This is a genomic window from Williamsia sp. SKLECPSW1, assembly GCF_054332755.1.
Genome location: NZ_JBTGLI010000001.1, coordinates 406,066 through 521,408, shown reverse-complemented (window position 1 = coordinate 521,408; position 115,343 = coordinate 406,066). Strand labels below are relative to the sequence as shown.

76 protein-coding genes (1 of these 76 running past the window's edge) are annotated in these 115,343 nt (G+C 71.5%); 45 read left to right on the top strand and 31 right to left on the bottom strand.

Annotation, left to right across the window (positions count from 1 at the left end):
- The 3 genes from ACXVUM_RS02365 to ACXVUM_RS02355 form a co-directional block, all read left to right on the top strand.
- Window positions 1–7,772 carry the 3' portion of an amino acid adenylation domain-containing protein gene (locus ACXVUM_RS02365; protein WP_458520270.1) on the top strand. It extends 388 nt beyond the left edge of the window, so 7,772 of the gene's 8,160 nt are visible here — the last part of the coding sequence; its start codon lies off the left edge, out of view; the stop codon is at window positions 7,770–7,772.
- Complete coding sequence (locus ACXVUM_RS02360; protein WP_458520269.1) at window positions 7,769–45,322, top strand: non-ribosomal peptide synthase/polyketide synthase; 37,554 nt, start codon at window positions 7,769–7,771, stop codon at window positions 45,320–45,322. Before ACXVUM_RS02365 ends, ACXVUM_RS02360 begins: the two co-directional genes overlap by 4 nt.
- Before the next feature lie 245 nt (window positions 45,323–45,567).
- The gene (locus ACXVUM_RS02355; RefSeq protein WP_458520268.1) at window positions 45,568–46,902 is read left to right on the top strand and encodes a condensation domain-containing protein; all 1,335 of its coding nucleotides are present in this window, start codon (window positions 45,568–45,570) and stop codon (window positions 46,900–46,902) included.
- Here the strand turns inward: ACXVUM_RS02355 and ACXVUM_RS02350 are convergent.
- The 8 genes from ACXVUM_RS02350 to ACXVUM_RS02315 all read right to left on the bottom strand — a co-directional run bounded on the left by ACXVUM_RS02350 (window position 46,892) and on the right by ACXVUM_RS02315 (window position 57,121).
- Window positions 46,892–48,166, bottom strand: a complete 1,275-nt coding sequence (locus tag ACXVUM_RS02350) for a competence/damage-inducible protein A (RefSeq protein WP_458520267.1) — start codon at window positions 48,164–48,166, stop codon at window positions 46,892–46,894. The two genes, ACXVUM_RS02355 and ACXVUM_RS02350, sit on opposite strands and share 11 nt — an antisense overlap.
- Window positions 48,167–48,208: 42 nt before the next feature.
- Window positions 48,209–49,726: a hypothetical protein gene (locus ACXVUM_RS02345; RefSeq protein ID WP_458520266.1), complete on the bottom strand. Its 1,518-nt coding sequence runs from the start codon at window positions 49,724–49,726 to the stop codon at window positions 48,209–48,211.
- 104 nt (window positions 49,727–49,830) lie between these two features.
- Entirely contained in the window at window positions 49,831–51,324 is a 1,494-nt protein-coding gene (locus tag ACXVUM_RS02340; protein WP_458520265.1) for a sugar transferase, read from the bottom strand.
- Between the two features lie 83 nt (window positions 51,325–51,407).
- Window positions 51,408–52,190, bottom strand: coding sequence for a GAF domain-containing protein (locus tag ACXVUM_RS02335; protein ID WP_458520264.1), 783 nt, complete (start codon window positions 52,188–52,190; stop codon window positions 51,408–51,410).
- 43 nt (window positions 52,191–52,233) lie between these two features.
- Window positions 52,234–53,484: a lipase family protein gene (locus ACXVUM_RS02330; RefSeq protein WP_458520263.1), complete on the bottom strand. Its 1,251-nt coding sequence runs from the start codon at window positions 53,482–53,484 to the stop codon at window positions 52,234–52,236.
- 25 nt (window positions 53,485–53,509) lie between these two features.
- Complete coding sequence (locus tag ACXVUM_RS02325; protein WP_458520262.1) at window positions 53,510–54,799, bottom strand: hypothetical protein; 1,290 nt, start codon at window positions 54,797–54,799, stop codon at window positions 53,510–53,512.
- Window positions 54,786–55,922 (bottom strand): glycosyltransferase, encoded by a 1,137-nt coding sequence (locus ACXVUM_RS02320; RefSeq protein WP_458520261.1) that lies wholly within the window; start codon window positions 55,920–55,922, stop codon window positions 54,786–54,788. Before ACXVUM_RS02320 ends, ACXVUM_RS02325 begins: the two co-directional genes overlap by 14 nt.
- Complete coding sequence (locus ACXVUM_RS02315; RefSeq protein ID WP_458520260.1) at window positions 55,919–57,121, bottom strand: hypothetical protein; 1,203 nt, start codon at window positions 57,119–57,121, stop codon at window positions 55,919–55,921. Before ACXVUM_RS02315 ends, ACXVUM_RS02320 begins: the two co-directional genes overlap by 4 nt.
- Window positions 57,122–57,288: 167 nt before the next feature.
- On the opposite strand from ACXVUM_RS02315, the gene ACXVUM_RS02310 reads away from it, so the two are divergent.
- A complete protein-coding gene (locus ACXVUM_RS02310; protein WP_458520259.1) occupies window positions 57,289–57,879 on the top strand; it encodes a dihydrofolate reductase family protein in 591 nt (196 codons plus the stop codon).
- Window positions 57,880–57,985: 106 nt separating this feature from the next.
- Here the strand turns inward: ACXVUM_RS02310 and ACXVUM_RS02305 are convergent, their stop codons facing one another.
- From ACXVUM_RS02305 to ACXVUM_RS02265, 9 genes are all read right to left on the bottom strand, one after another.
- Window positions 57,986–59,083: a beta-xylosidase gene (locus ACXVUM_RS02305; RefSeq protein WP_458520258.1), complete on the bottom strand. Its 1,098-nt coding sequence runs from the start codon at window positions 59,081–59,083 to the stop codon at window positions 57,986–57,988.
- A gap of 51 nt (window positions 59,084–59,134) precedes the next feature.
- Window positions 59,135–60,232, bottom strand: a complete 1,098-nt coding sequence (locus tag ACXVUM_RS02300; RefSeq protein WP_458520257.1) for a glycosyltransferase family 4 protein — start codon at window positions 60,230–60,232, stop codon at window positions 59,135–59,137.
- Entirely contained in the window at window positions 60,229–61,779 is a 1,551-nt protein-coding gene (locus ACXVUM_RS02295) for an oligosaccharide flippase family protein (RefSeq protein WP_458520256.1), read from the bottom strand. The genes ACXVUM_RS02300 and ACXVUM_RS02295 overlap by 4 nt, the downstream gene beginning before the upstream one ends.
- A 16-nt stretch (window positions 61,780–61,795) precedes the next feature.
- Entirely contained in the window at window positions 61,796–62,848 is a 1,053-nt protein-coding gene (locus ACXVUM_RS02290; protein WP_458520255.1) for a glycosyltransferase family 4 protein, read from the bottom strand.
- Window positions 62,758–64,152, bottom strand: a complete 1,395-nt coding sequence (locus ACXVUM_RS02285; protein ID WP_458520254.1) for an O-antigen ligase family protein — start codon at window positions 64,150–64,152, stop codon at window positions 62,758–62,760. The genes ACXVUM_RS02290 and ACXVUM_RS02285 overlap by 91 nt, the downstream gene beginning before the upstream one ends.
- A 92-nt stretch (window positions 64,153–64,244) precedes the next feature.
- Entirely contained in the window at window positions 64,245–65,033 is a 789-nt protein-coding gene (locus tag ACXVUM_RS02280; protein WP_458520253.1) for a heme ABC transporter ATP-binding protein, read from the bottom strand.
- A complete protein-coding gene (locus ACXVUM_RS02275) occupies window positions 65,030–66,100 on the bottom strand; it encodes a FecCD family ABC transporter permease (protein ID WP_458520252.1) in 1,071 nt (356 codons plus the stop codon). Before ACXVUM_RS02275 ends, ACXVUM_RS02280 begins: the two co-directional genes overlap by 4 nt.
- Window positions 66,097–67,080 carry a heme/hemin ABC transporter substrate-binding protein gene (locus ACXVUM_RS02270; RefSeq protein WP_458520251.1) on the bottom strand — a complete coding sequence of 328 codons (984 nt, stop codon included), beginning with the start codon at window positions 67,078–67,080 and terminating at the stop codon, window positions 66,097–66,099. Before ACXVUM_RS02270 ends, ACXVUM_RS02275 begins: the two co-directional genes overlap by 4 nt.
- A gap of 56 nt (window positions 67,081–67,136) precedes the next feature.
- Window positions 67,137–67,682, bottom strand: a complete 546-nt coding sequence (locus ACXVUM_RS02265) for a DUF4878 domain-containing protein (RefSeq protein ID WP_458520250.1) — start codon at window positions 67,680–67,682, stop codon at window positions 67,137–67,139.
- A gap of 202 nt (window positions 67,683–67,884) precedes the next feature.
- Here ACXVUM_RS02265 and ACXVUM_RS02260 point away from each other — a divergent pair, with 202 nt between their 5' ends.
- Window positions 67,885–68,199, top strand: coding sequence for a hypothetical protein (locus ACXVUM_RS02260; RefSeq protein WP_458520249.1), 315 nt, complete (start codon window positions 67,885–67,887; stop codon window positions 68,197–68,199).
- Between the two features lie 50 nt (window positions 68,200–68,249).
- On the opposite strand, the gene ACXVUM_RS02255 is transcribed toward ACXVUM_RS02260, so the two are convergent.
- The 4 genes from ACXVUM_RS02255 to ACXVUM_RS02240 all read right to left on the bottom strand — a co-directional run bounded on the left by ACXVUM_RS02255 (window position 68,250) and on the right by ACXVUM_RS02240 (window position 72,425).
- Window positions 68,250–69,629 (bottom strand): AIM24 family protein, encoded by a 1,380-nt coding sequence (locus tag ACXVUM_RS02255; RefSeq protein ID WP_458520248.1) that lies wholly within the window; start codon window positions 69,627–69,629, stop codon window positions 68,250–68,252.
- A 38-nt stretch (window positions 69,630–69,667) separates the two neighbouring features.
- Window positions 69,668–69,937, bottom strand: coding sequence for an excalibur calcium-binding domain-containing protein (locus ACXVUM_RS02250; protein ID WP_458520247.1), 270 nt, complete (start codon window positions 69,935–69,937; stop codon window positions 69,668–69,670).
- 112 nt (window positions 69,938–70,049) lie between these two features.
- Window positions 70,050–71,630: a hypothetical protein gene (locus tag ACXVUM_RS02245; RefSeq protein ID WP_458520246.1), complete on the bottom strand. Its 1,581-nt coding sequence runs from the start codon at window positions 71,628–71,630 to the stop codon at window positions 70,050–70,052.
- A gap of 75 nt (window positions 71,631–71,705) precedes the next feature.
- Window positions 71,706–72,425, bottom strand: a complete 720-nt coding sequence (locus ACXVUM_RS02240) for an ABC transporter ATP-binding protein (RefSeq protein ID WP_458520245.1) — start codon at window positions 72,423–72,425, stop codon at window positions 71,706–71,708.
- A 257-nt stretch (window positions 72,426–72,682) separates the two neighbouring features.
- Between ACXVUM_RS02240 and rplN the strand changes: the two genes are divergently transcribed.
- From rplN to ACXVUM_RS02220, 4 genes are read left to right on the top strand one after another with little or no spacing between them, the layout of a single operon-like run.
- Window positions 72,683–73,051 carry a 50S ribosomal protein L14 gene (gene rplN, locus ACXVUM_RS02235; RefSeq protein WP_253654927.1) on the top strand — a complete coding sequence of 123 codons (369 nt, stop codon included), beginning with the start codon at window positions 72,683–72,685 and terminating at the stop codon, window positions 73,049–73,051.
- Window position 73,052: 1 nt separating this feature from the next.
- Window positions 73,053–73,370 carry a 50S ribosomal protein L24 gene (gene rplX / locus ACXVUM_RS02230; RefSeq protein WP_458520244.1) on the top strand — a complete coding sequence of 106 codons (318 nt, stop codon included), beginning with the start codon at window positions 73,053–73,055 and terminating at the stop codon, window positions 73,368–73,370.
- Window position 73,371: 1 nt separating this feature from the next.
- Window positions 73,372–73,950 (top strand): 50S ribosomal protein L5, encoded by a 579-nt coding sequence (rplE, locus tag ACXVUM_RS02225; RefSeq protein ID WP_458520243.1) that lies wholly within the window; start codon window positions 73,372–73,374, stop codon window positions 73,948–73,950.
- 1 nt (window position 73,951) lies between these two features.
- A complete protein-coding gene (locus ACXVUM_RS02220; protein WP_253647505.1) occupies window positions 73,952–74,137 on the top strand; it encodes a type Z 30S ribosomal protein S14 in 186 nt (61 codons plus the stop codon).
- A 72-nt stretch (window positions 74,138–74,209) separates the two neighbouring features.
- Here the strand turns inward: ACXVUM_RS02220 and ACXVUM_RS02215 are convergent, their stop codons facing one another.
- The 3 genes from ACXVUM_RS02215 to ACXVUM_RS02205 form a co-directional block, all read right to left on the bottom strand.
- On the bottom strand, window positions 74,210–74,581 hold the full coding sequence (locus ACXVUM_RS02215) for a nitroreductase family deazaflavin-dependent oxidoreductase (protein ID WP_458520242.1): 372 nt from the start codon (window positions 74,579–74,581) through the stop codon (window positions 74,210–74,212).
- 46 nt (window positions 74,582–74,627) lie between these two features.
- Window positions 74,628–75,242, bottom strand: a complete 615-nt coding sequence (locus ACXVUM_RS02210; protein WP_458520241.1) for a DUF4262 domain-containing protein — start codon at window positions 75,240–75,242, stop codon at window positions 74,628–74,630.
- Window positions 75,243–75,329: 87 nt separating this feature from the next.
- The gene (locus tag ACXVUM_RS02205; protein ID WP_458520240.1) at window positions 75,330–76,553 is read right to left on the bottom strand and encodes a lipase family protein; all 1,224 of its coding nucleotides are present in this window, start codon (window positions 76,551–76,553) and stop codon (window positions 75,330–75,332) included.
- A 48-nt stretch (window positions 76,554–76,601) separates the two neighbouring features.
- Between ACXVUM_RS02205 and ACXVUM_RS02200 the strand changes: the two genes are divergently transcribed.
- The 15 genes from ACXVUM_RS02200 (at window position 76,602) to ACXVUM_RS02130 (ending at window position 87,542) form a co-directional block, all read left to right on the top strand.
- Window positions 76,602–77,276, top strand: coding sequence for a hypothetical protein (locus ACXVUM_RS02200; RefSeq protein WP_458520239.1), 675 nt, complete (start codon window positions 76,602–76,604; stop codon window positions 77,274–77,276).
- 9 nt (window positions 77,277–77,285) lie between these two features.
- The gene (locus tag ACXVUM_RS02195; protein ID WP_458520238.1) at window positions 77,286–77,417 is read left to right on the top strand and encodes a hypothetical protein; all 132 of its coding nucleotides are present in this window, start codon (window positions 77,286–77,288) and stop codon (window positions 77,415–77,417) included.
- A gap of 338 nt (window positions 77,418–77,755) precedes the next feature.
- Entirely contained in the window at window positions 77,756–78,154 is a 399-nt protein-coding gene (rpsH, locus tag ACXVUM_RS02190) for a 30S ribosomal protein S8 (RefSeq protein WP_458520237.1), read from the top strand.
- A gap of 13 nt (window positions 78,155–78,167) precedes the next feature.
- Entirely contained in the window at window positions 78,168–78,704 is a 537-nt protein-coding gene (gene rplF / locus ACXVUM_RS02185) for a 50S ribosomal protein L6 (protein ID WP_458520236.1), read from the top strand.
- A gap of 1 nt (window position 78,705) precedes the next feature.
- Window positions 78,706–79,107 (top strand): 50S ribosomal protein L18, encoded by a 402-nt coding sequence (gene rplR, locus ACXVUM_RS02180; RefSeq protein WP_458520235.1) that lies wholly within the window; start codon window positions 78,706–78,708, stop codon window positions 79,105–79,107.
- A gap of 49 nt (window positions 79,108–79,156) precedes the next feature.
- The gene (rpsE, locus tag ACXVUM_RS02175; protein ID WP_299571495.1) at window positions 79,157–79,819 is read left to right on the top strand and encodes a 30S ribosomal protein S5; all 663 of its coding nucleotides are present in this window, start codon (window positions 79,157–79,159) and stop codon (window positions 79,817–79,819) included.
- 1 nt (window position 79,820) lies between these two features.
- Window positions 79,821–80,009 carry a 50S ribosomal protein L30 gene (gene rpmD, locus ACXVUM_RS02170; RefSeq protein WP_299571492.1) on the top strand — a complete coding sequence of 63 codons (189 nt, stop codon included), beginning with the start codon at window positions 79,821–79,823 and terminating at the stop codon, window positions 80,007–80,009.
- Window positions 80,006–80,446, top strand: a complete 441-nt coding sequence (gene rplO / locus ACXVUM_RS02165; protein ID WP_458520234.1) for a 50S ribosomal protein L15 — start codon at window positions 80,006–80,008, stop codon at window positions 80,444–80,446. The genes rpmD and rplO overlap by 4 nt, the downstream gene beginning before the upstream one ends.
- 143 nt (window positions 80,447–80,589) lie before the next feature.
- A complete protein-coding gene (secY, locus tag ACXVUM_RS02160; protein WP_458520233.1) occupies window positions 80,590–81,915 on the top strand; it encodes a preprotein translocase subunit SecY in 1,326 nt (441 codons plus the stop codon).
- Window positions 81,912–82,457, top strand: coding sequence for an adenylate kinase (locus ACXVUM_RS02155; protein WP_458520232.1), 546 nt, complete (start codon window positions 81,912–81,914; stop codon window positions 82,455–82,457). Before secY ends, ACXVUM_RS02155 begins: the two co-directional genes overlap by 4 nt.
- A 5-nt stretch (window positions 82,458–82,462) precedes the next feature.
- Window positions 82,463–83,254, top strand: a complete 792-nt coding sequence (gene map / locus ACXVUM_RS02150) for a type I methionyl aminopeptidase (protein ID WP_458520231.1) — start codon at window positions 82,463–82,465, stop codon at window positions 83,252–83,254.
- A gap of 82 nt (window positions 83,255–83,336) precedes the next feature.
- Window positions 83,337–84,269: a carbohydrate ABC transporter permease gene (locus tag ACXVUM_RS02145; protein ID WP_458520230.1), complete on the top strand. Its 933-nt coding sequence runs from the start codon at window positions 83,337–83,339 to the stop codon at window positions 84,267–84,269.
- A 38-nt stretch (window positions 84,270–84,307) separates the two neighbouring features.
- Complete coding sequence (locus tag ACXVUM_RS02140) at window positions 84,308–85,093, top strand: carbohydrate ABC transporter permease (RefSeq protein ID WP_458522761.1); 786 nt, start codon at window positions 84,308–84,310, stop codon at window positions 85,091–85,093.
- A 49-nt stretch (window positions 85,094–85,142) separates the two neighbouring features.
- The gene (locus ACXVUM_RS02135) at window positions 85,143–86,456 is read left to right on the top strand and encodes an ABC transporter substrate-binding protein (protein ID WP_458520229.1); all 1,314 of its coding nucleotides are present in this window, start codon (window positions 85,143–85,145) and stop codon (window positions 86,454–86,456) included.
- Window positions 86,457–86,459: 3 nt separating this feature from the next.
- Complete coding sequence (locus ACXVUM_RS02130; RefSeq protein ID WP_458520228.1) at window positions 86,460–87,542, top strand: ABC transporter ATP-binding protein; 1,083 nt, start codon at window positions 86,460–86,462, stop codon at window positions 87,540–87,542.
- Between the two features lie 161 nt (window positions 87,543–87,703).
- On the opposite strand, the gene ACXVUM_RS02125 is transcribed toward ACXVUM_RS02130, so the two are convergent.
- The gene (locus ACXVUM_RS02125; RefSeq protein WP_458520227.1) at window positions 87,704–88,228 is read right to left on the bottom strand and encodes a dihydrofolate reductase family protein; all 525 of its coding nucleotides are present in this window, start codon (window positions 88,226–88,228) and stop codon (window positions 87,704–87,706) included.
- A gap of 9 nt (window positions 88,229–88,237) precedes the next feature.
- On the bottom strand, window positions 88,238–88,675 hold the full coding sequence (gene dtd, locus ACXVUM_RS02120) for a D-aminoacyl-tRNA deacylase (RefSeq protein ID WP_458520226.1): 438 nt from the start codon (window positions 88,673–88,675) through the stop codon (window positions 88,238–88,240).
- A 321-nt stretch (window positions 88,676–88,996) separates the two neighbouring features.
- On the opposite strand from dtd, the gene ACXVUM_RS02115 reads away from it, so the two are divergent.
- The 10 genes from ACXVUM_RS02115 (at window position 88,997) to truA (ending at window position 95,300) form a co-directional block, all read left to right on the top strand.
- Window positions 88,997–89,437 carry a hypothetical protein gene (locus ACXVUM_RS02115; RefSeq protein ID WP_458520225.1) on the top strand — a complete coding sequence of 147 codons (441 nt, stop codon included), beginning with the start codon at window positions 88,997–88,999 and terminating at the stop codon, window positions 89,435–89,437.
- A 44-nt stretch (window positions 89,438–89,481) separates the two neighbouring features.
- Window positions 89,482–90,312 carry an LLM class F420-dependent oxidoreductase gene (locus ACXVUM_RS02110; protein WP_458520224.1) on the top strand — a complete coding sequence of 277 codons (831 nt, stop codon included), beginning with the start codon at window positions 89,482–89,484 and terminating at the stop codon, window positions 90,310–90,312.
- Between the two features lie 257 nt (window positions 90,313–90,569).
- Window positions 90,570–90,791: a translation initiation factor IF-1 gene (gene infA, locus ACXVUM_RS02105; protein WP_007616247.1), complete on the top strand. Its 222-nt coding sequence runs from the start codon at window positions 90,570–90,572 to the stop codon at window positions 90,789–90,791.
- 32 nt (window positions 90,792–90,823) lie between these two features.
- The gene (gene rpmJ / locus ACXVUM_RS02100) at window positions 90,824–90,937 is read left to right on the top strand and encodes a 50S ribosomal protein L36 (protein WP_013127970.1); all 114 of its coding nucleotides are present in this window, start codon (window positions 90,824–90,826) and stop codon (window positions 90,935–90,937) included.
- A gap of 180 nt (window positions 90,938–91,117) precedes the next feature.
- Window positions 91,118–91,486 (top strand): 30S ribosomal protein S13, encoded by a 369-nt coding sequence (rpsM, locus tag ACXVUM_RS02095; protein ID WP_458520223.1) that lies wholly within the window; start codon window positions 91,118–91,120, stop codon window positions 91,484–91,486.
- Window positions 91,487–91,489: 3 nt separating this feature from the next.
- Window positions 91,490–91,900: a 30S ribosomal protein S11 gene (rpsK, locus tag ACXVUM_RS02090; RefSeq protein ID WP_253647524.1), complete on the top strand. Its 411-nt coding sequence runs from the start codon at window positions 91,490–91,492 to the stop codon at window positions 91,898–91,900.
- Window positions 91,901–91,923: 23 nt separating this feature from the next.
- Window positions 91,924–92,529 (top strand): 30S ribosomal protein S4, encoded by a 606-nt coding sequence (rpsD, locus tag ACXVUM_RS02085; protein ID WP_458520222.1) that lies wholly within the window; start codon window positions 91,924–91,926, stop codon window positions 92,527–92,529.
- A gap of 114 nt (window positions 92,530–92,643) precedes the next feature.
- Window positions 92,644–93,699, top strand: a complete 1,056-nt coding sequence (locus ACXVUM_RS02080; protein ID WP_458520221.1) for a DNA-directed RNA polymerase subunit alpha — start codon at window positions 92,644–92,646, stop codon at window positions 93,697–93,699.
- Between the two features lie 61 nt (window positions 93,700–93,760).
- Window positions 93,761–94,402 (top strand): 50S ribosomal protein L17, encoded by a 642-nt coding sequence (gene rplQ, locus ACXVUM_RS02075; RefSeq protein WP_458520220.1) that lies wholly within the window; start codon window positions 93,761–93,763, stop codon window positions 94,400–94,402.
- A gap of 13 nt (window positions 94,403–94,415) precedes the next feature.
- On the top strand, window positions 94,416–95,300 hold the full coding sequence (gene truA, locus ACXVUM_RS02070) for a tRNA pseudouridine(38-40) synthase TruA (RefSeq protein WP_458520219.1): 885 nt from the start codon (window positions 94,416–94,418) through the stop codon (window positions 95,298–95,300).
- 4 nt (window positions 95,301–95,304) lie between these two features.
- Here truA and ACXVUM_RS02065 read toward each other — a convergent pair whose 3' ends face one another.
- Both ACXVUM_RS02065 and ACXVUM_RS02060 read right to left on the bottom strand, forming a co-directional pair.
- A complete protein-coding gene (locus ACXVUM_RS02065; RefSeq protein ID WP_458520218.1) occupies window positions 95,305–95,958 on the bottom strand; it encodes an NINE protein in 654 nt (217 codons plus the stop codon).
- Window positions 95,959–96,007: 49 nt separating this feature from the next.
- Window positions 96,008–97,093: an alpha/beta fold hydrolase gene (locus ACXVUM_RS02060; protein ID WP_458522760.1), complete on the bottom strand. Its 1,086-nt coding sequence runs from the start codon at window positions 97,091–97,093 to the stop codon at window positions 96,008–96,010.
- Between the two features lie 179 nt (window positions 97,094–97,272).
- On the opposite strand from ACXVUM_RS02060, the gene ACXVUM_RS02055 reads away from it, so the two are divergent.
- The gene (locus ACXVUM_RS02055) at window positions 97,273–97,950 is read left to right on the top strand and encodes a DedA family protein (protein WP_458520217.1); all 678 of its coding nucleotides are present in this window, start codon (window positions 97,273–97,275) and stop codon (window positions 97,948–97,950) included.
- A gap of 15 nt (window positions 97,951–97,965) precedes the next feature.
- On the opposite strand, the gene ACXVUM_RS02050 is transcribed toward ACXVUM_RS02055, so the two are convergent.
- Window positions 97,966–99,645 (bottom strand): AAA family ATPase, encoded by a 1,680-nt coding sequence (locus tag ACXVUM_RS02050; protein ID WP_458520216.1) that lies wholly within the window; start codon window positions 99,643–99,645, stop codon window positions 97,966–97,968.
- A gap of 180 nt (window positions 99,646–99,825) precedes the next feature.
- Here ACXVUM_RS02050 and ACXVUM_RS02045 point away from each other — a divergent pair, with 180 nt between their 5' ends.
- The 4 genes from ACXVUM_RS02045 (at window position 99,826) to ahcY (ending at window position 104,885) form a co-directional block, all read left to right on the top strand.
- The gene (locus ACXVUM_RS02045; RefSeq protein WP_458520215.1) at window positions 99,826–100,743 is read left to right on the top strand and encodes a cation diffusion facilitator family transporter; all 918 of its coding nucleotides are present in this window, start codon (window positions 99,826–99,828) and stop codon (window positions 100,741–100,743) included.
- A 149-nt stretch (window positions 100,744–100,892) separates the two neighbouring features.
- On the top strand, window positions 100,893–102,428 hold the full coding sequence (locus tag ACXVUM_RS02040) for an APC family permease (RefSeq protein ID WP_458520214.1): 1,536 nt from the start codon (window positions 100,893–100,895) through the stop codon (window positions 102,426–102,428).
- Window positions 102,429–102,560: 132 nt separating this feature from the next.
- Window positions 102,561–103,208 carry a TetR family transcriptional regulator gene (locus ACXVUM_RS02035; protein WP_458520213.1) on the top strand — a complete coding sequence of 216 codons (648 nt, stop codon included), beginning with the start codon at window positions 102,561–102,563 and terminating at the stop codon, window positions 103,206–103,208.
- 207 nt (window positions 103,209–103,415) lie between these two features.
- Window positions 103,416–104,885, top strand: coding sequence for an adenosylhomocysteinase (gene ahcY / locus ACXVUM_RS02030; RefSeq protein ID WP_458520212.1), 1,470 nt, complete (start codon window positions 103,416–103,418; stop codon window positions 104,883–104,885).
- A gap of 87 nt (window positions 104,886–104,972) precedes the next feature.
- Here ahcY and ACXVUM_RS02025 read toward each other — a convergent pair whose 3' ends face one another.
- Complete coding sequence (locus ACXVUM_RS02025; protein WP_458520211.1) at window positions 104,973–105,461, bottom strand: hypothetical protein; 489 nt, start codon at window positions 105,459–105,461, stop codon at window positions 104,973–104,975.
- A gap of 118 nt (window positions 105,462–105,579) precedes the next feature.
- A complete protein-coding gene (locus tag ACXVUM_RS02020; RefSeq protein ID WP_458520210.1) occupies window positions 105,580–106,209 on the bottom strand; it encodes a dTMP kinase in 630 nt (209 codons plus the stop codon).
- 54 nt (window positions 106,210–106,263) lie between these two features.
- Here ACXVUM_RS02020 and mtrA point away from each other — a divergent pair, with 54 nt between their 5' ends.
- The 6 genes from mtrA (at window position 106,264) to secA (ending at window position 115,310) form a co-directional block, all read left to right on the top strand.
- Entirely contained in the window at window positions 106,264–106,950 is a 687-nt protein-coding gene (gene mtrA / locus ACXVUM_RS02015; RefSeq protein ID WP_458520209.1) for an MtrAB system response regulator MtrA, read from the top strand.
- Window positions 106,947–108,575 carry an MtrAB system histidine kinase MtrB gene (gene mtrB, locus ACXVUM_RS02010; protein ID WP_458520208.1) on the top strand — a complete coding sequence of 543 codons (1,629 nt, stop codon included), beginning with the start codon at window positions 106,947–106,949 and terminating at the stop codon, window positions 108,573–108,575. Before mtrA ends, mtrB begins: the two co-directional genes overlap by 4 nt.
- Window positions 108,568–110,307 carry an MtrAB system accessory lipoprotein LpqB gene (gene lpqB, locus ACXVUM_RS02005; protein WP_458520207.1) on the top strand — a complete coding sequence of 580 codons (1,740 nt, stop codon included), beginning with the start codon at window positions 108,568–108,570 and terminating at the stop codon, window positions 110,305–110,307. The genes mtrB and lpqB overlap by 8 nt, the downstream gene beginning before the upstream one ends.
- Before the next feature lie 179 nt (window positions 110,308–110,486).
- Complete coding sequence (locus ACXVUM_RS02000) at window positions 110,487–111,209, top strand: ComF family protein (protein WP_458520206.1); 723 nt, start codon at window positions 110,487–110,489, stop codon at window positions 111,207–111,209.
- Window positions 111,210–111,570: 361 nt separating this feature from the next.
- Entirely contained in the window at window positions 111,571–112,290 is a 720-nt protein-coding gene (hpf, locus tag ACXVUM_RS01995; protein WP_458520205.1) for a ribosome hibernation-promoting factor, HPF/YfiA family, read from the top strand.
- Window positions 112,291–112,475: 185 nt separating this feature from the next.
- Window positions 112,476–115,310, top strand: coding sequence for a preprotein translocase subunit SecA (gene secA / locus ACXVUM_RS01990; protein WP_458520204.1), 2,835 nt, complete (start codon window positions 112,476–112,478; stop codon window positions 115,308–115,310).
- Window positions 115,311–115,343: the final 33 nt, after the last annotated feature.

Genomic DNA, 115,343 nt, shown 5'->3' with positions numbered 1-115,343 from the left:
TGCTCGCCGATCCCGTCGCGGTGTCGACGTTCCTGCGTGTCGCCGACGACCGCACCCTCTGGTACCTGCGGGGTCACCACATCGCGTTCGACGGCGTCGGCGCCCTGACCTGTCTGCACGAGGCGGTCGACCGCTACAACGCCGCTGTGCGCGACGACCCCTACACCGCCCCGACCCGCGCAAGCATCGCCGACGTCGTCGCCGACGACGCCCGCTACGCCACCAGCAGCCGCCGCGAGACCGACCGCGCGTACTGGGCTGAGCGCGTCGCCGACCTGCCCGAGCCGGCCACCCTCGCACGGCGGACCGCACCCGTCGGGGACGCCGCTGCGAGGCACCGTCACGTCGCGGCCGGCAGCACCCTCACCCCCGAGGCACAGGCACGGCTGACGCGGGCCGCGCGAGACCTCGGGGCGTCGGTGCCCGCCGTGCTCGGCGCGGCGTTCGCGGCGTTCCTCGCCCGGATGACCGCGAGCGACGAGGTGGTGCTCAGCCTGCCCGTCACCGCCCGGACGACGGCGCTGGTGAAGCGGTCCGCGGGCATGGTCGCCAACATGCTCCCGGTGCGGCTGCCGGTGGAGGCGTCGACGACCGTCGCCGACCTCGTCCGCGCGACGACGCTCGAACTCACCGGGTGTCTGCGGCATCAACGGTTCCGGTTCGAGGACATCCGGGCACTCGCCGGACTCACCGACACCTCGGCGATGTCGTTCGGCCCGATCGTGAACATGGTCCTCTTCGACCGGCCGCTGCGGCTCGAGGGCGCCGACGTCGGCTACCGCATCCTGTCGTCGGGAGTGGCCGAGGACCTCCGTCTGAACGTCTACCAGGCGGGCGGTGATGCACCCGTCGAGATCGACCTCCACGGCAACGCCGCCCGCTACCGTGCCGACGAGATCGAGACCCACCTGCGGCGGTTCCTGTCCTTCCTCGACGGGGTCGTCACCGCCCCCGAGTCCGCGATCGCCGACCTCGACCTGCTGCTGCCCGGCGAGGGCGCACGCATCGCCGCCCTCTCGGCCGGCCCAGCCGTGGCGCTGCCGGCCGAACCGAGCAGCGTCCTCGCCGACTTCGACCGACAGGTCGCGGCCCGGCCGGACGCCGTCGCGATCGACCACGCGGCGGGAACGCTCACCTACGCCGAGGTCGACCGGGCCCGTCGGGGTCTGGCGGGTGTCCTCGCGGCGGAGGGCGTCGGCTCGGGTGACCGCGTCGTGGTGGCGCTGCCGCGCGGGATCGAACAGGTCTGCGCGATCTACGCGACCCTCACCCTCGGTGCCGCGTGGGTCCCGGTCGACCCCGACGACCCGGCCGACCGCCGGGCGGCGATCGCCAAGCGAGTGCGTCCCGCGGCCATCGTCGACGCCGACTTCCTCACCCGGCACGGCGGACTCGCGGCGTGGTCGGCGGCCACGCCCTCCGTACCGACGGCGACGTCGATCCCGGCGGATCTCCCGGCCTACGTCCTGTTCACCTCGGGATCCACCGGTGAGCCGAAGGGTGTCGAGGTCGGTCACGCAGCGGTCCGGCGGCGGTTGACATGGATGCAGGACGACCATGCCCTCACAGCCGACGACGCCGTGCTCTACAAGACACCCGCGACGTTCGACGTGTCGGTGTGGGAACTGTTGTGGCCGTTGGCCACTGGTGCGCGGATGGTGATCGCCGCGCCGGACGGACATCGGGACCCGCAATACCTGCGACGGAGGATGGTCGCCGCCGGGGTCACCGTCGCGCACTTCGTGCCCTCCATGCTCGACACCTACCTCGACGTCGTCACCGAGCGCCCCGCGTTCGGCGCGGACCTGCGCCTGCTGGTCACCTCCGGAGAGGCGTTGGACGCGACGTCCGCCGCACGGGTCCGGTCGGCGGACGGCCCGACGCTGGTCAACCTGTACGGACCGACCGAGGCGACCGTCGACGTCACCCGTCACGTCGTCGGCAGTGAGGACGTGGTCCCGATCGGCCGCCCGGTGCCGGGGACCGTGACCCGCGTCCTCGACGCACGGCTGCGCCCGGTCCCACCCGGCGTGGCGGGCGAGTTGTACCTCGCCGGGGGACAACTCGCGCACGGCTATGTGGGTGCGGTCGGACTCACCGCGGACCGTTTCCTCGCCGACCCGCACGGCGCGCCCGGAGCACGGATGTACCGCACCGGGGACATCGTGCGCTGGGACGACGACGGCGCGCTGGAGTACCTCGGGCGCGGTGACGACCAGGTCAAGATCCGCGGCCGTCGCGTCGAACTCGGCGAGATCGGATCCGTCGTCACCGCCATGCCCGGTGTCGACGCGGCCGTGGTCGTCGCGCGCCACGACCTCGGCCCGGCGCCGGTGCTCGTCGCCTACCTGCGCGGTGCGGCCGACGTCGACGCCGTCCGTGCGTGGTGCCGGACACGGCTGCCGGCGCACATGGTGCCCGAGGCCGCAGTCGTCCTCGACGCGTTCCCCACCACACGATCCGGCAAGCTCGACCGTCGTGGCCTGCCGGCGCCGACGAGGCCTGTTCCCGAGCGACACGTCGCGGCGGCGACATCGGCCGAGCGCGTCCTCGTCGACCTGGTCGCCGACGCGCTCGGACGCGGACCCGAGGCGCCGATCTCGGTCACCGACAACATGTTCCGACTCGGTGCGGACTCGCTGGTGGCCGCGCGCCTGGTGGCACGGGCACGCGCGGCGGGACTGCTCCTGGCACTGACCGACGTGTTCGACGCCCACGACCTGCGGGAGCTGGCTGCTCGGGCGACCGTCGCCGACGACGGTGGCGCCGCGTCGGCGTCGACGGGTCCCGCACGCCCCGAACGCCCCGAACGCATCCCGCTGGCACCCGCCCAGACGCGTCTGTGGTTCACGCACCGGATGGCACCCGACGACGCGACCTACAACATGTCGGGTGCGCTCGCCCTCGCCGAGCCCGGCGACGTGGACGCGTGGCGCGCCGCGGTCGTGGACGTGCTCGACCGCCACGAGATCCTGCGCACCGTCTTCCCCGCGGTCGACGGCGAACCGGTGCAACAGATCCTCCCCACCGAGGACGCGGTGACACGTCTCGAGGCGAGTTCTCCGCTGGTGGTGCCCGCGGGGCCCGTCGGCCGATCGGAGACGATCGCCGCGCTCGTCGAGTCGGGATTCGACCTGCTGCAGCAGGTCCCGGTCCGCGCGGTGCTCGTGACCGGCGACCCCGCCGGTGACGCGGCTGTCGTCGTGGTCCATCACATCGCCGCCGACGGGTTCTCGCTGCGCCCGCTGCTCGCGGACCTCGTCCACGCCTACGGCGCGCGGCGCGCCGGACGTGCGCCGGCGTTCACACCGCTGCAGCAGCAGTACGCCGACGTCGCCGTCGCGCAGGCGGAATCGCTCGGTACGTCCGAGGCGCCGTCGGACCGTCTCGTCGAGGGTCTCGCGTTCTGGGAGGAGGAGCTGCGCGGTGCGCCGCAACTGCTCGAACTCCCGACGGATCGTCGGCGACCGCGCGTCGCATCCGGCGCCGGCGCCACCGTCGACCTGACGCTGTCGCCGTCGATCTCGGACGGTGTCCGTGCCCTGGCCGCAGCGAGCGGCACCACACCCTTCTCGGTCTTCCACACCGCGCTCGACATCCTCCTCGCGCAGCTCGGGTCGACCGACGACGTGAGCATCGGCACCGCCGTCGCCGGGCGCGACGACCCCGCACTCGCCGACCTGGTCGGGATGTTCGTCACCACGGTCGTCCTGCGCACCGCGGTCGGGCCGGCGACCACCGTCACCGACCTGCTCGCGCACAACCACCACGTCCGGGCCACCGCGATGGCCCACGCCGACATCCCCTTCGAGCGCGTGGTCGACGCACTCGCACCGCAGCGCACCCCTGCGCACTCGCCGCTGTTCCAGGTCGCGCTCACCGTCGGGCCCGACCATCTCGCCGACCTCGACGCGTGGTCGGGTTCCGCGGGACTCCTCGATGCCCGTGTCCCCGCCGCGAAATACGACCTGACGTGGTCGGTGACCGACCGACCCGACGCGTTCGGCGTCGAGATCTCCTACGCCACCGACCTGTTCGACGCCGCACGCATCGACGGCCTCGGCGTGATGTTCCGGCGTGTGCTGGCCGCGATGATCGACGACCCGCGCCGCGCGGTGGGCACCGTCGACGTCCTCGCCGCGCCGACGGTGGCAGCGCTGACCGCCCCGCGCGCGGCCTCGGCCGCACCCGTCGTGCTGGCGGATCTGCTCGCCGCCGGTGCGGCACTCGCCGACCCGACGGCGACCGCGATCTCCGGCGACATCACCATGACCTGGTCCGACCTGCAGGCCACCACGGCCCGGTGGGCACGTGACCTGATCACCCGGGGGATCGGCCCGGGTGACGTCGTCGCCCTCACGATGCCCCGCTCGGCGCACCTCGTGCTCGCCGTCGCCGCCGTCGCCGCCACCGGGGCGGCGTTCGTGACGGTCGACCCCCGCTTCCCCGCGGCGCGGGTGGCGACGATGATCGCCGACAGCGGTGCCCGCGTGGTGTTGGCGACCGGCGACTCGTCGCCGTCGGGCGTGACGGTTCCGGTCGTCCTCGTCGACGACGCCGATGTCGAGTTGCGCTGCGCGGCACATGCTCCACATCCCGTCCACGCCGACGAGCGGATCCGCCCGATCCACGTCGACGACCTCGCGTACCTGCTGTACACGTCGGGGTCGACCGGGACGCCGAAGGCCGCCGGGGTCACCCACGCCGGGCTCGCGACTCTCGTCGCCGAGCAGCACCGCCTCCTGCACGTCACACCGGCGAGCCGGGTCTTGCACGTGGCGTCCCCGGGATTCGACGTCGCCGTCTTCGAGATCCTCCTGGGCCTCTGCGCCGGCGCAGAACTCGTCGTGAGCCCCGCCGACGCCTTCGCGGGAACCGATCTCGAGGCCGTCGTCGCCGAACACGGGGTGACCCACGCCGTCCTCACCCCGTCGGTCGCCGCCACGGTGGACCCGGCGGCGGTCCCGTCGATCTCGACCGTGATGGTCGCGGGTGAGGCGTGTCCGCCGGAGCTGCCGTCCCGATGGTCGGCGACCGGCCGCGGCCTGATCAACCTCTACGGGCCGACCGAGGCGACGATCACCTCCACCGCGACACCGCCCCTGCGCGAGGGCGATCCGATCACCATCGGCACCCCGATCGACGGCGTGGGTGCACTCGTCCTCGGCCCGGGACTGCGGCCCGTCCCCGAGGACGTGGTGGGAGAGTTGTACCTCTCGGGTGCCGCCCTCGGCCGGGGGTACCACGGACGCCCCGACCTCACCGCCCTGCGATTCGTGGCATCCCCGTTCGCCCCCGGCGAACGCCTGTACCGCACCGGCGACCTCGCGTCCCGCACCGCCGGCGGCGCCCTGGTCTACCACGGCCGCAACGACTTCCAGGTCAAGATCCGCGGGATGCGCATCGAGCCGGGTGAGGTCGACGCCGTGCTCGCCGACGACCCGTCGGTCACCCGCTCGGTCACCGTCGGCGCCGCGGCCCCGTCGGGCGAGACCGTTCTCGTCTCGTACGTGACCGGCTCGAACCCCTCCCCGCAGGGGCTGATCGAGCGCGCGCGCAACCGGCTGCCCGCCCACCTCGTGCCCCGGACCGTGGTCGTCCTCGACGCGATGCCCACCACACGCACCCACAAGATCGACCGCACGGCGCTGCCTCCGGTCGAGATCGGTACGGCGGACGTCGATCACGTCGCACCCCGCACGCAGATGGAGGCCGTCGTCGCCGAGGCCGTCGCCGACGTGCTCGGCACCGTCGGCGGTGACCGTGTCGGCTCCGTGGGTGTGGACCAGGACTTCTTCGCGCTCGGCGGATCGTCGCTGTCGGCGGCACGTCTCGCGGCCCACCTCGAGCGTGTCCTCGACCGGCGGGTGCCGGCCGCGGTGGTGTTCGAGAACCCCACGCCCGCTGCGCTCGCCGCGCACCTGACGACGGCCACCACGGGGACACACCGCCCCCTCGTCCGACGTCCGCGGCCGGAGGTGGTGGGAGCGTCCGACCGCCAGCGCGGTCTCTGGATGCTCAACCGCGCGGACCCGACGTCGGCGGCCTACGTCATCGCCCTGACGCTCGACCTCGACGGCGCGGTCGACCACGACGCCCTCTCCGCGGCGATCGGAGACCTCGTTGCCCGACACGAGACGCTGCGCACCGTCTACCCGCTGGTGGGGGAGGGCCCCGTGCAGGTGATCGTGCCCGCCGAGCAGGCACTGGGTGCGATCGAGATCATCCGGCGCGACGTCGCACCCGACGATGCGTCGGTCCGGGCGGCGATCGGCGAGGTGACCGGCCGGGGATTCGACCTGGTCACCGAACCGGGCGTCCGCGCCGCGATCCTGCGGGTCGACGCCGACCGCACCGTCCTCGTCGTCGCGATCCACCACATGAACGCCGACGGCGCCTCGCTGGCGCCGCTCGCCCGCGATCTCACCACCGCCTACGCCGCCCGCGTCGCCGGCGCGACACCGCCCTTCCTGTCGGGCCGCGGCACGCCCGTCGAGGTCGACTACGCCGACTGGACGCGGTGGCATGCCGAGCGACTCGCGGCCACCGACCCCGCCGGGGTGACCGAGGAGCAGCGACAGCTCGCGTACTGGGGTGAGCGGCTGTACGGCGCGCCGGACCGTAGCGGGTTCCCGACCGATCGGCCTCGCCCCGACAGCCCGGGGGTCGGCGAGATGGTCGACGTGAGCATCCCCGCCGAGGTCGTCACCGGCCTCGAGGAGATCGCGCGGGCGCACGCCGCCACCGTGTTCATGGTCGTCCACACCGCTCTGGCGGTGCTGCTCGCGCGACTCTCGGGCAGCACCGATGTCGTCGTCGGCACACCCCACGCCGGGCGGGACGACCGTCGCCTCGACGACGTCGTCGGCATGTTCGTCACCACCGTCCCTCTGCGGACACGCATCTCGCCGCACGAGCCGTTCACCGACCTGCTGGCCCGGGTCCGCACCGAGGACCTCGCCGACCTCGCGCGCGCCGACGTGCCGTTCGACCGCATCGTCGACCACGTGCTGGGTCGGCCGTCGTCGACGCTGCACACCCCGCTCTTCGGTGTGATGGTCGCCTTCCAGGATCTCGGCCTCGCGCCGGTGACCATCGACGGCGTTCGTGTGACACCGCGGCACCCCGACACCGCCACGGCCAAGGTCGATCTCGAGGTCGCGATCTTCCCCGACGACATCGACGGCGTGGACCGTGCTGGGGGACTGGGCGGCCGGGTCACCTACGACACCACCCTGTTCGACCGCTCCACCGTCGAGACGCTCGTGCAGCGGTGGGTGCGGCTGCTCGAGTCCGTCGTCGCCGACCCGTCGACGCCGGTCGGCGACCTGTCGCTGACGACGCCCGCGGAGGAGCCTCGGAGCACACCCGACGACATCGACGAGCCGGGCGGTCTGCGTTCCGGCCGCGGCGCGCTCGTGGGTGCCTCCGCGGCCGCGGGCCTCGTGTCGGCGGCTGCCGCGGTGCTGCCCGATGTCGTCGCCGTCGACCACGACGGCGCCGCGGTCACCTTCCTCGACCTCGAGGCGTCGGCCGTGGCGATGGCGACCGCACTGCCGGACACCGACCCCGGAACCGCCCTCGTCGTCGCGCTCACCGGTCTCCTCCCGACACTCGGGGTGTCGGACACCGACGAGACCGACGGAGTGCACCTCGCCGTCGACGCGATCGCCCGCCGCGCGGCCGGACTCCTCGACGCCCTGGACGGCGCGATCGCCGGAGACGCTGCCGCTGTCGCGGGGATGTGGGCGGACGGGGCCGAGTCGGCGTGACCGTCACCGGTACCGGCGCGCACCGCGTGCCGCCGCGCTCGCGTGGCCGCCGGGGCCTCGTCGAGCTCCTGTCGGTCGCCGCGCGCGTGGCACCGGATCTCTCCGCGATGCACGGCGCGACAGGTGCGGTCACGTTCGCCGACCTGCACCGGCGGGTCGCCGCGGCCGCAGCGGCGCTCGCGTCGCGGGGCATCGATGCCGACGCCGCGGTCCGCGCGACGGTCACGGCGCTCATGCCGCGTGCCGGGCTCGCGCCCACCGAGATCGCCGCCGCGGCGACTGCGCAGACCGCCGAGGCGGTCGACGCCGCGATCGCGGCGATCGGCACCACCGACTGGCACACCGTCCCGGGTCTCGTCCGCGGAGCGGCCCGCCGCCGCCCGGATGCGATCGCCGCGACCGACACCACCGGCGGCACGCTCACCTACGCCGCGCTCGACGCGGCCGCCGACTCGCTCGCCCGAGCGCTCGTCGCGGCCGGTGCGGGCCCTGGAGAGTTCGTGGCGGTCGCGCTCGGGCGCGACGTCGACCTCGTGGTCACGCTTCTCGCGGTGATGCGTTCCGGCGCAGCGTATGTCCCACTCGACCGTGCGCACCCGCCCGCCCGACTACGCACCATCCTCGAGGCCGCGCACCCGGTGCTCGCCGTCGTCGGCGACGCGGTCGACGCAGACGAGCCCGATGCCGGGGAGTTCGCGCGATCGGCCGGGGTGCCCGTCCGCACGCTCGGTGATCTGCGGTCGACGACCCCGTCCGACGAGGTCGTTCTCGTCGACCCCGATCCACGCGACGCGGCCTACGCGATCTTCACCTCCGGATCCACCGGCGTCCCGAAGGGCGTCGTGGTGGAACACCGTCAGGTCGCCGCGCTGCTGACCGCCCTGCACGAGACGCTGCCCGCCGGCGAGGACGACGTGTGGTCGACGGTGCACTCCGTGGCGTTCGACGTGTCGGTCGCCGAGCTGTGGACCCCGCTGACCGACGGCGGGCGCCTCGTCGTCGTCGACGCCGAGACCGTCCGCAACCCCGTCGATCTCGTCGACGTCCTCGACCGCCAGGACGTGACGCTGTTCGCCGCGACGCCGTCGTTGTTCCACCCCGTCGCCGATGTCCTCCGCGCGCAGGGCATCCCGTCGGCTCTGCGACGAATCGTGCTCGCCGGCGAGTCCTTCGACCCCGCCGCAGCGCGTCGCTGGCATGCCGATCACCCCCGCGCGGACGTGGCTCTGGAGAACGTGTACGGGCCGACCGAGTCCACGGTCTACGTGACGCGGCGGGCGATGACGGCGGAGTTCTCCGCATCCGCGACCGACCCCGACATCGGTGTGGCGTTCAGCGGCTCGCGCGCACGGGTTCTCGACGCGCGGCTCGCGTCCGTTCCCGACGGCGTGCCGGGCGAGCTGTATCTCGCCGGGGGACAGCTCGCCCGCGGCTACCTCCGCCGACCCGACCTGACCGCCCTGCGGTTCGTGGCCGACCCGACCGGACCGCCGGGCTCGCGGATGTACCGCAGCGGTGACGTCGTGCGATCCGTCGACGGCTCGCTCCGGTTCGGCGGGCGTGCCGACGACCAGATCAAGTTGCGCGGGTACCGGATCGAGCTCGGTGAGGTCGAGTCCGCGGTGTACGCGGCGCCGGGTGTCTCGTCGGCCGCGGTGGCGGTACACCGGCCCGGACCCGGCGCCGACCCGTCCGCCGATGGGTCGACCGATCGCCTCGTCGCGTATGTGACGGGCGCGCGCGCCGACGCCGACGAGATACGCGCCTCGGTGGCCGCGGTGCTGCCCGACTACATGGTCCCGTCGGACGTGATGGTCCTCGACCGCCTCCCGCTCACGGTCAACGGCAAGGTCGACCGGTCGGCGCTGCCGGCGCCGACGTCCACGACCGTCGTCGATGCGCCGCCGGCGACCCCGACCGAGGAGGTGCTCGCCGCGATCGCCGCCGACGTGCTCGGCCTCCCCGAGCTGCCGGTGACCGCATCGCTGTTCGACCTCGGCGGCAACTCGCTCGCCGCGGCTCGGTGGGCGGTCGCCGCCTCCGACCGTCTCGGCGTGGCGGTCTCGGTGCGCGACGTGTTCGCCCACCCCACCGTCCGTGCGCTCGCGGCCGCGGTCGCGGACCGCGCCGGTGGACCCGCTCGCCGCGCGCCGGAACCCCTCGAGCGCGACCGCACCGTGCCGTTCGAGAGTCCGCTGTCCCCGGCGCAGCACCGCATCTGGTTCCTCGACGCCCTGGACCCGGGTGGTCGCGCCCATGTCATCCCGTTCGCGCTGCGTCTCACCGGCGCGCTCCGGCCGGATGTCCTCGCCGCCGCGGTCGGCGACCTGATCCGACGGCACGAGACCCTGCGGACCCGTTTCGTCGCATCCGACGGTGTCCCCGTGGCCGTCGTCGACCCCGTCGGCGCCGACGTCGACGTCGCCGTCGACCCGCCGGTCGACCTGCGACCGACGCCGAACGCACTCGCGACGACGATCGCGCGGGCCACGACAGGATTCGACCTCGCCGCCCGACCGCCGCTGCGGGTGCGGCTGGTGCGCGTCGCCGACGACGCCTGGGTGCTCGTCGTCGCGATCCACCACATCATCGGTGACGGAGCGTCGATCGCACCCATGGTCCGAGATCTGATGGCGTGCTACCGGGCTCGCCTGACCGGCACGCCCGCGGATCTGCCCGAGCTGCCCGTGCAGTACACCGACCACGCCGCGTGGCAGCACGATCTGCTCGGCGATCCCTCCGACCCGTCCTCCCTCGCCGCCCGCCAGCTCGAGCACTGGCGGTCGCGGCTCGGCGACGTCGAGGGTGTGACCGATCTCCCGCTCGACCGCCCACGCCCACCGATGTGGTCCGACGCCGGTGCGCACCAGGCGTTCTCGATCGACGGGGACACGTGGTCCGCGCTCTGCCACCTCGCGCGCTCGCACGGTGCGACGCCATTCATGGCGATGCACGCGTTGCTGGCGGTCACGCTGGCACGCTCGGGGACCGATGACGACATCGTGATCGGCAGCCCGGTGGCCGGGCGCGGTGCGCCCGGGATCGACGACCTGATCGGCATGTTCGTCACCACCGTCGCACTGCGGACCCCCGTCGACCGCTCGGCCGGGTTCGTCGACCTGCTGCACCGGGTCCGCGCCACCGACATCGAGGCGATGGCGAACGCCGACGTCCCGTTCGAGACCGTCGTCGCCGAACTCGCCCCGGAACGCAGCACCGCCCACGCACCGTTCTTCGGTGTGGCGCTGGCGTTCCAGAACCACGACCGTCCGGATCTGCACCTCCCCGGCGTCGGCGTCGAGTTCCTCGACGTCGACGTCGACACGACGAAGGTCGACCTGCAGCTCACCGTGGACGCGCCGGACGCGCATCCCGGGACCGACGCGCATCCCGGGACCGACGGCGACGTGCGTGCCGTGATCACCTACGCCACCGCGCTGTTCGACGCCGAGACCGTGGTCGAGTTCGCCGACCGTCTCCGGGCGCTCGCCGCCGAGGTGGTCGCGGCCCCGCATGCGCCCGTGGGCGACCTGCCGTTGCCGCGGCCTGTCGAGGCCACGGTGGGCCTGCCGGACGTCGTCCCCACCGACCGGCTCCTCGCCGATGTTCTCGACGCGGCGGTCGCATCCCATCCCGGGCGGACCGCCCTCGTCGGCGGGGGAGAGTCGCTCACCTACGCCGAGCTGTCGCGGCGTGCGGACGCACTCGCCGGCCGTCTCGCGGGGGCCGGTGTCACGCGCGGTGACGCCGTCGCGATCGTCCTCCCCCGCAGCGTCGATGCGACGGTGGCGTTCTGGGCCGTCGCGCGCAGCGGTGCCGCCGTGGTGCCGATCGACCCCACGGCGCCGGCCGATCGCGTCGTCGCGATGACGACCGCGGCGGGCGTGCGGGTGGCCGTCGCACTCGACGAGGCCCTTCCGCCCGAGGGACTCATCCGGGTGGCACCGCGCGATGACGCCGCCGTCGATCCGACGAGACGGCCGCACGTCGCAGCGGACGACGTCGCCTACGTCGTGTACACCTCGGGCTCCACGGGGACGCCCAAGGGGGTCGAGGTGACCCACCGCGGGCTGGCGGCGCTCACGGCCGAGGCCGTCCGTCGGCTCGCGCTGACAGCGGAGTCGCGCGTGCTGCGTGTGGCCGCACCGGGATTCGACGCGGCCGTGTTCGAGACAGTCATCGCGGCAGCGGCCGGCGCCGCGCAGGTCGTCGTCGAGCCCGGCGTCGTCGGCGGTGTCGAGCTCGCCGAGGTCCTGCGGGTCCACCGCGTCACCCACGCCGTGATCACGCCCGCCGCGCTGGCCACCGTGCCGTCCGAGGACCTGCCGGACCTCGCGGTCCTCTGCGTCGCCGGCGACGCGTGCGGCCCGGAGTTGGTGCGCGCCTGGGCATCCGATCGCACGATGCTCAACCTGTACGGGCCGTCGGAGGCGACGGTGTGGTCGACCGCGAGCGCGCCGATGACCCCCGACCGCCCGCCGACGATCGGCACCCCCGTCGCCGGCGTCGGCGTCGAGGTCCTCGACACACGCCTGCAGCCGGTCCCGGTGAACGTGGCCGGCGAGCTGTACCTCTCGGGACCCGCGCTCGCCCGCGCCTACCGGGGACGACCGGATCTCACCGCCGACCGGTTCGTCGCCGGGCCGGACGGTCGCCGCCGCTACCGCACGGGTGACGTCGTCCGCCGTCTGCGCTCGGGGGAACTCGTGCACCTCGGACGCAGCGACTTCCAGGTCAAGATCCGCGGCGTCCGCGTCGAACCGGGTGAGGTCGACGCCGTCCTCACCGGCCGCGCCGAGGTCGCGGCGTCGTTCACCGGCCCGTACCGCACCGGTGACGACACGACGCTCGTGTCGTGGGTCGTCCCGACCGGCGCCGGGGTGGACACCGCGGAGCTGACCGCCGCTGTGGCGCAGCGACTGCCGTCGGCGATGGTCCCGTCGATCGTCGTCGTCGACGCCCTCCCGATGACGACGGTCGGCAAGATCGATCGTCGTGCACTGCCGGCCCCGACCGTCGACCGCGCCGCGTTCGTCGCCCCCGTCGACGACCGTGAGCGAGTCGTCGCCGATGTCGTCGCCGCGGTGCTCGACACCGACCGGGTCTCGGTGATCGACGACTTCTTCGCGCTCGGCGGCACCAGCCTGTCTGCGACGCGGGTCGTGGCCCGGCTCGGTGACGCGCTCGGTGTGGACATCGGCGTCCGGGACCTGTTCGCCCACCGCACTCCACGTGCCCTGGCCGGCGCTCTCGCCGGACGTGTGGCGACGGTCCGGGTACCGGGAGGGCCCCGACCGCGCCCGGCACGCATCCCGCTGTCGCACGCGCAGCGACGCATGTGGTTCGTCAACCAGCTCGACACCGCCTCGTCGGCGTACACCATCCCGGTCGTCGTCGCGCTGCGCGGCGTGCTGGACGCGGACGCGATGTACCGCGCGGTCCGCGACGTCGTCGATCGCCACGAGGTGCTGCGCACGGTGTACCCGTCGTCCTCCGGCGGCGAGCCCGTGCAGGTGGTGCTCCCGACGTCCGTGGTCGACGACCGCCTCGACTGGCGTGCGCTGACCGGCCCCGACAGCGACACGACGGCGCGCGCTGTGCTCGCCGACGGTTTCGACGTCACCGTGGACCTCCCGGTGCGCGGTCGCATCGCCTCGACCGCCCCGACCGATCATCTCCTCGTGCTCGCCGTCCATCACATCGCCGCCGACGGGCAGTCGGCGCCGATCCTGGCGGCGGACATCGCGACCGCCTACGCCGCGCGCGCCGCCGGGACCGCCCCGCAGTGGGACCCGTTGCCCATCCAGTACGCCGACCATGCTCTCGCCGAGCGCGAGACACTCGGCGCCGCCGACGATCCCGCGTCGGAGATGGCACGCGCGCTCGCACACTGGCGATCGGTGCTGGCCGTTGCGCCCGACCTGCTGCCGCTGCCCACCGACCGCCCACGCCCCGCCGTCGCCGACGCCCGCGGGGAGACGGTCACCTGGTCGCTGTCCGCCGAGCACCGGAACCGCCTGCACACCATCGCGACCCGGCGGGGCGCGACGCTGTTCATGGTGGTGCACGCCGCACTGGCCGCTGTCCTCGCCCGGATCACCGGCACCGGGGACATCGCCGTCGCCACCCCGGTCGCCGGTCGCGGGCGTGCCGAGATCGACCCGCTGGTCGGGATGTTCGTCAACACCGTCGTGCTGCGGACCGTTCTCGACCCCGCCGACGACCTCGACACCCTCCTCGCGACCGTCGCCGAGGTCGACCTCGACGCGTTCGCGCACGCACACGTGCCGTTCGAGCGGGTCGTCGACGCACTCGACCCCGTCCGGTCGGAGTCGTTCGAGCCGCTCGCCCAGGTGATGCTCGTCCTCGACGAGGGGACCACCCGCGCGGCCCTGCAGACCACGATCGGCGATCTCTCGGTCACCGTCGCCGACCCGGGCCCCGAACCCGCCAAGGTCGACCTGACGGTCGGTGTCACCGACACCGGCGACGGACTCGACGGGCTCGTCACGGTCGCTCGTAGTCTCTTCGACGTCGAGACGGCTGTGATGATCGCCGACGCGGTCACCCGCATGCTCGTCACGCTCGCCGAGGCGCCGCCGACGACCGCGGTCGGCGACGTCGACCTGCTCGGGCCTCAGGGACGCATCGCCGCGCTCTCCGCGGCGGAGGGGCCGCCCGCGATGGCCGGCGACGAGAACCTGGTGTCCGTCTTCGCCGAGGCGACCGCACGTCATGCCTCGGCCACGGCGGTCGTCGACGGACCCACGGGTGCGTCCCTGACGTTCGCCGACGTCGGCTCCGCGGTGGCACGGCTCGCCCGCACCGTGCTCGACGCGGGTGTCGGTGCGGAGACCGCCGTGGTGGTGAGCCTCCCGCGGTCGGTGGACCTCGTCGTCGCGATCCACGCGGTGCTCGCCGCGGGTGGGCGCTACGTCCCCCTCGATCCGACATCGCCGGCCGAGCGTGCGGCCCACGTGGTCGAGACCTCGGGTGCGCGGGTGGCACTGGTCGCCGACGACCTCCCGCCGTGTCTGCGCGACAGCGGGATCCGTGCGATCCCGGTGGTCGTCGACACCCGCGCCGCCCCGCCCGTCACCGATGCCGAGCGCGGTGGCCCCATCCACCCGGACGCCGCCGCGTACACGCTGTTCACCTCCGGCTCGACCGGACGACCCAAGGGCGTCACCGTCTCCCATCGGGCCGTGCTGAACCGGATCCGCTGGGGTCTGCAGGCGTTCCCGCTCGGCGCCGACGACGCCGTGCTGCTGAAGACGCCGGTCACCTTCGACGTCTCCGTGCCCGAACTGATCGCACCGCTGGTGGCCGGTGCGCGGATGGTCGTCGCCGGCGCCGACGGCCACACCGATCCCGACCACATCGCGGCCCTCGTCGCCGAGCACGGTGTCACCTCGGTGCATTTCGTCCCGTCGATGCTGTCGGTGTTCCTCGACGTCGTCGGACCGGACCGACTGGCGCAGATGCGCGGTGTCCGATACCTGTTCTGCTCCGGGGAGGCGCTCACGCCGGCGGTCGCACGCGCCGCGCGCATCGCACTGCCGGACGCCGCACTCCACGACCTGTTCGGACCGACGGAGGCGGCCGTCGAGGTACTGCACGCGCCACTGCCCACCGTCGGTGACGTCGTCCCGATCGGCCGCCCCGTCCCCGGGGTACAGGCCCATGTCCTCGACGCGCGCCTGCACCCGGTGGGCGACGGCGTCGTCGGCGAGCTGTACCTCGGGGGGATCCAGCTCGCGCGCGGGTACGCCGTGCGGCCCGACCTCACCGCCGAACGGTTCGTCGCCCATCCCTTCGCGATCGGTGAACGGCTCTACCGGACCGGCGATCTCGTCCGCCGCACCCGCGACGGCGAGCTGCAGTACCTGGGCCGCACCGACTCGCAGGTGAAGATCCGCGGGCAGCGCGTCGAGCTCGGCGAGATCGAGGCCGTGCTGGCCACGGTGCCCGGGGTCACGCACACCGCCGTCGTCGTCGCGCGCACACCCGCCGGTGCCGACCACCTCGCCGCCTACCTCGTCGGGCGCGACGACGAGACCGTGCTCGAGGCCGCCACGGATGCCGTGGCGCACGCCCTCCCCGAGTACATGCGGCCCACCGTGTGGACCCTCCTGCCCACCGCGCCGATCGGGGCCAGCGGCAAGCTCGACCGCCGCGCCCTGCCCGCACCGGATCTCACCGTCCTCGCCTCCGACGGTCTCGTCGCACCCGCGACCCACGACGAACGGATCGTCGCCGACATCGTGGCCGGTGTCCTCGGCGTCGAGTCCGTGTCGGTGACGACGTCGTTCTTCACCGCGGGCGGCGACTCCATCGCCGCGATCCGCCTCACCTCGCTGTTGCGTGCAGCCGGGTTCACCGTCACACCGCGGGACGTGTTCGCGGCACCGACGGTCCGCGAACTGGCACAGCGCATCCGGGGTGCGCACGCCGTCACACTCGCCGAACCGGCCGACGGACCGACGGGGACGATGCCCCTGCCTCCGCAGGTGTCGTGGATGCTCGACCTCGTCGGTGACAGCGCCGATCCCGCTGCCGTGCGGGACTTCTCGCAGTCGACGGTGCTGACCCTGCCGGAGGGCGTCACCGCGGACGACCTCCGCGCCGTCGTCGAGCCGGTCGTCCGGGCGCACCCCATGCTGACGGCGTCGCTCACGAGATCCGGCGGTGACTGGACCGTGACCGCCGGTGCCGGTGACCCGGCGCAGGTGCACGTGTCGCTGACCTCCGCGGTGGCGTCGATCACCGACGCGGACATCCGGCACGCGCACGAGATCGCGCTGTCCACACTCGATCCCGGCCGCGGGATCATGGTCGGTGCCGTCGGCGTCGTGGCGGCCGGCGGTCCGGGGCGTCTCGTCCTCGCGATCCACCACATCGCCGTCGACGCCGTGTCCTGGCACCCCGTCGTCACCGGACTCGCCACCGCGTGGTGGCAGCACGGTTCGGGAGCGCCGGTCGACATCACGGCGGGCGGGACGTCCTACCGCCGATGGGCGCAGGTCCTCGCCGACCTCTCCGCACGCACCGACGAGATCCCGCTGTGGCGCGACCGGTTGTCGGTGCCACCGCCTGTCGTCGACGGGGTGCCGGTGGTCGTCGACCCCGACCGCGACCGGCAGGTCGACGTGACGACGGTGTCGACGACGCTCGACGCCGCACTGTCCGAGGAGCTGCTCGAGAGGGTCGCCGGGGCCTTCGACACGAGCATCGACGTGGTGCTGCTCGCCGCCGTCGCCCGCGCGCTCGCCGAGGGGTCGGACACCGACAGGATCGCGGTGCTCGTGGAGAACCACGGTCGCGAGGAGGACGTCGCGCCGGGTGCCGACCTCTCCGGCACCGTGGGATGGTTCACCGCATTCGCCCCGGTCGCCGTGGACATCCCGCGTCGCGGCGACGACTCCGTCGGGATGATCCGCCTCGTCCATGTCACCAAGGACGCCCTCGCCCGAACCCCCGATCGCGGTGTGGCGTTCGGGCCGCTGCGCTGGTCGGACGGCTCACCCCTGCGCGACGTCCCGCTGCCCTCGGTGACCGTCAACCACCTGGGTGTCCTGCAGCGGACCGAGAACGAGGCAGCGTTCGGACCCGCATCCGATGCGCCGTCGTTGCCTGCCGTCACCCGCGGCGCGATGTCGGCGCTCGCCGCGGTGACGGTGACGACCGCGATCGTCCACGACGACCTCGGTCGCCGTGTCCGCGCCGAGGTGACCGTCGCGCCGGGCGCACTCGGCGGCGGCGACGCGGGGGAGCGGCGGGCCCGCGCGCTCGCGGACTCCTGGGTCGACGCGGTGCGCGCGACCGCCACCGCGGTGACCGACCGGACACCCGGGCCGAGCGAGACCGATGTCGCCGCAACCGGACTCGTCCAGGACGAGATCGACGCGCTGCTCCGCGACCGACCGGGTGCTCGTCTGTGGCCGCTGACGCCGTTGCAGCAGGGACTGCTCTTCCAGTCCGAGCTGGGGCGCGGCGGACTCGTCACCGGCGCCGACGAGGTGGACCCCTACGTCACACAGTCGGTGATCACCCTGGCCGGGCACCGGACGTCGACGAGCCTGCGTGCCGCCGCCGCGCAGGCCCTCGTCCGACACCCGGCGCTGCGGTCGACGTTCCACCGCCTCGACTCCGGGCGTGCGGCGGTCGTCGTCGACCCCGACACCCGACCGCACTGGCGCGACATCGATCTCACCGGCGACGACGCGGCGGACGAGACGATCGCGTCGCTCGCCGCCGACGAGCGGACACGTCCGTTCGACCTCGCCGCACCGGGCCTGATCCGGTTCGTCGCGGTGCGCCACAACGCATCCGGCGGCCGCACCGCATCCGAGGGCGCAGCGCCGCTGCTGTCACTCATCGTCACAGCACATCACCTGATCGTCGACGGATGGTCGGGGCCGATCCTGCTCGCCGACCTCCTGGGCGGTGCTGCGGACACCGAGGTCCTCGACTTCGGCGACCACCTCGAGTGGCTCGCCCGACAGGACACCGCCGCTGCCCTCGACGCGTGGCGGGAGGCTCTCGCCGACGTCGAGGGCCCCACCCTCGTCGCCCCGGCCCTGCCTGCGCCGACCGAGCCGGTGGCCGGGCCGGACCACCGGGAGACGACGACCCGGCTGGATCGCCGGACAACCGACGCGGTGACCGCCCGCGTCCGTGGCCTCGGCGTCACGACGAGTTCAGCCGTCCACGCCGCGTGGGCGGTGGTGCTCGCGCGTCTGACCGGCGAGGACACCGTGCTGTTCGCCGAGACAGCCGCCGGGCGGTCCCCGGAGGTCGACGACGTCGATCGCATGGTCGGGCTCTTCGTGACCACCGTGCCGATCGCGGTCACCGCGGCGCCCGGCGACACCGTCCCCGACGTGGTGCGGGATGTGCACCGGCATCGCGCGGCGGTCGTCGACCACCAGTTCGTCGGGCTCGACGACATCGCGCGCGGCGTCGACGTGGATCTGACCGTCGACAGCCTGGTGGTGTACGAGAACTTCCCCGTCGACGCCGACGGTGTTACCGCGGGGGCGACCGCCGCCGGTCTCGACATCCGGGGCATCACGACCGCCGACGCGACGCACTATCCGATCGCGGTCGTCGCTGCTCCCGGCGACGACGGGTTGATGCTGACTCTGAAGTACCGGCCGTCGGTCGTGGCCGACACCTGCGCCGACGATCTGCTCGCGCGGATCGTCGCGGTGCTCACCGCGCTCGCGGACAGTCCCGACACCGCGGTCGGCGACCTCGACAGGATCGACACGGCCACCGCCGAACTCGTCGACACCTGGGGCCGCGGACCCGCCCTCACCGTGCCCGACGCCCGTCTGTCGGACCTCGTGGCTCTCCGTGGCGCCGCCGCACCCGACGCGATCGCGCTGCGCCACGGAGACCGTGTCCTCGACGCCCGCGGCTTCGGTGCGCACGTGGCCCGCCTCGCGCGGGACCTCATCGCCGTCGGCGTCGGACCCGATGTCGCTGTCGCCGTGTGCATACCGCGGTCGATCGAGATGATCGTCGCGGTGCACGCCGTCGTGGCCGCCGGAGGCCATGCCGTCCCGATCGATCCCGAGGCGCCGACCGAGCGTGTCGACCACATCTGCCGCACCGCGTCCGTCGTCCGGATGCTCGTCGGACCGAACGGGGCCGCCTCGCCGGCGCCCGTCCCGCAGACCGTCGTCGACTGCAGCGGTCCGGTGCCCGACGCGGCACCTGTCACCGACGTCGACCGCCTCGCCCCGGTGCGCGGTGCCGATGCCGCGTACACCCTGTTCACCTCCGGATCCACGGGCCGCCCCAAGGGCGTCACCGTCACCCACGACGCCGTCGTCAACCGGATCGCCTGGATGCAGCGCGATCTCGAGCTCGACGAGCACGACGTGGTCCTGCAGAAGACGCCCCTCACCTTCGACGTGGCGATGTGGGAGGTGTTCCTGCCGCCGATCGTCGGGGCGACGATGGAGATCGCCGACCCGGACGGGCACCGCGACGCGGCCTACCTCGCCTCGCTCGTCGCACGGGCGTCGGTGACCTGTCTGCACTTCGTCCCGTCGATGATGGCCGTCTTCGTCGAGACCGTCGGTGCTGCACACGCCGTGGCCGCCACAGACGGCGGGACCACACACGGCGGGACCACCGGCGGCGATCCGCGTCTGCGATCACTGCGCCATGTCGTCGCATCGGGGGAGGCGCTCCCGGCCGCGACGGCCACAGCCCTGCTCGCCCTTGCGCCGGGCGCGCGGCTGCACAACCTGTACGGGCCCACCGAGGCGGCCATCGACGTCACCGCACACGAGGTCGCGCCCGACGCGACCACCGTGCCGATCGGGCGCCCCGTCGCGAACACGCGTGTCGTCGTCCTCGACCGTCGGCTCCACCCCGTCGGGCCCGGTGTGACCGGCGAGCTCCACCTCGCCGGCGTCCAGCTCGCGCGCGGGTACGCGGGGCGCCCAGACCTCACCGCCGACCGGTTCGTCGCCGACCCCTCGGGCTCCGGGGAACGGCTCTACCGCACCGGCGACCTCGTGCGCTGGACCGCCGACGGGGAGCTGAAGTACCTCGGGCGCAGCGACTTCCAGGTCAAGCTGCGCGGCCAACGCATCGAACTCGGCGAGGTGGAGAACGTCGTCGCCGCCGCAGACGGAGTCGTCGCGGCAGCGGCCGCGGTGGTCGCCGACCGTCTGGTCGTCTGGGTCGCCGGTCCCGGCATCACCACCGCGGAGGTGGCCGCGCATGCCGCCGCCGTGCTCCCGCCCGGGCTACGCCCCGACAGCTGGGTGATCCTGGATCGGTTGCCGGTCACCGCATCCGGCAAGGTCGACCGACGGGCACTGCCCGGGATCGACGGCGGAGGTCTGCCCGGGTCGCCGTCGGCCGGCGACACAGCTGCCCCGCCGGCCGGTCACACCGAACAGGTGATCGCCGACGTGATCGCCCAGGTGCTCGGACTGGACGCGGTCTCGGCCACCGCGAGCTTCTTCGACCTCGGCGGCACCTCGTTGTCCGCGACGCGCGCCGCCGCACGCATCGGTGCCGCACTGGACCTGCGCGTCGGTGTCCGGGACCTCTTCGACGCACCCTCCCCGCGGGAGCTGGCGCGTCGGATCACCGAGGCGACGGCAGGTGCGGCGAGCGCAGGTGCCGCGTTCCGGGGTGCCGCTGCGAGGCCGATCGTGGCCGGCCCCCGTCCCGACCACATCCCGGTGTCGCCCGCGCAGCGACGGATGTGGGTGCTCAACCGCCTCGACCCGACGTCACCGGCGTACAACATCCCGTTCGCCCTACGGCTGCGGGGCGGCCTCGACGTCCCGGCGCTGCGCGCGGCGATCGGCGACGTGATCGCCCGCCACGAGAGCCTGCGGACCGTCTTCCGACAGGACGACACCGGCACGGTCGGTCAGCACATCCTCGACACCGTCGACGCGGAGTCGTGGTGGGTGAGCGACGACGTCGCCGACCTCCCCACCCGACCGTTCGACGTCACCCGTGATCTCCCCATCCGAGCCGGTGTCCGCGAAGTCGACAGGGACACCCACGACCTCGTCGTCGTCATGCACCACATCGCCTCCGACGGCGAGTCCGTCACCCCGTTCACCCGGGACCTCGTCGACGCCTACCGCGCCCGCGTCGCCGGTGCGCCGCCGAGCCTCCCGCCGCTGCCCGTGCAGTACGCCGACGTCACCCTCTGGCAGGCCGACGTACTCGGCGACCCCGACGACCCGTCGTCGGTGCTCGCACAGCAGATCGACTGGTGGACCGCCGAACTCGACGGTGTCGTCGACCCGGTCGTCGTGCCGTCCGACCGGCCGCGACCGTCCGCCCCGACGGGACGTGGCGAATCGGTCGCGATCCCCATGGCGGACATCGACACCGCGGCACTCGACCGGTGGTGCCGCGAGCGGGGCGTCAGCGTCTTCATGGTCGTCCACGCTGCGCTCGCCGTGGTCCTCGCCCGACGTGCGGGTCGCGCCGACGTGACGATCGCGACCCCGGCGTCCGGCCGCGGTCGTGCCGAACTCGACGACCTCGTCGGCATGTTCGTCACCACCCTGGTGCTGCGCACGCCGATCGACCCCCACACGAGCTTCGACGATGTCGTCCGTGCGGTGCGGGTCACCGACCTCGCCGCGTTCGACCACGCCGAGGCCCCGTTCGAGGTGCTCGTCGAGCGGCTGGCCGCCCGGGACACCGACACACCGCCGCTGGCGTCGGTGATGGTGTCGGTCACCGAACACGGCTCGGCCGCACTGGAGGTGGACGGCCTCACCGTCACCCCCGTCGACGCGGGTCCACCGGCCGCCCGGTTCGACCTCACCGTCGGGATCGCCGCGACGCGTGCAGACGACGGGACGCCGACCGGGATCGACGGGGAGATCGCCTACGCCACCGACCTCTTCGACGCCGCCACCGTCGAGGCACTCGCCCACGAGTTCGCAGCCGTCCTCGCCGACGGTGTCGCGGGACCGGATCGCGCGGTCGGTGATCTCGGGGTGCCGTCGGGTGTCGAGGTGCCATCTGTGGCGATGTCCGCTCCGACGGATGCCTCGCGACAGGCGCGCGCGGTCGATCTCGCCGATGTGCTGGTCGCCCCGGCGTCGCGGGCATCGCGGGTGGCCGCGACCGCCGCCGACCTCGTGCGCCGCGGTGTCGTGCCGGGAACGCCCGTGGCCGTGCGGATCCCGCTCTCCGACGAGCACGCGATCGCGGTGGCGGCCACGCTCCTCGCCGGCGGCCACGTGGTGACCTCCGACGCGTCCGCCGCCGTCACCGTCACCCAGGGCGTGCGCGACGACACCGTCCCGACCGATGTGCCCACGGTCCTCGCCGATCCCCGGCTGCCCGCGATCGTCCACGACGGCCACGTCGTCACGCGTGCCGCGCTGGCCGGACACCTCACGTGGCTCGCCGAGCGGCTTCCCGTGGACTCCCGCGACGAGGTGCTCCTGGCGGGTACCGCAGACCAGGGTGGGCCGGATGCGTCGATGATCGCCGCCTCGCTGTGGGCGCTGATCGGTGGTGCGACCGTCACCGCGACAGTGGATCCCGATCGTGTCTCGGTCGTCGTCGCGCCCGCCGATCGGCTCACGGCGGCCGTGCCGGACACGGACCTGCCGTTCCTGCGGCTCGCAGTCGCCACCGGCGGCGGCGCCGCGCTTCCCGCGGCGTCGGAGCTCTTCGGCCGCTTCCCGCGCGTTCGCCTGCACACCCTGCTGACCGTCACGCCCGGCGCACTGGGTGTCCTCCACCGCGAGGTGTCGCCGGACGACACGACTCCGGCCCTCGGCCGGCCGCTGCCCGGCGTCGTGGCGCGGGTGCGCGACGCACGGTTGCGCCCCGCCGCGCCCGGTGCCGTCGGCGACCTGTACCTCGGCGGCGACGCCGTCGCGTCGACGGGCGGGGCCCCGTCGGAGGGAGCGGCGGGAACGGCGAGTCACAGCCTGATCGCCTCAGACCTCGGGGCGCCGGGGGAACGCATGCTGCGCACCGGCCTGTCGGTCCGGTACTCGCGCACCGGGGAACTCCTCCCCGCATCGACACCCACGGCGGTCCGCCCCGCCCCGGTCGAGGCCGCACCCGCACCGTCGCCGGAATCGCAGTTGGCCGAGGTGGTCCGGGGTGTCGTCGCCGATGTCCTCGGACTCGACGTGGTCCCTGCCGACGCCGCGTTCACCGACCTCGGGGGCACCTCGCTCACCGCCGCCCGGGTCGCCGGACGCCTCTCGGCGGTGCTGAGCCACGACCTCGGTGTGCGATCGGTGTTCGAGGCGTCGACGATCGGCGACATCGTGCGCGCCGCGGAGGAGGCGGTGGCGCGGAGCCGTCCGGCCGTCCCGGCGCCCGTACCGGTCGACCGCACACTGCGGATCTCGTTGTCGCATGCGCAGCAACGGATGTGGTACCTCAACCGCCTCGACGAGGACCGGACCACCGCCGGGTACGTCATACCGCTCGCGGTCCGTCTGCGCGGCGAGGTCGACGTGGTCGCGGTGCGGGGTGCGGTGACCGACCTGCTCGCACGGCACGAGGTGCTGCGCACGATCTACCCGGAGGACGGCGCCGGGCCGCTGCAGCGCATCCTCGACGCGGACACCGCGGCCGCTCAGGTCGACGTCGCGACCGTCGACGGCGAGGACGCGGCACTCGCCGTGCTCACGACGCCGTTCGACCTCCGCACCGACCTACCGATCCGGGTGCGGATCGCCCCCGGTGACCCCACCGCACTGGTCGTCGCGGTCCACCACATCGCCGCGGACGGCGAGTCCGTGCCGATCCTGCTGCGTGATCTGCTCGCGTCGTACACCGCTCGGATCGACTCCACCGCACCGCATCTGCCGCCGCTGCCGATCCAGTACGCCGACCACGCCGTCTGGCATCGGGCCCTCGTCGAGGCGGACGAGAACGGCGACGACAGCCGGGACGGCGATCTGACGTTCTGGACCCGCACCCTCGCCGATGCCCCGGCCGTCATCGGCCTGCCGCTCGACCGGCCGCGTCCCGCATCGCCGAGCGGGGTCGGGACAACGGTGGAGTCCGCGCTCTCCGAGCGCGCGGCGCGCACGGTCGAGTCGCTCGCGCGGCGCCACGGGGCGTCGGTGTTCATGGTGCTGCACAGCGCGCTCGCGGCACTCCTCGCGCGGGTGGCGGCGACCGACGACGTCGTCCTGGGCACGCCGGTTGCCGGGCGCGGGCGGGCCGAGATCGACGACCTGATCGGCATGTTCGTCAACACCGTCGTCCTACGCACCCCGGTGCACCCCCAGGAGCGCGTCGGCGAGCTGATCGCCCGCGTCCGCGGACACGACCTCGATGCGCTCGCCCACGACCGCACGCCGTTCGAGCACCTCGTCGACCGCCTCGCCGGTCCCACGACCGGGCGCTCGGCAGCGGTACCGCCGCTCGTGCAGGTGCTCCTGACGGTCGCCCACGACGCACCCGTCGCCGGGGGAGCGCTGCCCGGGGTCACGGTCGAACCGATGGCCCTGCCCGTCGACGAGGCGAAGGTCGACCTGCTCGTGGGGGTCCTGACCGCCGACGACCCTGCTGCCTGGCGGGTGCGCGTCACCGGCGCCGCCGACGTGTTCGACGCCGGTACGGTCCGCGATCTCGCCGATCGGTTCGCCGCCGTCCTCGAGGCGTTCGCAGCCGACCCCGACATGCGGGTCGGGGACATCGAGGTACTGCTGCCCGGCCGCGACACCGCGACGCTCGTCGGACCCGCGGCACCCCCGGTACAGCTGCTGCGTGACGTCCTCACCACCGCAGCCGATCTCGACGCGGTCGCGCTCGTCGACGCCGACGGCGAGTGGACCCACCGCGACCTCGACGCGGCGGCGACCGCCCTCGCGCACGATCTCCTCGACGCCGGTGTCGGGCCGGAGACCGTCGTCGCCGGGCTGATCCGGCGCTCCGCCGCCGTCCACGTCGCGCTGCGTGCGGTCGCGTTCACCGGCGCGATCTGGTGTCCGGTGGACCCGCGCTACCCGGCGCAGCGGCGCCGCGTCATCCTGGCGGAGGCGGGCGCCCGGGTGATGCTGATCGGTGCCGGGGTGGACGCCCACGGCACCGAGGACACGCCTGGCACCGGTGGCGTGCCCATCGCACTCGACGACGCCGCGCTCACCGCCCTGCGCGAACGCGCGTCCGTGCCGGGGACCACCCGGCCCACCACCTGGCCCCCGGTGTCCGTCGACGCCGGTGCCTACCTCATCTTCACGTCCGGATCGACCGGCGTCCCGAAGGGTGTCCTCGTCACCCACACCGGGCTCTCCGCTGTCGCGGCCACGCTGCGCGACCGCCACGCCTCGACCCCCGGCGCACGGTGGTTGGGGATCAGTTCGCCGTCGTTCGATGCCGCCGTGCTGGAGGTCCTCGGTGCGGCCGTCGCGCAGGCACCGCTGGTGATCGCACCCCACGACGTTGTCGGCGGCGCCGAACTGGCCCGGTGGATCGCGCGACACCACCTCACGCACGCCTTCCTCGTCCCGTCGGTGGCCGCGTCGATCCCGGACCCGGGGTCGCTTCCCCTGGTCCATCTGCTCGCCGGCGGAGAAGCCGTGCCGCCGGGGGAGATCGGGCGGTGGCCCGGTGCGGTGTACGACGGTTACGGACCGACCGAGACGACGATCCTCGCGGTCACGAGCACCGCGCTCACGCCGGACAGTGCGGTCCCGCTCGGAACCCCGATGCCCGGTGTGACGGCACGGGTGCTCGACGAGCACCTGCGGCCGGTCCCGGACGGCACGCTGGGCGAGCTGTACCTGTCCGGCCCCGGTCTCGCCCGCGGTTACCACCGCCGACCCGATCGGACCGCCGAGCGGTTCGTCGCCGCACCCGACGGCACGCGGATGTACCGCACCGGCGACCTCGTTCGTCGACGCGGTGATCTGCTGAGCTACGTCGGCCGATCCGACGGCCAGGTGAAACTGCGCGGACAACGGCTCGAACTCGGCGAGGTCGAGACCGTGATCCTGCGCCACCCCGGGGTGCGCCGCGCCGCGGTCCTGCTGATCGGCGAGGGGCCCACCGCGTCGCTCGCCGCGTGGGTCGAACCCGCGACCGAGTCCGGTTGTGACGCAGCAGAGTTCGCGTCCGAGATCCGCACCCACGTCGCCGCGACGGTGCCGGCCTACATGGTCCCGGCCACCGTCACCGTCGTCGAGGAGATGCCGCTCAGCCCCGTCGGGAAGCTCGACCGCTCCGCACTGCCCGAGCCTGTCGCCCCGGACATCGCTGTCGTCGCGCCCGCGGACGACCACGAACGCGTGGTGGCGGCCGTGGTCGCCGACGTCCTCGACATCCCCCGGGTCGGCGCGACCGACGACTTCTTCGACCTCGGCGGCACCTCGTTGTCGGCGACGCGCGTCGTCGCCCGAGTCACCGAGGCGTTCGGGGTGCGCGTGGGCGTCCGCGACCTCTTCGACGCACCGACCGCCCGCGCGCTCGCCGCGCGCGTCCGCGCCGCCGACGGTGACGTCGCCCTGCCCCCGATCACCGTGCAGCCGCGCCCCGAACACATCCCGCTGACGACTGCGCAGCAGCGCATCTGGTTCCTCAACCGGTTCGAACCCGACTCGGTCGCCTACACGATCCCGCTCGTGCTGCGACTCTCCGGGACCGTCGACGCCGACGTCCTGCGGACCGCACTGCTCGACGTCCTAGCGCGCCATGAGGTCCTGCGCACCGTGTTCCCGGAACACGCGGGACGCGCGACGCAGCATGTGCTGCCGATCGCGGAGGCGGCCGCGCGTCTGGTCGTGGAGGTGCACGCCTCGCCCGCGGAGGCGGCCGTCCGGGACCTTCTGTCGCGCCCGTTCGATCTCGTCACCGATCTGCCCGTGCGGGCGCGGATCGTCCCCGACGCGGTGGGCCCGAGCGGCGAGCGCTCCACCGTCGTCGCGCTGGCCATGCACCACATCGCGGTCGACGGGGAGTCGCTGCGTCCGCTGGTCGCCGACCTCGTCGCCGCATGGTCCGCCCGATCGGCCGGCGCCGCACCGGACCTGACGCCGCTGCCGCTCCAGGTCGCCGACGTCGCCCTGTGGCAGGAGCGTGTCCTCGGGTCCGTCGACGACCCGACCACACCGCTGGGATCGCAGGTCGCGCATCGGGTCTCGCGTCTCGCCGGCCTCCCCGACGTCCTCCCGCTCCCGACCGACCGTCCGCGCCCACCGCGCGCGACCCAGGGCGGCGACCGGATCCGGTTCACCGTGCCCGCCGCGGTGGCCGAGCAGATCCGGTCGGCGGCACGCCGTCACGGCGCCACCGAGTTCATGGTGGTGCACGCCGCGCTCGCGGTGCTGCTTGCCCGGCTCTCCGCGACCGAGGACATCGCCGTGGTCACCCCGACGGCCGGTCGCGGGCAGGCCGACCTCGACGCCGTCGTGGGGATGTTCGTCACCACCCTCGTGCTGCGCACCGCGGTCACCCCGGACGCCGGCGTCGCCGCGCTGCTCGCGGCGGTGCGGGAGGCCGACCTCGACGCCGTGGCCCACGCCGACGCCCCGTTCGAGCATCTCGTCGAGCGACTGGCCCCCGGCCGGTCCGAGGCGCACGCCCCTCTGGCGCAGGTGATGCTGTCGCTCGACACCTCGTCGACGATCACCGCCCACGACGGGGTGGAGATCCTCGATCCGGGGCCGCCGCCCGCGCGGCTCGACCTCGCCGTCACGGTGTCGACGACGCCGTCGGGGGAGTGGCCGGGCGAGATCGTGTACGCCACCGACCTGTTCGACGGCCCGACCGTCGAGGACCTCGCCGACCGATTGGTCCGGGTCCTCACCGCACTCACCGCGGACCGCGACGACCGCGCGGTGGGTGACATCGACATCCTCGATCCGCGGGAGCGGGAGGACGTCGCCGCCGCTGAGCTCGGGCCGGTGGTGGAGCGCCCTGCGCAGACCCTCGCCGACGTCCTCACCGAGGCGTACGCCGCGTACCCGGACGCTGTCGCCGTGGAGTCCGACGGACAGTCGATCACCATGGGTGCGTTCGCATCCCGTGTGCACCGGCTCGCCCGTCGGCTGATCGCCGAGGGGATCGGCCCCGAAGACGCGGTCGCCGTCGTGGTGCGCCGGTCGGTCGCGATGGTCGTCGCGATCCACGCCGTCGTCGTCGCCGGTGGGCAGTACGTCCCCGTCGATCCCGACGCACCTGCGGACCGCATCGCCGACATCCTCGCCACGGCCGGGGTGCGCGTCGTCCTCACGACCGCCGGCGACCGACGGGACACCGGACACCGCACACTGCTCGTGGAGGAGTCCGACGGCACGGGTGATCCGGGCCCGGTGACCGACCACGACCGCCGCGCCCCGCTGCGTCCGGACTCCGCGGTGTACACGATCTTCACCTCGGGATCGACGGGTCGGCCGAAGGGCGTCACCGTGTCCCACGCCGCCGTCCTCAACCGGTTGCGGTGGGGGCTCGCGCGGTTCCCGCTCGCCGTGGGTGACGGCGTGATCCTGAAGACCCCCGCCACCTTCGACGTGTCCGTCCCCGAGCTGTTCGCGCCGGTGATGGCGGGCGCGCGGATCGTCGTCGCCCGTGCGGACGGCCACACCGACCCCGCGCATCTCGTCGACCTGATCGCCGGGAGTGGAGCCGCGACGGTGCATTTCGTGCCGTCGATGCTCGCGGTGTTCCTCGATGTCCTCGACGACGCGGATCTGGCTCGGCTGACGTCCCTGCGCCATGTGTTCGTGTCCGGCGAGGCGTTGCCGCCGGCGACCGCGGCGCAGGTGCGGGCGCGCATGCCGTGGGCGGCCGTGCACGACCTGTTCGGTCCGACCGAGGCCGCGGTCGAGGTGACCCACCAGGAACTGGTCGACATCGGAGACGTGGTCCCGATCGGCCGTCCGGTCGACAACACCGTCACCCGCGTCCTCGACCCGAGGTTGCACCGGGTGCCCGTCGGCGTCCCCGGGGAGCTGTATCTCGGCGGTGTCCAGGTTGCCCGCGGGTACGCCGCCCGCGGTGACCTCACCGCCGATCGCTTCGTCGCCGACCCCTGTGGTCCCGCCGGCGCGCGTCTCTACCGCACCGGCGACCTCGTACGTCGTGGTCGCGACGGAGCGCTGGAGTATCTCGGTCGCACCGACCACCAGGTGAAGCTGCGCGGACAGCGCATCGAACTCGGCGAGATCGAGTCGGTCCTGCTCCGCGCCGACGGCGTGGTCCACGCCGCGGCGTCGGTGGTCGAGATCGGCAGCGGTGCCCAGCATCTGGTGGCGCACCTCGCAGGCCCCGCCGTCGACGTCGACGCGGTGACCGCGGTCGCGCGGCGCGCCCTCCCCGAGTACATGGTCCCGACCCGATGGATCGTCCTCGACGAGGTCGTGCTGTCGTCCGCGGGCAAGCTCGACCGTCGCGCACTGCCGGCGCTCGACGAGATCGACGACGCCGACGAGACCTCCGTCGAGCCGGCGACGGCCGACGAGCGGGTGATCGCCGACATCGTGGCCGCGGTCCTGGGCCGGCGAACGATCTCGGTGACCGACTCCTTCTTCGCCCTCGGGGGCGACTCGATCATGTCGATCCGACTGGTGTCGCTGCTCCGGGCGGCCGGGTACACGGTGACACCCCGCATGGTCTTCGACCATCGGACGGTCCGCGCCATCGCTCGCGCGGCCCGCGCCGCGGTCACGCCGGTCCTCGCCGAACTCCCCGGCGGGGCAGCCGGACCCGTGACGGCCACGCCGACCCTCGGATGGATGGCCGATCTCGTCCCCGACGACGACCCCGACGCGACGCGGGACTTCTCGCAGTCGATGGTGTTCGTCCTCCCGTCCGACCCGGTCGACGTGACCGCAGTCGTCCGCGCCGTCGTCGCCCACCACCCGATGCTCACCGCCGCACTGGTGCCGAGCGGCGACGAGCATCGGTGGCAGGTCGTCGCGGGCGGTGGGGACGTCGACGACGTCCTCGTCGTCGCCGTCGACGAGGCCACCGAGAGCGATCTGGGGCAGGCGGTCGTCGGAGCCCACGCGCGCGCACTCGACACCCTCGACCCGGCGCGGGGACGTGTGGTCGCCGCGGCGCGGATCCCGGTGCTCGACGGTCCCGATCGCCTGTTGCTCGCGATCCACCACGTCGCCGTCGACGCGGTGTCCTGGCAGATCCTCGGTTCCGACCTCGCCGTCGCCTGGTCGGCGGTCCGTGCCGGATCGCCGGTGGTCCTGACCGCACCGGTGACGTCGGCCCGACGGTGGGCCGACGTCCTCGCCGATCTCGGCCGCACCGAGGACCCGCGTCCGTGGCAGGAGGCCGTGGCGCCCGGAGCCATCGGCACCGGGGCGGGTCCCGAGGCGGGACTCGACTCGGCGCGGGACCGGCAGTCGACCGTCGTCGGACTGCAGACCACGGTGCCCGCCGAGGTCGGCGAGGCGGTGCTCACCACCGTCGCCACCGCCTACGGGACGGGTGCGGACACGATCATGCTCGCAGCCCTCGCCCACGCTCTCGTCGACGTCCTCGGGGACGCCTCGACGGAGCAGCGGGTCGCGCTGCTCACCGAGACCCACGGCCGTGAGGAGTCGCTCGCCCCGGGCGCCGATCTGACCGGCACGGTCGGGTGGTTCACCGGGATGGTCCCCGTGTCGGTGACCGTCGTCGGGCGCGACGCGGCCGCGACGGTGAAGTCGGTGAAGGACGTCCGTGCACGGATGCCACACCGGGGACTCGGGTTCGGGGCGCTGCGATGGTCGGCGCACACCGACACGCTCACCACACCGGCGATCGCGTTCAACTACTTCGGAGCGGTCGGCGCGACGGATCACGTCGATTCGGGCGTCCCCGTCCCAGCAGTGTCCGTCCCGGCAGTGCCCGTCCCCGACACGGCGGCACCGGGGCTGCCCGCGACCGTCCGCGGGACGATGCGCGCCACGGCGGCCCTCACCGCGTCGGTGACGACGTCGTCGACCCCCGCCGGACGCGAACTGCACCTCGACCTCACCCGGCCCGCGGCTCTGCTCGACGAGTCGACCGTCGTGGCGATTGGCGCCCGCTGGGAGCATCACCTGCGCGCCGTCGTCGACCATGTCTCCGCGGTCGGTGACCCCGGCCCGAGCGAGACCGATCTCGCCGCAACGGGTCTCACGCAGACCGAGATCGACGACCTGCTCACGCGGCACCCCGGGGCGGTCCTGTGGCCGGCGACACCGCTGCAGCAGGGGATGCTGGTGGAGGCCGAGGCCGCACGGGACGTCCACGGATCCCGCGACGTCTACGTCATCCAGACGACGCTCACCCTGGGTCCCGGCGCCGACCCGGAGCGGATGCGTTCGGCCGCGGACGCTCTCGTCGTCCGACACCGTGTACTCCGATCGGCCTTCGTGCGCGCCGACAGCGGCCGGCCCGTCGTCGTGATCGCGCCGGAGGCGCGTCCCCGCTGGACGTCGGACGACCTGACCGCGCTGTCGGCCGCCGAGACCGGCGACGCGGTCGCTGCTCTCGCGGCGGCCGATCGCGCCGAACCGTTCGACCTGTCGTCGGCGCCGCTGCTACGGTTCCGCTGGATCACCCACCACCTCCCGGGCGGGGGAGTGGGTGCAGCACTGGTGATCACCGCCCACCACCTGATCCTCGACGGCTGGTCGGCGCCGCTCGTGCTGGCCGATCTCCTCGCCGGACACGACGACCCGGCACGGCTCGCGCAGCCCGCGGAGACGGATTTCGCCGACCACCTCGACCGGCTCACACGGATCGATCGCGACGCGTCCGTGCAGGCGTGGGCCGATGCGCTCGCCGACGTCGACGAACCGACGCTCGTCGTGCCGGGGGGTCGGGTGCCCGTCGCCGCCGAGCCGCGCTCGTTGGACATCCCCGTCGGCCACGACCTCGCCGCGGCTCTCGTCACCACCGGTCGTCGGCTCGGCGCCACCACCAACACCCTCGTGCAGGCGGCGTGGGCGATCCTGCTGTCGCGGATGACGGGCACCGAGCGGGTGGTGTTCGGCGAGACGGTGTCGGGTCGGCCGCCGGACCTGCCGGGCGCCGAGACGATGATCGGACTCTTCATCAACACCGTCCCGGCCACCGTCCGGGTGGCCCGCGAGGCGACGGTCACCGACGTCGTCACCGACCTGCAGTGGTCGAAGACGGCGATGCTGGACCATCAGCATCTCGGGTTGGCCGACATCGCCGAGGCCGCGGGACGGGGACAGCTCTTCGACACCGTCACCGTGTACGAGTCGTTCCCGGTCGCGGCGGCGGGCGGGGCGGACACGACGGGACAGGACGCGGTCGGCGGAGACCTCGACCTGCGCGGTGTCTCGTCGACCGACGCCACGCACTATCCGCTGACGCTGGTGACCATCCCGACCGGCGACGGCCTGGTGGTGCGGCTGAAGTACCTGCCGGACGTGATCGACGACGCGCGTGCCGCCGTGGTCGCGCAGACGGCGGCCCATCTGCTCGAGGTCGTCGCCCACCGACCCGTCACCCGGATCGCCGAGGTGACCACGCTCGCCTCGTCGGCACGGGATCGTCTGCACGAGTGGTCCACCGGCCCGTCGCTGCCGCTGGGTGACGACACCCTCGCCGACCTGTTCGCGGCACGGGTCGACCTCGCCGGCGACGACGTGGCGATCCGGGCCGACGGTCGGAGCTGGACGTGGTCCGAGCACGCCGCGCGGGTGCACCGCCTCGCCCGCGCCCTCGTCGCCGCGGGGTGTGGTGGGGACGATGCGGTGGCCGTGGCACTCCCGCGCTCCGTGGACCTCGTCGTCGCCCTGCACGCGGTCGTCGTCGCCGGCGCCCAGTACGTCCCGATCGACCCGGACGGTCCGGTCGGACGGACGCGCACCGTCCTCGACACCGCCGCCGCCGGAGTCGTCGTCACCGATCGCGACCTCCCGGCCGACCTCGTCGCCGGTCGTGTCGTGCTCGACGTGGATCACGCCGCGGCCGAGGAGACGTCGGACCGCGGCCCGGTCACCGACGCCGATCGCCGGTCCCCGCTGCGCGCGGACAACGCCGCCTACACCCTGTTCACCTCCGGCTCCACCGGCGTCCCGAAGGGGGTGACCGTCACCCACCGGGCGATCGTCAACCGACTCGCGTGGATGCAGCACACCCACCCCCTCGGCCGCGACGACGTGACGGCGCTGAAGACACCCGCCGGGTTCGACGTGTCGGTGCCGGAGTTCTTCGCGCCGTTGCTGTCGGGGTCGACGATCGTCGTCACACCCCCGGACGCCCACCGCGACCCGGCGTCTCTCGCCGACGTCCTGCGTCGCGAGGACGTCACGTCGGTACACCTCGTCCCGTCCGCGATGGCGGCGTTCGTCGACGTCGCGCGTCTCGGCGGCCACACCCTGCCGGCGCTGCGGCACGTGTGGTCCTCCGGTGAGGCCCTCCCCGCGGCGACCGCACGGGCGATGTCCCGGCTCGCGCCGAACGCTCTGCTGCACAACACCTACGGACCGACCGAGACCGTCGTCGAGGTCACCGGTCGGGCGCTCGTCGCCGCCGACCTCGACGGGGACGCGGCCGCGCTCACCATCGGGACACCGGCGGTCAACTGCACCGCATGGGTCCTCGACGACGTGCTGCGGCCCGTCGCACCGGGTTTCGTGGGTGAGCTGTACATCGGCGGCGTGCAGGTCGCGCGGGGGTATGCGTCGCGGCCGGGTCGGACGGCCGAGCGTTTCGTCGCCGATCCGTTCGGGCCGCCCGGCGCCCGTCTCTATCGCACCGGGGACCGGGTGCGATGGACCGACGACGGTGATCTCGCCTACCTCGGCCGTGCCGACACCCAGGTCAAGATCCGCGGGCAGCGGGTCGAGATCGGCGAGGTGGAGGCCGTCGCAGCGACGCTCCCCGGGGTGACCGGCGTCGCGGTCGCCGCGGTCACCCACGGCGCGGGCGGGGCCGCTCTGGTCGTCTCGGGGGCGGCGGATCACCTGGCCGCCTACGTCACCGGCGACGTCGACGAGGCGGACCTGGCCCGCCGTGCCGCGGAACTGCTGCCCGGTGCGCTCTGCCCGGACAGCTGGACCGTCCTCGACTCCATCCCGACCACGCCCACCGGCAAGCTCGACCGGCGCGCACTGCCGCTGCCCACGACCGCGGCCGTCGGCCACGCCGACCCCGTCGGCGGCCTCGAGCAGTTCGTCGCCGACGTCGTCGCGGAGGTACTCGGCATCCCCGCGCCCTCGGTGACCGCGTCGCTCGTCGAGCTCGGCGGCAATTCGCTGTCCGCCGCACGGATCGCCGCCCGGGTCGCTGCGGGCGTGACCGTCGCCGTCGGCGTCCGCGACGTCCTCGAGACGGGGTCGGTACGGGGACTCGTCGAGCGGGTGGTCGAACGTGGTGGCGAGCGCTCCGAGGAGCTCGACGCGATCGTCGTGGGCACACGGCCCGATCACGTGCCCCTCACCCCGGCCCAGGCGCGGATGTGGTTCGTGAACCGCTGGGACCCCACGTCACCCGCGTACAACATCCCCTTCGCCCTGCGACTCCGTGGGCACCTCGACGTCGATGCGCTGCGCCTCGCCGCCGGCGACGTCATCCGACGGCACGAGGCATTGCGGACGATCGTCGCCCAGGAGCCGGACGGGGCCGCCTGGCAGCGGGTGCTCGACGCCGAAGCCGTTGTCGCTGAGGCGTCGTGGTGGCTGCAGACCGACGTCGACGTGCGCGATGCGCCGCGGCGTGGGTTCGACGTCGCCCGTGAGGTACCGATCCGCATCGGTGTCGCCGACATGGACGGCGACCACCTGCTCGTGGTCGTGCTGCACCACATCGCCGCCGACGGGGAGTCCCTGGCACCCCTGGTGGCCGACGTCGGACGCGCCTACGCCGCGCGGCTCGTCGGCCGGGCGCCGGCCTGGGAACCCCTGCCCGTGCAGTACGCCGACGTCGCGCTGTGGCAGCTGCGGCGACTCGGATCACTCGACGATCCGCGGTCGGAACTGTCCGCGCAGGAACGGTTCTGGCGGGATCGGCTCGGCGGCCTGCCCGATCTGCTCGACCTGCCCACCGATCGGCCGCGGCCCACCGAGGCGTCACAGCGCGGCGGGGTCGTCCGCATGCAGATCCCGGCGACGGTGCGCGACGGCGTCGACGCCCTGGCCCGGGCCCACGGCGCGACCGTCTTCATGGTGCTGCACGCCGCCCTCGACGTCGTGCTCGCGCGGCTCGCGACCACCGACGACGTCGCGGTGGCGACGCCGGTCGCCGGACGTGGTCGTGCCGAACTCGACGGCCTCGTCGGCATGTTCGTCAACACCCTCGTCCTGCGCACCCGAGTCGATCCGACGCGGTCGTTCGCCACCCTGTTGCGTCGCGTCGTCGCCGACGACCTCGACGCGTTCGGCCACGCCGACCTCCCGTTCGAGCACCTCGTCGACGTCCTCGCGCCGACCCGGTCGACCGCGTTCGCCCCGCTGGCACAGGTGATGCTCACGCTCACCCAGCACCGCTGGCTCGAGCCGACACTGCCGGGACTCGAGGCGACACCCGTCGATCCCGGTACGCCGGCCGCGCGGTTCGATCTGTCGCTCGGTTTCTCCGCCGACCGCGACGACGACGGGACGGTCCGCGCTCTGGAGGGTGAGATCGTCTACGCGGCCGACCTCTTCGACCCGTCGACGGCCGAGGCGCTCGGCCGCAGGGTCGTCGCAGTGCTGCAGGCGGCGGTCACCGACCCCGACGTCGCCGTCGGTGACATCGACCTCCTCGATGCCGACGAGGCCCGGACCGTGCGGACGTACGCGACCGGCCCCGCCGACGACTGGGCGTCGACCCCGTTCGTCGCCACCGACCTGACGACGCTTGTCGCGGCGCAGGTCTCGGCGACGCCGACGGCGCCCGCGGTGATCGCCCCCGACGGATCCGTCGTCGACTACGCCACGTTCGGGGCACGCGTCGCCGCCGTCGCCGACGAACTCCTCACCCGGGGTGTGCGACCCGGGGACGCCGTCGGCGTCTGCATCGAGCGGTCCGTCGCCCTCGTCGTCGCCGTGCACGCGGCCGTCGCGGTCGGTGCGCGCTACGTGCCCGTCGCCGTCGACGCCCCGCCCGCCCGCGCGGGACACATGCTCACCACCGCCGGCGCTCGCGTCGTCCTCGTCGACGACGGACCGTGGCCGCAGGCGCTGTGGGACAACGACGTCGACGCGGTCACCGTCACCGACCGGGCGGCGTCGTCGCCCTGGAATCCGCCGCGCCGCCATCCCGACGAGGGTGCGTACACCCTCTTCACGTCGGGGTCGACGGGGCGGCCGAAGGGTGTGACCGTCTCGCACCGCGCGGTGCTGAACCGCCTCGCATGGATGCAGCAGCACCACCCGATCGGTCCCGACGACACCGTGGTCGGCAAGACGCCGGTCACCTTCGACGTGTCGGTGTGGGAACTGTTCTGGCCCCTGGCCACCGGATCCCGACTGGCCCTGGTCGAACCCGGGCGGCACGGTGATCCCCGGCACCTCGTCGACGTGGTGCGTCGCACCCACGCCACCGTGATGCACTTCGTGCCGTCCATGCTGACGGTCTTCCTCGACGAGATCGGCGGGAGGTCCGACGATCTCGCGTCGTTGCACACGATCGTCACCTCCGGTGAGGCGCTCACCCCCGCGACCGCCGACGCCCTGCTCGCCCGGATCCCCGGTGTGACGCTGCACAACCTGTACGGACCGACCGAGGCCGCCGTCGACGTCACCGCGCACCACGTCCTGCCCGGGTCCGATCCCGTGCCGATCGGCCGTCCGGTGGCGAACACCTCGACCTGGGTGCTCGACGACCGGCTCGCACCGGTCGCGCCCGGTGTCGCCGGCGAGTTGTACCTCGGCGGTGTGCAACTCGCACACGGCTACCAGTCCCGTCCCGACCTCACCGCGGAGCGGTTCGTCGCGAACCCCCTGGGGGGACCGGGTGCACGGCTCTACCGAACCGGTGACCGGGTGCGGTGGTCGGCAGACGGGGCGCTGGAGTACCTCGGCCGCATCGACTTCCAGGTGAAGTTGCGGGGACAGCGCATCGAGCTCGGGGAGATCGAGGCCGCGCTGACCGCGTCGCCGGAGATCCGATCCGCTGTCGTGACCGTCGCCGGGCGCGGTGACACCGCCCGACTCGTCGGACACGTCGTGACACGCGACGACCTCACCGACGACGACCTCACCGACATCGTCGGCGACCTCCCGGGCTACATGCGTCCCGCGGTGTGGGTGCGCCTGGACGCGCTGCCCCTCACCGCCTCCGGCAAGGTCGACCGACGGGCACTCCCGGATCCCGCACCGGCGGAGCCCGCGGAGTTCGTCGGCCCGACCGGGTCGGTGGAGCCCGTCGTCGCCCGCGTGGTCGCCGACGTGCTCGGCGTCGACAGCGTCTCGGCGGCGGCCGACTTCTTCGCCCTCGGTGGCACGTCCCTGTCGGCGACGCGGGTCGTCGCCCGGCTGGCGACGGAGTTCGACGTGGAGCTCGGCGTCCGCGCGGTGTTCGACGCCCCGACGGTGACGGCGCTCGCACGGCTCGTCGTCGCGGCCCCGCGGTCGGGCCTGCCCGAGCTGACGGCAGGTGTACGCCCCGAACGGATCCCGCTGTCCCCGGCGCAGCGCCGGATGTGGTTCGTCAACCGGCTGGACCCCGGTCGGCCCGTGTACTCGATCCCGTTCGCGCTACGGATGCGCGGTGGGGTCGACACCGCCGCCCTCCGTCTCGCGACACTCGACGTCCTCGACCGTCACGAGGTGCTGCGCACCGTCTACCCGACCGGCGCCGACGGTGAACCGTGGCAGCGTGTCCTCGCCCCGGCCACGGCAGCGCAGCGCCTCGACTGGGCGGTCGTCGACACCGAGACCGAGGCGCTGCAGCTCGCGGAGACCGGTGTCGACGTAGCCACCGACCTACCGCTGCGCGTCCGTGTCACCGAGGGGGACCCCGCGGCGGTGGTCGTCGTCGTGCACCACATCGCCGCCGACGGCCAGTCGGGACCGGTGCTCCTGCGAGACCTCCTGACCGCCTACGAGTCCCGACGGAACGGCGTCGCCCCGGGGTGGCCGCCGCTCCCGATCCAGTACGCCGATCACGCCATCTGGCAGCGCGCGGTCCTCGGGGCCGCGGGCGCGCTCGACGAGCAGCACGCGTACTGGGAGACGACGCTGTCCGGTGCGCCGCCGGTGATCGAGCTGCCCGCCGACCGGGCACGCCCCCCGGTCGCGACCGGACGTGCCGGAACCGTCGAGAGCGTCATCCCCGCCGCGGTGGCCGCAGCGGTCACCGAGCTGGCCCGGCGCCACGGCGCGACACCGTTCATGGTGCTGCATGCCGCGCTGGTGGTGCTGGTGCACCGTCTGGCCGGTACCGACGACGTCGTCGTGTCGACGGCGGTCGCGGGCCGGGGCCGACCCGAACTCGACGACCTCGTGGGCATGTTCGTCAACACCCTCGTCCTGCGGACGCCGATCTCCGGCGCCGACACCTTCGCCGACGTCCTCGACGACACCCGTCGTGTCGATCTCGAGGCGTTCGCCCACGCGGACGTCCCGTTCGAGGATGTCGTGGAGAGGGTGGGTGCCGCGCGGTCGGAGGCGTTCGCACCGCTGGCGCAGATCCAGCTCACCGTGGCCGAGACCACGTCGAACGTCGACCCCGGGACGACCCCGGAGATGCCCGACGTCGAAGTGGTCGAGGCGCCCACCACGACGACCCCGGTGGACCTCACCCTGGCCGTCGCCACCGCCGGCGGCGACTGGCGCGTCGGTGTGGTCTACGCCCTCGACCTGTTCGACCCCGCCACCGCGGAACGCCTCGTGCAGCGGTGGATCCACGTGGTGGGACTCCTCGTCACCGCACCGGAGACGAGCGTCGGAGACGTCGACGTGCTCCTCGCCGGGGAACGACCCGCCGCGACACCTGCCGGGCGGACGGCGCTGCCGTCGGTGCTGCTGCCCGACGTCCTCGCCGCGGCCGCGCTCCTCGACCCCGACGCGCCGGCAGTCCTCGACGCGAGTTCGCTGTGGACATACCGCGACCTCGACGCCGTCAGTTCGGTCCTCGCCCGCGACCTCGTCGCGCGGGGGATCGGCGCTGAGGACGTGGTCGTCAGCGCGTTCCCGCGGACCGCGTCGGTCCAACTGGCCGTCTGGGCGGTGGCCAAGGCCGGCGCCGTGTACTGCCCGGTCGACCCCCGTCACCCCGAGCGGCGGATCCGTGCGGTCGTCGCGAGCAGCGGTGCGGTTCTGGCGCTGCGGGATCCGTCGGTGGACCTCGTCGACCTCGACTCCCTGGTCCTCGACACCGCCGCCGTCGACGACCTCCGCCGCCGCGCCGAGGCGGATCCAGCGCTCGCCGCGCCGCTCGGCGACGCCGACCGTGTCCGTCCGGTGCGGGCGCACAACGGCGCCTACCTGATCCACACCTCGGGCTCCACGGGGGCGCCGAAGGGTGTTCTCGTCACGCACACCGGTCTCGCCGGCATCGCCGCCACGCTGCGCGACCGCCACCACGTCGACTCCTCGACACGGTGGCTCGGCATCAGCTCGCCGGCGTTCGACGTGGCGATGTTGGAGGTGATGGGCGCCTACGCCGCGGGTGGCGCGATGGTGGTGACGCCGCCTGCGGTCATCGGTGGCGACGAGTTGTCCGCGTGGATCGGGGCGACCGCGCCGACGCACACGGCGATCGTCACCAGTGTGCTGGCGTCGCTGCGTGATCCGGCACGGATCCCGATCGCGCACCTGCTGGTCGGCGGCGAGGCGGTCCCCGACGCGGAGATGCGCCGCTGGGCCGGTGACCGGGCGTTCTACGACTCCTACGGGCCGACCGAGACGACCATGGCCTGTCTGACATCGACGCCGGTGGACCCGGATTCGTCGGTGCCCCTGGGACTTCCGATGCCGGGGTCGACCGTCGTCGTCCTCGACGCCCGTCTACGGCCCGTTCCCGACGGTGTCCGCGGGGAGCTGTACGTCCTCGGCGACTGCCTCGCCCGCGGCTACCACGACCGCGCGGACCTGACCTCCGATCGGTTCGTGGCCTGTCCGTTCGGGCCTCCGGGGTCGCGGATGTACCGCACCGGCGACCTCGTGCGCCGTGCCGCCGACGGTGCCCTCCACTCCGACGGTCGCACCGATCACCAGGTGAAGATGCGGGGACTGCGCATCGAACTCGGCGAGGTGGAGGCCGCGCTCACCGCGCACGCACAGGTCGCGGCGGCAGGGGTCGTCGGCGTCGGAGACCCCGTCACAGCACTCGCCGGGTTCGTCGAGACGACCGGACCCGTGACCATCGACGACCTCCGCGCCGCGCTCGCCGAGACCCTGCCGGCGCATCTGATCCCCGCGACGCTGAGGGTCCTGCCCGCACTGCCCCGGACCCCCGTGGGCAAGATCGACCGCGCAGCCCTCGTCGGCGAGTCGGCCGCGACGCCGGCGCCTGCTGCCGGGATGCGTCCGCCCACCGACGATCTCGAGCGGGGTCTCGCGACGCTGGTCGGTGAGGTGATCAGCGCCGACGTCGACAGCCTGGGGTCCGACAGCGACTTCTTCGCGCTCGGCGGCACGTCGTTGTCGGCGACCCGACTGCTCGCCCGGATCGCCGACGAACTCGGTGTCGCGGTCGGCGTGCGCGACGTGTTCGACGCGCCCACGATCGGTGCGCTCGCCGCACGCATCCGCGCCCTCCCGGCCTCAGCAGGTCCGCGTCCCGTGCCCGGAGCTGCTCGGCCCGAGCACATCCCGCTCTCGTTCGCCCAGGAACGCATCTGGTTCCTCAACCAGGTCGACCCCGACTCGGTCGCGTACACGATCCCGATCGCGGTGCGTCTGCGTGGCGATCTCGACGTCGACGCGCTCCGGCGTGCCGTCGACGACATCGTGGGTCGCCACGAGATCCTCCGGACCGTCTTCCCGTCGGCGGCAGGGGAGCCGCACCAGCGGATCCTGACCTCCGGAGACACGGACACGGATGTCGCGCGCATCGACGTCGAGGTGGTGGCGACGGCGTTCGACGATCCCGCCGACGACGTCCGCGCCGCCGTCGCGCCGATCGCCCGGTTCGACGTCACGACCGACCTCCCACTCCGGGTCCGCGTGGTCCGGCGGGCAGCCGACGACTGGCTGATCGCGCTCGTCGTGCACCACATCGCGGTCGACGGCCAGTCGGCACGACCGCTCGTCGGCGACCTCGTCGCCGCGTACGCCGCCCGTTCCGCCGGGCGCGCACCGCTGTTCGTGCCGCTGTCCCTGCAGTTCGCCGACCACGCCCTGTGGCAACGCGCCGCACTCGGCGCCGCCGACGACCCGTCGTCGACGATGGGCCGCGACCTGCGCTGGTGGCTCGACCGCCTGGCCGGACTGCCCGACGTGCTCGCGCTGCCGACGGACCGCGCACGACCGGCCGTCGCGACCGGTTCCGCCGGCGTGGTCCGCACACGCGTGCAGGCCGAGACCGCCCGGGCCGTCGAGGCGTTCGCGCGCGAGCGCGGTGCGAGCACGTTCATGGTGGTCCACGCCGCCGTCGCAGCCCTGCTCGCCCGCATCACCGGCACCGACGACATCGCGGTCGCCACGCCGGTGTCCGGACGGGGCGGCGCGAGCGTCGACGACCTGGTGGGGATGTTCGTCGGCACGCTGGTGCTGCGCACCGTCGTCGACACCGGCGCCCACTTCGACGCCCTCGCCGGGCTGGTCCGCGACGACGACATCGACGCGTTCGACCGCGCCGCCGTGCCGTTCGAGTACCTGGTGGAACGGCTCGCACCCGTGCGGTCGGAGGCGTTCGCGCCGCTCGCCCAGGTGATGGTCGCCATGAACGAGGCCGAGTCCGTCGAGGGCCCGACCGCGCTGCACGGTCTGTCGATCGAACCTGTCGACGCCGGCGACCCCACCGCCCGCCACGACCTCGCCATCACCGTCACCGTCGACGACGCAGGGTGGGACGTCGAGATCGTCCACGCCGCAGACCTGTTCGACGACGCGACCGTCGAGGGCTGGGCGGCGATGCTGACGACGATCCTGCGGACGGCAGTCGCGCGACCCGACATCCCTGTCGCCGACATCGACCTGGGCATCACCACCCCGGCGCGGCCCCCGGTGGTTCCCGATCGGCCCGTCGAGACCCCCGGGCGTGCGGTCGCGCCGGGCTCCGCTCCGCAGACGATCCCGGCCGAACCCGCGCGGGACACGACCCCGTCAGACCCCGTGAGGGCGACAATCACCCGGATCGTCGAGGATGTGCTGGGGGTGAGCGCGGTCGACGTCGATGCCGACTGGTTCACCCTCGGCGGCACGTCGTTGTCGGCGGTGCGGGTCGCGGGCCGGGTGGGCGAGGCGTTCGACGTGGACCTGGGGGTGCGGGAGTTCCTGGCCGCCCCGAGCGTCGCCGGTCTCGCCGAGACCGTGCGGTCCGCGCGCCGCGCCGCACAGCCGTTGCGGCGGCGCGACGCCGACGCCGTCGTGCCGCTGGGCCTGGCGCAGCAGCGCATCTGGTTCCTCAACCAGCTCGACCCGTCGTCGACCACCTATCTGATGCCGGTCGCCCTCGACATCGACGGTGACCTCGACGCCGATGCTCTGCACGGTGCACTCGGTGACGTGATCGTCCGGCACGAGGCGCTGCGGACGGTCTTCCCGACCGACGACGACGGCATCCCCCGCCAGGTCGTCCTCGGTGCGGACGAGGCGCTGGAGCGCCTGTGGTGGCGCGAGGTCGACACCGCGGACGACGCGATGGCACTGTGCAGCAAGGGGTTCGACGTCACCGTGGATATGCCGATCCGTGCGGCACTCAGTCGCGCGATGCCCGGGGAGTCCACACCGACACGACGTCTCGTCGTCGTGCTGCACCACATCGCCGGGGACGCGGCGTCCGGGCAGATCCTCGCCCGCGACCTCGCCGAGGCCTGTCGTCGTCGGGTCGCCGGCGACGTCCTCCCGCCCTCGGAGGTCGGCTATCCCGACCACACCCTCTGGGAGCGTGCGGTCCTCGGGGACGCCGACGATCCCACCTCGGTCCTCGCCGAGCAGTCGGCGTTCTGGCGGACCCGTCTGGCCGACCTGCCCTCCCGCACCGATGTGCCGACCGACCATCCGCGTGTCCTCGGCGGCGACGCCACCGGTGGACGGGTCCCGATCGACCTCGGAGTGGACCGGTCGGCGGCGCTGTCCGCGCTCGGCCGGCGCCGTGGACTCACGACCTTCATGACGTTGCACGCGGCACTGTCGGTGACGGTCGCCGCGTTCACCGGCAGCGACGACGTCGTGATCGGCGTCCCGGTCAGCGGTCGACGCCACCCCGCCACGGCCGACATGGTCGGGATGTTCGTCAACACCGTCGTGCTGCGGACGACGCACCGTCCCGACGACACCGTCGCCGATCTCCTCGCGCGAGTCCGCGACGACGACACCGCGGCGTTCGCGCACGCCGACCTGCCGTTCGACCTGCTGGTCGAGATGCTCGCGCCCGACCGGTCCGATCGCCGCCCGCCGATCCACCAGGTCACGCTCAACGTCCTCGAGGACACCGGCGACGTCGGCGACGTCGGCGACGTCGGCGACGCCCTCGACGACCTCGGCCTGCGTCTCCGCGGGGTCGACCCCGGACCCGAGCCGGCCAAGGTCGACCTCGCGGTCGGCGTCGCCGAGACCGACGACGGCCTCCGCGGGTCGATCACCTACGCGGCAGCGCTGTTCGACGTCGCGACCGTCGAACGATTCCGGGACGTGTTCGTGCGCGTCGTCGATGCGCTGATCGCCGGCACCGACCCGAGCGACGCGCTCACGGACCCGTCGATCACGGACCCTGCGATCCTCCCCGACGACACCGCCGACCCCGTCGTGCTCGATCGGCGACTGCGTCCGGTCCCGATCGGCCTGGTCGGCGAGTTGTGGCTGCGCGGTGCGGCCGTCCCGTCGGTGGTCGCCGGTGCCTCGTCGGCGACGAGGATCGTCGCCGACCCCGTCGGACCACCCGGGTCGCGGATGTACCGCACCGGCGACCTCGCGCGCCGTCGAGAGGGTGGGATCGAGATCCTCGAGCGCCGCGACGCCGTCGCCCCACGGACCGCCGCGTCGGCGCCGCAGCGGGAGGTCCCCGACACCGCGGGCACCGTCGGCGGAGTGGTCGGCGAGACGGAGCGGTGGATCGCGGAGGTGCTCGCCGACGTCGCCGGGGTGCCGGCCGTCGCGCCGACGCAGAACTTCTTCGACGTCGGGGGCACGTCGCTGTCGGCGGCGCGGGCGGTCGCGACCCTGCGGCGACGGGGGATCCTCGTCGAACTTCCGTGGTTCTTCTCCGACCCGACCCCGCGGGGGCTCGCCGCACGCGTGGCGAGCGGTGCCGACGGTGGTCGCGTGTTGCTGACCCTGCGGCCCGACGGCAGTGGACCGCCGCTCTTCTGCATCCACCCCGCAGGTGGTCTGGCGTGGATGTACGGCGGGCTCGCCCCCTACCTGCCCGACCGACCCATCCACGCCCTGCAGGACCCGCACGTCGTGGCCGGTGAGCCGGCCCTCGACAGCGTCGACGCGTTCGCCGATCGCTACGTCACCGAGATCCGGCGGGTCGCGCCGACCGGCCCGTACCACCTGCTCGGATGGTCGCTCGGCGGGCACATCGCGCACGCCGTGGCGGAGCGGCTCGAGGCGGCGGGTGACCAGGTCGCGCTGCTCGGGTTGATGGACACCTGGGTGGGTGACCTCGAGCTCCTGGCTCCCGACACCGCGGCCGTCGACCCGCTCGACGGATGGCGGTCCCTGTTCGACCTCGGCGACGAGGTCCAGGCGGCGACGCCGGACGAGGTCGCCGCCGTCGTCCGTGACCACCTCGCGCGCAGCGGACTACTCCCGGTCGACCGGGTGGACGCGATCATGGACAGCTTCGCCGGCGCCGACGCGGTCGCGGCCGGCCATCGCCCCGGCCGGGTGCAGGCGCCCGCGGTCGTCGTCGTGGCCGGTGCCGACAAGTCGGACCCCGCGGCGGTCGCGGCGAGCTGGGAGCCGCACTGCGGCAGCGTCACCCGCGTCGACGTCGACGCGGGTCACCTCCAGATGAGTGACAGCGAGGTCCTCGCCGTGGTTGCCCTGCACCTCCGTCCACCCCGGACCTGACCGTCTGTTGGGCGGCCGGGCCCGTCTGTTGGGCGGCCGGACCGTTCGAGTGGGCGGAGGCGGTCACCGAGACACCACTCGACGTCGGGAATCGCCCACTCGACGTCGGGAATCGCCCACTCGACGTCGGGAATCGCCCACTCGACGTCGGGAATCGCCCAGTCGACGTCGGGAGTCGGTGCAGGCGTTGAGGGGCCGCTACACTCGTCCCCGACATCGGGGGATGCGATCGGGGGGTCGGACACATGACAGCAGGGACGCTTTTCGGGCTGACGGCCGCGCAGCGCGGCATGTGGGACGCGGAGCACCTGCAGGACGACTACTCGGTGACGGTCGCGCACTACCTCGACATCCGTGACACCGACCGCACTTTCGACCGCGACCTGTTCCGCATCGGGGTCCGCGAGGGATCCAGACTGCTCGAGACCGCGTACTCGCGCTTCACCGTCGTCGACGGGGAGCCGCGCCAGTACGTCGACCTCGACCTGCCGTTCGACGTCGTCGACGTCGACCTGCGTGGTGAGCCGGACCCGATCGCCGCCGCAGACGCCTGGATGGCCGCCGACCACCAGTCCCTCATGGACGTCACCCGTGACGCGGTGGCGATCTCGGCGTTCATCCGCGTCACCGACGACCGCACCTACTGGTACCTGCGTGGACACCACATCGCGTTCGACGGGTTCGCCGCCCTGACCTGCCTGCACGAGGGCGTCGACCGCTACAACGCGGCGGTACGTGGTGAGGAGTACGTCGTCGCGCCCCGGGCCACCCTCGCCGAGGTCTCCGCCGACGACGAGCGGTACCGGACCGGCACCCGTCGCGCCGTCGACGAGGACCACTGGCGGGAGAAGGTCACGGATCTCCCTGCGCCGGTGACGCTGTCGCGATCTGATCCCACCCTGCGCTACACCGCAGATCACATCGTCGCCGGCCGCGTGATGGACGCCGGGCTGCAGGCTCGCGTCGACGCCGCGGCAACCGATCTGGGTGCGTCGGCCGCGGCGGTCCTCGCCGCGGCGTTCACCGCGTATCTCTCGACGGCGGCCGGCCGCGACGACATCGTGCTGACCCTGCCGGTGACCGGTCGCGCCACCGCGAAGATCAAACGCGCCGGCGGCATGGTCGCCAACATGCTGCCCGTCCGCGTCGACTCGGTGGGCACGCACACCCTCACGTCCCTCGTCGAGGCGGTGACGCTCGAGCTGACCGGATGTCTTCGCCATCAACGCTTCCCGTTCGTCGACATCGCGCGGGCCGCCGGGATCGACGACCCCCGGGTGACCGCGTTCGGCCCGATCGTCAACCTCGTGTTCTTCGACAAGCCCCTGGTGCTCGACGGCGCCGACGTGAGCTATCACATCCTCTCGTCGGGGGTCTTACAGGACCTACGCGTGAACCTGTATCAGGCGGGCGCCGGGTTGCCGATCGTCGTCGACCTGCACGGCAACTCGACGATGTACGCCCGCGACGAGATCGCCACCCACCTGGAGGGATTTCTCCGGCTGCTCGCCGCCCTGCTCGACGCGCCCGGGTGCACAGTCGCCGACGTCGCGCGGCAGGCAGTGCTCGTCAGTCGCTGAGTGCGCGTCGGAGCAGATGCATCGCGACGGTCACCGACCGCTCGCGGACGTCGGCCCGGCCCCCGGGCAGCACGAGGCGCCGGGTGATCACCGTGCCGTCGCCGTGGGCGACGCCGAAACAGACGGTCCCGACAGGCTTCTCGTCGCTCCCGCCGCCGGGACCCGCGATGCCGGTGGTGGACACCGCGATGTCCGCGCCCAGACGCGCCAGCGCTCCCCGGGCCATCGCGGCGGCGACCTCCTCGCTCACCGCGCCGTGCTCGGCGATCGTCTCGGCGGGGACGTCGAGCAGCCCGGTCTTCGCGGAGTTGTCATAGGAGACGACGCCGCCCATCACATACTCCGACGATCCGGCACGGTCGGTGAGTCGGGCGGCGATCATCCCGCCCGTGCACGACTCGGCCGTGCCCACCCGGTGCCCGGCCAGCAGCCGGGCCACCTGGTCGTCGACGGTGGAACCGTCGGTGGAGAACACCGTCTCCCCGTGGCGCTCGGCGACGAGTTCGGCGACGGCACGGTAGGCGTCGTCGGCGTGGGGAGCGAACCGCGTCACCATCTCCAGCTCGCCGCGACGCAGGCAGGTGGTGATCTCGAGGGTGTCGAACCCGTCGACCTCCGCCTCGGCGTCCCGGAGGGTCTCGGCCAGTTCGGATTCCGCGGTGCCGACCATGCGGATGGTCTCGGTCACCGACGCGACCCGTTCGGCGATCGCCGCGACGACGTCGTCGGCCCCGACGGATCTCGGCCACATCTGCTGCAACTCGCGCGGTGGGCCGGGGAGCACCATCACCACCGGCGTCCGGTCGCCGGCGGGGACGACGACCCCGGGCGCCGTTCCCGCGGGCGCGATCACGGTTGCACCGGCGGGGACCATGGCCTGCTTCCGGGTCGCCGCGCGCACCGAGTCGAGGTCGGGGTCGGCGCCGCGCTTGAGGCTCCACGACCGCACGATGTCGGCGATGTGCGACTCGACGTCGGTGTCGAGGACCAGTTCCAGACCGCAGAACGACGCGACGGTCGCGACCGTGAGGTCATCGGCAGTGGGCCCGAGACCACCGCTGGTGACGATCAGGTCGACGTGTTCGTCGGCCAGGAAACGCAGCGCCGCCCGCAGGTCCGCCGGTCGGTCACCGCAGACGATGATGTGGGCGACGTCCACCCCGAGGTCCAGCAGCTGCGTCGCGATCCAGGGCCCGTTGCGATCGGAGACCTGACCGGTGAGGACCTCGGTCCCCGTGACGACGATTCCCGCGCGCGCACTCACACGGACCGACCTTACGCGGGAGGTCGCGGCGCGCGGGAGCTGTCAGCCGCCGTGCTCCTGCCCGGACAGAAGCGCACCTTCGCAGGCCGGATGTCCCAGGTGGCGTGACCAGTCCAGCGGGGTGCCGCCGAACCGGGCGTCGCGGATCGTCGGGTCCGCGCCGCGCGCGAGCAGCCAGCCGACGAGGTCGGCGTCGTCGCGTTCGACCGCGGTGTGCAGGGCCGTCTGCCAGGGCTGCTGGACCGGGGTGTCGCCGCGACCGAGGCCGTCGACGGCGAACCCGGCGTCGAGCGCGGCGGCGACCGCCTCGACACCGCGCGTCGCAGCCCATGCCGCGAATCCGGGGTGTCGCCGACGCGCCGACGCTCCGACCGTGGGCTCGACGGTGGCGACGGCGTCCCGGTCGCCCGCGAGAATCGCGCCGAGGAGGGCCTCGACGCCGTCGAGGTCGGGTTCCTCGGCACCGCGTGTCCGCAGGAGATCGACGAGACCGCGGTGGCCGTTGCGGGCCGCGACGGCGATCGGTGTGCCACCCCCGCGCAGCGGTCCGGGGCCGTCGGGCAGCGCCGTCAGGACGTCGACACCGTGGTCGGCGAGGAGGGTGACGCGCGCCGCCATCCCGTGGACGACCGCCCACGCCAGGTGTTGTCGGACGAGGACCTCGGGAGGCGCGATCAGGTCGGGCAGTCGGCGACGCCAGGGGCCGCCCTCGCCGGTGCCCAGTCCGAACGGGAACAGCAGACGGAGGTGGGTGTCGTCGACGTCGAACATGCGGTTGTAGAGCAGCTGCGGATCGGTGGGTTCGGCACCCGCATCGAGGAGCATCCGCGCGAGGTCCACGTGATGCGGGTGTGGCGATTCGCCGTTCTCGCCGCCGCCGAGAAGTCCGGTCAGGACGGTGAACGGCGTTGCGTGTCCGGAGAAGTGGCGGCCGTCATCCGGATCGGCTCCGGCGTCGAGGAGTGACGCGGTGGTCTCGCGGCCAGCGGATCCGGGCACCGGCCACCGCGAGTAGGCCACGTACATCAACAGCGACCACCCGAACGGCCCGCACGCCTCGTCGGGGTCGTGGGTGCGGAGGTGCTCGCGGAGCGCCGCGGTGTCGCCCGTGACGGCGGCGACCGTCGGATCACCCGCGATCTCGGGGTGCGATCGGAGGAGTTGCCGCGCAGCGACCGGATCGGGCGCTGTGCCGGTCCAGGTCTCGCAGACCCCGCGTACGAATCGGTGTGCCGGGGGCTCGTCGTCGTGCTGCGCGCTCGGGTTCCATGTGCGGCCGGCGATTGCGCGGACATGCGACTGCAGGCGCGGCCAACTGGCGAAGCCGTGGGCGCGGGCGAGGACACGGTGGGCGTCGGCGAGCCGGAAGTCGCTGTCGGCGGTGGGGATCGACGCCTGACGCAGCGCCGCGGGATCGCCACGACGCACCCCGCGGTGCAGGTCTCGGGCCTGACGGCGGAGCCAGTCGATGTCGGGTCGTTCGGGAAGGGTCGCCACCGCGATCTCCTCTCGCGTCCCCGTGGTCCGCGTGACGGGGCGAGAAGAGGTGACGACGGGCATGGCTCGAGCACCTGTGCAGGTGGGCTCAGCCCTCTCCGCGGACCCGGTGGCGTCCTGCGCGCCGGACCCGAGCGTACCGCCGTCACCGACGGTGCGACAGGCTTCTATTCGGCCCGGTGGAACACGGTCAGCACGGTGAGGGCGAGGATCTTCAGATCCAGCGCGAGGGACCAGTTCTCGATGTAGTAGTTGTCCCATTCGGCGCGGTCGGCGATGGAGGTCTGCCCGCGGAGCCCGTGGACCTGTGCCCAGCCGGTCACCCCGGCCTTCACGCGGTGCCGTTCGCCGTAGCGGCGGATCTGCATCTCGAACAGTTCGACGAACTCGGGCCGTTCGGGGCGCGGGCCGACCAGGCTCATGTCACCGCGCACCACGTTGATCAGTTGCGGCAGTTCGTCCATCGACGTCGACCGCATGATCTTGCCGATCGTCGTCCGCCGGTCGACGCCCTCCACGCCGCCCGGTGCCGCGCCGGCCCTGAGCTCGAACGCCGCGTCGGCCTCGGTGGCCGGTCGCATCGACCGGAACTTCAGGCACCCGAACACCTTGCCGTTGCGGCCGACCCGCTGCTGGGAGAAGAAGATCGGGCCGGGCGAACTGAGCCGCACCGCCAGCATGAGGGTGAGGAACAGCGGGGAGATCAGCAGCAGACCGACCGCCCCGGCGAGGCGGTCGAACCCGTGCTTCACCGCGAACTGCCAACTGCGGGGGTTGACCCTCGGGAGGATGAGCAGCGGGACACCCCCGAGATGGTCGACGCGGGCCCGCGCACCGACAGCATCGTGTGCGCGCGGCAGCACCCAGGCCCGGACGCCGCGACGGTGTGCGGCGCGGACGACGCGCGCCAACTGGTCGTCGTCCACGTCGTCGGCGGCGACCACGACCTCCTCGGCGTGCGATGCCGCGATCGCGTCGGCGATCATCCGGGGCGGACCGAGACGCGGGATCTCGGGGGAGGTGACGTCCCCGACGTCGCCGCCACCGGCGATGTGCAGCGGTGATGCGGCGAGGATCCCGACGGGCCGCAGCCCGTACTCGGGCATCTCCTGCATGCGGGTGATCAGCTGGTGTGCGATCGGGCCGTCGCCGACCACCAGGGTGGGGGCGAGTGACCCCCGGCGCACACGCAGATCGCGTTGGATCACCACACGGATGAACCGGCCGACGGTGAGCAGCACGGCGGCGGCCACCCACACCCTGGTCAGCGTCACGCCGGGCCGTCCGCTCGAGCCGAGGACCAGGACGATGAACCCGAGGGTGACGACGACGGCCAGCGCGAGGGCGGTGTGGAGGGGTCCGAACTCGTCGAGGAAGTTGCGTCGCATCTGTTTGCGGTACATCTGCTGCAGCGCGAGCGTCATGACGACGGCGGGCACGAACAGCCACACGGCCCACGCGGACGGCGTCTGGGGTTGCGTCGCGCTCGCCCAGGTCAGCCCGATCGCCACGGCGATGACGGCGGCGAGGACATCGACGGCGACGGTGATGAGCGAGTGGCCCGGGTCGGTGCGGGTCCGGTGCAGCAGAGCCGACCGCGGTTCGCCGGTGACGTCGCGCGGGAGCGCCGACGCGACCGGCGGTGTGGTCTGCAGAGCCATCGGCAGAGCTCAGTTCTCGTTGCCCGTCATGGCATCCAGACTAGTGAATTGTCACATGCGAATTGGCAATTTCGGGCACATCGTCACGACAGCGCGTCGACGCCGAAGATGCGCTCCCGGACGATGTCGGCGAGGTCCTCGAGCACCTGGACGTGGCCGGTCGTCCACTGTCGGGGGTGTTGGTCCCACGCGCACAGCGTGCCGATGGTGTGGCCCTCGCCGTCGGTCAGCGGGATCCCCGCGTAGGCGACCACCGTCCCGTCGGCGACGATCGGGTGGTCGGACAGGGTCGGGTGGACCCGCGCGTCCTCGATGATCAGGGGTGCGCCCGCCGACACCGCGTACTGGCAGAGGGAGCGGTCGAGGGTGACCGTGCGCGTCTCGTCGAGGTCGCCGGAGATGCCGGCAGCGCTGCAGAACCACTGTTTCTCGTCGGACACCAGCGACACGCCTGCGCTGGGGACCTCCAGTGCGTCGACGGCCATCTGCGCGATGCGGTCGTAGGACGCCCCCGGCTGGGTGTCCATGAGGCCGGTGTCGAAGAGCGCCCGGAGTCGGTCGGGGTCGCGCAGCACCGGGTCGGTCGCGGCGATGGGCGGCGTGGACGTGGGGAGTCCGTCCGAGAACAGGCCGGCCGACGGGACGGTCTCGTCGCCGTCGCTCGTCGTGCCGGACGGCATCCCGTCGCGGCGGAGCGCGGTGATCGCGGCCGTCAGGTCGGGGTCGTCGGAGCCGACGAGGTCGGCTGCGAGCCGGCTCGCGACCGCCCGGCCCACGTAGACGTCGACGTCCTCACCGGTGGCCCGGGCGGCTCGGCCCAGCACGCCGGTGATCGCCGGGTCGACGGCGGGTGAGGATCCGGACATGGAGTTCACGATAGCGAATCAACCCTGGTGTGGAAGTGCATGTTCACAGGTCCGGACACGAATTCGGCGGGCGACGACCCGCGGCGCGATCGTCCACCCAGTCCTGCGGTGCGGGGCCGAGGTCGAGCGTGCCGTGGGGTTGGCCCTCGACCACCCGCAGGTCGACGATCGCCCCGTCGCGGCAGGCGCGACGGACGGCATCCACCGTCCACCGCGGGTCGATCAACGTGTCGTCGGTGCCGTAGGCGACGAACATCGGGGCGCTCGACCGGACCGAGGGGAGGGGCACGGCGAACTGTCCGAGCTGGTCGCGGAGTCGGTCCGCGGCGGCGGGCGACGACGGCCGGAAGTCCGACACCGGTGCGGCCGTGGCGATCCCGACCTTCGCCGCCTCCTGGTCACCGGTGCACGACAGGAAGACCGTCCGCGCGGCGGCCATCGAGCCGTGCAGATAGTCGGCCATCCGGAAGTCGGGGAACGCGGCGCTCACGCCCTCGAGAACCACGGGGAGGGCGACGCGCTGGGCGACGCTGAGGGTTCCGGCCTGCATCGCCGCGACGAGTCCGCGCAGATCGGCTGCGGGGGAGATGCTCAACGACCCGAGCAGACGCAGCCCCGAGCCGTAGGTGGCGGCGAGCTGGTTCGCCGCCCACGACGCCTGCCCGCCCTGCGACACCCCGTAGGCGACCCAGTCCGACGATGCCGCCGGGACCACCCGCCGTGCGGCCCGGACTCCGTCGATCATGGTGTGCGCACTGCTGTACGGCTCGAGGAACGGGTGTGGCCGTGACCGGGGCGACTCGGTGCCGTCGCCGGCGTCGGCCTGCGTGGTGTCGTCGGCGGTGACCGGGTCCTCGGTGAACACCACGACGTAGCCGGCGGCGAGGAAGTAGGCGACCGACCCGAGGCTGCCCAGCAGGCCCGGGTAGGAGGTGGGCGCGCAGTCGCTGGAGGCCCCGGTGTTCGGGTGGGCGACGGCGGCGATGCGGTATCCGCCCCGCGGGGGATCGTCGCGGGGGACGAACACGACACCGTTCGCCGTACGCGGGCCGCCGTCGCGGGCGGTGGTGGCGTAGCGGATCTCGGTGATCTGCCGGGTCACGTCGTCGAGTGCGGGATACCCGTCGTCACGGGTGGGCGACGCGACCAGGGCGCCGGGGTCGACGGAACGCGACGGTGCGGCCATCTCGGCCGGCGGCGAGGTGGCGCAGCCGGCGACGACGATGACGCACAGTGCCGCGAGCAGTGTCGCCGCGCTCCTGCGACGACGTCCCTCGTCTCCGCGCGGGATCACCGTCGCGCGCCGGGCTTCTGCTCGGTCACGGTCCCGACGCCTCCAGCACGGCGATCGGGTCACGACAGATGTCGACGAGCGCGGCGTGCACCGCTGCGAGATCCAGCACGTCGGAATGGAATGTGGCCGAGAAGGTGCGTGCCCCGCCGACCTCGCTCACGAGCAGCGTGAGCGCCTCGGGCCCGTCGGGGTCGATGCCGGCCCCGAGTTGCGGTTGCGTCGCGGGCGGATCGGGGAGTACGCCGTCGTAGAGGGGTATGCGACCGATGTCGCTGACGGACAGTCGGGTCCGAGTCGACGTACGGACCGGCGACGCGGATCCGTCCACGGGTCGGGGACTCCCGCGCTGCAGACGCGCCCGCGTGGCGTTCAGGCCGAGAACGGCGAGCGGCCAGGCCGATTCGGTCGCGGCTCGCACTCGTTCCCGTACCGAGGTGGGGGTGACCGGGGTGGTGAGCCGGATCGGCAGGGCGATGGCCAGATTTCCCATGCCGGCGTCGCCGCGGCGCAGGTAGCGCCGGCAGTCGACGAGGACCTGGACGACGTCGTCGGTGGTGACCCCCGCGCGCCGCAGTGCGGTGACCCAGATGGCGACCGTCGCCGAGGCATCGGAGGCGCCCTCCGTCGACGAGACCCGTTCGCGCAGTGCGGTGACGCCGTCGGCCGGAAGGGTCGCCGAGATCGTGCGGATCTGTCGGGGATCGACGACTGTCGGCTCGGCGACGACCTCCGCCCGGGCGTTGTCGGCGCGCAGTCGTCGTACCTCCGCGAGCCGGCGCGGGTGGCGGAGGATCTGGTCGGCCATCGCACGCCGCACCGATCCGGCGGGTGCATCGCGGGCGAGTGCGGCGTGGACCGCCGGTGGTGCGGAGTCGAGCAGAACCGCCTGCAGGGCGGGGGCGAGGCGACCGTCGCCGAGTCCGTGGGAGTGGTCGACGACGAGATGGTCGTCGCAGACGGCGACGCGGAGCGGCGTCGGACCCTGTTGTCGCACATGGGTTGCGACGACACCCAGTCCCGCACCCGGTGTGTCGGGCAGATCGTCGGGGCGGTGCGGTGCGCCGAGATCCTCGACGGTCAGCGCGTCCGTACGTCGCGTCCACACCCCGTCGGCGGCGAACGGGTCGAGGCGCAACCGCGGCACCTGGGCGGCGACGGACCGCAACCGGACCGTCAGCAGATCCCGATCGAGCCCGGGGAGCGGGCCGAACACGGCGATGGTCCGCGAGTCCGCCATCGCACGGTCCAGCGCACTCGGCCTGTGTGCGCCGATCTCGTCGTCGGAGCGCACGGCCCGGCGGTCAGGCCGCGCCATCGACGACCTCGCGCATGCGACGACGGAACTCGGCGCGGGAGAAGCCCTCCGCCCACCGCCGGATCGCGGCACGGTCGAACGACGCCGGGTCGAGAGTCCGCATCGCGTCGGCGAAGCGGGCGACGATCTCGTCGTCGGTGCCCGGATCCACCAGCAGTCCGGTCTCACCCGGTCGGACCGAGTCGAGAGCGCCGCCCTCACCGAGCGCGATGACGGGCGTCCCGGTCGCCATGGACTCCACCGGCACGATGCCGAAGTCCTCGATGCCGGGCATGAGAAGGGCTCGGGTGCGTCGATGCAGGTCCAGGAGTTCCTCGTGGGAGACGCGTCCGAGGAACGTCGTCCGTGGTCCGGCGATCGCGCGGCACGCCTCCATCGCACGCCCGTCGCCGGCGACGACCAGCGGGACGTCGGCCTGCGCGGCCGCGCGGATCGCGATGTCCGGCCGCTTGTAGGGCACGAGGCGCCCGGCCAGCAGGAAGAAGTCCTCGCGCTCGACGGACGGGTCGGGGGTGAAACCGTCGGTGTCGACCGGTGGGTGCACGACGAGTGCGTCACGGCCCCACCAGTTCTGCACCCGGTCGGCCACCGCCGACGAGTTCGCGACGATCGTGTGCAGGCGTGGGGCCGCGGCGACCTCGCAGCGGCGCGCCACCACCGACAGTGCGGTGAGGATCCCGGCGCCGACGGCGCCGCCCCCTTCGCCGGCGCGCAGGCTCGCATCCCAGGCCCATCGGGCGGGGCTGTGCACGTAGGCGATCACCGGTGCGTCCGTCGCGAACACGACCTGGGTGGCGAAGGCGTGGTGACTGGTCACCACGACCTCGGGGTCGCCGCCGGGGCTGCGAAGATCCATGCGTCGGAAGGCCAGTGGCATGAACGGCAGGGTCGGTGCGTACGACCGGTGTCCGAGCGCGCGGTAGAGGCCGTTCAGCCACGTCGTCTGCGGCGGCGTGGGGAGGTCGCGCGGGATGCCCTGCTCGCGGGCGATCGGTGCGTGCACGCTCCCGTCGGGCCACTCGAGGGCGAGTTGCTCGACGACGTGCTCGGATCCGGCGATCTCGGTGAGGCGTTCGTGGACCACGGCGACACGACGGGTGGCGCTCGGCGAGTCGCCGCTCACCCGGACTTCTCCGTCGTCTCTCGACCGGTCCGGCCACGCCGTCCGATCTGCAGCACGAGGTGGCGCGCCGCGCCCAGGTCGGCGAGCTGGGCGAGGGCGTCCTCCGTCGCGGTGCGGTCCCGTCCGCGGGCGGTGACGACGACGACGGCTGCGACGAGATCGCCGAGATCGACGTCGCGCCACCACTCGTCGGCCACCGCGCCGTGCTCCACACGGTGGCCCCCGTCCTCGGCGGCTCCGGCGGGGACCACCACGTCGACGGTCTCGGCGGACCCGCCGGTGAGGATGACGGCGGACCGACCGCGCCGATGCCGATGTGCCAGCTCGCCGTAGAGCAGTTTCGACGCGTCGAACGGTTCGGTACCCACCACCAGCAGACGGGCCCCGTACCTGTGGGCGATACGGCGCGCCCAGATCCGGTTGTTCCGGCGCCCCAGCCGTCCGCGGGCCAGCACGAGGAGTTCCGCGGCGACGATGACGCCGACGACACCGGCGACCAGCGCCGTCGACAGCGGCTTCGGCGAGACCGGCGACGACGACGCCTCCGGCACCGACAGCACCGTCAACTGGTTCCCGCCCCCACCGGCGATCTGGTCTCGCTGCGCCCGCAGCTCGGACAGTCGGGCGTCGGACTGGGTGCGAGCGTCGCTGTTGGGCGCGAGGCGGCCGTTCCGGGCCTGTTCGAATGCGATCGACGCGTCGATCTGGTCGACCCGCCGGGACACGTCCCGGGCCGCGTTGGCCTCGTTGGCCTGGGCGACCGCCGCGACCATCGCGCGAGCCACCTGCTGGGCGGTGCGCGGGTCGTCGGCGGTGGCGGTGAACGTCAACAGCGACGGGGCCGTGCCGGGCGTGAGGGTGACGTGGCTGCGCAGCGTCGCGGTGCTCCATCCCGTGTCCACCTGCGTCAACACCTGGGCGAGGACCCCGTCGTCGCTCGCGAGCTCCTCGAACGGTGCACGGAGCTGCTCGACGAAGGCGTCGCCGGCGACGACCTCGCTCTGCGTCGTGATCTGGGTGACGACGGAGGCGGAGTACTGCTTGCTCACCTGCGTCGAGAGGTAGGCGAAGACCGCCGCGCCGATCAGCGCGCCGATGAGCAGCGCGGGAAGCAGCATGCGCGCGAGGTCGCGGAAGTGTCCGGCGAGGTCGATGGGGGGTGGTGCGTCGCGATGGGTCGTCGCGGCATCGACGGTCACCGGTGAGCTCCTTCGCGCGACGACAGTTGATCATGGCGAATTCGGACTTTGCCGATCATAACTTTTTTCGAATCGGGCATCCGGCGAACCGGCGCGCGTCCTGGCGATGAGTTCCGCGTCGGTCACGAGTCGGAACGAGGGACCACCCGCCGACTCCAGGAGCGCTCATGACCGCCTACTACACCGTCGACCTGTTCTCCACCCTCGACGGCTTCGCCGCGCCACGGCCCGGGACCTGGGGTGGCTACTGGGGCAGACAGACCGACGAGTGGATGGCGCATCGGCGACGTCAGTTCGCCACGAACCACCGCATGGTGTTCGGCGCCCGCACCTTCCGGCTGTTCCAGGGGTTCGTCGGCACGCGCGACGGCGCACCCGATGCCGGTCGGGCCGACGACGACTGGGTCGTGAGCATGCTGACCTCGCCGACCACCGTGCTGTCGTCGACGCTGACCGCGCCGCTCGAGTGGACGAATGCGACTCCGGCGACCGGCGACGCGGTCGACGTGGTGTCGAGGCTGAAGGAGGAGTCCGACCTGCCCCTGCGTTCACACGGCAGCGTCTCGCTGAACCGCGCGCTGATGGCGGCGGGGCTCGTCGACCGCATCCAGCTGACGATCTTCCCCGTCGTCACCGGCACCACCGGCGACGACCCGATCTGGCGCGACGGTCCGGACTTCGACCTCGAGCTGATCGACAGTCGGACCTTTCCCGGCGGCATCCAGGAACTGACCTACCATCCGACCCTCCACCACTGAATCCGACGCAGTTCTTCCCGCTCACCGGGAAGAACTGCGTCGGATGCGTGGGTCGCGCACGAGACCACCGACGCACCCCGATCAGACAGTGAGGCGACGTGCGGTGTCAGCTGTAGGACGCCAGCACCTGATAGGCGGGTTTCGGGGTGAAGTCCCGGTACAGCAGACCGAAGTTCTGTTCGGGATCGTTCGTGTCGCTGCCGGAGTCGCGGATGCTGTAGACGTAGGCCGGGCCCAGCCAGGAGGTGCCCTTCGCGCCGTCGAGGATGATGCGCACGGTGTCGGCCTGCGTCTGCGGCGTCACCGCCACCGGCGACGTCCCCGTCGGCGCGCCGAACTCCGTCATCCAGATGCGCTTCGCGCCGTCACCGCGGTCGACCATGATGTCGTGCATCGGCCACATCTGTTGCGCCGCACTGAACGATTGCGTCGCCGGGTCGTTCGGCAGATACGGATAGGTGTAGGGATGCATCCCGACGGCGTCGAAGCTCCCGCGGGCACCGGCGTCGTACATCCCGGCGAGGAATGTCAGCGGGGCGATGTCCCGACCGTTGTCGGTGGCCGGCGCCATCCCCGCCGAGATCACCCCGAGCGACGACCGGACCCCCTTCACCGCGGCGTATCCAGCCCGCAGCAGCTGCGTGTAGGCGGCGGCGTCGGTGCGGGGTTTGAAGAAGTTCAGGGTGTTCGGCTCGTTCCAGATCTCCCACGCCGACACCGTCGAGCGATACCGGAGCGCCGCGGTCCGCACGAACTGCCCGAACCGCGCAGGGTCCTTGGGGCGAAAGTGGCTGTCGGTGGCGTCGTCGGCCGGGTCGGTCGCCCACCGGGGGGTGAACCCGACGAGCCCCAGCGGGCACATTCCGGCGCTCGTGACCGCCGCCATCGCGCGATCGGTCGACGCCCAGTCGAACACCCCGGGCCTCGTCTCGATCGCCGACCAGTCCACGTCGATCCGCACCGACCGCACACCCGCGGCCCGCGCCGCGGACACCTCGGCGGTCTGGTCGGAGTTCGACAGGGAGAGGAAACCGGCGCCCGGGGACACACCCTTCACGACCCCACCCCCGGACAGCCCGGGCGCGGGGAAACACGACGCGGTCGCCGTCGGTGCAGCAGATGCCGCGCCGACGGCCACGGCCCCACCCGAGACGACCGCGACGAGCGCTGCCAGGATCGCGACGACGCGACGACGACGCTGCATGGCGTACCCCTCCCGGACGTACCGACACCGTCGGCGAACCAGCCACTGCGGTCAGGCGAGCAACGCCTCCAGCATGGCGGGAAGCGTTCGCGACAGATCGTGGTCGTCGGCCACCCGCTGCCGTGCAGTGGCGATCATGCTCGCACGCAGATCCCCGTCGGACAGCACCCGCCGGATGGCCGCGGCCATCGCCTCCGCGTCGCCCGGCGGCACCAGCACACCGGCACCACCGGTGAGGAACTCGGTGGTGCCCCCGTGATCGGTGCCGACGACGGGCTTGCCGTAGGCCATGGCCTCCAACACCGATAGCGGGCCCGCCTCCGGCTCCACGCTGGCCGACACCACCACATCCCACCGTGCCAACGCGGCCCGCAGATCGGTGTGGCCCAGGAACCGCACCCGCCCCGCGAGGTCGGTCGCGGCCGCCCGGGCGTGCAGTTCCGCCACATGGTCGACGTCCCCGGGGAAGGAGCCGCCCGCGAACTCGACCTCGACGCCGGGCAGCGCCGCCGCCGCCTCGAGGAGGACCTTGTGCCCCTTCCACGGGGTGAGCAGCGCGAGCATCCCGACGACGGGCGGGGAGTGCAGGTCCGCCGGCAGCGCATCGACGGGCGGGTGGACGCCGTTGTGTGCGACGACCACCGGCACCCCCATGGCACGCAGCGGTGCTGCCGTCGCCGACGACACCGCGACCGCCCGCCGGATCCGGGGCTTCGCGACGCGGATCACCGCCCGCTGCCGCCCCGACACCGCGGTGTCGTGGACCAACCACGAGACGCCTCCGGGACCGGCGGCCCACCGCATGGCGGGCAAGGCGTACAGCGAGTTCACCACCGTCGCCGTTCCCGGTGCCGTCACGATCGGCCGCAGCTGCCGGCCGACGGCGCGCCACCGCGCCACCAGACGCGCGCCTCCGACGAGGCGGGCGGCGCCGCTCTCACCCGTCAGTCCGAGGTGGCCGATCTCGATGTGGGTCACGCGCGCAGGCAGTCGATCCACCAGCGGCCCCGCCGCGCACGCGACCGTCACCGCGAGACCGTCGTCGGCGGCCCGGTGCACCAGGTCGAGCATGACCTTCTCCGCTCCGGAGACCTGTCCGGAGTGGGCCACGAACAGAACGCGGTCCAGGGGCGCGCGGGCGTCGGTCATGAGGTGCTCACCTGCACTTTCGTGTGTCGGCCCGGCGCGCGGGCGGAGGCACGGACCAGGGGGAGGGACACACCGGCGACGACGACCGCGGCCACGACCGACACCACGGGCCAGGGCACCCAGTGGGTCGCGACGGTCCCGCCGACGCACAGCGCGGCGGTCAGGATCGCGAGCGTGGTCAGGGCGCCGAGCGGCAGCATCCCGATGATCGGCACGGTCCGGATGATCACCGCCCACAGCACCACCAGCACGGCGCCCAACGTCGCGACCGTCGCGATCGCCGCCCCGTCGTACGACAGGTGGGGGATCAGGACGAGGTTGAGGACGACGTTGAGCACCAGGCCGCCGAGCGCGACCACCGGGTAGTTCCGGGCCTGTCCGGCGGAGGCGAGCAGGTAGATGCCGAGGACGATCAACGCCGTCAGCGCCGCGCCCAGCACGAGGAGCCGTGCGGCGAACGCGCCCTGTACGAACCGGTCGCCGTAGAGCAGTCCGATCACCTGCGGCGCCGACGGCCAGAACGCGGCGACGGCGAGCGCCCCGCCCGCCCCGAGAGCGGCTGCGGCTGTGCGGCACTTCTGCCGGAACACCCCCGGCCGGTCCGGCCAGGCCGCCACCAACAACGTCGCGATCGGGCCGGCCGCGGCGAGCACGAACGTGTCGAGGATGTCGGAGAACTTGTAACCGATGCCGTAGATGCCGACGGACTCGAAGGTGTCGAGCACGCTGAGCAGCAGCACGTCGATCTTCTGCAGTGCGATGGTGAGGGCGAACCCGATCGCCAGCGGTGCCGCGTCGAGCAGCATCGACCGCCACCGCGCCACCTCGATGTGCCGCGACGGTCGCAGCCCCCCGTCGCGTCGGATGATCCCGGCGGTCTTCATCGACAGGGCCAGGACCTCGTTCAGCACCGGGGCGAGCACGAAGATCAGCAGATACGGCGCGACGATCGCCGCGGCGATCGTGACCGCGAGTTGCAGTGCCTGACCGAGACTCTCGGACACCGCGGACAGGACGAGCCGGTGGCGGCTCTGGTAGACGACGGTCAGCGCGTGCCCCGGCGTCGCGAAGACGACGACCAGACCGGCCAGGGCCGTCGCCCGGATGACCTCCCCCGGATACTGCAGGATCACCACGTAGGCCAGCGCGATGACGTACCCGCCGAGACCGAGCACCACGCGCAACGCGATGAAGGCCGACGACGTCCGCGCGATCTCCTCGGGGTCGTCGACGATCAGCTGCGCCATGACGGCCCGACCCACACCGAGGTCGGTGAAGATGGCCATCAGACCCAGCAGCGCGAACACGAACGTGTAGTGACCCCACGCCTCGGGGGAGAGGATGCGGGCGACGATGACGCTGCCCGTCCACCCGAGAGCGGCGATGACCAGCCGGCTCGCGAGCATCGCCCCGGTCGCCCGCGCGGCGGCGCGTCCGTCCGATGCCTGCGCCGCTGCACCGCCGGGGCGGACCGCGGCGGGGTCGACGTCGGCGACCGACGGGTCGACCGGTGGCGGACCGGTCTGCGCCACCGACTCCAGACTCACGGTGGACTCCACCCGGTCACGACAGGATCCCCTCGCGCCGGTAGACGTCGACCGTGGCGCGCGCGGTGCGTTCCCAGGTGACCGGTTCCATGGCCGCGACGGCCGCCCGGGTCAGCTCGTCGCGGGCCGACGGGTCGTGGACGAGCGGTCGCATCGCAGCCACCCAGTCGGTGACCTCGTCGGAGTCGACGAGCCGCGCACCGTCGCCGACCACCTCCGGCAGTGCCCCGACGGCGCTGGCGACGACAGCGCCACCGCAGGCCATCGCCTCCACCGGCGGCAGCCCGTAGCCCTCGTAGTGGGAGGCGTACGCGGTGACGGTCGCGGCGGCGTACAGCGCGGGGAGGTCCTCGACGTCGACATAACCGAGACCGATCGCCGACGCCGGCGCGTCCGGACCCCGCGACCCGCCGCCCGCCAGCACGCACGGGATCCCGAGTTCGTCGGCGGCCGCGGCCACCAGGGCGACGTTCTTGCGGGGCTCGACGGTCCCGACCTGCAGGACGAACCGCTCGGGCAGGTCGTGGGCGGCGCGCACCCGCTCGACGTCGGCGTCCGACGGCGGTCGCGCCCACACCGCCGGCGCGAGCTCGACCACGTGCGCCTCTCTCCCGGCGATGGCCTCGATGCGGTCGGCGGTGAACCGCGACACCGCGATCAGCACGTCGGCGCGACGCAACGCACGGCGCACCAGGACGTTCTCGCCGGCGGCGCGGAACCTGCTCGACGCCGACGGCATGTCGATCACCGACAGGTCGTGGACGGTGGCGACCGTCGTGGCCGGTCCGGCGAGCGGGAGGTCGACGTCGAGTCCGTGGAACACCGACGCCCGCAGCGGCGCCGCGCCGTAGACCGCGCGCCGCGCACCGTCGGCGACGGGCCGCGTGATGGCGTGCATCCTCGGTGGGAGATCGCCGACGGCGTCGGCCTGGACCAGCGCCGTGGTCGACGTGGGCGCGAGCAGGTCCGGCATGTACCTCAGGAGTTCACGGATGTATGTCTGGACACCGCTGCCGCCGGGGCGGAGTGCGAGCGCGCCGAATATGAATCCTGTTGCGCCGTTGCGCATCCCACCACTCCCACCAGAAGCCAGAAATGTACGTCCATCGGAAAGATCTCGAAGTAGGTCGCGACGAGGCTCGCCACCATCGCCGCGGCGATCGACGCGCTCACACCGAGGGCCAGCGGCCCGTCGCGTCCCGGCAGCGTCCGCGACGACCGCACACACCACACGAGCGCGGTGATGATCAGCGCGAGGAACACCCACAGCCCGATCGGGCCGAGCTCGAGCAGCGTCTTGATGTAGTAGTTGTCGGGTTGATAGTTCGCCGATCCCGTCTGGATCGTGCCGCCCGCCCCCGCGCTGACCGCTGTCGTCGACTGCCCCTGCGCGGTCGAGATGCGATCGGCCGCAGCGCCGCTCGATCCCAGCCCGCGTCCCAACGGGTGCACCAGGATGCTGGAGATGATGTCGCTCCACCCCGCGCCGCGCTGACCGAGGCTGCTGGAGGAGAGGAACACCGACGTCGCCGACTTCGGCAGCAGCGGGATCGCGGCGACCGCGACCACCGCCAGGGCGACGAGTGGGGCGAGGAGGGAGCGGAACCGGATCACCGCGAGCCAGAGGACACCCACGACGAGACCGATGATCGCGGCCCGCACGACCGAGGTGGCCATCACGATCGCCATCACCGGCCACAGGTACAGGAAGACGCGGTTGCGGCGACGGCGGGGCTCGGCGAGCGCGACCGCCCCGCCGACGAGCAGCGCGAGCATCACGTACAGCCCGAACCCGAACGGTTGGTTGAACGTGCTGAATGTGCGGAAGAGGGGCCCGCTGGTGCGGATCTGCTTGCCGAACTCGTAGCCGAACTTCACCAGTTCGCCGGGGCCGACGATCTGCTGGGCGATGCCGACCAGGCTCACCAGCACGCACATCCCCATGAGGATCGACACGAGGTGGTCGCGGTCGCGGGCGTCGAACGGCGCGAACCACAGCACCAGCAGGATGAGCATGTAGAAGAACGTCACCTTGGCGCCGACCAGGCCGAACGGTCCGTAGGTGACGACGGCCGAGACGAGGCCGAAGGCGACGAACACGACGACCGCCGGCCAGTACGGGATGTGCAGGGGTGGCGACGACCGTCGTCGTGCGCGCTGGGCGAACGCGCAGACCAGCGTCAGCGCGAGAAGCCCTTCCTTCCACGCGGCGGCGACGTGGGGGACGGGGGCGATGTCGAGGAGTCCGTGCAGCGGGGTGAGCGCGGCGAGCAGCAGCAGGCCCCGCTGAGGACGGATCCAGACGAGCCGGATCGCGACGACCGCGACGCCGGCGGCGACGAGACCCAGCGCGACCTCCACGAGGTACTGCACCGTCCACCGCCTCTCACCGGTCGCACACGAGCCGTGAATTCATTTTGTCGAATTCGCGCGTCGTTCGCGTGCATTCTCCGGTGTCGTGCAGTTCAGCCCTGCGGCCGCGCGGGTCGGACCGGGACGACGACACGCTGTCCGGCGACCTCGCCGACGGCCATCGCGACGCCGTAGACGTCGGTGAGCAGGTCGGGCGTGAGCGTCTGCGCGGGCGGACCGTGCGCGATCAGCCGGCCGTCGGCGAGGACCGCGACGGTGTCGCTGTACGCGGCGGCGAGGCCGAGGTCGTGGACGACGGCGATCACGGCGCACCCGTCGTCGCGTCGTCGGGAGACGATCGCCATCACCGCCTCGGCGAAATGGGGGTCCATCGCCGCGGTCGGCTCGTCGAGCACGAGGACCGGGGTCCGTTGGGCGAGCACCCGGGCCAACGCCACCCGTGCCCGTTCGCCGCCCGACAGGGTCGCGAACGGCCGGTCGGCGAAGGCCTCGACGTCGCAGCGCGCCAGCGCGTCGGCGACCGCGTCGTCGTCCTCGGCGTTGGCGGGTGTGCGATTCCACGGGTACCGCGCCATCTGCACGACCTCACGGCAGGTGAACGCACCCCCGACGACGTGGTCCTGGGGGAGGACCGCCCGCCGACGTGCCTGCTCGGCAGGCGACAGGCCGGAGACGTCGTCGCCGACGAGCGTCACCGTGCCGGACCCCGGTCTCAGCGATCCCGCGAGTGCGCCGACGAGCGTCGACTTCCCCGCGCCGTTCGGGCCGACGACACACAGCAGTTCGCCGGCGTGCACGCGAAGGTCGACGTCGGACAGGACGGGGCGGCCGTCGCGGTCCACCGACAGGCCGGTGGTCTCGATGAGCACGGGCCCGGTCACGCCCAGCCTCCGCGACGAGAACGTGTGCGACGCAGCAGGAACAGGAAGACCGGCCCGCCGACGAGGCTGGTCAGCATGCCGAGCGGGAGGTCGGCGTAGTCGACGAGTGTGCGGGCCGCGAGATCGGCGAGCACCAGACCCACCGCACCGGCCATCGTGGCCGCCGGCACCAGCACACGGTGGGCGGGGCCGACGATCAACCGCATCAGATGCGGCACGACGAGGCCCACGAACAGGATGATCCCGCAGAACGCGACCGCGGCGGCGGTGAGGACGGCGACGATGACGATCGCGACCCGGCGCAGCGCCTCGACGTCGACGCCGAGGTGTCGTGCGGAGTACTCGCCCAGCGCCAGCAGATCCATCCGACGTGCGATCACCATCGCGGCGACGAGACCGACGGCGACGAAGCCGACCACGAGGAACACCTGATCCCACGTGGCGCGGTTCAGGGACCCCAACTGCCAGAACACGATCTGGTCGCGGGCGGTCGGGGTGGCCCGGAAGGTGAAGAACGCGATGAGTCCGCCGGCGAAGGCGTTGACCGCGATTCCCGTGAGGACGAGGGTGACCACCTCGGTGCGACCGGCCGACCGCGACAGCAGGTAGACCGCGGCCGCGGTGACGAGTCCGCCGACGAAGGCCCCACCCGCGACGGCGAACCCGGCCGCGCTCGCGCCGATCAGTGCGATGACACCCGACGCGCCCGCCGCCGCGCCGGCGGAGACGCCGATGATGCCGGGTTCGGCGAGGGGGTTGGCGAACACGCCCTGCAGCACCGCGCCGGCGCACCCGAGGGCGGCCCCGACGAGCAGCGCGAGCACGACGCGCGGCAGCCGGACGTTCCACAGCGTGTTCTCGCCGACCTGATCGGGCAGCGGGCCGATCGACAGATGCAGGTGGTGCAGCATCGAGCCGACGACCTCGTCGATCGGAACCGGGTTCTGTCCGATCCCGGCGGCCACCACGGTCGAGGTGAGGACCGCGAGCAGCCCGACGACGAGGACCACGGGCAGTGCCGCGCGGCGGGCCTGCGACGACGGCAGGCGGGTCCGCAGTCGGCTCATCGCGGTCCGTACAGCGCGCGTGTCAGGGCCAGCACCACGTCTCCGGTCCGGGGACCGAACGAGAGCAGCTCGCCGTCGTCCATGTCGACGACCGATCGGGTGCGGCCCGCGGGTGTCTCGCCGACACCGGGCACCCGCAGCAGCCCGTCGACGCCGCCGACCGATCGCAGGCCGTCGGTGAGCATGAGGATCACGTCGGGTCGGGCGCGGATGAGCCCCTCGGAGGTGAGGGAGGTGAACGCGTCGCCGAGGCCGGCGGCCGTCCCCGCGTCCTGGCCGCCGACGGTGTCGATGAGCGAGTCGGCCCCCGATCCGGGTCCCCCGAGGATGAGCAGGCCGGTGCCGCGTGCGTAGAGGAAGGCGATGCGGGGGCGGTCCGCGTCGGGCACATCGGGCCGCAGGGCGCGCGCCTGTGCGATCCCGTCGTCGACCCGCCGCACCAGCACCTCACCTGCGGCGGGGACACCGAGGGCGCGGGCGACGAACCGCAGCTGCGCCGGGGCGTCGGCGACGTCGCGCCGGTCGCTGCCCACGACGACGGGGATGCCGGCCGAGGAGAGTTGACGCACGACCGTCGCCGACGAGGGGAGCGTCGCATCGGTGAGGACGACCGTCGGACGCAGCGCGATGATCGCCTCGACGTTGGCGTCGGTCCCGCCGAGCGTGAGCAGCGGGATCGATCGGGCGGCGGGGAAGTTCGTCGCGATGTCCCGGCCGACGAGGTCGCCGCCCAGGCCGAGTGCGAACACCGTCGTCCCGTATGTGCCGTAGCGGTCGAGCGCGACGATGCGGCTGACGTCGGTGACGGTGACCCGCCGGCCGTCTGCGGTGTCGACCGTCGCGGGCAGCCGGGGCACCGGGGTCGGCGTGACCGCGACGGGGTCGGCGGACGGGAGCGTCGCGGTGCGCGGGCCCGTCGCGATGACCGGTGTGGACGTCGCCGAGCCGACGTCGAGGGGTGCCGTCGAGCAGCCCGCCACCGCCAGGACCGCGGCGACCAGGACGGTCGCCGACCAGGCGGGGCGGGATGCGCGGATCAGCGTGGCCCGCTCGCCATCCCGAGCAGGGAGGTCACCGCGTCCGAGGACAGCTTCCAGGTGCCGGCGACACGGACGAAGCCGTACTGCACCGACACCGGTGCCGGGGTGTGCGGGCTCGCGACGGCGACCGTGGCCTGGGCCTTGTCCGAGCCGTCGGCGCGGACTCCGGTGACGGTGAACTTGTCCGGCGTGTAGCCGGCCTGCCCGGCGCCGCGGGCGAAGCCGTTGAGCTTCTGGCCGATCGTGGCGTCGCCGGAGTCGACGAGGTCGGCGATGACCTGCGGGGATGTCGTCGGATCCAGGACGGTGCGCAGGATCTGCTGGGCGGCTGCGGAATCGAGACCCTGCGGTGCGTCGACGTCGCCCGTCGCGGGACCCGCCGCGGCGGCGGACGAGGATGATGCCGCGGTGGTCGACGAGGAGTCGTCGGAGCACGCGGCGATCGGCAGGGCGAGCAGCAGACCCACCGCCGCGGCTGCGACGAGGCGGGCACGGCCCGCGCCGAGACCCGCGCGGCGGCGGGCGAGGGTGGTGACGTGCATGCGTACTCCTCGGATCGGTCGGCACTACTTAGGCGATCCTAATGAGGCGCGTCGGCTGGGGGGAGCCCGACCCTGGGAAGTCGGTCAGGGGTCTCCCAGTCGACGGCCAGTCGGTGACGCAGCGTCCTGCCAGGCCGCCTCCCTAGATTCGTGCTCGATCCGGTCGAGGTGGCCGGTGATGACACGAAGGTGGTTGTGGGACATGCGAATCACGAAGATGCTCACCATGAGGAAGCTGGCCGTGGGGACGGTGGCGGCAGGCAGCATCGGCCTGGCGTCACTCGGTGTGGGGGCCGGCGTCGCGTCGGCGGCGCCGATCCATCAGGTCACCCATCAGCAGTACGGGCAGCAGCAGTCGTGGCAGCAGCGCCCGACCACCCAGCCGGGTGCGGTGAAGCGACCGGACCACCGGGCGTTCACCTACCGGGGACAGCGGGTCCAGCCGCAGTACAGCCCCCGACACCACGGCTGGGGCTTCTGGTTCTTCGGATTCTGGGTGCCGGTCGTCGTCGGCTGACCCGCGGTATCCGTCCGGCCGGAGGAGTCTGGTGGATCGGCGGGGTGGTGTCAGCGGCCGAGCAGGCCGCCCAGTGCCCCGCCGACACCGGACTGCTCGCCGGACCCCGTGCCGCCGATCAACCCGCCCGGCGGGAGCTCGGACGGTTGGACGATGACGAACCCCTGGCCCGAGAACGAGAGGGTGAAGCGTTCGCCGGTGGACCGGCCGATAAGGGTGCCGAGGTTGAACGAGTCGTTGGTCTTCACGCCGGTCTGCAGGCTCGACGACCATGCGACGGCCGCCTGCGGGTCGGCGTACGTCGGCTGGTCGACGTTGAGGACCACCGGGGTGCCGTCGGTGGTGATGGCGATGCGTCCGCGGCCGGTGAAGACACAGTTGAACAGGCCGGCGTTGCCGGCGGCGCCGGCGCCGGAGACGCGTCCGATGCGGTAGGACAGCGTGGTCTCGAACGCGAGCACGTTGGCGCCGTTGATGGTGAGGCCGTCGCTCCCGTCGAGGTCGACGAGGTGCACGTCCGACGAGGCGTTCGCCAGGAACAGGTCGCCGCGGCCGGAGACCTTCATCAGGGGCACGCCCTCGCCGGTGAGTCGCTGGCGGATCGCGTTGCCGATCCCACCGGCTCCGAGCGCCTCGAATCGCAGGTCGCCCTGGTAGGCGACCATCGAGCCCGATCGGGCCATCACCTCGCCGTTCATGGCGACCTTGCACATCTTCGACCCCTGCTTCTGGATGCCGGGTTCGGAGCTCTCCGCGTACTGCGGTGCGAACAGTTCACTGTGCATCGGGGGACCTCCGTGGGCCGTCTGGTGGGCGGTAGGAACCGTCTGTTGGGCGGTAGGAGCCGTCTGTTGGGCGGTAGGGACCGTCTGTTGGGCGGTAGGGACCGTCTGTTGGGCGGCCGGGACCGTCTGTTGGGCGGTGGGGGAAGGCTCGTCGTCGATGTCGATCCCGTATGCGGTGGCGATCCCGGCGAGCCCGTCGTCGTAGCCCTGCCCGACCGCGCGCACCTTCCAGGCGTCGCCGCGTCGGTAGATCTCGACGCAGACGACGGCGGCCTCGCTGGTGAGGCCCGTCATCTGGAACGTGATGGACTCGCCGCCGGCCGACACCGTGGCGACGAGGGTGGGTGCCGCGCCGAACGTCGCCGGCCCCGAACCGTCGAGGCTCGCGGTGACCGCGATGGTGGCGACGTCGGGTGGGATCGAGGCGGTGTCGATCGCGACGACGTCGGGTCCGCCCGCGCCGTGTCGGTACTGGACGCCGGGACCGACCGGGTTGTTGAAGAAGATCAGATCGGCGTCGGATCGGACGCGTCCGTTCTCCGCGAGCAGCAGCGCCGACACGTCGACAGGCACCGCGCAGGCGACGGACACGGACACCGGCGTCGCGGCCAGTGGTCGGTTCTCCCCGGGACGCAGGTCGCTCACGCGGTCAGTCTGTCAGGGAATCGGACAGATCGGGAGAGTCAGCGCTTCTCGCAGGCGATCCCGTCGCCGTCGCGGTCGCGGTCCTTGTTCTGGGCGTAGAGGTTCGCGTCGACCGTGAAGGTGGTGACGGGCGTGCCCGAGGTGGAGTCGACCGCGCCGGGCTTGCCGATGCCGTGCGGATAATCCGCGTTGAGGGCTTTGCAATTGGCGTAGGTCTGTGCCGACGCAGGCGCGGCGAGGGCGACGGAGCCGAGAGCGGTGGTGAGAAGCGCCAGGCCGACGACGGCCCGACGGATGGTGGTGGTCATGTGCAGCTCCCCGACGCCGGATCGATGATGCCGAGAGCCTAGGGCGGTGCCGGCGTCGGAAGAGCATGGATGTCTCAGAGTGGTCCGATCGGACTACAGCTCGGCGGGCGCCTCAGGTCGTCGCGGTGACCGTGGCGAGGATCTCCGGCCCGCGCTCGGAGACGAGTCGGACGCCCTGTCGATACGCGACGAGCACCACCGGTACGCCGATGCCCAGCTCGACGACGACGGCCAGCCAGGCGAACGCGCCCGCCGCGACAGCCCCGACGACGACCCCAGGCGTGCAGATGAGGGCGAACACGCCGATGTAGACGACGAGCAACCCCAGCGACCGTCCCGACATCGACCCGCGGGAGTTGATCGACCCCATCCCTGAGCCCGGAGGGACCCGGTACGGCGCGAGCGCCGGGAGCACCGCGGTCGCCGCCATGCCGGCCACGACGCCACCGACGAGCACTGCGATCGCGATCGGCCAGGTGGACGGGTCGGTCTCGCGGACGGCCCGAGCGATCACGGTGGCCGCCAGCGCGACGGGAGTCGCGGCCACGGCGAAGAGCGTCATCCGTGCGCGGATCACCAGTGGCGCAGCGCGGCGCGAGGTGATCATCGTCGCGAACCCCCACCGGTCGAGTCCGTAACCGTTGGTCATGGTCGAGCTCATCAGGAAGACGATGAACGGTGAACCCCACCGGAGCCCGTAGGTGTCGTTGCCGCTGAACAGCAGCGCCAATCCGATGGCGATGAGTGCGACCGGCATGATCAGCAACCCGAGTCGCTGCGAATCGGCCAGCAGCATGCGTGCTTCGGTGCGCATGACGAGTGTGACGGCGGAGGTGTCGGCGCGAACAGGTCGTCGAGCCTCCGAGCCGCGACCCGGCGTCGACACCGCGTTGTCGTACATGGCCCTGTCGATCTGGCGTGCCCAGTCGGCGCGAAGGATCACCGCGACCACGACCAGCCCGATCAGGGCCAGCGCTGACAGCCACCAGTGTCCGTCGTCGGCGCTCTCCGCGGCGACCGTCTGCCAGCCGCTGGGAAGCACCCGCACCACGGCGCGCAGAACCGGGTTGCCGGTGTCGACGACACCCTGGGCTGCCAGCAGATAGATGACGTAGACAGCGGCGAGGGTGGCGACGCCGGCGACGACGGCGATCACCTTGCCGAGCTGCGACCGCATGAGTCGCGCGAAGCGCAGCCCGACGATCCGCGGTGCGAGATCGAGGATCAGTGCGGTGAGCACACCGCCGAGCGCGGCGAGCGCGATCGCGGTGGCGGATCCGCCACTGGTGGCCACCGCGAGGGTGGTCAGCATCGACCCGAGGACGTATCCCCAGAACTGCCGCAGGGCGCGTCGTGTGATCGCCGCGCGGTCGTGGTCGGCCGACACGGGCAGCGACCGCACGTGCTCGGGTTGCAGGCCGGTCGCGCGTCCGGCCACGAGTGGCGACAGAGCGGTGAAGCCGAGGATCACCGCCGACATCAGTGCTGCCGCGGTGACCCGTGCGAGGCCGGAGTCCGCGGCGAGCACCACCCCGACGATCCCGAGGAAGATCAGGACGACGAACGCGTAGGCGACGACGCGGGTCGCCGTCGAGCCCGTCGCCGCACGGGTGATGTCGCGGTCGAGGTCGGCAAGGGTTCGGACGGTGGTCGTGGGGGCCGGGGCGATCGGCGTCGTCCCGATGGCGGTCACGACGCACCCCCGTCGGGACGTCCCGTCTCGGTCGTCGCCCCCTCGGCAAGCCAGTCCAACCGCGGTGCCGCGGCGTCATCGCGCGGCCCCACGGAGTCGATGAGAACCGACTCGAGGGACCCCCCGGCGCGCACCTCCGCGGTGGTGCCCGGCGTAGAGCGCACCGCGGTTCAACACCGCCACATGCGAACAGAGCTGTTCGATCAAAGCCATGGAGTGGCTGGACAGGATGACGGTTCCCCCGTCCGCCGCGTACTGCTCGAGCAGCGTCCGGATGGTCACCGCCGAGACGGGGTCGACGGCTTCGAGTGGTTCGTCGAGCACCAGCAGGCGAGGGGAGTGGATCATCGCCGCCGCGAGGCCGATCTTCTTCTTCATACCGGCCGAGTAGTTGCTCACCGGCTTGTCGGCGGCGTCGGCAATCCCGAACACGTTGAGGAGTTGGCGCGCGCGGCCGTCGGCGACGTCGGGCGCGAGGCCCTGGAGAACGCCGACATAGCGCAGTCCGGCCAGGCCCGGCAGCGCCTCCGACATCGTCGGACCGTCAGGGAGCAGCCCGATCCGCCCACGGGCCGCCGTCGGATCCGCCCAGACGTCGACGCCGTCGATCGTGGCGGTCCCGGTCGACGGGCGGAGCAGGCCCGTCGCCATCGACAGGAACGTCGTCTTGCCGGCGCCGTTCGCGCCGACCAGTCCGAACAGTGCGCCTGCGGGGACCGTGAGCGACACGTCGCGGACCGCCGCGATCTCTCCGTAGTACTTCGTCAAGGAGGTCGTGCTGAGTGCGGTGGTCATGGTCCTTCCCGGCAAGACGGACAGTTCGTTACCGTGTGAAAGTACAGCAGGGCGCCGCCGTGTCGTCCGAGTTTGCTTCCGACCTGCGGGTTCACCTACCCTGGGGCGGTTGCCTGCGACGCGTCACGCGTCGCGAGTCGGCACACGAACCCATCGCGGTCTCCTCGGGGACGCGGGCAGGCGTGCGTCGATGGTGACAGACCGTGCGCGTCGGGTCGGAAATCCGGCGGGCAGACAACCCAGGTCGAGGAGAGAAAGTGATCCAGCAGGAGTCACGCCTGCGGGTCGCCGACAACACCGGTGCCAAGGAGATCTTGTGCATTCGTGTGCTCGGTGGCTCGTCCCGCCGCTACGCGGGGATCGGCGACGTCATCGTCGCCACCGTCAAGGACGCCATCCCCGGCGGCAACGTCAAGCGGGGTGAGGTCGTCAAGGCCGTCATCGTGCGCACCACCAAGGAGCGCCGTCGTCCGGATGGTTCGTACATCCGCTTCGACGAGAACGCCGCGGTGATCCTCCGCAACGAGAGCGACCCGCGCGGTACCCGCATCTTCGGGCCCGTCGGTCGCGAACTGCGCGACAAGCGCTTCATGAAGATCGTCTCGCTGGCTCCGGAGGTGTTGTGAGATGAAGGTCCACAAGGGCGACACCGTCATCGTCATCTCGGGCAAGGACAAGGGTGCGAAGGGCAAGGTCATCGAGTCCTACCCGCAGCGCCAGCGCGTCCTCGTCGAGGGCGTCAACCGGATCAAGAAGCACACCTCTGCGGCGCAGACCGAACGCGGTGCCTCCTCGGGCGGCATCGTCGTGACCGAGGCCCCCATCCACGTCTCGAACGTGATGGTCGTCGACTCCGACGGCACGCCGGCCCGCGTCGGCTACCGGATCGACGAGGAGTCCGGCAAGAAGGTCCGCATCTCCCGCAAGACCGGGAAGGACATCTGACATGACCACCACCGAAAATGCACAGCCGCGCCTCAAGGCGCGCTACCGCGCGGAGATCAAGGACTCGCTGCAGCAGGAGTTCTCCTACGCGAACGTCATGCAGATCCCTGGCGTCGTCAAGGTCGTCGTCAACATGGGTGTCGGCGACGCCGCCCGTGACGGCAAGCTGATCAACGGGGCCGTCAACGACCTCGCGCTGATCACCGGCCAGAAGCCCGAGATCCGCCGGGCCCGCAAGTCGATCGCGCAGTTCAAGCTGCGTGAGGGCATGCCCATCGGCGCGCGCGTCACCCTGCGTGGCGATCGCATGTGGGAGTTCCTCGACCGTCTCGTGTCGATCGCGCTGCCCCGTATCCGCGACTTCCGCGGTCTGTCCGACCGCCAGTTCGACGGTCACGGCAACTACACGTTCGGCCTGAACGAGCAGTCGATGTTCCACGAGATCAACATCGACAACATCGACCGGCCGCGCGGTATGGACATCACCGTCGTGACCTCGGCGACGACCGACGACGAGGGCCGGGCGCTGCTGCGTCACCTCGGCTTCCCGTTCAAAGACAACAGCGTGAAGGACAACTGAGATGGCAAAGAAGGCTCTGGTCAACAAGGCCAACAAGAAGCCGAAGTTCGCCGTGCGCGGTTACACCCGCTGCCAGCGGTGCGGTCGCCCGCACTCGGTGTTCCGCAAGTTCGGCCTGTGCCGGATCTGCCTGCGCGAGATGGCCCACGCCGGCGAGCTGCCCGGTGTGCAGAAGTCCAGCTGGTGATCTGACGCTCGACATCACGACGACCCCCGACCGCCACGGTCGGGGGTCGTCGTGCGTCTACGGGCGTGGTGCTCAGCGTCGGATCGTGCCGACGAGTGCCGACGGCGCCGCGCGGGTGTACGCGCCGGCGACACCCGTCGCGGTGATCTCCGATGCCGGGACGATCCGCGGTTCGACGAAGGGCCGGCGCCGACCACCCCGCCGGATCTCACCGCCGCCTGCGGCCAGCAGGTTCTTCGCCCACTGGGTCTGTGGTCCGTAGAGCAGGGGAATCGCGAAGCCCTGCGGCGTGGTGAACCCGACGACGGGGGTCGAGTAGGCGCGGCCCGACGTCCGGCCCGTGTGGTGCACCACCGCCCATGGAGGTACGAGCCACGCCCACATGCCCTGGATGCGGTTGGTGACGTGCTTGTTGACAGTCGCGACGACGCGGGGCACCTGCATGCCGGGCGACGCTACCGAATCCGCGGGCATCGGACCGGATGTCGCGTCACCGCCGCCGACGCTTGCGTGCCCGGCGCTGCGCCCGGTTGGGACCGCCCCCCGATCGGATGACCCGCGGCCCCGTCGGTCGGGTGGTCGCCGTGGCGTCGGGGAATCCGTAGAACCGCTGCGCGTCGGCGGGGAGGGAGTAGTGGTCTTCCCACGGGTAGGCGCCGGTCTCGTCGGCCCAGACCACCTGCAGCGCCGGGACGTTCGGGAAGATCGCACGGGCGTGGACGAGGTCGAGCGTGTCGATCATCTCGACCAACCGCACCGGCACGTCGAGCGCGTCGACGGTCAGCTCCCGGCCCGCATCGACGATCGACTTCCAGTCCTCGACGGCCAGCCGGTCGACGAGTTCGTCGAGGACCGACCACGTCTCCTGCGGGTGCAGTCCGTAGACGGCAAGCTCAGGTGTCCCGCGCAGCGATGCGCCCACGCTGTAGCCGAACGTGCACTCGGGTACCTCGGGTTCCTCCCCGTTCTTCGCGCACTCCTCGCAGAGGTCGCTCACCGCGATGATCGTCCAGCCGAACTCGCGGACACGATCGATGGTCGTGCGGACGCTCGGATGCGGATGCCACCGAGGCAGTCCGGGGACGGTGATGTCGTGGTCGGTCATGTGGCCCTCCTCCATGGAACCGAACAGGTGTTCGATCGATGGGAGAGGAGAGCACACCGCACCGACAGGATCGACGCGGCGCAGTGCTCAGCAGGTCGACGGTGCGGGGATCCCGGCGAAGCGGTCGGCGAGGTATCGGGCCGCGGACGCCTCGAAGCGCGGGAATGCGGCGGTGTGGTCGCTGCCGGCGTAGCGCTCGTAGACGATCCGGGCGCCGCGCCCGCAGTAGGTGCGCGCGAGCCCGGCGACGTCGGCGGTCAACATCACGGTGTCGCCGCGGGCGTTGCTCTGTCCGACGCCGAGCAGCATCGGTGCCCGCGGGGTCCCCGCCGTCCCCATCGTGTTGCGGGCCACCGCCGCCCGGACGGCGGCCACGTCGAGCAGCGACCGGTACGGCGGACGGACCATGTCGGCGTCGGTGAGGGCCCCGAACTCGCTCGCGAAGGTCCCGATGCACTGATCGCTCACCGTCGCGGCCGCCTGCAGGCCCCGCGGGGACAGGAACGACCGCAGGTCGAGGCCGTAGGTGCGCTGGTAGGCGACGGCCAGTGCGGGTATCACCCCGGCCCAGTTCGGGTTCCCGCTGACGTAGGAGAGGTTGTGTCCGGGCGCCACCGGCAGCCCGCCGGCCGCGGCGCCGACGATGTTCAGCTCCGGGGAGTACCGCGGCGCGAGCTCGGCACCCCACTGGGTCGGGACCGACCCGCCCGAGTAGCCGATGAGGCCGACGGGTGTCGACGCGGGCACACGGAGGAGCCGTTCCGCGGCCCGGACACCGTCGAGCGCCCCGTACGCCGACTCGCGACCGACGGTCCAACGCAGGTCCTGTCCTTCGTAGTCGGGCACCACCACGGTGAACCCGGCGGCGAGATAGCCGGCTATGACGGCCTGCTCCGCGGTGGCGACCCTGCTCGGGGCCGCACCACGCAGCGTGTACGACGGGTCGCACTGGGAACCCAGCGCGTCGTAGGCGGTGTGGTAGCTGAGGATCCGGACCGGTCCGGCGGTGACCGGACGCAGCACCGTGGTCACCGTCGTCGACGGTGACCCGTCGTCTGCGGTGGTGCGGTAGAGGACCTGCGTCGAGGACACCGGCGCGGTGACCCCGCCCTGCGCGAACGCGACCGGCCGGGTCCGCAGGACGGTGCCCGGCGCGGTGCCGGCCAGGGGTGCCGACCACGCGTAGAACGGGTCGGCCGAGGGGATCGGGAGCGCCGGGGCGGCACCGGCGGGGCCCGGTCCCACCAGGGCGGCCATCGTGACGGTGACGGCGACCGCGCACGCGGCGCGCAGGATCCGGACCATGTTCATGGTCGAAGTGAACCAGCGACAGCCCCCGTCGGGGGCATGATCGCCGTCATGTCCGACTTCGTGTTCGCGGTGTGGTGCGACGACCCGCACGCCGTCCTCGACCCGGCTCTGCATCGCCGCACCGGCGCCCGCACCGTGCAGACCAACGTCACCGGCGATCCGCGGTTCGCGGGTGCCCTCACCCTGCAGGCGATGCCGGAACCGATCGACGCGGTGGTGACCGTCGACGCCGACGATCCCGCACCGGTCGAGCAGGCGCTGACGGAGGTCGCACGACGAGTGGTCGGCTGGGAGGTGCAGCGGCGCAGACCGATCCGGCCGCCCGAGACCGCCGACGGTGAACCCGCCGACGCGATGGCCAACGTCGCCTTCCTGCGTCGCCCCGCCGACCTCGACCACGCCGAGTGGCTCCGCCGGTGGATCGGTGACCACACACCGGTCGCGATCGCCACCCAGGGGACCTTCGGATACGTGCAGAACATCGTCGTCCGGCCGGTCACCGACGACGTGGAACGCGTCGACGGGATCGTCGAGGAGCTGTTCCCGACCGCCGCGGCGACCGACCCCCACGCGTTCTACAACAGCGACGGCGACGACGAGGAGCTCGGACGACGGATGGGCGCGATGCTCGACAGCGTCGTGTCCATCGGCGCGCACCGGGACATCGACGTCGTGCCCACCGTGCGGCGGGTCCACACGGTGCGGGACACGATCACCGGATAGCGTCGGACCATGCCGACTGACGCGCTGTTCGGGTATCTCGTCGACTTCATGGCGCACCACCCCACGGACCTGTTGACGACGGCCGTGCTGCAGCCGATCGCGTTCGTCTACGGGCTCGTCGTGCACCCGATGGGCGCCTGAGACGCCACTCCGAGGCGCCTGACCACGGCAGATTTGGTCGTCGGGCGCCGTTTCCCTACACTTGAGCGGTTGCCCGATCCGGGGCGGGTCGCGTCATGCATCCGTCCGGATCGGCAGCGAACCACTTCTCGGCCTGACGGCCGCAGATGCCGGCGGTGCTCCTCTGCACCGTCGGAGTACGGCCCCGCACCGACGGCCCCGTCGGTGCGGAACACGAATCCGACTTCGTGGAAGGCCCACCACGTCACGGGACAGGCCGCTGATGTCGAGCAGACATCGGCGGAACCGGCTCGAGCGTGCTGTATGGGAACCGCCGCGAGAAAGGTTGACGGTCACTCATGACCATGACTGATCCGATCGCAGACTTCTTGACACGTCTGCGCAACGCCAACTCGGCGTTCCACGACGAGGTGACCCTGCCGTCGTCGAAGATCAAGGTGAACATCGCCGAGATCCTCAAGCGCGAGGGCTACATCACCGACTACCGCACCGAGGACGCGGAGGTCGGCAAGAGCCTCGTCGTCACCCTCAAGTACGGCCCGAGCCGTGAGCGGAGCATCGCCGGTCTCCGGCGCGTCTCCAAGCCCGGCCTGCGGGTGTACGCGAAGTCCACCAATCTGCCGAAGGTGCTCGGCGGCCTGGGCGTGGCGATCATCTCCACGTCCTCCGGCCTGCTGACCGACCGCCAGGCAGCCAACCAGGGCGTGGGCGGCGAAGTCCTCGCCTACGTCTGGTAAGGGGCAGACAGACATGTCGCGTATTGGAAAGAACCCGGTCGCCATCCCGGCCGGAGTGGACGTGAAGATCGAGGGCCGCGACGTTCGCGTCAAGGGCCCCAAGGGTGAGCTCGCGCTCACGGTCTCGGAGCCGATCGACGTGGCCGCCGAGGACGGCGCCATCGTGGTGACCCGCCCCGACGACGAGCGTCGCAGCCGGGCCCTGCACGGCCTGAGCCGCTCGCTCATCAACAACCTGGTCGTCGGTGTGACGCAGGGCTACACGACGAAGATGGAGATCTTCGGCGTCGGCTACCGCGTGCAGCTGAAGGGTCGCGACCTCGAGTTCGCGCTCGGCTACAGCCACCCGGTGCCCATCACCGCGCCCGAGGGCATCACCTTCGCCGTCGAGTCGCCGACGAAGTTCTCGGTCTCGGGCATCGACAAGCAGCAGGTCGGCCAGATCGCCGCCAACATCCGCCGCCTCCGGCGCCCGGACCCCTACAAGGGCAAGGGCATCCGCTACGAGGGCGAGCAGATCCGGCGCAAGGTCGGAAAGACGGGTAAGTGACATGAGTGACACGACAACCAAGCAGCACACCCCGGTCGGCAAGGACGTCTCCACCCGCCGTCGGCGGTCGGTGGCACGTCGCCATTTCCGGCTCCGCAAGAAGATCAGCGGCACGCCCCAGCGGCCCCGCCTGGTCGTGAAGCGCTCGTCGCGGCACATCCACGTGCAGCTCGTCGACGACCTCGCCGGCAAGACGCTCGCCGCCGCCTCCACCATCGAGGCCGACGTGCGCTCGGCCGGCGGTGACAAGTCCGCGCAGAGCGCCAAGGTCGGCGAGCTCATCGCCGCCCGCGCGAAGGCCGCGGGCGTCGAGGCCGTCGTTTTCGACCGCGGTGGTCGCGACTACCACGGGCGTATCGCGGCTCTGGCCGACGCCGCCCGCGAGGGAGGGCTCGAGTTCTGATGAGCACCCACACGACCACCACCGCACGTACCCACGGAAGGACCATCTGATGCCGGGACGTCAACGGCGTGACGGCGGAACCGGACCCGCCACCAACGATCCCAACGCCCCCGCGGGCGCAGCCGGCGGCAACGACCGCCGTGGCGGCGGACGCGGCGGCAACGACCGTCGCGACAACCGTGGCGGCCGTGACAACGACCGCAACCAGCTCGAGCGCGTCGTCGCCATCAACCGCGTCTCGAAGGTCGTCAAGGGCGGCCGGCGGTTCTCGTTCACCGCTCTCGTCGTCGTCGGTGACGGCCAGGGCATGGTCGGCGTCGGCTACGGCAAGGCCAAAGAGGTCCCCGCGGCCATCCAGAAGGGTGTCGAGGAGGCCCGGAAGAACTTCTTCCGTGTGCCGCTGATCGGCAGCACCGTGACCCACCCCGTCCAGGGTGAGGCCGCGGCCGGTGTCGTCATGCTGCGTCCGGCGTCGCCCGGTACCGGTGTGATCGCCGGTGGCGCGGTGCGCGCCGTGCTCGAGTGCGCGGGCGTCCACGACGTCCTCGCCAAGAGCCTCGGCTCCGACAACGCCATCAACGTCGTCCACGCCACCGTGGCGGCACTGAAGATGCTGCAGCGCCCCGAAGAGGTCGCGGCCCGTCGTGGCCTGCCGATCGAGGACGTCGCCCCGGCAGGCATGCTGCGGGCCCGAGCCGGTCAGGGAGTGTGACATGGCCGACCTGAAGATCACCCAGATCAAGGGCACGATCGGAACGAAGAGCAACCAGCGCGACAGCCTGCGCACCCTGGGTCTTCGCAAGATCCGCCAGAGCGTCGTGCGCGAGGACACCCCGGCGAACCGCGGTCTCATCAACGTGGTCCGTCACCTCGTCACCGTCGAAGAGGTTGAGAAGTCATGACCATCAAGCTGCACCACCTGAAGCCCGCTCCCGGGTCGAAGACCGACAAGACACGTGTCGGCCGCGGTGAGGGTTCCAAGGGCAAGACCGCGGGTCGCGGCACCAAGGGGACCAAGGCGCGCAAGAACGTGCCGGCCGCCTTCGAGGGCGGGCAGATGCCGATCCACATGCGTCTGCCCAAGCTCAAGGGCTTCAACAACAAGTTCCGCACCGAGTACCAGGTGGTGAACGTCGGCGACATCGCCCGTCTGTTCCCCGAGGGCGGCACCATCGGCGTCGACGAGCTCGTCGCCAAGGGCGCGGTGCGCAAGAACGAGTTGGTGAAGGTCCTCGGCGACGGTGACCTGTCGGTCGCCGTGCAGGTCTCGGCGAACAAGTTCTCGGCCTCGGCCACGGAGAAGATCACCGCGGCGGGTGGCACCACCACAGTGGTGTGACCCGTCGGGCCCGACGGGGACCTCACCGCACGTCACAGGCGCGCGGGAGGTCCCCTCGGGTTCCACTGTTAGAGTTCAGAACCATCCCGGACCGGTGACGTGACGCCGCACGCGGGGGCGTGTTCGTTGGGCAGGAGGAATTAGTGCGATCGTCCGTTGTCTCGGCCATCCGGACACAGGACCTGAGGCGGAAGATCCTCTTCGTCATCGGGATTCTCATCCTCTACCGCCTCGGCGCGACGATCCCGTCGCCCGGCGTCGACTACAAGGTCGTCCGCGGGTGCATCGACGAGGTCTCGAGCGGCAACTCCGCCGGCATCTACTCGCTGATCAACCTGTTCTCCGGCGGCGCACTGCTGCAGCTGTCGGTGTTCGCGATCGGCATCATGCCGTACATCACCGCGAGCATCATCGTGCAGCTGCTCACCGTGGTCATCCCGCGGTTCGAGCAACTCCGCAAGGAGGGCCAGTCCGGCCAGGCGAAGATGACGCAGTACACCCGCTACCTCACCGTGGCGCTGGCGTTGCTGCAGTCGACGGGCATCGTCGCCCTCGCCGATCGTGGTGACCTGCTGCGTGACTGTTCCCGCGGCAGCGAGATCCTGCGCGACCAGTCGATCTTCGGGCTGATCATCATCGTGCTCGTCATGACCGCCGGTGCGTGTGTCGTCATGTGGTTCGGTGAGCTGATCACCGAACGCGGCATCGGCAACGGCATGTCGCTGCTGATCTTCGCCGGTATCGCCGCCCGCATCCCGTCCGAGGGCAAGCAGATCCTCGACACCCGTGGCGGTCTCGTCTTCGCCCTCGTCGTCCTGGCCGCGGTCATCATCGTCGCGGGCGTGGTCTTCATCGAGCAGGGCCAGCGCCGGATACCGGTGCAGTACGCCAAACGCATGGTGGGCCGCAAGATGTACGGCGGCTCGTCGACGTACCTCCCGTTGAAGGTCAACCAGGCCGGCGTCATCCCCGTCATCTTCGCGTCGTCGCTGCTGTACCTGCCGAACCTCATCGTGCAGCTCACGCAGAGTTCGTCCGGCGACCAGCCGACGTGGCAGCGGTACATCCAGACGTACCTGGTGGACCCGAGCAACGGGGTCTACATCGCCATCTACTTCCTGATGATCATCTTCTTCACGTACTTCTACGTGGCGGTGACGTTCAACCCGGCAGAGCGTGCCGACGAGATGAAGAAGTACGGCGGGTTCATCCCGGGCATCCGTCCCGGCCAGCCCACCGCGGACCACCTGGGCTACGTGCTGAGCCGCATCACCCTGCCGGGCTCGATCTACCTCGGTGTGATCGCGGTCCTGCCGAACCTGTTCCTCGAGATCGGCAACTCCGGTGGCGTGCAGAACCTGCCCTTCGGTGGCACCGCGGTGCTCATCATGGTGGGCGTCGGCCTCGACACCGTGAAGCAGATCAACAGCCAGCTCATGCAGCGCAAATACGAAGGGTTCCTGAAGTGAGACTCGTGATCCTCGGCCCTCCCGGTGCGGGCAAGGGCACACAGGCGGAGATGTTGTCCGAGAGTCTCGGGATCCCCCACGTGTCGACCGGTGACCTGTTCCGCGCCAACATCTCCGAGGGCACGTCCATCGGTCTCGAGGCGAAGCGGTACCTCGATGCCGGCGACCTCGTGCCGTCGCAGATCACCGTGGACATGGTGAAGGCCCGGGTCCAGGAGCCCGACGCCACCAACGGGTTCATCCTCGACGGGTTCCCGCGATCGACCGAGCAGGCCGACGCGCTCGCCGAGATCCTCTCCGAGCTGGGCACCTCCCTCGACGCGGTGCTGTCGTTCGTCGTCGACGAGGACGTGGTCGTCGAGCGCATGCTCGCCCGCGGCCGCGCCGACGACACCGAGGACGTCATCCGCAACCGGATGCAGGTCTACGTCAAGGAGACCTCCCCGCTGCTGGAGTACTACGGAGACCAGGTCACCGTCATCGACGCCGTCGGTGACGTCGGCGAGGTGCACCAGCGGGTCCTGCGCGCGCTGAACGTCTGAACCCGATGGGTCTGCGACGCACCAAGACCGTGCCGTTCCGCTCGGCAGGGGAGCTCGACGCCATGGCGGCTGCAGGGGCGGTCGTCGGTGCGGCTCTGGTGGCGGTGCGCGAGGCGGCTCGGGTCGGCGTCAGCACGCTCGCGCTCGACGAGGTCGCCGAGTCGGTGATCCGCGATGCCGGTGCCGTCCCGTCGTTCAAGGGCTATCACGGCTTCCCGGGTTCCATCTGCAGCTCGGTCAACGATGTCGTCGTGCACGGGATCCCGTCCGCCGACGTCGTCCTCGCCGAGGGTGACCTCGTCTCGATCGACTGTGGGGCGATCCTCGACGGATGGCACGGCGACTCCGCATGGACGTTCGGAGTCGGTGCGTTGTCGACCGCCGACGAGGAGTTGTCCGCGGCCACACGGGAATCCATGGAGGCGGGGATCGCCGCCATGATCCCGGACAACCGGCTGACCGACGTGTCGCACGCCATCGAGACCGAGACGCATGCCGCCGAGAAGCGATACGGCCGGCCGTTCGGGATCGTCGCCGGCTACGGCGGGCACGGCATCGGGCGCCAGATGCACCTCGACCCGTTCCTGCCCAACGAGGGCAAGCCGGGTCGCGGTCCGCGTCTCGTCGTCGGGAGCACGCTCGCGATCGAACCGATGCTCACGCTCGGCACCACCGAGACGTCGGTCGAGGCCGACGACTGGACCATCACCACCGACGACGGTTCCCGCGCCGCTCACTGGGAACACACCGTCGCTGTCACCGCCGACGGCCCCCGCATCCTCACCCTGCGTCCCTGAGATCCGCGAGCGTCGGTCACTGTTCACCTGACGACAAGTCGCGCGTCACCATCCGTTCCGTCGGTGCGTCGACGCTGCCGAGGTGCCCGCAGACACCGAACGGACCCTGCCGCGGTCCGGGAACGGGTCGCTGTGGAGCCGCCCCTGGCGTGACTGGGTCCTGTTCCTCGTCGTCGTCGGCCCGAACCTGGTGCTGCTGGGCGTCTTCACCTACCGCCCGCTGATCGAGAACATCCGACTGTCGTTCTACGACTGGAACATCTCCTCGGACACCATCACGTTCCTGGGACTGGACAACTACATCGAGTGGTTCACGCGCGACGACACCCGCAACATCGTCGCGAACACCGTGATATTCACCGCTGCAGCCGTTCTCGGCTCGATGGTGATCGGGCTGGCGCTCGCGCTGCTCCTCGATCGGAAGCTTCGCGGACGAAACCTGGTGCGGTCGGTCGTGTTCGCGCCGTTCGTCATCTCCGGCGCCGCGATCGGCATCGCATTCCAATTCGTCTTCGACCCGAACTTCGGGCTCGTGCGCGACCTGATGCACCGTCTCGGGCTCGGTGCTGCGCCGGACTTCTATCAGAACCCGCACTGGGCGCTGTTCATGATCACGGTGACCTACCTGTGGAAGAACGTCGGCTACGCGTTCGTCATCTATCTCGCCGCGCTGCAGGGCCGTCGGGAGGACCTCGCCGAGGCCGCCTCGGTCGACGGCGCGTCGTCGTGGACGTACTTCCGCCGTGTCCTGCTGCCGCAACTGCGACCGACGACGTACTTCCTGTCGATCACGGTGATGCTCAACTCGCTGCAGGTCTTCGACATCATCAACGTGATGACCCGCGGCGGACCGTTGGGCACGGGCACGACGACCATGGTCTACCAGGTCTACGAGGAGTCGTTCGTCAACTTCCGGGCCGGATACGGTGCGACGGTCGCGACCGTCATGTTCGTGGTGCTCCTCGTGATCACCGTGGCGCAGGTGCGCATCATGGACCGGGGGCGAGACGCGTGAGGCGTTCGCGCGCAGGGCAGGTCGCCGGTTACCTGGCGATGGTGCTCGTCGTCCTCGCCATCGCACTACCGCTGGCGTGGGTGGTGCTCACGTCGTTCAAGGAACGCGGCGACATCTACGTGCAGCCGGCCGTCTGGTGGCCGCGGGTCTTCGCGGCGTCGAACTACTCCGACGCCACCACCTCGGTCCCGTTCTGGCGCTTCCTCAGCAACTCCGTGATCGTCACCGGTGCACTGGCGATCATCAAGTTCGTGCTCGGCATCGCGTCGGCCTACGGACTGGTGTTCCTGCACTTCCCGTTCAAGCGGTTCATCTTCGTCGTGGTCATCGCCGCACTGATGGTGCCCAACCAGATCACCGTGATCGTCAACTACTCCCTCGTCGCCCAACTCGGGTACCGGAACACGTTGCTGGGCATCATCGTCCCGCTCGCCGGCGTCGCGTTCGGCACGTTCCTGATGCGCAATCACTTCCTGTCGATCCCGGCCGAGATCATCGAGGCGGCGCGGATGGACGGCGCCGGGCACATGCGGTTGCTGTGGCGGATCATCCTGCCGCTGTCGGGTCCGACGATGGTCGCGTTCGCCGTCATCACCATCGTCAACGAGTGGAACGAATACCTCTGGCCGTTCCTCATGGCCGACGACTCCTCGGTGGCCACCCTGCCCGTCGGACTGACCAAGCTGCAGAACAACGACGGGCTCACCAACTGGGGACCGGTGATGGCCGCGACGGTCCTCGCCATGATCCCCGTCCTCGCGGTCTTCCTGGTGTTGCAGCGCCAGATGATCCGCGGCCTGACCTCCGGTGCGGTCAAGGGATGACCACACCGGCGCACCGTCCACCGCTGTTCGGAGAGAAAGAGACATCACCATGGTCGAACTGAGTCGGCGCGGCTTCCTCGCCGCAGGGGTCACCGCCGTCGCAGGTGCCGCACTCACCGCATGTGTGGGCTCCGGCACCTCCGGGAACGGCTCCGGCGGAGGTGATTCGAACACGATCACCTGGTGGTCGAGTCACCCGGGCAAGTCGACAGATGTCGAGAAGGACCTCATCTCGCGCTTCCAGAAGGCGAACCCGTCGTTGACGGTCCAGTTGGTCGACGGCGGCAAGAACTACGAGGAGGTGGCGCAGAAGTTCAACGCCGCCCTCTCCGGCGGTGCCGTGCCCGACGTCGTGATGCTCTCCGACGTGTGGTGGTTCAACTTCGCGCTCATCGGGGCCATCACCCCGCTCGACGACCTCTTCGGCAAGGCGTCGGTGAACACATCCGACTACGTGGACTCGCTCTACGAGGATTACGCCTGGAACGGCAAGCACTGGGCGCTGCCGTATGCGCGATCGACCCCGCTCTTCTACTACGACAAGGCCGTCTGGAAGCAGGCCGGCCTGCCCGACCGCGGTCCCGTCAGCTGGCAGGAGTTCGACGAGTGGGGGCCGCGTCTGCAGAACGTCGTCGGCTCGGGCAAGCTCGCCCACGGCTGGGGCAACGCCACCGACTACCTCGGGTGGACGTTCCAGGGTCCCGTGCGCACGTTCGGCGGCCGCTACTCCGACGGATTCGATCTGAAGTTCACCGAGCCCGGGACCATCGCGGCGGCGAACTACCTGCGCAGCTCCATCCACGACAAGAAGTACGCCGCGATCTCCAACGACATCGCCAACGACTTCGGAGCGGGGATCATCGCCTCGACCATCGCGTCGACCGGTGACCTGTCGGGCATCGTGAAGAACGCCCGGTTCGACGTCGGAACGGCGTTCCTGCCGGCACCGAACGGACCCGGGTGTGTCACGGGGGGAACGGGACTCGCCATCCCGGCGAAGATCAGCGACGAGCGCAAGCTGAACGCGCTCAGGTTCATCGACTTCATCACGAACACCGACAACACGACACTGTTCTCGCAGAAGGTCGGCTACATGCCGGTGCGGAAGTCGGCGCTCACGTCAGCGTCGACAGAGCAGTTCCTCGCGAAGAACCCGAACTTCGCGACCGCCGTGAACCAGCTGCCGAAGACCACCTCGCAGGACTACGCCCGGGTGTTCGTGCCCGGCGGCGACAAGATCATCGGCACCGGGTTCGAGCAGATCGGTCTGCGCAACGCCGACGTCAGCTCGACCATGTCGTCGGTGCAGTCGCAGATCCAGCAGATCATCGACCGGCAGATCACGCCGAAGCTGCCGAAGTAAGCCGTGGCATCCGTCGAATTCGACTCCGTCGTCCGGGACTTCGGTGCGGGCCGCCCTGCGGTCGACCGATTGTCGCTCACCATCGCCGACGGTGAGTTCCTCGTCCTCGTCGGCCCGTCGGGCTGCGGTAAGTCGACCAGTCTGCGGATGCTCGCCGGACTGGAACCGATCCAGTCCGGGCGGGTGCTCATCGACGACGTCGACGTCAGCGGTCGCGCGCCCAAGGCCCGTGACGTGGCGATGGTGTTCCAGAACTACGCGCTGTACCCGAACATGACGGTGGCGGAGAACATGGGCTTCGCGCTGCGCAACGCGGGGATGAGCAAGGCGGACACCGCGACCACCGTCGACGAGGCGGCTCGGATGCTGGAACTGACCGACGTGCTGGGCCGTAAACCGTCGGCGTTGTCCGGCGGCCAGCGCCAGCGTGTGGCGATGGGCCGGGCGATCGTGCGGCGGCCCAAGGTGTTCTGCATGGACGAGCCGCTGAGCAACCTCGACGCCAAGTTGCGCGTCAGTACGCGGGCTCAGATCGCCTCGCTGCAGCGACGATTGGGCACCACCACCGTCTACGTCACCCATGATCAGGTGGAGGCGATGACGATGGGGGACCGGGTCGCGGTCCTGCGTGACGGGGTGCTGCAGCAGGTGGCGGCACCGAGGACGCTGTACCTCGATCCCGACAACGCCTTCGTCGCCGGGTTCATGGGGTCGCCGGCGATGAATCTCGTCGACGACGTCGCCGTGCACGACCACGCGGTCCGCCTCGGCGGTCTCGTCCTGCGAGCACCGTCGGCGGTCACCGCGCCCACCGTCACCGTCGGCGTGCGACCGGAGTCGTGGGACTTGACGGCCCCGGCGGACGACACGGTCGACTGCCGCATCGAGCTCGTCGAGGAACTCGGTGCGGAGCAGTTCGTGCACTGCGCGCCCGTCGACGACGCCCTCACCCCGCGCGGCGGGAAGGTCGTCGTCCGGATCGATCACCGGCGCAGCGTGTCTGTCGGCGACGTCGTCGGGCTCCGGGTTCCCGAGGCCGACGCCGTCCAGTGGTTCGACGCCACCACCGGCGACCGCATCCGCTGAACCGCTCCAGTTCTGGTGCCGCCGCTCCACTTGCAGGGTCGGCCGGCGCTGACGCTCCACTTCTTCGAGGACGCTCCGGATGCATCCGGAGCGTCCTCGAAAAAGTGGAGCGGGAACCCTGGAACCGGAGCGGGAACCCGGCGTCGGGGAGGTCGAGGCGTTCAGTCGGTCTCGCGGGCCCAGCGCGCGCCGACGAAGTCGCGGTTGCGGCCGGTGTCGACGAGTCGCCACCGCGACGAGGTGGGCAGCACCGGTCGGCCGGAACCGAGAGTGCACGGCGCGTAGTGCACCACCATCTCGTCGATCAGGCCGGCCGTGACGAACTGGGCGGCGAGGTCCCCGCCGCCGACGACCCACACGTCACCGTCGCCTGCTGCCTCGACGAGTCCGGGGTGCAGAGCGGTGACGTCACCTGCGTAGGTGTGCACGCCCGGTGAGGTCACCGCGTCGGGATGATTCGTGACGACCCAGGTCGGTTGCTCGTACGGCCACACGTCGGGCTCGTGCTCGCGCAGCCAGCGATGTGTGGAGGCGCCCATGACGATCGCCCCGACACCCGTGATGAAGGAGTCATAGCCGCCGAATCCGGTGCCGTCGACGTCGTTGCGCATCAACCAGTCGAGGCTGTCGTTCTCGTCGACGACGAATCCGTCGAGGCTGGAGGCGGTGTAGTACACGGTCGCCATCGGGTCCCCTCACATCTCGATCAGGATGGTCACCGGCCCGTCGTTGACGCTGTGCACCCGCATGTGCGCACCGAACCGGCCGGTCGAGACCGTAGCGCCGAGGTCCGACAAAGCGCCCACGAACGCGTCGACGAGCGGCTCGGCGACATCGCCGGGTGCGGCGGCGTTCCACGACGGCCGGCGTCCCTTGCGTACGTCGCCGTAGAGGGTGAACTGGCTGACGACGAGGGCCGGTGCGCCGCGATCGGCCGCGGACGTCTCGTCGTCGAGGATGCGCAGGGTCCACACCTTGTCGGCCATGCGGCGCGCGGTGTCGACGGTGTCGTCGTGGGCGGCGCCGATCAGCACGACGAGGCCCTGTGCACCGTCGTCGAGATCGAGTACCCCGACCGTCTCGCCGTCGACCTCGACGTGGGCCTCGGTCACCCGTGTCACCACTGCGCGCATGACGGGAACCGTAACCACCGGTGGGGTTTCAGCCCGCTCGGCGGGTGATTTCTGCCCATTCGACGGGTGGCTTTGGCCCACTCGGTGCGGGTGCGCCGGGAACCCTCGCCGAGCGGGCGCGAACTCACCACCGAGTGGGCGCAAACTCGCCACCGAGTGGGCGCGAACTCACCACCGAGTGGGCGCAAACTCGCCACCGAGTGGGCACGTACATGCCACCGAGTGGGCGGGCGTCAGGACGGCATCAAGATCGTCGTGGGTGGTGTCGAGATCGCGTGCAGATCGTGGTCGCGGGCGGGGGAGTGGGCCGAGGGTCGTCGGGTGACCACCGCACACCGCATCCGGCCGACCTGTACCTCCGACATCGCGCTGTCCGCACGGGGAGTGGTGGTGCTCCCCGTCGACGATGTCTCCGCCCCGTGCCACGAGGCGGTCGTGCGCGCACGGTGCTTCGGACGGATGGTGCGGGCGCTGCACGTCTGTCCCCGCGGCGCCGACCATCAGGAGCTGCGACGCCGGTGGCACACCGAGCACCCTCTGATCGACCTGGTGATCCTCGACGCCGAACCCGGCGAGCCGGAGGCGACCGTGGCCGCCGACTGGGTCGCCGTGATGGGGTCGGTCGACGATCTGCTCGTGGTGGTCGCCGACGGGTCCCGCGAGAGCGACACCCGTGCGGTGTCCGTCGCGTTCGCCGTCCGGCTCTCCCGCGCGCTCGCGGCGGACCCGTCGACGCTCGTCGCCCGGCTGCACGCGGCCTGACCCGATCGCGGAAGCAACGGGAGACCGTCACGGTTGACGCAGGCATGAGCACCGCGCAGAAGCACGCATTCGGGACACACGGCATCTGGATCTGGCACGGGGGTCTGACGCCGCAGCAGGCGGCCCGGGTCGAACAGCTCGGCTACGGGACGATCTGGCTCGGCGGCTCCCCGGAGGATCTCGCGCCCGCACGTCGGATGCTGGAGTCCACCGGATCGGTCCGCGTCGCCACCGGCATCACCAACATCTGGAACACCGACCCGAGGGCGATCGCCCGCGAGTTCGCCGACCTCGACAAGGACTTCCCGGGCCGGTTCTACCTCGGCGTCGGCGTCGGGCACAGGGAGGCGACGCAGGAGTACGCGTCGCCGTACGAGTCGATGGTCGACTACCTCGACGGACTCGACGAGGGTGGTCTCCCCGAGGACCGGCGCGTGCTCGCGGCGCTGGGGCCGAAGATGCTCCGCCTCTCCGCCGACCGCGCCCTGGGCGCGCACCCGTACCTGACGCCGCCGGAGCACACGAAGTACGCCCGCGACATCCTCGGACCCGACGCGTTCCTCGCCCCGGAGCACAAGATCGTGCTCGAGACCGATCCGGAGACGGCCCGGTCGATCGGCCGGCCGCCGGTCGACAAGCCGTACCTGCACCTGCGCAACTACGTCGCCAACCTGAAGCGGCTCGGGTGGTCCGACGCCGACATCGCCGACGGCGGGAGCGACGCGCTGATCGACGCACTCGTCGCGCACGGCACCGGTGAACAGATCCGTGACCAGGTCGACGCCCACCTCGCGGCCGGCGCCGACCACGTCGCCATCCAGGTGCTGGGGGCGAAGGACGTCACGGACGTGCTGGAGCAGCTGCCCGCGGGATAGACCGGTTCTGTGCAGCTCTCGCGACCATCGGCCCAGGTGGCCGCCGCGAGAGGTACACATGATCGGGCGGGGGCGGCGATTTGGCCCATACCTGCACAGACGCGTACAGTGGATCGCTGGTGCGTGTCCACCGGGGTTGCCTGCCGTTCGCGGCCGGTGACGTCCGGGATTACGCGTATCGACACGGTAGACGACGAGTCCGCTTCGCGGGCGGTGCCGCACGGCATCTCCCGGGTCCGGACCGGATTGTGGAGGACATGGCAAAGAAGGACGGCGCCATCGAGGTGGAGGGTCGCGTGGTCGAGCCTCTGCCCAACGCGATGTTCCGCATCGAGCTGGAGAACGGGCACAAGGTGCTCGCTCACATCAGCGGCAAGATGCGTCAGCACTACATCCGCATCCTCCCCGAGGATCGCGTCGTCGTGGAGCTCTCGCCCTACGACCTCGCCCGCGGCCGCATCGTCTACCGCTACAAGTAAGCGCCACACACCCCATCCCGAGAGGCACCGACGTGAAGGTCAACCCGAGCGTCAAGCCGATCTGCGAGAAGTGCAAGGTGATCCGCCGCAACGGACGGGTCATGGTGATCTGCGACAACCTGCGCCACAAGCAGCGCCAGGGCTGATCTGCACCGGGCCCCCGGGTCCCGCAGTCGCTTGAGTGACACACAACTGAACATCGACCACATGAGACTCCCAGCGCCACCGGGGACAGACGAGTCCCCGGCCACCTCCGGACGAAGGCCGGAGCCCCACACGGGGGACGGACCGGGAGCAGACCTTCGACACCGAAAAGGAATCACCAGATGGCACGTGTTGCCGGTGTGGATCTCCCGCGCGAGAAGCGCCTGGAGATCGCACTGACCTACATCTACGGGGTGGGTCGCACGACGTCGCAGCAGATCCTCGCGGGTACCGGGCTCAGCCCCGACCTGCGTGCGAAGGATCTCACCGACTCCGACGTCGCCAAGCTCCGTGAGTACATCGAGGCGTCCGTCCAGGTCGAGGGTGACCTGCGCCGTGAGGTGCAGGGCGACATCCGCCGCAAGATCGAGATCGGCTGCTACCAGGGTCTGCGCCACCGTCGTGGCCTCCCGGTGCGCGGTCAGCGGACCAAGACCAACGCCCGCACCCGCAAGGGCCCCAAGAAGACGATCGCCGGGAAGAAGAAGTAACGCATGCCTCCGAAGTCACGCGCTGCCGGCCCCAAGAAGGGCACGTCGCGCCGTCGCGAGAAGAAGAACGTCCCGCACGGCCACGCGCACATCAAGTCCACGTTCAACAACACGATCGTCTCGATCACCGACCCCGCGGGCAACGTGATCTCCTGGGCGTCCTCGGGCCATGTCGGCTTCAAGGGTTCGCGCAAGAGCACCCCGTTCGCCGCGCAGCTCGCCGCCGAGAACGCTGCCCGCAAGGCGCAGGAGAACGGCGTCAAGAAGGTCGACGTGTTCGTCAAGGGCCCGGGTTCGGGCCGTGAGACCGCGATCCGCTCGCTGCAGGCCGCCGGCCTCGAGGTGGGCACCATCTCCGACGTCACCCCCGCCCCCCACAACGGTTGCCGCCCGCCCAAGCGGCGCCGGGTCTAGTCGGGAAGGGAAGGAACCCACTCATGGCTCGTTACACCGGACCCGCCACCAAGAAGTCGCGTCGACTGCGCGTCGACCTCGTCGGTGGAGACCAGGCATTCGAACGTCGCCCCTACCCGCCCGGCCAGCACGGTCGCGCGCGGATCAAGGAGAGCGAGTACCTGCTCCAGCTGCAGGAGAAGCAGAAGGCACGCTTCACCTACGGCGTCATGGAGAAGCAGTTCCGTCGCTACTACGAGGAGGCGAACCGTCGCACCGGCAAGACCGGTGACGAGCTGCTCCGCATCCTCGAGACCCGGCTGGACAACGTCGTGTACCGCGCGGGCCTCGCGCGGACCCGTCGTCAGTCGCGTCAGCTGGTCAGCCACGGCCACTTCACCGTCAACGGTGTGAAGGTCGACGTCCCCAGCTACCGCGTCTCGCAGTACGACATCATCGACGTCCGTCCGAAGTCGCTGCAGACCGTGCCGTTCCAGATCGCCAAGGAGATCCAGGGCGAGCGTCCGGTCCCGGGGTGGCTGCAGGTCGTCCCGTCGACCCTGCGGATCCTCGTGCACCAGGTGCCCGACCGCGGCCAGATCGACGTGCCGCTCACCGAGCAGCTGATCGTCGAGTTCTACTCGAAGTAACGCGTACGTTCCCCGCCGGTCCGCCGGCGGGGGACGACCTCGCCCGACGTCGTTCGTCGCCGGGCAGCCGAGGGCGTCATATGGCGGATGCCCACACAGGAGGAATCACCACCCATGCTCATCTCACAGCGACCCACCCTGTCCGAGGAGACGCTGGCCGAGAACCGGTCGAAGTTCGTCATCGAACCGCTCGAGCCCGGCTTCGGCTACACCCTGGGCAACTCGCTGCGGCGCACCCTGCTGTCGTCCATCCCGGGCGCGGCGGTCACCAGCATCCGCATCGACGGCGTGCTCCACGAGTTCACCACCGTCCCGGGGGTGAAGGAGGACGTCACCGACATCATCCTGAACCTCAAGGGCCTCGTGGTGTCCTCCGAGGAGGACGAGCCGGTCACGATGTACGTCCGCAAGCAGGGCCCGGGCACCGTCACGGGTGCTGACATCGTGCCGCCGGCCGGTGTCACCGTGCACAACCCCGACCTGCACATCGCGACCCTCAACGACAAGGGCAAGCTCGAGATCGAGCTCGTCGTCGAGCGGGGCCGCGGCTACGTGCCGGCCGTGCAGAACAAGGCGTCGGGCGCCGAGATCGGCCGCATCCCGGTCGACTCGATCTACTCGCCCGTGCTCAAGGTGACCTACAAGGTCGAGGCCACCCGTGTCGAGCAGCGCACCGACTTCGACCGTCTCGTCCTCGATGTCGAGACAAAGAACTCGATCACCGCGCGGGACGCGCTGGCCTCGGCCGGCAAGACCCTCGTGGAGCTGTTCGGGCTGGCACGCGAGCTCAACGTCGAGGCCGAGGGCATCGAGATCGGGCCGTCGCCGGCCGAGGCGGACCACATCGCCTCGTTCAGCCTGCCGATCGAGGACCTCGAGCTCACGGTGCGTTCGTACAACTGCCTCAAGCGCGAGGGTGTGCACACCGTCGGTGAGCTCGTGGCCCGGACGGAGTCGGATCTTCTCGACATCCGCAACTTCGGGCAGAAGTCGATCGACGAGGTGAAGGTCAAGCTGCACACGCTGGGCCTGTCGCTGAAGGACAGCCCCGCGAGCTTCGACCCGTCGCAGGTCGCCGGGTACGACGCGAGCACGGGTACGTGGTCCGACGACGCATCGTTCTCCGATGCCGACGCGGGCGAGGATTACGCAGAGACCGAGCAGCTCTGACGAGCTGCCCTACCCTTCCCTCCCGGCCGAGAGGCCGTGAGCGTCTTACAAGGAGACATCGATGCCCAAGCCCACCAAGGGCGCCCGTCTCGGCGGGTCGGCCTCGCACCAGAAGGCGATGCTGGCGAATCTCGCCACCTCGCTGTTCGAGCACGAGCGGATCACGACCACCGAGGCCAAGGCCAAGCGCCTGCGGCCGTACGCGGAGAAGCTGATCACCCACGCCAAGGCGGGCACCCTCGCCCACCGTCGTGAGGTGCTCAAGGACATCCGTGACAAGGACGTCGTGCACAAGCTCTTCGCGGAGATCGGCCCCTCGTTCGCCGAGCGCGACGGCGGGTACACCCGCATCGTGAAGACGCTGCCCCGCAAGGGTGACAACGCGCCGATGGCAGTGATCGAGCTGGTGAGCGGCCCGACCGCGTCCAGCGAGGCCAGCCGCGCCACCCGTGTCGCCGCGTCGCAGAAGGCGGCCGCGCCCGCGGCAGCCGAGTCGACCGACTCCTCGGCCGCGGACACCGCTGCCGAGGCCGCCGAGGACGAGAACAACGTCGTCGCACAGGTCGAGGCGGATGCGTCCGACGACGCCGTGGACAACGCGGACGCCGTCGCCGAGGGCACCACCGAGGAGTCCTGGGCCGAGAGCGCCGTGGAGATCCAGGACGAGAAGCCGGCCGAGGAGAACTCTTCTGGCGACAAGTGACATCACGCCCCGCGTGAGCACACCGGCCGAGCCCGCCCCCGACACCGTCGGCGGCGGGCTCGTCCGTCTGCGACTCGACGTCGCCTACGACGGCACCGACTTCTCCGGATGGGCACGTCAACCGGGCCGACGGACCGTGTGCGGCACCCTGGAGGAGACCCTCGGGACGGTGCTGCGGGTGCCGGTCGCGCTGACCGTCGCCGGCCGCACCGACGCCGGCGTCCATGCGACCGGTCAGGTCGCGCACTGCGACATCCCCGGAGAGGCGCTGGCCACGCGATCCATCGGCGGCGACCCGTCCCGGTTGGTGCGCAGGCTGGCGAGGATGCTTCCCGACGACGTCCGCGTGACCGGCGTCCGGGAGGTCGCCCCCGCGTTCGACGCGCGCTTCGCCGCGCTACGCCGCCACTACCGGTATCGCCTCACCGACGCCGACTCCGGCCCCGATCCTCTCCGCGCCCGCGACACCGCCGCGTGGTCCCGTCCGTTGGATCTGGCCGCCATGGACGTCGCGGCGCGTGCGCTGTGCGGTCTGCACGACTTCGCCGCCTTCTGTCGTCGGCGTGAGGGGGCGACGACCGTCCGCGACCTGCAACGGTTCACCTGGGAACGAGACTCCGACGACATCCTCGTCGCCCACGTCACCGCCGACGCCTTCTGTTGGTCGATGGTCCGGTCGCTCGTCGGTGCCGTCGCGGCGGTGGGCGAGGGTCGTCGAGACCTGGCCTGGTGCACCGCTCTGCTCGACCGCACCGAGCGGACCCCGGACGTCCCGGTCGCCGAGGCCCGTGGCCTCACCCTCGTCGGCGTGGACTACCCGCCGTCGTCGGAGTGGGCGGAGCGGACAGCCGTCACCCGGGACGTCCGCGAGCGCCCCGCGCCGCCGCCCTGCTGCTGACCGGTCAGGACCGGAGCAGCCGTCCCTGTCCGTCTCGGGGTGTGCCGACCAGGATGACGATCGCGTCCACGAAGGCCCATATGCCCAGGATGATCCACAGGAAGATCCCGATGATGAACACGAACGTGATCACCGCGAACAGGAACAGCACCAGCTGACACACCGCGATGCCGGTGGATCCCATGTAGAAGCGGCCGATCCCGAGCCAGCCCAGGAAGAACTGCAGCAGGCCGGCGACGATCTTGGACTTGTCCGACAGCGGCAGCCCGCTCAGTGGGTCGCGGCCGAACGGTGCGGACGGGTCGGCGCCGTACGCACTCTGGCCGTACGCACTCTGGCCGTACGGCGGCTGTCCGTAGGCGTTCTGCCCGAACGGCCCCTGACCGTATTGGGGCTGGCCGTAGGACGGTTGCCCGTACTGGCCCTGCGCCGACGGCGCCTGACCGTACTGCGGGGGCTGACCGTACGGGTTCTGACCGTACGGGCTCTGGGGGTACTGCCCGGTCTGGTCGTCCGGGGCCGATGTGGGATACGGCTGCGGGGGTGGCGGGTACGACGCCGGCGGCGGGTAGGGATCGGGTGCCGGGGTCCACGCGGCCGGGTCCGGGTCGCCCTTGCCCAGCGAGACGCGGTCGTCGCCGGAGTTCGGTTCGCTCATGCGTGCAGTCTGGCAGATCGGACGGACACGGCGCCGCCGGTCTCGGTGCTCATGTCGCGCTGCGTTCGGCGGCGAGCTCGGAGAGGACCTCTTCCTGCACGCTGAGCGGTCCGGTGAGGTTCGTGACGTTCGGCCCGGCCGTCAACAGATCCGCCCACTCGTCGGTGTCGTGTTCCATCGGCTGGGTCGCCGCGATGAAACGCTCCACCGCGGTGACGAAGCGCGCGGGGTCGTCGTGGTGGGGGAAGTGCCCGGCGCCGGTGAAACTCTCGAGCACGGAGTGCGGCATGGCCGAGTGCGCCAACACCGCATGGTGGTGGGGGATGACGGTGTCACCGGTTCCCCACACCAGCATCACCGGGAGGCGCGCGGTGAGGTAGGAGCGGTCGAGCATGGTGACCACCTGTCCCCGCCAGTCCACCACTGCGCGCAGGGTCCGGGTGAACGCGGCGTGGGCGGTGGCCTCGGCCAACCCGTCGACGATGCGCATCACCTCCGGCGCGTCGTGCAGCAGTTCCCGCAGTCGGCGGGGCAGCAGGGGTGCGACGGGGTCGACGGCGAGGGATGCGACGGAGCCGAGACGTCGTGAGGCCGGCACCAGGCCGGGCAGCCGCAGCGCGGCGATGGTGGCGTTGATCCCGGGCAGCGCGAGCATGCGCAGCAGCGGGCTCACATCCCGCGTCACACCCCCGGTCGAGACGAGGACCAGCCGTTCGACGAACTCGGGGAACTGGTAGCAGAACTGCATCGCGACGCCGCCACCGAGGGAGTGTCCGACGACCGTGACCCGTCGGATCCCCAACACCGACAACAGGTCTCGCATCGCGTTGGCGTACGCCGCGACCGAGTAGTCGGCCCGTGGCTTGTCGGAGAGTCCGTGGCCCAGCAGATCCGGCGCGATCACGGTGTGGTCGGCTGCCAGCATGTCGATGATCTCCGACCACGCCGACGAGTTGTCGCCGATGCCGTGGATCAGCAGGACCGCCGGACCCTGGCCGGCCATCCGGAACGCACGTCGGTAGCCGTGGATGACGCGGTACTCGAGCGACTGGGCGCCGTCGGGGACGGGGCGCAGGACGGTCGGCTCGGGGCCCGTCGCGGGCGATGTCGGTGGTGCGTCACGGCGGCGTCGGATCACGGCCGGCTCCTCTCGCACGGGGCGTGGGATCCAGTAGAACCCACCGCGACGTGATCCGCGCGCCGAGCGGGGGCCATCGGCCCCGATGAACTCTGCGCCACGGCGTGATGAACCCTCGGGGAGGGCGGTCGCTCGACCCGGCAGGTCGTGCGCGGGCGTGCGTATCGTCGGGTGGCGTGAACCCGTTCGACGTCTCCTCGTTCCTCGCGACGGGCGGGTTGATCGGCCTGTGCGTGCTGGTCTTCGTCGAGACGGGCCTTCTCATCGGCTTCGTGTTCCCCGGGGATTCGCTGTTGTTCACCGCGGGCATCCTCGCGGCTGCACCCGATCCCTATGCGCCGCTGTGGGTTCCGTGTGTGCTCGTGCCGCTGTCGGCCGCCCTGGGCGATCAGTGCGGCTACGTCATCGGACGTCGGGCGGGCGCCGGTGTGCTGCGGGGGCGCACGGTCCGGTTCATCGGTCCCGGCCCGGTGGAGCGCACGACCGGCTTCTTCCGTCGCTACGGCGCGGCGACCGTGTTCTTCGGACGGTTCATCGGCATCGTGCGGACGCTGGTGCCGGTCCTCGCGGGCTTCACCGGCATGCGTCACCGGGACTTCACGCTGTTCAGCGTCCTGGGCAGCATCGTCTGGGGCGCGGGCATCATCGTGCTCGGCTACCTCCTCGGGAACGTGCCGATCGTGGCCGACAACATCGACTGGTTCATCCTCGCGTCGGCATGCACGGTGGTCGTGCCGATCGCCGGACATCTCCTGCACCGCGCACTGCGGCGCGGCAAGGGTGCGGACACCGCACCCGCCGTGGGCATCGACACCCCGGAGGACATCGTCCCCGAGGTGCCCGGACGCCGCTGAGCGCCGCCGCGGCTCCTACCCCAGGTAGGGGTCGACGCGACGCATCGTCGTCGACGAGAAGTCGTCGGCGACGACCGCGGCGAGCTCCACCAACGACCGGTGTGTGTGCTTGTTGAGCAGGTCGAGGTCGACCTCGGCGCCCTCGGCGAGGTGATCGTCGAAGGGGATCATCTGCACCGCGCGGCACCGCGTCAGGAAGTGCTGGCTGAGCTGCTTGGTGTCGATGGTCGACGACCCGGATCGCGATGAGCTCAGCACCACGACGGCACGGCTGACGAGGTGGCCGTATCCGTGCGCCTGCAGCCAGTCGAGTGTGGCGCCGGCACTGCGTGCACCGTCGATCGCCGGTGAGCTGACCAGGATCAACGCGTTCGCCAGATCGAGGACACCGTTCATCGCGGAGTGACTCAGGCCGGTGCCGCAGTCGGTGATGATGATGTTGTAGAAGCGCTGCAGCACCTTCATCACACCGCGGTAGTCGTCCTCGCTGAACGCCTCCGCGACGGCGGGATCCCGCTCGGACGCGAGCACCTCGAGGCGGCTCGGTGACTGAGAGGTGTGTGCGCGGACGTCGGAGTAGCGGTAGATCGAGTTGTCCGCCAACAGGTCTCGCACCGTCGAACGGGTCTGCTGCGGAATGCGCTGGGCGAGTGTCCCCAGGTCGGGGTTCGCGTCGACGGCGATCACCCGATCCCCGCGCAGCGAGGAGAAGATCGACCCGAGGCCGACCGTGGTCGTCGTCTTGCCGACGCCGCCCTTGAGCGACAGCACAGCGATCCGGTAGTCACCGCGAACGGGTCGGTTCACCCGCTCGACGAGCTCGGCGTAGTGCAGCGCGTCGGCGGACTCCCCGGGGTTGATGGAGCCGCCCGACATGCGGTGCACGGCACGACGCCAGCCGCTGTGCGGGGCGCGGCGGGCCTTGCGGATCAGTGCGACCTCGTCGAGGGCACCGGCCGCCGACTGGCGTCCGGGGGGACCCGGCGGCATGCCGGGGCCTCCGGGTCCCGGCGGGGGGCCGTACCCGGGCGGCGGTCCGCCGAACGAGTCGGGGCCGGGCCCGGGCCCGTATGGGCCGGGAGGCGGTGGCGGCGGGCCACCCCACCCGGGTCCCTGCGGACCGGGCGGTTGCGGGGGACCCCCGGGGGCACCGCTCCACGGCTCACGCGGGAACTCGGCGGGCGGGCTGTCGTGCGGTGGGCCGTCGAATCCCGGGCCGCTCGGTGGGCCGCCGGGGAACGGCGGGGGTGCGCCGGGGCCGGTGTGCGACCACGGCGGCGGGCCGTCCGGCATCGCGCCCGGAGGTGGGAAGCCGCCCGGCGGCGGTCCCTGCTGGAACGGATGCGGCTCACCGGGGTGCTGGTCGAAGGGGCCGGACTCCGGGGAACCGGGGTCGGCGGGGCCCGGGCGGGGGACGAACCCGTGGTCGGCGGGCGGCTGCTCGTCGCGGCGGTCCTCGCCGGGCCAGGGGGCGCTCACCCATCGGGGGGTCTCCACCTCCCACTCGTCGTGCGCGGGCTCCGGACCCGACGCCTCGACATGGCGACCGTTCGTCGGGTGCGCGCCGTCGGGGGGCGTCTCACCACGGGTGTCGTCGGGGGCGCCGGGGTCCGCGGACCCCGGCCCCGGATGTGCGGGCGGACTCGACTGCAACCACGGCGGCGTCGCCGGGGTGCCTCGATTGTCGGAACTCACGTGACATCATCCCCTGTAGAAAGTCGGTGCGTCCGACCGCCGCGCGCGGCGTCGGAGTGGACGCGCCGTCGTCGGCGAGCCCCTCCCCGAGCCCGGACCCGGTCGGTGACCGAGCAGACGGCACCGACAGTTTACTATCGCACAGCGGTCCGGAAGGACCTGACGTCGAGAGAGGGCGCGATGTCGTCTGAGGGTTCCACCAAGGCCATCCTCGCCGCCTTGACCGCCAACGCCGGCATCGCCGTCGCGAAGTTCGTCGGGTTCGCCGTCACGGGATCGTCGTCGATGCTCGCCGAGGCCGTGCACTCCGTCGCCGACACCTCGAACCAGGGGCTGCTGCTGGTCGGTCAGCGGTCGGCGCGCAAGAAGGCGGACCGCCTGCACCCCTTCGGCTACGGACGCAGCCGATACTTCTACTCGTTCGTCGTCGCACTGGTGATCTTCAGCCTCGGATCGCTGTTCGCGATCTACGAGGGCATCGAGAAGCTGCTGCACCCGCACGAACTCGAGTCGCCGATCGTCGCGCTGGTCATCCTGCTGGTGGCCGTCGCCCTGGAGGGCTACAGCTTCACGACCGCGATGCGCGAGTCCCGCCCGCTCAAGGGCCGGGCCAGTTGGTGGCGGTTCATCCGGACCTCCCGGAACCCCGAGCTCCCGGTGGTGCTGCTGGAGGACGCCGGTGCGCTGCTCGGTCTGCTGTTCGCGCTCGTCGGCGTCGGCCTGGCCACGATCACCGGCGACGCGATCTGGGACGGCGCGGGCACCCTCGCGATCGGCGTGCTGCTCGGGGCGATCGCGATCGTGCTGATCGTCGAGATGAAGAGCCTGCTGATCGGGGAGGGTGCCACGCCCGACCAGGAGCGGGCGATCGTCGACGCGCTGTCCGGGCAGGAGGGCGTCGAGCGCGTCATCCATTTCAAGACCCAGTACCTGGGGCCCGAGGAGATGCTGCTCGCCGCGAAGATCGCCATCCCGCCGGGCGTGAGCGCGGCGACGGTCGCGGCCACCATCGACGCGGCCGAGGCCCGTGTCCGCGACGCGGTGCCCGTCGCCCGGGTCATCTACCTCGAGCCGGACCTCCTGCACGACACCCGCTGACGTCGGCGGCCCGGCACCGGGTGTCGCGGTCCGGTCACGACACCGTCGATGTGGGAGCGGTGGCTGCCCACGCGTGTCTAGAGTCTCCCCTGCACCGAATCCGGCAATCCGGATCCTGATCCGTCCCGCACGCCGACAGGAGGTCGCGCATGACGCGGTCGCAGAACCCACCCCGGTCGTTCCGTGGCTCGCTGACCCGGACGAAGTCCGTCGAGCAGTCCATGGCCGACACCGACGAACCCGGTTCGCAGCTGAAGAAGAGCCTGTCGTGGTGGGACCTGACCGTCTTCGGTGTCTCCGTCGTCATCGGTGCGGGCATCTTCACCATCACCGCCTCGACCGCCGGTGACAAGGCGGGACCCGCCATCTCGCTGTCGTTCGTGATGGCCGCGATCGCCTGTGGTCTGGCCGCGCTCTGCTACGCGGAGTTCGCGTCGACGGTCCCGGTCGCGGGGTCGGCGTACACGTTCGGGTACGCGACGTTCGGTGAGTTCCTCGCCTGGATCCTCGGGTGGGACCTGATCCTCGAGTTCGCGGTCGGTGCGGCCGTGGTCTCCAAGGGGTGGTCGAGCTATCTCGGCACGGTGTTCGGGTTCGCGGGCGGCACCATCGACGTCGGCGGGCTGGAGATCGACTGGGGTGCGCTGCTCATCGTCGTCGGCATCACGACGCTCCTGGTGCTGGGCACGAAGCTGTCCTCGCGGGTGAGTGCGGTGATCACCGCCATCAAGGTCGCGGTCGTGCTGCTGGTCATCATCGTGGGCTTCTTCTACGTCAAGGCGTCGAACTACTCGCCGTTCGTCCCGCCGTCGCAGCCGTCGGAATCGGGCGGCCGGTCGGTGGACTCGACGCTGTTCGCGCTGATCACCGGCGGTGGCGACTCGAGCTACGGCTGGTACGGGCTGCTGGCCGCGGCCTCGATCGTGTTCTTCGCGTTCATCGGTTTCGACGTCGTCGCCACCACGGCGGAGGAGACGAAGAACCCCAAGCGCGACGTCCCCCGCGGCATCCTCGGGTCGCTGGCCATCGTGACGGTGCTCTACGTGCTCGTCACGATCGTCGTGACGGGGATGGTCAACTACAAGGACCTGGCCACCACGTCCGACGGGACGCAGCGCAACCTCGCGTACGCGTTCGGCGCCAACGGCATCACCTGGGCCGAGAAGGTCATCTCCATCGGTGCCCTCGCCGGCCTCACGACCGTCGTCATGGTCCTCATGCTCGGGCAGTCCCGGGTCCTGTTCGCCATGTCGCGCGACGGCCTGCTGCCGCGCGGGCTCGCGAAGACGAGTCGCTTCGGCACACCGGCGCGCATCCAGATCATCGTCGGCGCGGTGGTCGCCGTCGTCGCCGCGTTCTTCCCGATCGACAAGCTCGAGGAGATGGTCAACGTCGGCACGCTGTTCGCGTTCGTCGTCGTCTCGGCGGGTGTGATCGTGCTCCGGAAGAACCGTCCGGACCTGCAGCGCGGGTTCACCGTGCCGTGGATGCCCGTCATCCCGGTCCTCGCGATCATCGCGTGTGTCTGGCTGATGCTGAACCTCTCGGCGCTGACCTGGATCCGCTTCGTCATCTGGATGGCGATCGGTGTCGTCTTCTACCTGGTCTACAGCCGTAACCACTCGATGGTCGGCAGGCGTGAGCGGGGCGAGATCCCGAGTGCGCCGGAGAAGTCGTTCACCTGAGCGGACTCCGCTGCACGCCGCCGTCGTCGGGTGACGACTGAACTGTCCGGACTGCGGTGCAGTGAAGCCTGACTTCGAGATGGGGGAGGTCGCGCGGGGGTGACGATCGTTCGCATCGCTAGGATCGGCGAGATGCCCGATCCGGAACGTCCCGACCGCGTCGCGTCGACCCGTCGACCGCGGGGCGGGGCGTATCAGCAGGCCTCGAAGCAGTTGCTGCGGACCGGCCTGCTGGACGCGATGCGCGAACACCTGCGTCACTCGGACTGGTCCTCGGTCACCATGACCGACATCGCCGCCGCGGCGGGGGTGTCCCGGCAGACCGTCTACAACGAGTTCGGCAGCCGGCAGGGACTGGCGACCGCCTATGCGCTTCGGCTGACCGACGAGTTCTGCACTGCCGTCGACGCCGCGGTGGAGGGCAACGTCGGTCGCATCCGGGATGCGTTGCGGGAGGGGTACCGCACCTTCTTCGCCCTCGCCGCCGCGGACCCGCTGGTGCAGTCGCTGTCGTCCGGGGAGGCGAAGCCGGATCTGTTGCGGCTCATCACGACCGACGCCGGACCGCTGATCCTGTACGCCACCGAGACCCTCGCCACCACGCTGCACCGCTCGTGGATCGGCGCGCCGTACGACGAGGCCCGACGGGTGTCGTCGTCCATCGGTCGGATGGGGTTGAGCTACATCGCGATGCCCCCCGAGGACGACAGCGACGTCGCCGAGCATCTGGCGCAACTGTTCGAGCCGGTGATCGTCTCGGTTGCCCGGTCGGTGGCCTGATCGTCACGGAAGACGTGGCCTGGTGTTGTCAGAGGTCACAGCCCCCCGCGCGCTGGACGGTTCGTTCACGATCCGCCTTTCGCGACTGCGGCATGTGTTCGTTAGCCTGATAGCCGACATCCGGGTCCACCCGGGTAGCCGCCAGCCGGGCCCGCCCGGGAGACGCCGGGGACGCCCCCGCCGCATTCGCCTGACCAGGAGTGATCGATGACATCGGTGCAGACAACCTTGACCGCGGACAGCAAGGGGGGGATCGACTTCAAGGTCGCGGACCTCTCGCTGGCCGCGTACGGCCGGCTGGAGATCGACCTCGCCGAGGCCGAGATGCCCGGCCTGATGGAGTTGCGTCGTGAGTACGCCGAGGTGCAGCCGCTCAAGGGTGCGCGCATCTCGGGCTCGCTGCACATGACCACCCAGACCGCCGTGCTCATCGAGACCCTCGTCTCGCTGGGCGCCGAGGTCCGCTGGGCGTCGTGCAACATCTTCTCCACCCAGGACCACGCCGCGGCCGCCGTCGTGGTCGGCCCGCACGGTTCGCCCGAGGAGCCCAAGGGCGTCCCGGTGTTCGCGTGGAAGGGCGAGAGCCTCGAGGAGTACTGGTGGTGCGCCGAGCAGATGCTGACCTGGCCGAACGAGCCGGCCAACATGATCCTCGACGACGGTGGCGACGCCACCATGATGGTGCTGCGCGGTGCGCAGTTCGAGAAGGCCGGCGTCGTCCCGCCCGTCGAGGACAACGACTCGGCGGAGTACACGATCTTCCTCAACCAGCTGCGTGAGCGCTTCGAGACCGACAAGACCAAGTGGTCGACCATCGCGGAGTCGGTCCAGGGTGTCACCGAGGAGACCACCACCGGCGTGCTGCGTCTGTACCAGTTCGCCGCCGCAGGCGAGCTGACGTTCCCGGCGATCAACGTCAACGACTCGGTCACCAAGAGCAAGTTCGACAACAAGTACGGCACCCGCCACTCGCTGATCGACGGCATCAACCGGGCCACCGACGTCCTCATCGGTGGCAAGAAGGTCCTCATCGCCGGCTACGGCGACGTGGGCAAGGGGTGTGCAGAGTCGCTCGCCGGTCAGGGCGCCCGCGTCCAGGTCACCGAGATCGACCCGATCAACGCGCTGCAGGCGCTGATGGACGGCTTCGACGTCGTCACCGTCGACGACGCGATCGGCTCGGCCGACATCGTCATCACGTCGACGGGCAACAAGGACATCATCACCCTCGATCACATGAAGGCGATGAAGGACAAGGCGATCCTGGGCAACATCGGTCACTTCGACAACGAGATCGACATGGCCGGCCTCGAGAGCTCCGGCGCCCGGCGCGTCGTCGTCAAGCCGCAGGTCGACCAGTGGGTCTTCGACAACGGCAAGTCGATCATCGTGCTGTCCGAGGGTCGTCTGCTGAACCTGGGCAACGCCACCGGCCACCCCTCGTTCGTGATGAGCAACAGCTTCTCGAACCAGGTCATCGCCCAGATCGAGATCTGGACCAAGAACGACGAGTACGACAACGAGGTCTACCGCCTCCCCAAGCACCTCGACGAGAAGGTCGCCAAGATCCACGTCGAGGCGCTCGGTGGCACGCTGACCAAGCTCACCAAGGAGCAGGCGGAGTACATCAACGTCGACGTCGAAGGCCCGTACAAGCCGGACCACTACCGCTACTGAGCCTCCGGCTCACGCGACACGAGAACGCTCCCGCGACCGTCACGGTCGCGGGAGCGTTCTTATGTCGCTGACTTCGAACGTGTCGGCTCAGCAGTGAACGTCCGCGGACGCGCCCTTCTCCGGATGGACGTCGCCGCAGTACTGCGCGAGTGCCTGCAGTGCGTAGTACCCGGCGATGGCTGCGGCACCGGCGCCCAATGCTGCTGCACCCCACGGGAATCTCGACGGCGGCTCGGGATCGACCGGCCCGGTGTCGCCGTCACCGTCCGACACGCGGGCCAGGGGCATGACAGAGTCGGCCGGCTCCGGCACGACGTCCATGACCCCGAACGCCGCGTTCAGCTTGCGTAGGCAGTCACCGGCGCGGGGGTCGGCGACGAGTCGTGGATAGACGTAGGAGAAGTGCTCGGCGATGTGCGGTGCCAGTTCGCGCGACTCCGGGCGCGGACCGCTCGCGACGTACTCGCCGACGAGCGTCTGGATGAGTGCCACCTCGTCGGTGCCCAGAGCTGTCAGTCCGGTCCGCGTGGTGTCGATGAACGATTGTGGATCGACGACGAATTCTTTGCTGCTCATGATGGTGCCCCCCGAAGGCGTGTGGTAGGTGGCGAGGACGGTACGCGTACCACTTGCACGATTTCTCGGTTTCAGGAGCTCCTCACAACATGCTGGATCCTTCGGGTTCGCCGAGCTGTCATACGAGGCGGAGCAGCTCCTCGAGGTCCTCTGAGCCGGTGATCGCCGTCCATGGTGATCGCCACGACCGCGTGACCAGGTCGCGGTACACCGCGAACGTGGCGTGCTGCAGGGCGGTGTCCCGCTCGTAGGCATCCATCGCACGCGTCGCGTCTCCGGCCGCCCGCGACGTCGCGCGACTGCGGGCGAGGTCCGGGTCGGTGCCGAGGAGCACCTGCCGATCGGGGACGGGCAGGCCGAACCGGTCGAACTCGAGACCCTCCACCCACGCGACGGCGTCGCCGTCGGCGGACTCGCCGAGACGCGCGGCGGTGTACGCGGCGTTCGACGCGACGTAGCGGTCCAGCAGGACGACGTCGTGCGACTCCAGCAGGCCGCGGATCTCGTCGGCGGCGTCGCGGCGGTCGAGTGCGAAGAGCATCGCCATCGCCGACGCGCTCGACCGCAGATCGCCGTGCTCACCGTGCAGCGCCTCGGAGGCGATGTCGGCGTGCACCGAGCGCCCGTACCGGGGGAACGCCATGGTCGCCACGCGTCGCCCGTCGGATCCCCAGCGCGCGATCAGCCCGTCCACCAGCGTCCGCTTGCCCGCGCCGTCGAGCCCCTCGACCGCGATCAGTGTGCCCACACCCCGGGATGCTAGCGGCGCGTCACCGTGGACTGAGGGTGCACCAGTGTCACGATGGGACGCATGAAGCCCAGGATCCTTGTCGTCGACGACGACGCGGCGCTCGCCGAGATGCTCACCATCGTGTTGCGGGGTGAGGGCTTCGAACCGTTCGTCGTCGGAGACGGCACCCAGGCGCTGTCCGCCGTACGCGACATCCGCCCCGATCTCGTCCTGCTCGACCTCATGCTCCCGGGGATGAACGGCATCGACGTGTGCCGGGTCCTGCGTGCCGACTCGGGTGTCCCGATCGTCATGCTCACCGCGAAGAGCGACACCGTCGACGTGGTGCTGGGCCTCGAGTCCGGTGCCGACGACTACATGGTGAAGCCGTTCAAGCCGAAGGAGCTCGTCGCCCGCGTGCGCGCCCGCCTGCGTCGCACCGACGAGGAGCCCGCCGAACTGTTGTCCATCGGTCCCGTCGAGATCGACGTCCCGGCGCACAAGGTGACGCGCGACGGCACCCCGATCTCGTTGACGCCCTTGGAGTTCGACCTGTTGGTGGCGCTCGCGCGCAAGCCGCGTCAGGTGTTCACCCGTGACGTGCTCCTCGAACAGGTCTGGGGCTACCGGCATCCCGCCGACACCCGTCTGGTGAACGTCCACGTCCAGCGGTTGCGCGCGAAGGTCGAGACCGACCCGGAGAACCCCGAGGTCGTTCTGACGGTGAGAGGGGTCGGCTACAAGGCCGGCCCGCCGTGATCCGTCGCGGACGTCGGCGGATCAACCCGGCGTTCGGACGGGGTCTGCGACGCTCGGGTGCGCTCGGCCGGTTCATCGGCCGGAGGTGGCGGCGGTCGCTGCAGCTGCGTGTCGTCGTGTCGACGATGGTGCTGTCGCTGGTGATGCTGCTGATCCTCGGGTTCGTGCTCACCAGCCAGATCACCGATCGTCTCCTGGAACTCAAGTTGGGCGCGGCGACCGAGGAGATCGACCGGGCGCGCGCGTCGGTCGAACGCGATCTCTCGGGCGGCGACTCGAACGCCTCCATCGCCAACCGGCTGCGTCAGACGCGGTCGATCCTCACCGACCGTGACGTGGACACCACGCCGACGTCGGGTGTGGTCGGCACGTTCGACACGGTGCTCCTCGTGCAGGGCGGCGGCCCGCGGGACACCGCGTCCGTCGGGCCGGTCGACGAGATCCCGGACAACCTGCAGCGCATGGTCCGCGGCGGTCGGATCGCCTACCGCTACTCGTCGGTGGCCGGGACGTCCGGGGACCGCATCCCCGTGCTCATCGTGGGCACACCGACGTCGACGGGGATCGCCGGGCTCGAGCTGTACCTGGTGTTCCCGCTGACCAACGAGCAGAACACCGTGTCGCTGGTCCGCGGCACCCTCACCACCGGCGGCATCGTGCTGCTGCTGTTGCTGGCGGCCATCGCCGGGTTGGTGTCGCGGCAGGTCGTCATCCCGGTGCGCTCGGCGTCCCGGATCGCGGTGCGGTTCGCCGACGGTCGGCTCAAGGAGCGGATGCCCGTCCGCGGCGAGGACGACATGGCGCGACTGGCCATGTCGTTCAACGACATGGCGGAGAGCCTGTCGAAACAGATCAGCCACCTCGAGGAGTTCGGCGGTCTGCAACGCCAGTTCACCTCCGACGTCAGCCACGAACTGCGCACCCCGCTCACCACCGTCCGGATGGCCGCCGACGTCCTCTACGAGGACCGGGACGAACTCGATCCCGTCCGCAAACGCTCGGTCGAGTTGTTGAACAAGGAACTCGACCGTTTCGAGACGCTGCTCAACGAGCTGCTCGAGATCTCGCGCCACGACGCCGGTGTCGCCGAACTCGCGGCGGAGAAGGTGAGCATGAGCGTCCCGATCGAGGGTGCCCTCGCGACGGTGCGTCACCTCGCCGAGGACACCGACACCCCGCTCATCGTCGACCTGCCCGCGGAACCGGTGATCGCCGAGATCGATCCGCGACGCGTCGAGCGGATCCTGCGCAACCTGCTGGCGAACGCGATCGACCACGGCGAGCAGCGGCCGGTGACCCTGACGATGCGCTCGGACGGTGACGCGGTCGCGGTCACCGTGCGCGACCGGGGGATCGGTCTGCGCCCGGGGGAGGAGAAGTTGGTCTTCAACCGCTTCTGGCGTTCGGACCCGTCGCGCTTCCGGCGCTCGGGCGGCACCGGCCTCGGTCTGGCCATCAGCATCGAGGACGCACGGCTGCACAACGGACGGCTCGAGGCGTGGGGTGAACCCGGGCAGGGTGCCAACTTCCGACTGACCCTGCCGCTCGTGCGCGGGCACAAGATCCTCGGGAGTCCGTTGGCGCTCAAGCCGATCGCCCCCCGTAAGGTGACCGGCCGTGAGTGAGCGTCGCCGTCGTGGGGCGGCGCTGCTGGTCCTGGCCGTCACGGCCGCGATCCTCAGTGCCTGCGTGTCCATCCCGACGAGTTCGAGTCCCAAACCGATCGGGACCCTGCCGAGCCGCGGCCCGTCGGCGGCTGTGCCGACGCCGCGTGCGGGGATGACCCCGGAGGCGCTCGTGCGCGACTTCCTCAAGGCGTCGGCCAACCCGGGGTCGAACCATCAGGCGGCACGGCAGTACCTCACGAAGTCCGCCGCGGACGCCTGGGACGACCGCGGCGACGCGCTCATCGTCGACCAGATCAGCGTCCTCACCGATGCGCGGACCGACGACTCGTACTCGGTCCGCATCATCGCCGACAACACCGGTGCGCTCTCCACCGACGGTCATCTCACCCCGGCCACCGGACGGGTCGAGAGCAGCCTGCGGCTGACGAGCGTCGACGGGCAGTGGCGGATCGACGGCGCGCTGCCCCGGGGCGTGATGATCGACCGCACCCAGTTCACCTCGAGCTATCGCTCCCACAACGTGTACTTCCCGTCGCCGTCGGGCGAGCGTCTCGTGGCCGACCCGCGGTGGGTGTACGCCACCGGCGGGTCCGTGGCCGACCAGGTGATCGATCTCGTCGTCGGCGGGCCGTCGGCGGAGCTGGCACCCGCCGTCCGGCCGGTCCTGCCGGGATCCGACGCGATCCGGGCGTCCGTCGGGTCGAACAACGCCGGCGGTCGCACGCTGACCTTCGCGGGCCTGGGCAGTGTCGACGCACGCGGGCGGGCGCTGTTCGCCGCACAGGTCATCTGGACCCTGGCCACCGCCGACGTGCCGGGCCCGTATGTGATCAACGCCGACGGTGCACCCCTGGACGAGCGGTACGCCGACGGCTGGACCACCGCCGACGTCGCCTCGCTCGACCCGTCGGCGCCGTCGCGGTCGTCGACCGGGTTGCTCGTGATCCGATCGGGTTCACTCGACCGCGTCACCGACACCACCCTCACGCCGGTGGGCGGTCCGTTGGGGACCAGCGGGGCGGTCCTGTCCGCGGCGGTCTCGGAGAACGGTGAGCGCGTCGCCGCGGTCACCCGGACGTCGACCGGTGAGCAGCTCGTCCTCGGTGACATGGGCGGACCAGTGACCACCGTCGTGAGCGGCCAGGTGATCACCCGCCCGTCGTTCGGTGCCGATGACGACACGGTGTGGGCGGTCGTCGACGGCCGCGTTGAGCGGTTCCGGCGCGACGCGACCGGGACGGTGTCCGGCGGCGACACGGTCCCGTCGAGCGGACTGGCCGCGGCAGCCCGCGGCGACATCACCGACCTGCAGGTGTCGCGCGACGGCGCCCGCGTGGCCGCCGTCGTCGGGGGCGTCCCCGTGTTCGGGGTGGTCGCCACCGCCACCGACGGCACGGTGTCGCTGACCGGGGTCCGGGTCGCGGCGTTCAACATCGGCTCGCAGGCGGCCTCGCTGGACTGGGTGTCCGGTGACACCGTCGTCATCGCCCGCCGGACGGTCGACTCGCCGATCGTCCAGGTGACCGTCGACGGGACGCCGGCCGTCGGGCTGCTCAGCGGCAACCTGACACCGCCGGTGACCGCGGTGGTCGGGGACCGCACCACCCTGTACGCGGCCGACGCCCGCGGCGTGCTGCGTCTGGGGAGCACCAACGGCGACCCCGACCAGTACTGGAACGAGGTCGGCCCGACGGTCGGCACCGGCGCGATACCTGTCATCGCCCAGTAGCGCCGCCGCACACCCCGGCACAGGGTGGTCGTGGCCCGCTCGGGAACTCGCTCGGGGCCGGGTCGAACACGGTCGGGTCGGGTCTGTTCGGTTGGGGACGGTCGACGATGTGGGGAGCAGTGCGGGCGGGCTCCGCCTGACCGCGGCGTCGTCGGCGGCGGGTCTGCGAGCGTGACCACATGGGGTCGCCGGGGTCCGGTCTCTCGCGGTACGTGTCGGCGACATGGTCGGTCGTCGTCGCCGGTTCCGACCTCGTCGTCCCGGTCCGCTGCGGCGGGTGCGGCGCACCCGGATCCCGATGGTGTCCCCGCTGCGCGGAGGTCCTCGCCGACGACCCCGTCGAGCTGTCACCGCGGGTCGACCCCGGTGTCCCCACATGGGCGATGGGCCGGTATCGCGGCGTGCACCGATCGGCCGTCCTGGCGCTGAAGGAACGTCGCCGACAGGACCTGGTGGACCCGCTCGGTGACGCGATGGCACGGGGCGTGCTCGACCTCGCACGGTGGTCGGAGATCCCCGTCGACCCGCCCCGACTGGCGCTCGTCCCCGCGCCGACCCGCCTGCTCGCCGCGCGGCGTCGCGGGGGCGATCCCGTCACCGCCGTCGCCCGACGGGCCGCCGGGCGCCTGGGGAGCTCGGTCGACGTCGAACCCGTTCTGCGGACATCGATGTGGGCGCGCGACTCCGCGGGGCTCACCGCCCGTGACCGTGTCGCGAACCTCGACGAGGCCGTCGTCGTCCGGGGACCCGCCCGGCGACTCGACGGACTGCGTGACGGGCGGTGCGCGGTGCTCCTCGTCGACGACGTGATGACCACCGGTGCGACCGCGGCCGAGTCGGTGCGGGTGCTGGCGAGGCAGGGCGTCCAGGTGCACGCCGTGCTGGTGTTGGCGGCCGCGTGAGGGCGCACTGCGATCGCCGTCCGCCCGAGATGACCTCGTGGTGAATCGGTGATGTCCAAACGATGGCGATCACCCCCACCCGCGACTACGGTCGTGGCAACGGTGAGCGCACCCGACGGGCCGACACGGTCCGTCCGCGACCGCCGGCACCACGGAGCGAACCGGCAAACCCTTGGAGGTGAGGCCACTCCCATCAGAGGTGTCGTCGCGGTGCGCGCGGCCGGAATCCCGACATCCCCGTCGGATCTCAGCGTGTGCACGGGCGGAGCGTCGTGGCTCCCCGCGCGGTGGCACTGATCCCACTCGTCGACGCCCGCCTGTCGCGGTGCGCCGACGTACCACCCACACAGGAGGTCATCGAGTGTCGACACCCACCCACGTCAAGCCGTCCCCAGCATCGGACGCGTTCGATCGCCGCTCGGCGTTCGTCGCCGACGACGACGCCACCCCCGCCGAACCCGCGGCCAAGCTGACCGTCACCGGTCGCAACGTCGAGATCCCCGACCACTTCCGGGTGCATGTCGGCGACAAGCTCGCGCGGGTCGAGCGGTTCGATCCCACGATCTTCGCCTTCGACGTCGAGTTGCACCACGAACCGAACCGACGGCAGGCCAAGGTGTGTCAGCGGGTGGAGATCACGGCACGGGGACGCGGACCGGTGGTGCGCGCCGAGGCCTGCAAGGACAACTTCTACGCCGCGCTCGAGGAGGCCGTCGACCGTCTCCAGTCGCGTCTGCGGCGTACCAAGGACCGGCGGCGTGTGCACCACGGCCTGCGGACGCCGACGTCGGTCGCCGAGGCCACCGCCGACTTCCCGTTGCCCCCGCTGGACGACGCGCCGGCCGCGGAGCCGGAGTGGGCGAGCGCGCCGGAGGCCGACGAGCCCGGTCGCATCGTGCGGATCAAGAACCACCCCGCGGTGCCGATGACGACCGACGACGCGCTCTACGAGATGGAACTCGTCGGGCACGACTTCTTCCTGTTCCACGACTCGGAGACCGACCAGCCGTCCGTCGTCTACCGACGTCACGCGTTCGACTACGGACTCATCCGGCTGACGCCGCCGAGCGGGAGGGACTGACCCGGGGCCGGAGCCGTGACGGGCATGTCGGACACGACGTGCCCGTCACGGGTGGGCTGGAGACGCACGGATGATCGGTCTCGCGGGTCCGGTCAGTACCATGGACCCGACCTGTGCGCGCTGGGGGCTTTCACCTGCGCCGACACGACACCACTGTCGCCACGACAACACCCAGGGGATCATCAGTGCTCAACAAGATGCTGCGGATCGGCGAGGGCCGGATGGTCAAGCGCCTCGACGCCATCGCATCAGTCGTCGAATCGCTGTCCGACGACTTCGAGGCCCTCACCGACGACGAGCTGCGCGCCAAGACCGGCGAGTTCCGCGACCGCCTCGCCGAGGGCGAGTCCCTCGACGACCTGCTGCCCGAGGCGTTCGGCGCGGCCCGCGAGGCCGCCTGGCGCGTGCTGCAGCAGAAGCACTTCCACGTGCAGATCATGGGCGGTGCGGCGCTGCACTTCGGCAACATCGCCGAGATGAAGACCGGTGAGGGCAAGACCCTGACCTGTGTGTTGCCCGCCTACCTCAACGCCCTCGCCGGGGACGGGGTCCACGTCGTCACAGTCAACGACTATCTCGCCAAGCGCGACGCGGAGTGGATGGGCCGCGTCCACCGCTTCCTCGGACTGGACACCGCGGTGATCCTCACCGGCATGACGCCCGACCAGCGTCGCGAGGCCTACGCCGCCGACATCACCTACGGCACGAACAACGAGTTCGGTTTCGACTACCTGCGCGACAACATGGCGCACTCGCTCGGCGAGCTCGTCCAGCGTGGACACGCCTACGCCATCGTCGACGAGGTCGACTCGATCCTCATCGACGAGGCCCGCACCCCGCTCATCATCTCCGGACCGGCGGACACCTCGAGCAAGTGGTACGCCGAGTTCGCCCGCATCGCACCGCTTCTCAAGCGCGACGTCCACTACGAGGTGGACATCAAGAAGAAGACGATCGGTGTGCACGAGGCCGGCGTCGAGTTCGTCGAGGACCAGCTCGGCATCGACAACCTCTACGACGCCCAGAACTCGCTGCTCGTCAGCTACCTCAACAACGCCATCAAGGTGAAGGAGCTCTTCGAGCGCGACAAGGACTACATCGTCCGCAACGGTGAGGTGCTCATCGTCGACGAGTTCACCGGCCGTGTCCTCGACGGACGTCGTTTCAACGAGGGTCTTCACCAGGCGATCGAGGCCAAGGAAGCCGTCGAGATCAAGGCCGAGAACCAGACGCTCGCCACGATCACGCTGCAGAACTACTTCCGCATGTACGACAAGTTGTCGGGCATGACCGGTACCGCGCAGACCGAGGCCGCCGAGCTCGACCAGATCTACAAGCTCGGTGTGCTCCCGATCCCCACGAACAAGCCGATGGTGCGCGCCGACCGGACCGACCTCATCTACAAGACCGAAGAGGCCAAGTTCGACGCCGTCGTCGACGACATCACCGAACGCCACCAGGCCGGGCAGCCGGTCCTGATCGGCACCACCAGCGTCGAGCGGTCGGAGTACCTGTCGCGGCAGCTCGCCAAGCGCGGCATCGAGCACAACGTGCTGAACGCGAAGTTCCACGAGCAGGAGGCGCAGATCATCGCCGAGGCCGGTCGCTCCGGCGCGGTGACGGTCGCGACCAACATGGCCGGTCGTGGTACCGACGTCGTGCTCGGCGGCAACCCCGACATCATCGCCGACACCCGGCTGCGCAAGCAGCGCCTCGACCCGGTGGAGACGCCGGAGGAGTACGAGGCCGCGTGGGACGAGGTCATCGAGACCGTCCGCGCCGAGGTCGCCGACGACGCCGAGAAGGTCCGCGAGGCCGGTGGCCTGTACGTCCTCGGCACCGAGCGGCACGAGTCGCGTCGTATCGACAACCAGCTCCGCGGCCGCTCGGGTCGCCAGGGTGATCCCGGCGAGTCGCGCTTCTACCTGTCGCTCGGCGACGAGCTCATGCGCCGGTTCAACGGTGCCGCGCTCGAGACGATCATGAACCGCGTCAACCTGCCCGACGACGTGCCGATCGAGGCGAAGATGGTCACCCGCGCCATCCGCAGCGCGCAGACCCAGGTCGAGCAGCAGAACTTCGAGATCCGCAAGAACGTCCTCAAGTACGACGAGGTCATGAACGAGCAGCGCAAGGTGATCTACGCCGAGCGCCGCCACATCCTCGAGGGCGAGGACCACTCGGCGCAGGTCAAGCGGATGGTCGACGAGGTCATCGCCGCCTACGTCGTCGGCGCCACCTCCGTGGGGTACGTGGAGGACTGGGACCTCGACCAGCTGTGGACCGCGATCCGCACGCTGTACCCGATCGACCTCGACCCGGAGCAGATCGTTCCCGAGAACGAGCTCGGGGAGCGCGAGGACATCTCCGCCGAGGAGCTGACCGAACTCCTGCAGGCCGACGCGCACAAGGCGTACGCCGAACGGGAGAAGGAGATCGACGGCGTTGCCGGCGAGGGCGCGATGCGCCAGCTCGAGCGGACCGTCCTGCTGTCCGTCCTCGACCGCAAGTGGCGCGACCACCTCTACGAGATGGACTACCTGCGCGAGGGCATCCACCTGCGGTCGATGGCCCAGCGCGACCCGGTGGTGGAGTACCAGCGCGAGGGCTACGACATGTTCTCGGCCATGCTCGACGCGATCAAGGAGGAGTCCGTCGGCTTCCTCTTCAACGTCGCCGTCGAGTCCACCCCCGCGCCCGACCAGGTGCCGGACCCGGTCGCGGCGGTGCCCGCTGCCCCGGCCCCTGCGCCCGCCCCGCGGCCGTTGCCGACCGAGGAGCCCGTCGTCGCGGCAGAGCCCGCCCGCTCCGCCGCACCGACGGCTCTGCGGGCCAAGGGGTTCGAGGACGAGCAGCGCGACCTGGTCTACACCGGTCCCGCCGAGGGCGGTGGCACCCGGGAGATCTCCGACGGTGCCGACACCGCCGGTGTGTCGGCGAGCCGACGCGAGCGCCGCGCCGCCGCCCGCGCGTCCGGCCGCTCGACCACCAAGCCCCCGAAGGCGCGGCGCAAGCGCTGACCGGATCCCCGCGGGCGGGGTGGAACCACCCGC

Coding starts and splice junctions, on each gene's coding strand:
- ACXVUM_RS02205 (WP_458520240.1), bottom strand. CDS start 76,553: ATGAACATGGTCCGGATCCTGCGCGCCGCGTGCGCGGTCGCCGTCACC.
- ACXVUM_RS02040 (WP_458520214.1), top strand. CDS start 100,893: ATGACGCGGTCGCAGAACCCACCCCGGTCGTTCCGTGGCTCGCTGACC.
- ACXVUM_RS02125 (WP_458520227.1), bottom strand. CDS start 88,228: ATGGCGACCGTGTACTACACCGCCTCCAGCCTCGACGGATTCGTCGTC.
- ACXVUM_RS02035 (WP_458520213.1), top strand. CDS start 102,561: ATGCCCGATCCGGAACGTCCCGACCGCGTCGCGTCGACCCGTCGACCG.
- rplR (WP_458520235.1), top strand. CDS start 78,706: ATGAGTGACACGACAACCAAGCAGCACACCCCGGTCGGCAAGGACGTC.
- rpsE (WP_299571495.1), top strand. CDS start 79,157: ATGCCGGGACGTCAACGGCGTGACGGCGGAACCGGACCCGCCACCAAC.
- ACXVUM_RS02110 (WP_458520224.1), top strand. CDS start 89,482: ATGAGCACCGCGCAGAAGCACGCATTCGGGACACACGGCATCTGGATC.
- rpsK (WP_253647524.1), top strand. CDS start 91,490: ATGCCTCCGAAGTCACGCGCTGCCGGCCCCAAGAAGGGCACGTCGCGC.
- mtrA (WP_458520209.1), top strand. CDS start 106,264: ATGGGACGCATGAAGCCCAGGATCCTTGTCGTCGACGACGACGCGGCG.
- ACXVUM_RS02290 (WP_458520255.1), bottom strand. CDS start 62,848: ATGCGCAACGGCGCAACAGGATTCATATTCGGCGCGCTCGCACTCCGC.
- ACXVUM_RS02025 (WP_458520211.1), bottom strand. CDS start 105,461: ATGAGCAGCAAAGAATTCGTCGTCGATCCACAATCGTTCATCGACACC.
- ACXVUM_RS02305 (WP_458520258.1), bottom strand. CDS start 59,083: ATGCAGCGTCGTCGTCGCGTCGTCGCGATCCTGGCAGCGCTCGTCGCG.
- ACXVUM_RS02065 (WP_458520218.1), bottom strand. CDS start 95,958: ATGAGCGAACCGAACTCCGGCGACGACCGCGTCTCGCTGGGCAAGGGC.
- ACXVUM_RS02335 (WP_458520264.1), bottom strand. CDS start 52,190: ATGTCCGGATCCTCACCCGCCGTCGACCCGGCGATCACCGGCGTGCTG.
- ACXVUM_RS02275 (WP_458520252.1), bottom strand. CDS start 66,100: ATGAGCCGACTGCGGACCCGCCTGCCGTCGTCGCAGGCCCGCCGCGCG.
- ACXVUM_RS02250 (WP_458520247.1), bottom strand. CDS start 69,937: ATGACCACCACCATCCGTCGGGCCGTCGTCGGCCTGGCGCTTCTCACC.
- ACXVUM_RS02195 (WP_458520238.1), top strand. CDS start 77,286: ATGCCGACTGACGCGCTGTTCGGGTATCTCGTCGACTTCATGGCGCAC.
- rpmD (WP_299571492.1), top strand. CDS start 79,821: ATGGCCGACCTGAAGATCACCCAGATCAAGGGCACGATCGGAACGAAG.
- ACXVUM_RS02215 (WP_458520242.1), bottom strand. CDS start 74,581: ATGCAGGTGCCCCGCGTCGTCGCGACTGTCAACAAGCACGTCACCAAC.
- ACXVUM_RS02240 (WP_458520245.1), bottom strand. CDS start 72,425: ATGACCACCGCACTCAGCACGACCTCCTTGACGAAGTACTACGGAGAG.
- ACXVUM_RS02300 (WP_458520257.1), bottom strand. CDS start 60,232: ATGACCGACGCCCGCGCGCCCCTGGACCGCGTTCTGTTCGTGGCCCAC.
- map (WP_458520231.1), top strand. CDS start 82,463: ATGGGTCTGCGACGCACCAAGACCGTGCCGTTCCGCTCGGCAGGGGAG.
- rplE (WP_458520243.1), top strand. CDS start 73,372: ATGACCACCACCGAAAATGCACAGCCGCGCCTCAAGGCGCGCTACCGC.
- rplF (WP_458520236.1), top strand. CDS start 78,168: ATGTCGCGTATTGGAAAGAACCCGGTCGCCATCCCGGCCGGAGTGGAC.
- rpsM (WP_458520223.1), top strand. CDS start 91,118: ATGGCACGTGTTGCCGGTGTGGATCTCCCGCGCGAGAAGCGCCTGGAG.
- ACXVUM_RS02000 (WP_458520206.1), top strand. CDS start 110,487: ATGGGGTCGCCGGGGTCCGGTCTCTCGCGGTACGTGTCGGCGACATGG.
- rplO (WP_458520234.1), top strand. CDS start 80,006: ATGACCATCAAGCTGCACCACCTGAAGCCCGCTCCCGGGTCGAAGACC.
- ACXVUM_RS02080 (WP_458520221.1), top strand. CDS start 92,644: ATGCTCATCTCACAGCGACCCACCCTGTCCGAGGAGACGCTGGCCGAG.
- ACXVUM_RS02260 (WP_458520249.1), top strand. CDS start 67,885: ATGCGAATCACGAAGATGCTCACCATGAGGAAGCTGGCCGTGGGGACG.
- ACXVUM_RS02310 (WP_458520259.1), top strand. CDS start 57,289: ATGACCGCCTACTACACCGTCGACCTGTTCTCCACCCTCGACGGCTTC.
- ACXVUM_RS02135 (WP_458520229.1), top strand. CDS start 85,143: ATGGTCGAACTGAGTCGGCGCGGCTTCCTCGCCGCAGGGGTCACCGCC.
- ACXVUM_RS02325 (WP_458520262.1), bottom strand. CDS start 54,799: ATGGCGCGGCCTGACCGCCGGGCCGTGCGCTCCGACGACGAGATCGGC.
- rplX (WP_458520244.1), top strand. CDS start 73,053: ATGAAGGTCCACAAGGGCGACACCGTCATCGTCATCTCGGGCAAGGAC.
- rplQ (WP_458520220.1), top strand. CDS start 93,761: ATGCCCAAGCCCACCAAGGGCGCCCGTCTCGGCGGGTCGGCCTCGCAC.
- ACXVUM_RS02200 (WP_458520239.1), top strand. CDS start 76,602: ATGTCCGACTTCGTGTTCGCGGTGTGGTGCGACGACCCGCACGCCGTC.
- rpsH (WP_458520237.1), top strand. CDS start 77,756: ATGACCATGACTGATCCGATCGCAGACTTCTTGACACGTCTGCGCAAC.
- rpsD (WP_458520222.1), top strand. CDS start 91,924: ATGGCTCGTTACACCGGACCCGCCACCAAGAAGTCGCGTCGACTGCGC.
- ACXVUM_RS02340 (WP_458520265.1), bottom strand. CDS start 51,324: ATGGCTCTGCAGACCACACCGCCGGTCGCGTCGGCGCTCCCGCGCGAC.
- ahcY (WP_458520212.1), top strand. CDS start 103,416: ATGACATCGGTGCAGACAACCTTGACCGCGGACAGCAAGGGGGGGATC.
- ACXVUM_RS02220 (WP_253647505.1), top strand. CDS start 73,952: ATGGCAAAGAAGGCTCTGGTCAACAAGGCCAACAAGAAGCCGAAGTTC.
- ACXVUM_RS02355 (WP_458520268.1), top strand. CDS start 45,568: ATGACAGCAGGGACGCTTTTCGGGCTGACGGCCGCGCAGCGCGGCATG.
- ACXVUM_RS02345 (WP_458520266.1), bottom strand. CDS start 49,726: ATGCCCGTCGTCACCTCTTCTCGCCCCGTCACGCGGACCACGGGGACG.
- dtd (WP_458520226.1), bottom strand. CDS start 88,675: ATGCGCGCAGTGGTGACACGGGTGACCGAGGCCCACGTCGAGGTCGAC.
- infA (WP_007616247.1), top strand. CDS start 90,570: ATGGCAAAGAAGGACGGCGCCATCGAGGTGGAGGGTCGCGTGGTCGAG.
- ACXVUM_RS02210 (WP_458520241.1), bottom strand. CDS start 75,242: ATGACCGACCACGACATCACCGTCCCCGGACTGCCTCGGTGGCATCCG.
- ACXVUM_RS02045 (WP_458520215.1), top strand. CDS start 99,826: ATGTCGTCTGAGGGTTCCACCAAGGCCATCCTCGCCGCCTTGACCGCC.
- ACXVUM_RS02140 (WP_458522761.1), top strand. CDS start 84,308: ATGGTGCTCGTCGTCCTCGCCATCGCACTACCGCTGGCGTGGGTGGTG.
- ACXVUM_RS02265 (WP_458520250.1), bottom strand. CDS start 67,682: ATGCACGTCACCACCCTCGCCCGCCGCCGCGCGGGTCTCGGCGCGGGC.